We start from the raw sequence: 113,994 nt of genomic DNA on the forward strand, positions 1-113,994 counted from the left end.
GCGAACTCTGTCCCAGTCAGTAGGTTGAGGGTTGAGATGTTTCCTCCGATGGCAATACCAGAGGCCTGGCCCGGGTTGTAGACTTTCCATTCAGTTGGGTAAAAGGTGCGAGGGGCGTCTGGTAAGTACCAAGCATCGCTAGACCATTCCGAACTAGGTGTCAATTCATAGGAATCTTGAGTTACAGCCTTGAGCCAGGCTTCTGTTTGGTAGTCTTGGCCTAGCACCATTTTGAAACTAGAATAAGCTGGCCCCATGTAGGTTTGTATGCCTGTCTTGGCGTAGATGGCATTGAGCAGGGCGGTCGTATCCGAATAACCACAGAAAATTTTCGGATTTTGTGCAATCAAATCAAAATCCAGATAAGGCAGCAGTTCATTGCAGTTGAAACCACCGATTGTCGTCAGAATGGCATCGACCGATTCATCCGCAAATCCTGCTTCTAAGTCCGCAACACGACTGGCAATCGGAGCGGAATCAAAGATGTCGTTTTCAAAATAGTGTTCTGAAAAGGAAATCTTGAAGCCAAGTTTCTCCAAAGTTTCCTTAGCAGCTAGATTGGCCTCGAAGCCACCGATTCTCTCAATAGAAGATGATGGGCTGACCACGCGAATGTGGTCCCCTTTTTTTAATTTTTTCATAGGAAACCTCCAAATTTTTTTCTTATTCTATCATAAAAAAGGAAAAAATCAAGCTGGTTTGCGAATAGATAGGGTGAGGAGGTTTTATGATTCAAGAAAAAGCTAGAAAAATGATTGAGCAAGCGGTAAAAGATAGGGTCAGCGATATTTATCTGGTTCCTAGAGGCGATAGTTATCAGCTTTACCATCGCATTATGGATGAACGGGAGTTTATTCAGGAATTGGCAGAAGAGGAAGTGGTTGCCATCATCAGTCATTTCAAGTTTTTGTCTGGTTTGAATGTTGGTGAAAAACGCCGTAGCCAGCAAGGTTCCTGTGATTATGACTATGGAAGTGGCGAAATTTCCCTTCGTCTATCAACTGTTGGTGACTATCGTGGTAGGGAAAGCTTGGTCATTCGCCTACTTTATGATAATGATAAAGAACTAAAATTTTGGTTTGAAGCTGCCGAGCGACTTGCAGAAGAAATCAAGGGACGGGGGCTCTACCTTTTTTCGGGTCCAGTCGGCTCTGGCAAGACCACACTTATGTACCATCTTGCCAGGCTGAAATTCCCAGATAAGCAGATATTGACCATCGAAGACCCGGTTGAGATCAAACAGGAGGATATGCTTCAGCTCCAACTTAATGAATCTATTGGAGCCACTTATGACAATCTGATAAAACTGTCCCTACGTCACAGGCCAGACCTGCTCATTATCGGAGAAATTCGGGATGCTGAAACGGCTCGGGCGGTTATTCGAGCAAGTTTAACTGGAGCGACCGTCTTTTCAACGGTACATGCCAGAAGTATTTCGGGTGTCTATGCCCGTATGTTAGAATTGGGAATCAGTCCAGAAGAGTTAAATAGTGCTCTTCAAGGCATTGCCTATCAACGTTTGATTGGGGGAGGAGGTGTTGTTGATTTTGCAAGTGGAAACTACCAAGACCATTCCCCAGAAAAGTGGAATGAACAAATTGATCGCCTTTTTGCAGCAGGACGTATCAGTCTTCGGCAGGCAGAGACAGAGAAAATTGCCCTTGGATCGCCAGCGTAAGGTGATTGAGCTGTTTAATAACCTCTTTGTTAGTGGCTTTCATTTGGGAGAGGTTGTGGATTTCCTCAAGCGTAGTCAGCTCTTGGCTGACAAATACACACAAGTCTTGTCAGATGGGCTTCTAGCGGGAAAAACCTTTTCAAGTTTGCTGGCAGATTTGCGTTTTTCAGATGCGGTGGTCACGCAGGTGGCTCTGGCAGAAGTTCATGGCAATACCAGCCTGAGTCTGAGTCATATCCAGTCCTATCTGGAAAATGTCAGCAAGGTTCGTAAGAAATTGATTGAAGTGGCGACCTATCCTGTCATCCTACTAGGATTTCTTCTCTTGATTATGCTGGGTTTGAAAAATTATCTCCTACCCCAGTTGGAGGAGGGCAATATAGCAACGGTGGTCATTAACCATCTGCCGACTATCTTTTTATCCCTATGTGGTCTTGGTTTGGCCTCTGTCTTGGCAGGACTAGTCTGGTATCGCAAAACCAACAAAATCAAGGTCTTTTCCCGCTTGGCAGCTCTGCCATTTTTCGGGAAACTCATCCAAACCTATCTGACGGGCTATTACGCTAGGGAGTGGGGAAGTTTGATAGGTCAGGGCTTGGAACTGCCGCAGATTGTAAGCTTGATGCAGGAGCAACAATCGCAGCTTTTTCGGGAGATTGGTGCAGATTTGGAGAAGTCGCTGTCCAATGGTCAGAGCTTTCATACTCATATCCAAACCTATCGCTTTTTTAAGCGAGAGTTGAGCTTAATCGTTGAATATGGGCAGGTTAAGTCCAAACTGGGTAGTGAGTTGGCTGTTTATGCGGCGGAGTGTTGGGAGGACTTTTTCTCTCGGGTCAATAGAGCCATGCAGTTAATTCAACCGTTGGTTTTTCTCTTTGTGGCCTTGATGGTCGTTCTTATCTACGTAGCCATGTTGCTACCGATTTATCAAAATATGGAGATGTAATAATGGAAAAGTTAATAAAATTGAAAGCACGCGCTTTCACTCTGGTAGAAATGTTAGTCGTTTTGGGTATTATTAGTATCCTTTTGTTACTCTTTGTTCCGAATCTTAGTAAACAAAAGGATGCCGTTGCAGATGCAGGAGGTGCGGCTGTTGTGAAGGTTGTGGAAAGCCAGGCTGAACTCTATGAGTTAAACCACAGTGGTCAGGCAACTCTCTCCCAGTTGGTTGACAGTGGAGCTATTACAGCAGAACAATCCCAATCTTACAATGAATACTATGCGAAACATACAGACAAGACTCGTCAAGTCAACCCTTGAAGCCTTTACTCTTATGGAGAGCCTTCTAACCTTGTTTGTAGTTAGTCTGTTGAGTTTTAGTCTAGCAGGATCGGTTCAGTCGGCTTTTCAGTCTGTTCAGGAAACAATTTTTTTCTGGGAGTTTGAATATATGTATAAAGAGAGCCAGCAGTTGGCTGCGAGCAACCAAGAAATATTAACCCTTGAGTTGACAGACCAAGAAATCAATAATGGTTACCAGAAACTTAAACTTCCTGCGAATATTGAGCTGGCTAAGGAGCAGGCTATTATATTTGACAAGAGTGGAGGGAATTCGTCTTTAGCAAAAGTTCAGTTTGTCACTGACAATAAGAAAATCACATATCAACTATATATAGGGAGTGGCCGTTATAAAAAAACAGAAGAATAAAGCCTACATTTTATTAGAGAGCCTGGTTGCTCTGGGCACCTTGGTGACCATTTGCAGTTTGATACTGACGGCAGTAGATCACGGGCGTCAGCAAGAAGCGGCGCTATCGCACCAGACGGACATTCTCCAAGTTGCTCAGATGGCTGTCCAAACTCAGCGGGACCAACTAACTCTGAATGGTATCACTGTCAGAGTAGAACGGACGGAAGATGGGTTGCTTGTTTATCACGAGGGACAGGAGGTGCTGGCAGTTGAAAAAAACTAAATTGGCAGCATTTACCTTGTTGGAATGTCTGGTTGCACTCATGGTTATTTCAGGGAGCCTGTTGGTATTTGATGGGCTGACCAAGGTCTTAACCCAGGAAAGTCAGTGGCAGGTTACGACTGTTGACAAGGATTGGCAGCTTTTTTCTCAGCAGTTACGGGCGGAATGGCAGAGCTGTCACTTGGTAAGAGTGGAGAACAACAGGCTCTACTTAGACAAACAAGGGCAGGCTTTGGCCTTCGGCAAGTCCAAGTCAGACGATTTCCGCAAGACCAATGACAAGGGGCAGGGCTACCAACCCATGCTCTATCGAGTGGCAGAAGCTAGTTTTTCGCAAGAAGGAAAAGTGGTACGGCTGAAGATTCGATTTACCAATGGAGAGGAGAGAAGCTTACTGTATGCTTTTGAGGAAAAAAGTTAAGGGAGGAGTCTTGCTCTACGCCCTGCTCATGCTAGCCATTTTTAGCCTACTTCTGCAATTCTATCTCAACCGACAAGCTGCCCACCAGACCAATCTTCTGGCTCAAAGAGAAGCCAGTCAGGCCTACATCATGGCTCAACTGGTGAAGGAAGGAGTTCTTGAAGAACAGCCTGCGACTCGTCAAACCGAAGAGGAAGGAACTTCGACCAACACTGACGAAGCCACTGGACCAAGGGAGTCAAGTCCGCAGTCGCCGCCGGTTCAGTTGACAGGTTCTGTCCAATTTGTACAGGGACAGGCCACCTATTCTCAAACAACTGGCTATTTGCAGGTCCAAGTTCATCTAACAACCGGTAGGGAATTTTCTTACACCTTTCCAATCCCTAGTCAAAACTAGGGATTTTTGATATGATAGGGATATGAATTTTGAAAAAATCGAACAGGCTTATGACCTGCTATTAGAAAATGTCCAGACCATACAGAACCTCTTGGGGACGAATATTTACGATGCCTTGATTGAGCAAAATGCAGCTTATCTTGCAGGAGAACATGATAACTCTGTGGTCGCAAAGAATAACCAGTCCTTGAACAATTTGCAGCTTACCAAGGAAGAGTGGCGCCGTGCCTATCAATTCCTCTTTATTAAGGCTAATCAGACAGAGCCCATGCAGTATAATCATCAGTTTACACCGGATTCGATTGGTTTTATCATGACCTTTTTACTGGATCAGTTGGTGACTGGGGATAAGATTACAGTTTTGGAAATTGGGTCAGGGACAGGGAATTTAGCCCAAACCTTGCTTAATCACAGTCAAAAAGAACTAGATTATTTAGGTATAGAGATTGATGACCTTCTGATTGACTTATCAGCTAGTATTGCAGATGTTATGCAGGCGGAGATTAGTTTTGCTCAGGGGGATGCGGTACGACCGCAGATTTTGAAAAAAAGCCAGGTGATTATCGCGGATTTACCAATTGGTTACTATCCAGATGATGCTGTTGCTAGTCGGTATCAGATGGCTAGTCAGTTAGAACATACCTACGCCCACCATTTACTTATAGAACAATCTCTCAAATATCTAGAACAGGATGGCTATGCTATTTTGCTAGCTCCCAATGATCTCTTGACCAGCCCTCAAAGTAACTTGCTGAAGGCATGGTTGCAGGACCAGGCCAGCATTGTTGGTATGATTGCCCTGCCTCCAACCCTCTTTGGTCAGCAGGCTATGGCCAAGTCCATTTTTGTCCTCCAGAAGAGAACGGAAAATCCTGTCCCAGCCTTTGTCTATCCCTTGCAGAGCGTGCAGGAAGCCAAGGTTGTTCATGACTTCATGGAGAATTTCAAAAAATGGAAGCAAGAGAATGCAATTTAAGTAAAATTCTGCTATACTAGTTAGGAAAACGCTTTAAAGGGGAATACTATGTCAAAAACAATTGCGATTAACGCAGGTAGCTCAAGTTTGAAATGGCAACTTTACCAAATGCCAGAAGAAACCGTTCTTGCAAAGGGTATTGTAGAGCGGATTGGGCTCAAGGATTCCATTGTAACGGTTAAGTTTGGAGATGAAAAAGCAGAGCAGGTCTTGGACATTACAGACCATGTGCAAGCTGTGAAAATTCTCCTAGAAGACTTGCTCAAGCACAATATCATTGCTGATTTCTCAGAAATTACAGGTGTGGGTCACCGCGTGGTTGCAGGTGGCGAAATCTTCAAGGATTCGGTTGTCATTACCGATGAGGTCTTGAAACAGATCGAAGACCTTTCTAGCCTGGCACCATTACACAACCCAGCCAATGCAGCAGGTATCCGTGCCTTCAAGGACATCTTGCCAGACATTACCAGTGTAGCAGTCTTTGATACGGCTTTCCATACGACCATGCCAGAGGTGGCATATCGTTACCCAATCGCGAACAAGTACTATGAAGACCACCAAGTCCGCAAATACGGAGCTCACGGAACTTCTCACTATTACGTGTCACGCGAAGCGGCTAAAGTATTGGGTAAACCATTGGAAGAAGTCAAAGTCATCACAGCTCATATTGGAAATGGTATTTCTATCACAGCCGTTGACGGTGGCAAGTCAGTTGATACTTCAATGGGCTTCACTCCGCTTGCAGGACCAATGATGGGGACTCGTTCAGGAGATATTGACCCAGCTATCATTCCTTACTTGATTGAAAATGTGGATGAGTTGAAAGACGCAGCAGATGTAGTCAATGCTCTTAACAAGCAGTCAGGGATTCTGGGAATTGCAGAAGTGTCCAGCGATATGCGTGACGTTGAAGCAGGATTTGCAGCAGGTGAGCCGAAGTGTACTCTGGCCTTCAATATGCTGGTCAACCGCCTACAAAAATTCATCGGTCAATACTTCGCTGTCTTGAATGGGGCAGATGCTCTGGTCTTCACAGCCGGTATCGGTGAGAATTCAACCCTAGTTCGTGAAGCAGTTGTTGGTGGCATGACCTGGTTTGGTATGGAATTAGACCCTGCCAAGAACGTGCGGGGAGCCGAAGGAGATATCTCAACTGCGGATTCACGTGTCAAAGTCCTCGTTGTTCCAACCGATGAAGAACTAGTGATCGCACGTGACGTTGAACGATTGAAATAAGATGAAAAAGCTGGATTTCCAGCTTTTTTCTATGCTGTGACACCTAGTCAGAAATGGGGAGATATGGTAGAATAGGAAGGCAGGGGTAGTTTCCTATCCTTCTTGCACAGAGTAGGTGGTTTGCGTCAAGTGTGTGTGAATGGGATGTTGTCACACAACGAAGCTAACAGCGCGGTAAACCATTGCATCCGCTGTCGGAAAAAACGACAGCTCCATTAGAAAAGGAGCCTATTGTGAAACATAAAATGCCGTCTTTGACAACGCAACGCCTGGTCACCCTGGCCATGCTGATTGCACTTGCCTTTGTCATCAGTCAGTTTGATATCCGAATTACACCACAACTGCAAGTGACCTTTACCTTCCTTGTGAATGTGGTTATCGGAGCCGTTGCAGGACCAATCTGGGGCTTTGTTAGCCTTGCGATTTTGGACCTTTCAACGATTTTCCTATCGCCAGATGCGGCTAATTTCCTGCCTGCCTGGACTCTTATGGAAGCGACGACTGGTCTTTTATATGGTTATTTCTTCTACGGAAAAGCTTTGAGCTGGACCTCAAAGAAGGATTGGCTGTATGTAACAGGAGCGACTTTGGTCATCATGCTCTTTAGCACCTTTATCATGACCCCTCTCTTGATTCAGATTTATTTCAAAACGCCATTCCTAGCCCAGTACGCAGCCGGCCGAATCTTCAAGGTATTTGAAATTCCGATTCGTATTTTGGCAACCATGGTTTTACTCCCACAGCTTCAACGCATCCCAGAATTGCGTAAGCTTATGGGTCTGAAAAAATAGATATTTCCAAGCAACAGGTCATCCCCTTGTTGCTTCTTTTGTAGAAAGAGGTCTTATGACACTAGAAGAACTCATGAACTGGCTAGACCAGCGGCCCAAGCTGGCCTTTGATAAGGGAGTGGCCCGTGTTCAGTGGCTCTTAGATCAGCTGGGCAATCCAGAAAAACGCCTGGCCGCGATTCATGTGGTCGGAACCAACGGGAAGGGTTCGACCGTGGCCTACTTGGAAGCCATGTTTCAGGAGTCAGGCTATCGGGTTGGTCGCTTTACTTCGCCCTCTATCATTGACTTCCGCGAGCAGATTGTCTATCAGGGCCAGATGATTTCCGAGGCGGATTTACTGGCTCTTGTGACCAAACTCCAGCCCCTCATCGCTCGTCTGCCGAAAGAAACAGACTTGCAAGAGGCTTCTGACTTTGAAATTCTGGTCGTGGCTATGCTGGTTTATTTTGCCGACTACGTTCATCCAGACCTGGTCCTCATTGAAGCGGGTATGGGTGGTCTGCTGGATGCGACCAATGTTCTACATCCCTTGGCGGTGATTATCACCTCCATCGGACTGGATCACCAGGCCTTTTTGGGCCAGACCTACGTAGCCATTGCTGGTCACAAGGTTGGCGTCCTCAAGCCCAGCGTCCCCCTCATCTACGCGACGGAGCAGTCAGGAGTTGCTACGGTCTTTGAGCAGGTTGCTGACAGCTTAAACAGTCCCACCTACCGTTTGGGGCGGGATATGGTTTTGGAAGATAGCAGAGCAGGCTGGCAGATTCAGACCCCACAAGGTAGTCTAACGGATGTGCAGTTGCTTATGACAGGTCAGCACCAGGCTCAAAATGCAACTCTAGCAGTCACAACAGCCTTTCTACTGGCAGAAGAGTTTCCCAAACTCACCCCAGAAACCATGCGAGCAGGCTTGGCAAAGGCCTTTTGGCCAGGCAGGCAAGAATTGATTGGACCAAATCTGTTGATAGACGGAGCCCATAATGACGAAAGCATTGCAGCTCTCTGCCAGACCTTGCGGACGGAGTATGCAGATAAGGAAATTGCCATTCTTTTTGCGGCTATTGCGACCAAACCAGTTGAAACCATGCTCAGCCAATTAGCTACAGTCGGTCAGGTGACTGTCACGAGTTTTGATGACCCGCGAGCTCTAGCTTTGGAGAATTATCCAACCAACTATCCCTCGATTGCTTCCTTTGAAGACTGGTTGGCTGAGATTGACCCAACTCGAACGGACACCTTGTATGTCGTGACAGGTTCCCTCTACTTTATTGACCCAGTACGCAAATATATTTTGAGCCAGAAATAATAAAGAGGCCGGACGAAATGTCCAGGCCTTTTAGTAATTCTTGATTAAATCGACAGTTGAACGGTCCAGTTTTTTGACGATAGCTTGCAAGAATGCTTGAGCTTGTAGGAAATCGTCCATACTGTAGAGGGTTTGGTGAGAATGGATATAACGGGCACAGACTCCGATTGTTGTCGAAGGGATTCCGTGATTTTTCAGGTGGGCAGCTCCTGCGTCCGTACCGCCTTTGGCACAATAGTATTGGAATTTAACACCCGCCTCTTCAGCAGTTGTCAATAGGAAGTCTTTCATGTTTTTCAGCATGATGTGTCCTGGGTCGTAGAAACGCAAGAGGGTACCGTCGCCGATTTTGCCCTGTTCTCCGAAGATATCCCCAGCAGGTGAGCAGTCAACCGCTAGGAAAATTTCTGGGTCAAACTTGGTCGTGGAAGCATGGGCACCCCGCAGACCAACTTCTTCCTGGACATTGGCCCCAGCAATGAGTTGGTTTGGCAAGCTCTGTCCAGAAAGGCTTTCTATGAGTTCGGTCACCATGAGGACACCAAAGCGGTTGTCCCAGGCTTTTGAGATGACATTTTTTCCGTTAGCTGTCAAAATGGTTTCATTTTTAGGGATGAGAAGGTCGCCAGGACGGACACCGAAAGCCAGAGCCTCGTCTTTTGAAGCAAAGCCAGCGTCAAAAATAACCTCTGCAACACTTGGTAGGCTCGGACCATTGCCACCACGGGAAAGGTGAGGAGGCATAGAGCCTGAGATTGCTGGAATGATGCGCCCGTCTTGTAGGTGAAGATTGAAGGATTGGCTAGACACCACCAAAGGATTCCACCCTCCTAGTTCGACGACACGGAAGGTTCCGTCTTCTTTTATTTGGCTAATCATAAAACCGACTTCATCCATGTGGGCAGCTACCATGACACGTGGGGCTTTCTCCGCAACAGAATCCTTGATGCCAAAGATGCCACCTAGACGGTCTGTCTCTACACGGTCGACATGAGGTGTGATGCGACTACGGATATGGTCACGAACTGGTCCTTCAAAACCAGCCACACCTTGTAGTTCTGTCACTTCTTTTATCTTATTGAATAGGGTCATTGAAATTCTCCTCCATGAAGTTGTTGCTACTATTTTACCATGAAATGTGATAAAATGGATAACATGAATAAGAAAAAGACAGCCTTGCTAGCAGGCTTAGTCGGAGCAGGAGTGCTCGCCGCTAGCGCTCAGTTTTACCGAAAAACGCAAGAAGAACGGAAAAAAGCTCAGGCCCTTCAGTCTGTTCGTGACTTTTTTGCGGATAAAGGTACCATTGCAACGGTCTATGTCAATGAAACAGAGTCTAATAAGAACTATCTGACTGGTGGTGTTGTCATGGAAGATGGTCGAGTTTTTCTTTTTGACAATACCAGAGGTGATATTACCTATCAGGAGGAAGTTAGATGATTTTCCCTGAGCAGTATGAGCAAGTTGCTAGCCTAATCGCTGACGGACAGCCAACTGTTTTTCTCTTTATGACCAGTTGGTGTGGGGATTGTCACTATATCAAACCGCATTTAGAAGCGATTGAAGCTCGTTTTCCAAACTTGCGCTTTGTTCAGTTGGATCGTGATGACTTCATGCCGTTAGCACAGGAATGGAATATCTTTGGAATTCCAAGCCTGGTTGTCGTGAAAGATACTCAAGAAATCGGCAGATTTGTCGATAAAAACCGCAAGACAAAAGAAGAGATTATAGAATTTTTAGAAGGAATAGAACGATGATTTTTACATATAATAAGGAACATGTCGGTGATGTTCTCATGGTGATTGTGGCTGAAGATAAGGGTCAAGCTGTTGCCTTTGAACGTAAGGGACAGGTGGCGCGTGTTTTCTTAGAAGAAACTGGAAAAACAGTAGCTTGGAATATCTTTGAAGTATCCAGCTTGGTTAGCATAGAAGGAAATGGTCAAGTGTTCTTGACAGACGAGCAAGTGGCGACCTTGAATGCTGAGTTAGCAAAAGAAGGTTTCGAGGAAGTCTTGGTCAATGACAATGCTCCTAAATTTGTTGTCGGTCAGATTGTGGACTTGGTGTCGCATCCAGACAGCGACCACCTCAATATTTGCCAGGTCAATGTTGGTGATAAAACAGTGCAAATCGTAGCCGGTGCACCTAATGCAGTCCAAGGATTGAAAACCATTGTGGCTCTTCCGGGAGCAATGATGCCGAGCGGAAGCCTGATTTTCCTAGGGAAATTGCGCGGGGAAGATAGCTTTGGTATGATGTGTAGCCCACGTGAATTGGCTCTACCAAACGCACCACAAGTCCGTGGTATTATCGAACTAGACGACACCGCAGTGGTCGGAGAAGCACTTGATCCAGCTAAACACTGGAAGGGATAAAAAATAAGAATTGGTCTCATGGCCAATTCTTTTATGCTACTTCAATTTTTCTTTCAATAGCTTGTTGGAAAAGCAGTTCGCGGTCGTCAGCATCTAAAAATGTAAAGCAAACAGAAACTTGGTCATTATCAATAGATAGAATGAGGCATTAGAACAAGCAAGTAAAACTTCGAGTTAGTGTGGGTCTTGCTAGAGAAAACGGCTGGGTTTCTTGGGATAGTTGAAGTGCTAACCTTGCCTGTCCCCTTGTAACCAAGCCTTATAGGAAGATGTGGTAAAAATTGGTGTAAACTAATTCATCACGTATAGCAGGATCTGGATGACCGATGTTTTCCAGCAACCAAGTTAGCTTCCGATCAGTATAAGGTTGGGTGGATTGTAGCTTTGAAGTAAGAATATTCTTCATAAATGTTCTCCTTTTTTATCATTTTATCATTTCCTCTACGAATAGATAAGTAGGAGGATATAAAATGTATAATAAAGTAATTTTAATCGGTCGCTTGACAGCCCAGCCAGAACTCACTCAGACACCAACTGGGAAAAATCTGACCCGGGTTACTATCGCGGTAAACCGTCGTTTCAAGACAGAAAATGGCGAACGGGAAGCAGATTTTCTCAATGTCATCTTCTGGGGTAAATTGGCAGAAACACTTGTCTCTTATGGTAGCAAGGGCAGTTTGATTTCTGTGGATGGCGAATTGCGGACACGCAAATATGAAAAAGATGGTAGCAACCATTATGTGACGGAAATTCTAGGACAATCTTTCCAATTACTTGAAAGCCGTGCCCAACGTGCCATGCGTGAAAATAATACAGGTGATGACTTAGCCGATTTGGTACTGGAAGAGGAAGAATTGCCGTTTTAAAGCGAAATCGGTCCCAAGACCGATGGAGAATGTTGAAAAGTAGGGTATACTCTATTCAATCCTAAATATTTTTCATAATCTCCTTAAAGCTCCGATGAAGGTCGGCGCTTTTTTGCGGTTTATACTCAATGAAAATGAAAATCAGACTAGTTCCAAAGGTTCGGGGAACATTTGGAGGTTGGAGATAGAGCGAACGAAGTTTGTTTCTCCAAGAGCAGATAGAACTCTACTACTTTCGCATTTTTAAGTAGTAGGATGAAAACCTCCATTGGAGCTTATCAGTCATCAAATCAAGTCAACAACGTCTGAGTTTAATTTTCGAAGAGTATTAAGTGTTGGAAGTATTTCATGGCTAGGTCCTCCTTTTTTGAAAATAGTATAACATATATTTACAATTATGAAAATGCACTTGAATTTTCTCGGACCTGAGACCTATTTTAAGTAAATTAAAATAAAATTTTCTTGACTATTTTTGACCAAGTGATACAATAGGAAATGTGAATTAGCACTCGTTATAAAAGAGTGCTAAAAAACCAGGAGGTAATACAATGTTGAAACCATTGGGCGATCGTATCGTCGTAAAAATTGAAGAAAAAGAACAAACAGTAGGCGGCTTTGTCCTAGCAGGAGCAAGCCAAGAAAAGACCAAGCAAGCCAGCGTCCTTGCGATTGGACAAGGCATTCGTACTTTGAATGGTGATTTGGTTGCACCAGCGGTAGCAGTTGGTGACACTGTCTTGATTGATGCGCATGCTGGTTTGGAAGTCAAAGATGGTGACCAGACCGTTCACATTATCCGTGAAGCAGACGTTTTGGCAATTGTTGAGTAAGAGTTCAAAGGAAAGGAATAGTATATAACATGGCAAAAGAAATTAAATTTGCAGCAGATGCACGTGAAAGCATGGTCCGTGGTGTGGATATTTTGGCTGACACAGTCAAAGTTACCTTGGGTCCAAAAGGTCGCAATGTTGTTTTGGAAAAAGCTTACGGCTCACCATTGATTACAAATGACGGTGTAACCATTGCAAAAGAAATTGAATTGGAAGACCACTTTGAAAACATGGGTGCTAAATTGGTATCAGAAGTGGCATCAAAAACCAACGACATCGCTGGTGATGGAACAACAACCGCAACCGTGTTGACACAAGCGATTGTCCGTGAAGGATTGAAAAACGTAACGGCAGGTGCTAATCCAATCGGTATCCGTCGTGGAATTGAGGCAGCAGTTGCTACTGCAGTAGAAGCCTTGAAAACACAGGCTATACCAGTTTCAGGCAAGGAAGCTATTGCTCAAGTCGCTGCTGTGTCTTCTCGTTCTGAAAAAGTCGGTCAATACATCTCAGAAGCCATGGAAAAAGTTGGGAATGATGGTGTTATTACCATCGAAGAATCACGCGGGATGGAAACTGAGCTGGATGTGGTTGAAGGAATGCAGTTTGACCGTGGTTATCTATCTCAATACATGGTTACTGACAATGAAAAAATGGTAGCAGAACTTGAAAATCCATTTATCTTAATTACAGATAAGAAAATCTCAAACATTCAAGATATTTTACCACTGTTAGAAAATATTCTACAAACCAATCGTCCATTGTTGATTATTGCTGACGATGTAGACGGTGAAGCCTTGCCAACACTTGTGCTCAACAAGATTCGTGGTACCTTCAACGTTGTGGCTGTTAAGGCGCCAGGATTTGGTGATCGTCGTAAGGCTATGTTGGAAGACATTGCTATCCTGACAGGCGGAACAGTGATTACAGAAGATTTGGGCTTGGATCTCAAAGATGCGACCATTGAAGCACTTGGTCAAGCAGCTAAGGTTGTAGTTAACAAGGACAACACAACTATTGTAGAAGGTGCAGGTAATCCAGATGCCATTGCTAACCGTGTCGCAGTGATCAAATCACAAATTGAAGTAACAACGTCAGAATTTGACCGTGAAAAATTGCAAGAGCGTTTGGCTAAGTTGGCTGGAGGGGTTGCTGTCATCAAAGTCGGTGCTGCTACTGAAACTGAGTTGAAAGAAATGAAACTCCGTATTGAAGATGCTCTTAACGCAACTCGTGCAGCGGTTGAAGAAGGAATTGTTGCCGGTGGTGGTACAGCCCTTGTTAATGTTATTGATAGTGTGGCTAAACTTGAATTAACTGGTGATGATGAAACAGGACGTAACATTGTCCTTCGTGCATTAGAAGAACCTGTTCGTCAGATTGCTTATAATGCAGGTTATGAAGGCTCTGTTATCATTGATAAATTGAAAAACTCTGAACTTGGCACAGGCTTTAATGCTGCAACAGGAGAATGGGTTAACATGATGGATGCGGGGATTATCGACCCTGTTAAAGTAACACGCTCAGCTCTTCAAAATGCGGCTTCTGTAGCCAGCTTGATTTTGACAACTGAAGCAGTCGTTGCCAACAAACCAGAACCAGCTGCCCCAGCTATGCCACAAGGTATGGATGGAATGGGCATGGGTTACTAATACATAAATCAATTGATAAGTGAGACCTCAATGGTTGAGTATAGCCATTGGGGTATTTTTGTGTTTAAAATGATAGAAGCAATAACTTCTGTTTTGCTGTGAACGGAATAAGAGAGTTGCTCTTTAGATGTTGTTATATTTTAAAGTGTAAGAATAATTTGATTTCTATCTCCGTATTTTACTTCCTTTTGAGATTGTTGAAAAACTTGAAATAACAGCTAGAATTCGTTGACAAGGCAAGATTGAATGTGGTATTATAATAAACGGTATTGTTTACCCCATTTGAAAGGCCCCGGAACCTTCCAAATACCCGCGGACCGGAACATCCGCCTAGTAAACAAAAACGATTCGTATAGGAGAAATCATGAACAAAACAACATTTATGGCTAAACCAGGCCAAGTTGAACGTAAATGGTATGTAGTAGACGCTACTGATGTACCTCTTGGACGCCTTTCAGCAGTAGTTGCTAGCGTTCTTCGCGGTAAAAACAAACCAACTTTCACACCTCACACTGATACTGGTGACTTCGTTATCGTTATCAACGCTGAGAAAGTGAAATTGACTGGTAAAAAAGCAACTGACAAAGTGTACTACACTCACTCATTGCACCCAGGTGGTTTGAAATCAATCACAGCTGGTGAATTGCGTTCTAAAAACGCTGTTCGTTTGATTGAAAAATCAGTTAAAGGTATGCTTCCACACAACACTCTTGGTCGTGCACAAGGCATGAAATTGAAAGTGTTTGTAGGTGCTGAGCACACTCACGCTGCACAACAACCAGAAGTACTTGATATTTCAGGTCTTATCTAAGGGAAAGGACGTAATCTAAATGGCACAAGCACAATACACAGGTACTGGTCGTCGTAAAAACGCGGTTGCACGCGTACGTTTGGTCCCAGGTACTGGTAAAATTACAGTAAACAAAAAAGATGTAGAAGAGTACATCCCACACGCTGACCTTCGTTTGGTTATCAACCAACCATTCGCAGTAACTTCAACACAAGGTTCATACGACGTTTTCGTTAACGTGAACGGTGGTGGTTACGGTGGTCAATCAGGTGCAATCCGTCACGGTATCGCGCGTGCATTGCTTCAAGTAGACCCAGACTTCCGCGATTCATTGAAACGCGCAGGCCTTCTTACACGTGACGCTCGTATGGTTGAACGTAAGAAACCAGGGCTCAAAAAAGCCCGCAAGGCATCACAATTCTCAAAACGTTAATATTCAGTTATATCAACGTTTCAGAGCACTTTGCGAAGATTTCGCAAGGTGCTTTTTTGATATTTTTGATGTTTTGATAACCTTTTTGATAACCTATTAGAAACTTTATTCTAGAAAAAATCTCAATCAAGAGATATTATTTTGCTTGATTGAGATAGTCCGCAAATTTTTTGATGGAATTTTGCTCTCCAGTTTTTGTAGTATGAGTGTAAATATCAAGTGTCATTTGACTACTTGCATGTCCTAAACGTTTAGAGGTATTAGTTGGGTCAATTCCGATTTCTGTCATAAGGGTAGCATGAGTATGTCGAAATCCGTGTGGACTGATAGGTTTTAACTTGTATTTTCTGATAATCCGTTTGAGGATATTATTGAGATAGTCCGCATGTAAAGGTTCAATCTGGTCAGAGTTTGTCAAGTAGGTAAACATGTACTCATTAGAAAGGTCTATTTTTGAAATCGCTAACTGATTTTGTTCCTGCCTATAAAGTTCTTGCCAATGCTTTAGGATATCAATTGTTTCGCTATCTAAATAAATCGAGCGAACCGAAAAGCTATTTTTAGTACCTTTTTCAATAGCATGACCATCAATTCTACCGATACTCTTATTGATGGTCAGTAGATTATTATCAAAATCTAAGTCTCCCCATCTGAGAGCGTAAAGTTCTCCCTTTCGTAAACCGCTATAAGCCAGTAAGCGAAATAAAGCAAAATGCTTATAGGGTTCAATCTCTTTTACGATTTTTAAAAAGCGATGCAATTCTTCAAGAGACCAGAAATTTTCTGATTTCTCTTTTTTTATTTTCGGCATGATAACATTTGACATTGGATTTTTGTCAATATAGTTCATGTTGATAGCAAAATCAAATATTTTAGATGTGTAAGACTTGATATGCTTCATATTTTTGAAGGTTTTTGATTTTTCTGTAATAAAATTTTGACACTCCAATGGACTGATACTACTAATTGACTTATGACCAAATATTGGAAGGATATGAATACGGTATATATCCTTAGTTTTTGCAGCGGTGGTGGCTTCGACAGTGTTTTGATAAGCTTGAAACCATTCTTGATATAAATCCTGATAGCTGATATTGGTGTTTTGCTTGGATGCTTTTAGTACTTCTGAAAGTTGACCAGTTTCTAGCCTAGCTTCATATAGCCTTGCTTCTTTCTTAGTTTTAAAGCCTCGTTTTAGATGTCGTCTCTTTTTGCCGTATTCATCTAAACCGATATAAAAGCTGACATAGTAAAAAAATCCTTTTTTTGTTTCGTATTTATGAATAGACATAATCATTCTCCGTTTCTAAGTTTTCGGAGCTTATGTAATTGAGAAATATTAGTCTATTTTCTGTCGCGATCTGCTCGTCTAATTTGAAACTCTTCGGTTTGTATCCATGTTTTCCAAATATCCGATTTTTGGCCTTGGTTATTCATAAACTTAATTAAGTCATTGATAAACGTTTCTTCATAATCCACCAAGTAGTTAGAAAGAATACGTCTAAAGTCATCTGAGAAAACCTCGTTTAAGGGCATAGACAAATGAATTTCTCCAAGCTCGATACTTTTCTTAAGTTTTTCCATATCACTCTTAAAAGGCGTTACAGAAGTAATTTCGGATATTTTAAAACTATCAGCGACTATCTTCAGTTTTGATGGAGCGTGTTTCTCATCATCAATCCCAAGGATGTATGCTACTGAGACACCAAAATAGTCAGCCAGTTTTTGAGCATTTTCTTTTTTTGGCTTTCGTATTCCTTGGTTATAGCTAGATAATGTTGGATAGGATATATCTAGTGTTTCACTGATACTTTTTATTTTTTTGCCACTTTCTTCGATAAGTTTAGCTATATTATTAGTCATAGTTACCTCCTACTTGATATTTTAACACATTTAATACAAAAAGTATAATGTCACTTGACAAGAATACAAAAAGTATTTATAATTTAAAATGTATAATAAAATATACAAATTTCGGAGTTTATTTAATTGAGAAATAGAAACGAGGTAATAATATGTCTGAAGAAGCGACTTTAGTTGTTCAACTTCCCAAAGTTTTGGAAAAACAGTTAAGGGCACATTATGATGAAATGGTCTCTACAGCTATTGAAAGAGCGCTAGAGGATAAAGAATTATATAAACCTATGGTTCGGATGGCAGCCCTTTCTAGATGGCTTGATGTGTCAACGACAACCCTTCAAAAGTGGACACGAGAAGGAATGCCTACAATGGTTATTGATGGTGTGACTCTGTACGATAAACGTGCGGTTACACGTTGGTTGAAGCAATATGAAAGATGAGGTAAAGGATGGCTAATAGACGAATGTTGAGTAAGACGGTGGTGCAGACACAACGATTTTTACGCCTACCACTTGAAGCGCAGGCGCTTTACTGTCACTTGGTAGTCAATGCAGATGATGATGGTATTGTTGAAGCTTTTCCTGTTATGCGGATGATTAATGCTAATGAGGACAGTTTGAATTTATTAACTCTTAAGCAGTATTTACTTTTGTTAAACAATGAAATGGTTTACTTTATCAAGGATTTCTTTGAGCAGAATACCATCAAAGCAGATCGTTACACACCGAGTAGTCACCGTCAACTTCTTATAGATTATCTGAAGGATCATCAGTTGTTGGACTGTCTAAATCTAGGACCACGTTTGATTAATTATCTTCAAAATACTCGGCTCCAAGTTGGAGCCAGTCTGGATCCAGATGAGAACCACAATATAATTAAAGATAAGATAAGTAAAGATAGGATAGGTAAAGATAAGTTAAGTCAAGATAAGATAGGATTAGATAATAATCCAATCTTATCACGACTGACTGATGACATCTGGTTAATGGAAACACTATGGCATCGAGAATTAACCCAACAGGAGAAAGTATTATTAGAAGGATTCGCGGTTAATCATTCCTTGTTGCAGTTAGCTATTCAGAAAACAGCTGAGCTTGAGCCAAAGAAACAAAACATGAGTTATGTTAAAGGGATACTAATGAATTGGGAAGCTAGAGGGTTTATAACTGCTGACCAAGTGATAGCATCTGAAAAAGACTACTGTCCATTAGAAATTTCAAATGTGGAAGTATCTGAAGATTTCATAGCAGCTATGGATATATGGAAAGATTAGGAGGATAACAAGTGATGACAGTATATTATCAATTAGAAAATATGTTAGTGACTGGATTTAAGTCACAAGAGGAGTACGACCGCTATCAGGCTCTCAAGAGAGACTATGAAAGTGAGACGGAGGACTACAGCTTTTCTATCAGAGAAATCACAAATCAACTTGAAATCATTTGTCAGACCTCAGATAACGATTTTCCGAACTTATCAGAAGCATTAATGATTGATTATTTAGAACTGGTAGGAGAGTTGAGACGATATGATACTAAGCAGGCAGACCGATATTTAAGGATGGTCCGTTATGTCTGAACGTATCAGAACTATTTTAAAGAAGTTTTATGTGACGGAATTGCAGAATGAAGTACTTAATCAACTAGTAAATGATACAGGCTTACAAACATTCTCTAATTACGCTCGTCGGATGCTTTTTAAGGAAACGTCACTCTTTATTCAATTTGATGACTCTCAGTTTGATGAATTGATTTATTCTCTAAGACGTATTCAAAATAATTTAAGGCAATTATCTAAAATTGCAGATCAGTCTCAAGATAGTCAAGCCTACAGAGCTATGGACTATAGCAGAAGGTTAGTTTCACATTATGAAAAGGAGTTAACTCGTTACCACAAGAAAAAGAAACGGAAATTATTATCTAAGGGAGCTTAATGGATAAAAGGAGAATTAGGAACGTAATTAAACAAGTCTTTTTGTCTGAAGAAGAAAATCAAAAACTGTTAGAGAAAATGAAGCAAGATGGGTTTTCAAACTTTTCTCGTTTTGCTAGAAAGCAATTATTAAAACCTGATTTTGAAACTTGGCTAGTTAGTTTTCCAGAATATCAGCTGCTGACTGACAGGTTACTATCTGTTGGTAGAGCAATTAATAGCATCGCTAAAAGCGCAACACAGTTTGGGAAAATTTCCCAACATGATTTGATGGAATTAGGTCAGTTGATGGAGGAACTTGTAGAACTGGTAGAGAAACAAGTGAAGGAAGACAAGCAACGAATAGCTAAGAAGTGATAGTCTTCCAGTCATTTTGATAGAATAGTTTTAAATAAAACAACAAAAACGCTGATGGTGGTCAGCGTTTTTATCATGTAGTCGTTAAAAATCCTTGTACGGACAATGTGAGGCACCGGATAAAGTACGGGAAATCACTGAAAATGGAGTTAGGTCTTTGCGAGCTCAGATAGTGTATACACACTATCGCAAAAAACAAACATCAGTAAAGGTCAGACTGACACTTTTGAGCTTATATTTGTTTTTTATTTTGGGGAGAATCCCCAAACCCCTGATGAATTATACGAGCAAAAAAATTTGGGAGTAAGTTTTAGAAAGAACTATTCTACAGTATTTAAAATCTGACTTTAAGTAAATTTTTTATTATGTGACTATTAGTCTGTCTCACTCCGCTATGTGCGAGACAAAAAAACACCCGCTATGCGGGTGTGTACTGACCCCAAAAAGTTAGACAGAAAAATCTAACTTTTGAGGTCAGTACAAAAGCGTTTTTATTGTATAAAGAATATCAAATAGTTTGAGGGTTTTACTTGTCGCTGTATTTCTTCACTATCCTTTTTGTAATACTCCTGCTTTGTTCCTGAAATATCTACAGTGAATACGTCATCCTTGAAGGTATAATTCTCTTTTCGGTTTATGATATTAGAGCCAGTCAGTTCGATTGTTGCACTGTCTTTATCAATTGTAAAGTTGTCGGCCTCTCCTTTGTTGCTATTTCCTTTGTTACCTGAAATGGTAAAGGCAACTTCATTTCTACTCTCGTTTATTCAACGGCATTCGCCATCTAAAGAATTGCTTGATTGGTTAGAACATGCAACTAATAAAATTGTAGATAGAGACACTAAAAGTAATGTGATAAATCTTTATCTTTGTCAAACTTTTGTAAGTATTCATTGATTTTCATCAGCATCATTTTATTACCAAATAGTTTACAAACTTCTTTGGTCTCTAAAAAGTATTCCCTTCGTTCTTAGGCGGATAAGAACCTTTCGCCAGTATCTCCGATAGTGATAAGAAAGGTGGTAGGTAGTTTGCCATTTTTTACAAATGTCAATTGTCTCCAAGACTTCTTGGAGTATTTCGGAGTTGAGATTTTTTGAGATTAAATAATGTGCATGGTTATATCGAATAGGAGAAGAGGTGTGATCGTTTCATAAAAAATATCTTAATTCTAAGTGAGGGTTAGTAAACTTATAAGGACTTTCGATAGTTTCTAAGATTAGTATTTCTTGAATATCTTGATCGGTATTTAGCTCATTAATCCTTTGAATGATATTTTCCTTTGTGATGTGCTCTCCGTGTACATGAGCCCCCTTTAGGCAGAGTGTATTTTCTAGTTTATGATTAGAAAAATGCTTTATTTTGCAAGCTAAATACTGTATCCAAGAATCTTTACTCCTTTTAAAATAGCATCCAACTCTTTGATTGAAAGCTGCTGACGACAACGATAACGCAGTAAGTATATCATTTATCTTAACATAATAATCATCAGATAGCATCTCCCCTTCGAAAGGAATTAATAGATAATCCTCATCATTAGTTTCCATATGATAGTGAGATGTTTGATCTAACTGCTTTGATAGTTTAATTTGCAATTTAAAATCTTCTATATGGGCTTTATCTTTTTTTAGAGTCTGTTCTTTTTCTTCTATAATTTTTTGTGCTAACTGCAGTATTTCATCCATTAGTATTTCATTTTTTTCGTTGATAAAATGACGAAATGTCTTTAGTGGAATCCCGTAGTCAGCGCATATTTTAATAGTTTTTACATATAGGACGGTAGCATGAGAATAGTACCTATATGAGTTATTTGGATCGATGTATGTTGGTTCTAAAATATTAATGGATTCATAGTAACGTAGAGCCTTAATGTGTATATTCGATAGTTTACTAAGTTGACCGATTGTTAAAAAAGATTTCATGAAATTCCTCTTGACATTACCGTAAAGGTATAGTTTATATTACAAGTATACCAAAATGTTTATCTAATTTCTAGCTCATTTTTGAAGGGAGTTGTACTTAATGAAAACTGAAAGAAATATTTTGATAGCTTTACTATTAAATTTATCATTTACAATTTTTGAAATACTTGGCGGACTATTGACAGGGAGTATAGCAATTATATCAGATGCCATACACGATTTAGGTGATGCCATCAGTATTGCGATCTCTTATTTATTAGAAAAGAAAAGTAAGCAAAAACCAGATATTGCTTATACATTTGGATATAGTAGATATTCTGTATTAGGAAGTTTGGTGACAACAACAGTATTGGTCGTAGGTTCAATAATCACCTTATATAACGGTGTCATGCGAATCGCGACACCTGTGGATGTACATTATGACGGTATGATTATTTTTGCCATCGTTGGTGTAGCAGTGAATGCAGGCGCTACTTATTTTACAAGGTCAGGCGAGTCACTTAATCAAAAAGCAGTAAATTTACATATGCTTGAAGATGTATTGGGATGGCTAGTCGTTCTATTAGGGGCAATTATAATGAAATTTACCAATATGACTATTATTGATCCCTTAATGTCAGTTGCTGTATCGGCGTTTGTATTGTCTAATGCTTTAAAAAATGGTAAGCAGATTATTGATGTTTTGTTGGAAAAAACGCCAACTAATATGCCTGTTGATGCGATTATCTCAAATGTGTTAGCGATTGATGGGGTTGAAAGTATCCACCATTTACATGTATGGACACTTGATGGTGTTAATGCTCTTGCAATGATGCATATCGTGCTAAATAAAGATAAAAGTGATATAAAAAAAGTCATTCGAGAAAATTTAAAATTACAAGGTATCAAACATGTGAACATCGAACTGGAGCGTGTAGGTGAAGCATGCATAGATAGTCATTGTCATATCGAAGATAGAACACAGCCACATCAACATTATCATAGTCAATAATAATATATGTGATTATTAACTATAAAGATGATGGTTAGGAAACTTTACCTAAACTTTGGAATAAGCGAGAAGTTATGATTTTCATGAATAATGTTTTGAGTAGATTATCCAAAGTCTATCAACTTTCTAAAAAGAACAATGGTATTATTCGTGTATATGATTTTGACCTAGATAGCTGTTCGTATACTATGGAGAGAGCTGATAGTACATTAGAGAATTTTGTAAAAGCGAGTTCTTTAAGTGATGAGTCTAAAATAAACATTATTCGACAAATTGTGCATACAATCTCCCTCGTTCACCAAAGAGGTGTCCTACACCGAGATTTAAGCCCGACAAATATTTTCTTTGTGGATAATATCATAAAACTAGCTGATTTTGGATTAGGAAAGAACCTAAATACTCTAACTTCCCACCAAACTATGGGTACTGCGTCCTTTGGGGAACTTTTCTATTGTGCTCCCGAGCAACTAACTTTATTGAAAGATGCTGATAAACGAAGTGATGTTTTTCCATTAGGATGTATTATTAACTTTGTAATGACGAGAAATCCAGAAGACTTTTCGTACTTCTTGCGTCCAGTAAGTGAAAAAGCTCCAAATCTTAATCCGGACTATAGATATGACGATGCAATTGATATGTTAAATTACCTAAATAGGTGGTTCCATATTAGAACAGCTGAAAACTTTGAGACAATGATTTGGGATAAGATCGAAAGCAGGGATTTTGATTCTGATGTTGAGAGCTATATCTATGAAATGACAGGTGCGAACTTGTGTAAAAAATGTATCTTTAAAGGTAGTGTTCTTGTAAGAGCGTTGTTGCGCTTTATGCAAATTGATGAGGAACAGGGTAAAAAGTTGATTCAATCGGTCCATTCAAGCTATAGGAGTTTTTCTAAAAGATTTTGAAGATGCGGATGTATTTGCAAATCTCTCTTATCAGATATTGAAGGGGAACTATCCTTACCCAATAAATGAGATTGCAGCAGATATGCTAAGGCCTGTGACCTATGAAGTTAATTGATTTCATACATAGGATAAAATTCAGGAATTATTAGCTAGAGGGGGAGAATCGCTTATTGAAGAGATTTTAGAAAGATAGTCAATACTAGGACTACTGTTTCGTTCCACAGTATAATTCTAAAATCACTTTTACTCACTTTCGTCTATTAGTATAGAAGAAAGCTCTCAGCACACATCGAGTGTGTCGCACTGCTTGTAAAAGCTTAGAAACCTTTGAACGAAAGGGATAATGAAAGCCTTGATTGCAAGGCTTTTTGCTTTATGGTGGGTAAGTATCAGAGTGAGAAAATTTTTGGAATGAGTAGAAGTGATAGCTAGAAATTATCAGTTTCTATTTCCATTTACCCTGTGGGTACGTGTTTGTTTCCATTGACAAGGAGTTTGTGGGAATAGAAATGTACCCACCTTGTTTGAATCAAGTGAAGTGTAGTTGAAGGAAATCTGTTGAAAGCAATACTTCATTTTACCGAATAAGTAATAATTTAGGCAACTTCAAATCGATTAAAAAAAACTATTTTAAAGGTTAAGAGTAGACAAAAATTGTCCACTCTTTTTTGTAAACTCAATTTATCAATAAATGAAATGAGGGAATGTAAAATGAAATATTTTGAGGTTGAGTTAGAAAATCCTGATGAATTTTTAAAACTACAAACAGAAGATTTTGTGAAAGCTAATCGCTTGCTACTAAGGAAGATAATCCAGAGCGTTACAGTCTATGAAGAACACTTCGTCATAGCCTTTAAATCTGGCATCGAAATGGAAATATGAAAAAGTTGTGATAATATGAAGATAAACTCACGATAAATTCAAGTCAAAAGTCAGAATTGATATAGAGTTGTAATCTTTAGAAAAAAACAGAAAAATCACAAAAGCAGAAAAATTATATTGGATTTTTGAAGATAATATGATATAATAAAAAGACTTGGAGGTGGAAGAATGTATAACTTTTCTTGCTAATTATATGATGCATAATAAGATATTTAAAGAAACGGATATAGAACCGTTTGTTTTGTTGTGCAAATTGCAAGAAAGTTAAGTATTCGACACTCAATAATACATTACAGTAACCTTATATATTACAAAAGGTAATAATAGTATTTGTTTTTGAGCCGTAAGAATTTACTTTCTTGCGGCTTTTAATATTTGTAAAAGAAAGGAAGATAAATGTGATAGACAATAACACTATGCCATCCATGACAAAATCCATGCAGAGTTGGATAACATTGTAGAGTAATTAATGCCGAAAACCAACTTTGCTTATAAAATTTTTATAATGTAAAGGAGGAAGAAATACATGTCCTTAATAAATGTTTCAAATCTAACTTTTTCATATGAAGGAAGTTATGACAATATTTTTGAAAATGTAAGTTTTCAGATAGATACAGATTGGAAACTCGGTTTTATTGGAAGAAACGGACGCGGTAAAACTACTTTCTTAAATTTACTGCTTGGCAAATATGCGTATTCCGGCAATATAAGTTCTACAGTTAAGTTTGAGTATTTTCCTTATGATGTGGAAGATAAGAGTCTATATACAATTGAAGTAATGAAGAGTATTTGTACGGAATGTATGGATTGGGAGATTTTTCGTGAAATATCATTGCTTGATGTTCAAGAAGATGCTTTATATCGTCCGTTTAATACATTGTCAAATGGTGAGCAAACGAAGGTCCTTCTTGCAGCTTTATTCCTTACAGCGAGTTGTTTCCTGCTTATTGATGAACCTACAAACCATCTTGACATCGATGCACGTAATGTAGTGCAAAACTATTTGAAACGCAAGAAGGGGTTTATTTTGGTATCTCATGATAGAAGCTTACTTGATCAATGTGTTGACCATATACTATCTATCAATAAAACGAATATCGAAATCCAAAAGGGAAATTTTACTTCTTGGTGGGAGAACAAAACGTTACAAGATAATTTTGAACTGGCAGAAAACAAGAAACTCCTTAAAGAAATAGGAAGGTTGTCTTATGCAGCAAAACGTAGTTCAAACTGGTCAAATAAAGTAGAAAAAAGTAAATATGGAACAACAAATTCTGGTTCAAAACTGGATAAGGGTTATGTTGGACATAAGGCTGCAAAAGCGATGAAACGTGCCAAAAATATTGAGTCAAGACATCAGGAAGCCGTTTTACAAAAATCAGAACTGCTCCACAACATTGAACAATATGATGACTTAAAAATTTCACCACTTGAATTTCACAAAGAGTGCTTAATAGAAGCGAATGATTTATCATTGTCTTATGGAGATAAAGAAGTATGCAGTAATCTTAATTTCAGAGTCAATATTGGTGATAGAGTTGCCATTATCGGAAAAAATGGGAGTGGTAAGTCTAGTATCCTAAAATTGATTAATGGAGATGATATTAAATTTACCGGAAATTTTATTTTAGCAAGTGGACTAAAAATTTCTTATATTTCGCAAGATACTTCATATTTAAAAGGTAATCTATCTGAGTTTGCCTATAATAATAAGATTGACGAAACTTTATTTAAAACGATTCTTCGTAAACTGGATTTTAATAGAGAACAGTTTGATAAGAACGTGGAGGATTTTAGTGCTGGTCAGAAAAAGAAAGTACTAATTGCTAAAAGCCTGTGTGAAAGTGCACATTTGTATATATGGGATGAGCCATTGAACTATATTGATATTTTTTCACGTATCCAAATTGAAAAAATGATTTTAGAATATTGTCCTACACTATTGTTTGTGGAGCATGATGATGCTTTTTGCAATAATATTTGTACGAAAAATATCAATTTATGTCTATAGAGATTTTGAGTTGCCACAATAACTAAAAGATATTTAGATGAAAGGGTGAAGAAATGTTAAAACAAAAAGAATTAATTGCAAATGTTAAGAATCTTACTGAGTCAGATGAACGAATTACAGCTTGTATGATGTATGGATCGTTTACCAAAGGAGAAGGTGACCAATACTCGGATATAGAGTTCTATATATTTTTGAAAGATAGCATAACCTCGAACTTTGATTCATCCAACTGGTTGTTTGACGTAGCTCAGTACTTGATGCTTTATAAAAATGAGTATGGAACAGAGGTAGTTATTTTTGATAATCTTATACGTGGGGAATTTCATTTCCTTTCTGAAAAAGATATGAACATAATCCCCTCGTTTAAAGATTCAGGTTATATTCCTGATATGAAGGATATGCTTATTTACGATGAAACAGGGCAATTAGAAAATTATTTATTAGAGATAAGTGGTGCAAGACCAAATAGACTTACTGAAGAAAATGCTAATTTCTTGTTGTGTGATTTCTCTAATCTATGGTTGATGGGAATCAATGTTCTAAAAAGAGGAGAATATGCTCGTTCTTTAGAACTCTTATCACAGCTTCAAAAAAATATACTACAACTTATACGTATGGTAGAAAAAAATGCGGATAATTGGCTAAATATGAGTAAGAACCTTGAAAAAGAAATTAGCCTTGAAAATTATAAAAAGTTTGCAAAGACCACTGCTCGATTAGATAAGGTAGAATTATTTGAAGCCTATAAAAATTCCTTACTGTTAGTTATAGATTTGCGAAGTCACCTTCTTGAACAATACAACTTAAAAGTTACACATGATATTTTAGAAAGATTGTTGAATTACATTAGTGAATAGAAGAGTAACGTTATTTAGAGCATTGGTTACTAAGAATTAACAGTATACCTCGGTTTTCAAAAAACAGCGAAGTCTATGGATATGTTCCCACATACGCAAGCCCTCAGTGGATATCTTCCCTCAAAGACAATAATGTTCAAGTGACTAATTTTTGACAGCTATCCCCTCATCTCAAAACACGTGGAGGTAGTTGGTTTGCTGGTGAAAGCCTAGAAACCTTTGAACGAAAGGGATAATGAAAAGCCTTGATTGCAAGGCTTTTTGTCGTATGGGGGGAAGTATTAGAGTGAGAAATTTTTTGGAGTGAGTAGAAGTGATAGCAAGAAATTATCAAAATCTATTTCCATTTACCCTGTGGGTACGTGTTTATTTCCATTGACAAGGAGTTTGTGGGAATAGAAACGTACCCACCTTGTTTGAATCAAGTGAAGTGTAGTTGAAGGAAATCTGTTGAAAGCAATACTTCATTTTACCGAATAAGTAATAATTTAGGCAACTTCAAATCGATTAAAAAAAACTATTTTAAAGGTTAAGAGTAGACAAAAATTGTCCACTCTTTTTTGTAAACTCAATTTATCAATAAATGAAATGAGGGAATGTAAAATGAAATATTTTGAGGTTGAGTTAGAAAATCCTGATGAATTTTTAAAACTACAAACAGAAGATTTTGTGAAAGCTAATCGCTTGCTACTAAGGAAGATAATCCAGAGCGTTACAGTCTATGAAGAACACTTCGTCATATCCTTTAAATCTGGCATCGAATTGGAAGTATGAGACTCATTCCATAGAATCATTCCCGTAGTTATTTATTCCCGTCCTATCACCAGATTAGCACGCTATAAAAAGAAAAATCGCCACGTTAAGTAGCGATTTTTCCCTTTTGTGAGCCTCAATGCAACGTCAAAGCGTTATAATAGTTTTAAGTCAAAAATCTCTATTAGCGAGGTCTCACTATGAAAATTATAACACAGCTTAACCTTTTTGAGGATCAGGAACTAGGTGATTTAGAAAAAATTTTGATGGTATTAGATGGTCTTCCAGAAACGGGTCTATTTGATGAGTTAGAAGCCAAACGCAAACACGGGCGTAAGGATTATTCTGTTCAATCTTACTTCATTGCCTATATTGCTAAAATAGTTCTTCAATTGGAAACCGATCAACAGTTGATTCGTCAGCTTAATATGAATAGCCAGCTCCGTCAAATCTGTGGCTTTGAAACTCACGGTGTTAAGCTCAAAAATGGTACTATTAAACTTGTTCATGCTCCCTCTAAGTCTGCTTATTCTCGTTTTATTCAGGATTTGGAAGAGGTCTGTCCAGACATTGACGAGTGGGTTTTATCTGGCATATCTGAACTATACAACCTTCTTCCGGAATTTGGTGTTGACTTAGCCCTAGATGGCAAGTTCATTGATAGTTATGCAACACCATATGGTAAGAAACAAAGAAAGGATAGACGCTCTGACTGTGATGCCGATATGGCTATAAAAAAACGTCATCATAAAAATGGAACGGTCTCTATGGAGAAACACTATGGCTATCGTTGTCATCTTGTGGTTGATGCGACCTATGAACTGCCTGTTGCTTGGGAAGTGACGACGGCCTCAGAAGGGGAACCTACTGTTGCCAAAAGGCTGATTCGAAACATGCGTCAAACGACCATGCAGAGAGCGGAATATTTGATGGCAGACCGTGGTTATAGTGGAATTCCTCTTCAGAATCTCATAGAAGAAGCCACGATTATTCCTATCATTGATCATCCTCATAAGTGGAAAGAAGATGAAACCAGGCAATACCTTGATACGGATGTGATTTACAATCAATCTGGAGAAGTCTTTTGGGTGGATGACAAGGGCAAAGCGATTCAGCTTATCTATAAGGGGTACGATAAGTCTTGTGACAGTTTGCGGTATGGTTTTCATCCCCGTTATCAGGACAATCGCATCTTCCGTTTAAAACGGTCGGTAGAACCTATTATCTTTAATCAAGTAGCTAGAGATAGTCAGAAGTTTAAACGACTCTACAAGAAGCGGACAGCTGTGGAGAGGGTGAATGGGCGTATAGACCGCGACTTTCGATTCGAGAAGCACACTATCCGAGGGCTTAAGAAGATGAGTCTAGCTATTGCCATGAGTTTTTTAGTGATGGTTGGATTTGCCTTAGCCAAACTCAAACAAGGCCAGAATACTCATTTAGCCAGCTGGGTAGTCTAAAAATAAAAAATAGTTCAAAAACCAAGGGGGTAGTACGCCCTTTTTTTCAGTTTTCGAGCCATCTCAATCCATCAGTGGAGGAAAATTCTTGAGTTTAAGAGAGTTAAACCAAATATTTTTGTCAGAAAAGCGAACGGGTTTTGAAAAATACAACAAAGGGAATGATTCCCATAACTTTTATATTGAACATATCATCTTGTTGTGTTATACTATAAATTTGGGTATCTTTAAATACTGTAGAAAAGAGGAAGGAAATAATAAATGGCTAAAATGAGAATATCACCGGAATTGAAAAAACTGATCGAAAAATACCGCTGCGTAAAAGATACGGAAGGAATGTCTCCTGCTAAGGTATATAAGCTGGTGGGAGAAAATGAAAACCTATATTTAAAAATGACGGACAGCCGGTATAAAGGGACCACCTATGATGTGGAACGGGAAAAGGACATGATGCTATGGCTGGAAGGAAAGCTGCCTGTTCCAAAGGTCCTGCACTTTGAACGGCATGATGGCTGGAGCAATCTGCTCATGAGTGAGGCCGATGGCGTCCTTTGCTCGGAAGAGTATGAAGATGAACAAAGCCCTGAAAAGATTATCGAGCTGTATGCGGAGTGCATCAGGCTCTTTCACTCCATCGACATATCGGATTGTCCCTATACGAATAGCTTAGACAGCCGCTTAGCCGAATTGGATTACTTACTGAATAACGATCTGGCCGATGTGGATTGCGAAAACTGGGAAGAAGACACTCCATTTAAAGATCCGCGCGAGCTGTATGATTTTTTAAAGACGGAAAAGCCCGAAGAGGAACTTGTCTTTTCCCACGGCGACCTGGGAGACAGCAACATCTTTGTGAAAGATGGCAAAGTAAGTGGCTTTATTGATCTTGGGAGAAGCGGCAGGGCGGACAAGTGGTATGACATTGCCTTCTGCGTCCGGTCGATCAGGGAGGATATCGGGGAAGAACAGTATGTCGAGCTATTTTTTGACTTACTGGGGATCAAGCCTGATTGGGAGAAAATAAAATATTATATTTTACTGGATGAATTGTTTTAGTACCTAGATTTAGATGTCTAAAAAGCTTTAACTACAAGCTTTTTAGACATCTGATATAATTGGGCAAACTCGAAATCCAATGCTGGAGTTGACGAAAAACGGCAGACTGATCCCGTTTGGACTTGGCTTCCGTGAACGCCATGAAAAATGCTATCAGATGTTGCAAAGCCGTTTTGAGATCCAGGTCTCGAACTTCGTCGGAAAACAGGAAGAACAGACCGCCCAACGACCGCGCGTCGTTTTCGTGACGACGTTCCCATTCCATCACGAGATAACGCGTAAACACGATCGTGGTGTGGCTGATGAGCATATCAAACGAACGACCTTGAAACTCCGTTCCCAGCTTCAGATACGATTTGGCAAATTTGAAGAAGGTCTCGATGCTCCAACGCATGCCGTAAATGCGAACGATCTCGGCATCTTCCAACGCCAAATCAGTGCTGAGCAGAACCAGCCAATCCCGCCGCCGATGGCGGTTTTGCACAAAGACCAGTTTGATCGGTAAACCGCAGGCGGTTTGAACGATGACTGAGCCAAGAATTTCTTTGTTTTTCTGCTTTGGCAACAGGGCATACAGTTCATGGAGCGTTAGGCTTTTTCCGTCGAGCCGGTATCGTTGTTTCATCGCCTTGACCATCCCAATGACATGCAGACCTTTAGCCATCAGTTCACGCAACAGAGGCGCTTGGGTAAACCAACTGTCCATCAGGACAAAGTCAGCGCTGAATCCAGCCTGAATCGCTCGATCAAGCAGAGCCACAACCGCATCCGGCTTACGCGAAAGTGCCTCGATGCGGCGTTTGTAGCCTTGCGTACGCTTGGACAAACGCTCCTTCATCTCGCAAAAGCGATTCGCCAGCTTGGCCGAGCTGAGCATGACAAAATCAATGGGCGCGAAGCTGAAGCCATCCGACCATCCGAGCGTGAGCATGTTGTAGCCGCGGGTATATCTCCCCGTCGTATGATCGAAGACGCGGGCCAGCAACTCGGCTTTCTTGCTGCGATCCCTGCGAAGAACCGAATCATCAATGATGAACGTTCGAACGCGGGACGAAGAGGTTAAGGAATCAAAATGCTGAACGATCTTCAGACTCAAGGCATGCAAAAATCGTCGCCATGCGAAACGCGGGTGGTTTAAAAACCGATAGACCACATCTTTGCCAGGCAAAGACTCGCGGCGATCGCTGTGGAGAAGACGAAACCAGTTACGCCCTTCAAACACGAGCGTAAAGATCAGCCGAAAGATGGCCAGACTGGACAATCCGAACGACTTGGAAATGCCTGCTTTCCGCAACAGTTGCCCGATTTGTAAAGTAGAGAATACAGCCGAAATACGTTCTTGGCCCTTTTCAGACAGAGAGTTGTGTTGTACCATAGGGATACGCACCTTTCTGTTTGGAATGGTAAGCTTCTCCAACTTCCATTTTACCAAACGAGAAAGGTGTTTTTCTGTCAAGAACGAGATTTTTCAAGAGAAAATCCTAGCCCTATCAAGGCTTAGTACAGATTTTCAAGGTGCGAAAGTTGAGTAAGAAAGTTGTTTGGAACGTATTAACTAATCCTGATTATATTAGAGATTGGCTAGGTGTACATATTAAAACAGATCTGTATTTCGCAACTCCATGATCGGACGGTGGAGATCCGGATCGAAGATAACGGGGTCGGATTCAGTGAGACACTTGTTCAAAGCTTTGCAGAAAAAACATCCAGCGAACGTTCGGGCTTGGGACTCATCATTGCCAAGAAATTCATTGAAGCAAATGGCGGAAATTTTAGTGTCAGCAGTAGACCGAACGAAGGGACGACACTTTCGATCAGACTGCAAGTAGCACAATGTTAGAGTGAAATTGAGGCTAAACGATTTTTTGTTGGAGGGCGCTATTGACCATGAATCTTTTTAAAGAAGAAATCGGAAACTGGCAAGATTGGAGCAATGTCTCTCAATCATTATTTGCTTTTTCTGCTCTTACTAATTTCATATTCCAAAAAGAAAACCTGCCACTCGCGAAACTCGAAAACCTGCCACCGGCAACGAATGCTGTTTTCAAATCTGGTGATTTTGTTATAAAAATATATGTTCCGCGTGAGGGAGGAATGGATCCGGCAACGGAAATACAGACAGAATTGTTTTCCATGCAGCGAGCAAATCAGCTCGGAATTCATTCCCCTAAACTGATAGCACATGGTTTTGTGGAGGATAAATATCGTTTTGTTTACATGATAATGGAATATGTTCATGGGACCGCATTCGGCGAAGCCGTAAAAAGCATGGCACACATTGAAAAATCTGAAGCAGCAAAGCAACTTTGCAAACTCACGAATATAATGAACACCTCTTGCCCACGGTTCAATGACATTGATATCTTTGCCGATGAAGATCGTTCTGAAAGGTGGAGTATATATCCCGATTCCTTTAGGTCGGAAAGACTTATTTACATCACTTCTCACGATTACGGCGAGAAAGTATATGTCCACGGCGATCTAAACAGCAACAACGTCATCATTACCGATGACGGTAAACTTTGTATTATTGACTTTGCAGATGCCGTTCTTGCGCCGAAGGTTTACGAGGATGCGTATATTGCAGCCGAACTGTTCAAATTTGATTCTGTACTGCTACGTGGTTATTTCAGTGATTATTCTGAAGAAGAGCTTGTTGGAATCATCACGGATGGTCTGCTAATCCACGATTTCGGTGGAGATGTTGTCAGAAAATACCTCGGTAAACCAGAGGAGTTCCACTGTATTAATGATCTACGAAAACGGATATATGAAAAGCTGACAAACGAACCGTCAGGCCAGTAAAAATCCGTGCGGCAATCATTGATGTGCGTCGGTTTGTATGACATTGTATCAGTTCCATTACTCAGGTGAGTAGGACAGCATCGCCACAAACCGGCACGCCTCCCAATATTATAAGGTTGTAATTCCGCATGGTCAAAACCCAATAACACGGTATGCACAAAAACTGTATTGATACTGTGCTCAATAGACTTAAAGCACTTTAGAAGGAACGGAATTTGAGGCAAACATTTTGGAAATCTTAACGTGAGCGCAGAACATCTTTCGGACAACACATGACAACATTGTCATGTGACAACCTTGTCATATAATTTGTTTTATGTTATATATTTTTAACTCAACTTTCGCACCTAGAAAATCAATGTAAAACCAGTTGTAGAACGGTCTTACGGTCTGTTGAATAGCCAGCTTGCCAAAATAGAAAAACACCACTTCGTTTGGTAAAGTGAGAGTGTCAAGCCATCACTACCAGACAGAAGAGGTGTCTTCCATCATGATAGACCATCAGCCCGATCTGAATCAACTGCCAAACGAATTAAAGCCTGCTTTTCAAGAACTGAAAGTGATGAAACATCTTCAACAAGCCGGATTCCGTAAGCGATTTGGCTTTAGCTGTGCTCGGCTATTCCAACTCGTCTTTGTCCTTCTGTTTCACCAGAAGAATTGGTTTCGACTGCTCGAGAGCAGCAAGGGCGACTCCTTTCCCGGCAAGGATGCCGTCTATCGTTTCCTCAACCATGCAGGCTTTGCCTGGCGTCGTTTTCTGACGTCGCTCAGCGTCGCGACGGTGCAGAAGGTCAGCGTGCTTACGTCGGCAGATCGGGGCACCGTCTTCATCGTCGACGATTCCATGTTCGAACGCAACCGCAGCAAAGCCGTTGAGTTGCTGGCCAGGTTCAAAGGTCATGCCACCGGCGCTTATTACAAGGGATTTCGTATGCTCGCCATGGGATGGTCCGACCGGCCATACCTTCCTGCCGCTGGACTTCGCGCTGATCAGTTCCGGCAAATCTGCCATTAACGGCATGAACGAGAAGATCGACAAACGGACGAACGGGTATAAGCGACGTCAAGAAGCACTCCTGTCGGCTCCGCAGGTGATTGTATCGATGTTGGATCGCGCGCTTGCCGCCGGAGCCACGGCCTCCTATGTCTTGATGGACAGTTGGTTCACGCACGCGCCCCTCATTGGCGAGATCGCCTCCCGCGGGCTCGACGTGATCGGCATGGTCAAGAACGACAATAAGCGTTTCCTTGTTCAAGGCCGGAAGCTGTCGCTCAAAGAACTATACACCGCAGCGTCTCCGGTGCAAAGCAAGAAACGAGGCATCCTTCGTTCGATTCGAACCGAGCTTGCCTCCGGCATACCGGTTCACGTGGTATTCGTCCGTCATCGCACGAAGAAGAACGAATGGCTCGCGGTGCTGACGACGGATCTTTCCCTCTCCGTGGAGGACGTGATCCGTATTTACGGGATCCGCTGGGACATCGAGGTCTTCTTCAAGTGCACCAAGTCGCTGCTTCGTTTGCAGAAGGAGTTTCAAGGCCGCTCCTATGATTTACTGATCAGCCATACGACGATGGTATTCTCCCGCTATATTTTGCTGGCCTGGCAGCATCGGCAAAGTACGGATGCTCGCTCGTTCGGCGGTCTGTTTTATGTGTTGTGCGACGAAGTTGGCACATTGGACTGGGCCATCGCCTTGCAGCAACTGCTCGATCTGATCAACGAAATCGCTACGAAAGCAGGAAAAAAGCTTTCGGCTCTGATTCAACGTCAACTCCAGCAATGGATTGCAACTTTACCCAGCTACATCAAGGCCTGTTTGCCCATTTCATGCTGCGAAAGTTGAGTTAGTAAAAAAGATATATAGAATACTGAAGTCTGGTGGTAAGCTAGTTTTTACGGTTGAACATCCTGTTTTTACTGCCTATGGAACACAAGACTGGCATTATAACGAAAAAGGAGAAATACTGCATTTTCCGGTGGATAATTATTATTATGAGGGCAAACGGACAGCTGTGTTTTTGGGAGAAAAGGTTACAAAATATCATAGAACACTGACCACATATCTAAATACACTGCTTTCAAATGGTTTTATAATAAATCATATTGTGGAGCCGCAGCCTCCGGAAAACATGATGGATATTCCGGGGATGCAGGATGAAATGCGCCGTCCCATGATGCTGATTGTATCGGCCAACAAAAAAGAGAAAAGATAAAATTGAAACACCCGCAACATAAACAGCAAAGGAGTGCGATATGATGCTATCTGAAAATAACTCCACACCAAGGAGTGATGAAGAGCTGCAAAAAAACATGGTTGCTGAACTTAAGCCGCACAATGCACCGATTACTCTTGTCGAATACGATCCAAGTTGGTCTGATTTGTTTGAACAGGAAGCGAACCGGATTCGTTCAGTACTCGGCAACAAAGCCTTGCAGATTGAACATGTAGGCTCGACCTCGGTACCGGGGCTTTGTGCCAAACCAATAATTGATATGCTGCTGGTTGTGAAGGACTCTGCCGACGAGCTATCCTATGTTCCGGCATTGGAATCAGCTGGCTATATATTGCGGATTCGGGAACCCGAGTGGTTCGAACACCGCCTGTTCAAAGGACCCGATACCGACATCAATCTGCATGTGTTCAGTTCGGGCACATCAGAGATTGATAGAATGTTCCGTTTTCGAGATTGGTTGCGGACTAATGATGCTGATCGAGACAAATATGCACAAGTTAAGCGAAACTTGGCAAAGAATAAATGGAGGCATGTTCAACACTATGCGGACGCCAAAACGTCCATAATACAGAAAATCATGGAACGAGCTAGTTTGAATTTAGAAAATGGGATTCCTGAGAAAAATCTTTTTATGATGTGCAAAGCATTAAATTTCAATGCCATTTCTGAGTTGTCAGATGAGTATCATGTTAGAACATGTAGAAGAGATGAACTGGATATATGGAAAGAGATGCCGTTTGACGATGTGAAATCTGCCAAAGAATATAATGGGTTTATGACGGAATACTTTAATGATGTATACGGAAGTAAAGAAGATTTATTTTTTCAGAAGTGTTTATTTGTTTGTGATAAAAATGATACTCCTATAGGGACGTGCTTTGCGTGGAAGGCATATGAAAAAATTTCTACAATACATTGGTTTAAAGTCCGGAAAAACTATGAAGGATTAGGCATTGGTAGAGCTTTACTTTCCATTGTTATGAGAAGTATTAAAGAGAATGACTATCCGGTATTTCTTCATACACAACCATCCAGCTTTCGAGCAATAAAATTGTATTCTGATTTTGGATTTGCTTTTTTAACAGACCCAATAATCGGATATAGAAAAAATGATTTGGAGGAATGTTTAACCATTCTAAAAGAACATATGCCGCAAAAAGATTTTGAAAAGCTGCAATTTGCAGAAGCACCTGAGGATTTTTTGAAAGCAGTAAAATCTTCTAAAATAAACCAGTTTTAATTTAAATGTACGGGAATTTAAATGTACGGGATAAGCCCAAGGAATCATCCCCAATTACATCCATAAAGGTCTCGAGATATGTGTCGGGATGCCCAGAAAGTTTGCGCGAAAGGAGCTCGCATTCGAGAATATGAATAACAAAGAAATACCGAAAGAAGCAATTCAAGCATCGAAAATTATAGAGGAGCTACTCGATAGTATATTAGTGGGTATATATTTGTACGGTTCTGCTGTTATGGGAGGATTACGCATTAATAGCGATGTAGATATTTTGGTTGTAATAAATCGTAGTTTATCTGAAAGAACTCGAAGAGATCTTACAGACAGACTAATGCTTATATCTGGGAAAATAGGAAACACAAAAGATATGAGACCTCTTGAAGTTACAGTCATTAATCAAAAAGATATTATTCCTTGGCATTTTCCTCCCAAATATGAATTTATGTACGGCGAGTGGCTTAGAGAGCAGTTTGAAAAGGGAGAAATTCCTGAGCCGACTTATGATCCGGATTTAGCAATACTTTTAGCACAACTAAGAAAAAATAGTATTAACCTTTTGGGACCAAAGGCAACAGAAGTAATTGAGCCTGTGCCAATGACAGATATTCGAAAAGCAATTAAAGAATCTTTGCCTGGGTTGATAGCTAGCATTAAAGGTGATGAACGCAATGTGATTTTAACTTTAGCCAGAATGTGGCTGACAGCATCTACTGGTGAAATCAGATCAAAAGATCTGGCAGCTGAATGGGCAATACCTCAATTACCCTTTGAGTATGCCATTTTACTTGACAAAGCAAGCAAGGCTTATCTGGGAGAGTATATTGATAAGTGGAAAGGAATGGAGTCTGAGGTGACTGAACTCGTTAATTATATGAAGAAGTCTATAGAATCTTCCCTTAATCTCTAAAAGGCTGGTGTTGAGAATTCCATTGATAGGTTCTCTCATACCGAAATTTCTTAAAATGGTCAAAAACCGCTGGATATGTTCCCGTCTACCGATAGTTCCAAAAATGCTGCTGATATGTTTCCACAGACGGGCAAAGTAATATGACATCAATGCCATCAACTCGAGCCACGTCGAGTGTGTTGCTCTGCTCGTAAAAGCCTAGAAACATTGGAACGAAAGGGATACTGAAAAGCCTTGAAACCAAGGATTTTTGTCGTATGGGGGAAGTATCAGAGTGAGGAATTTTTTGGAGTGGGTAGAAGTGATAGCTAGAAATTATCAGTTTTTATTCCCATTTACCCTGTGGGTACGTGTTTGTTTCCATTGACAAGGAGTTTTTGGGAATAGAAACGTACCCACCTTTATATCATTTAAATGATTGCCCCTGAAAGTGGAGATAAAGGGAAATGAGTAGATATAAAATGTGATATAATAAAAGAAAAATTATTGTATAGAATGAGAAGAGAGTATGAAATATAATGACTTCATAAACGAAACTATAATGGATTTCGGTTCTATAGAGTTTAAGAATATCAAAACTTTACTTATTGGTGAGTATATTCAATTTTCCTTTTTGGAGGATAATCGGATTGATCAGTATATTTTTTCTGAAAAATTATGTGATTATTTAGAAAAATTGGAATTGAAGACCAAGATACCTTTTCAAAAACACTTGGTTTATTACAGTATTTTCTTAGATAAATTGGTTACAAATAAAATTGCCAAAGCACCAAAAGGCAATTTGAAGGCCATGGCCCCCCATCTTATACCTAGAGCTAGACGGTATTATGATAAAGCTAAGCTAGCTGGAAAAAAACAATTCCATTCTGTCCATCAATTGATTGATTATTGCAGGGTTATGTTCTGTCTTTACAATACTGCTCTCCAATCTGATGCAAAGCAATTTGAAAATTTTGATCTATCTATTGATGCTCTATCTATTGAAAAAATTATTTTCAATATGAAGCAGGAACAAGCTAAAAAATTGAACTATCAAGTGGCAGAATTTTTCTCAAAGAATGGAATATATTCAAGTGAAGTATTCTATCTGATCATGACAATTATCGTATATTGTGAGCTAATGGGGAGTAAAACTCAAGGAGATTAACAATGTCTAAAGTAATAAATATTCATAGTCTGCATGAACTGTATAGTTTCCTTAATGAAAAAGGTGTCCTTGAGATAGTATTGAGAGGGAATAATAAACAAATACGAGCGATTCAGAAAGTTGCGATTAATCAAGTTCAAAATAAAGAGGCTGCTCAATTGGTAAACCAGGCCTTTCAAGCAATACATAAAAATTTACAATTAACCAATAATGCGCTTCAATTGCTTCAGAATGTTACTGTTTTACAAAATCTGACCCTTGCGTTGAATTGTTTGAATCTGGTTGCAACCTGTGCAGGCTTTGCAATTTTATATGCTAAACTCGAACAAATGAGTGAGGAAATTGCTCAACAAATTCAACATCTCCATCAAACTGTAAAACAAGGACATGATATTCAGACTGGCTATGAATTTAATAAAGTTCTTTCTTCATATACAGATATGTTGGATGCTAGAAGACGTCAAAATCCTTATTCTGAAGAAAAAATGCGTGAACTAGTTGATCAACTATACAATGTCTTACAGTTATTAATTGCTGTTTTTAAGAAGGAAATTGCAACAGATAAAAGTTCAATCATCTTGTCAATTTTCTCGCTTTTATCCATGTTAACCATGTCATTACGGTTTTATGATGAGCTCTACTATTTTAATAACAAGGTAAAATTAAATAGTGGAAGTGTATGGCATTCTTCTCATGATAGATGGATGAGTGTATATGATATTTTACAATCAGGTTGGTTTCTGGAAAGATTACAAGACTATGCTTTTTTGGAGTCTAATATGACAACAGTTGAAATGGATATCTACTGTGCAGAATTAATGGAAGAAGTTTCCTCGCAGAAAGAAGTGGTTGAAGATAATAAAGCACTCATTCTTGCTTTGGATGATCAACAAACTTTCCAAACATTAAATCAAGTTAATACAGCTGAATTCAAAGAAACTATTGTATCCAGTTTGGACGAATCTTTAGATCAAGATTCGGCTGCCTCGCGTCAAGTCTATCAGGCCATCATGGATCAAGTCGCTCTGATTTAAATTTGAGGTTTGAAAATGGATTTAGAAATCAAAAATGCTATGGATAGGTTGTTGATTGCATGTGAAAAAGTTGAAAGCAAACAGTTAGCAATATCTTTGCCAGTTTCATTGAAGCAATTGGTTCTTCAAGAAATCCTTACTTTTATTCACAGAATATCATTGACTGATGGTACAGAGCGAATCAATCTTTTTGTTAACACTTATCTTTTGGGGATTCAAGTTGAAGTTCCTGAATTTAATAAACTAGAAAAAATTCCTTCAACTTTCAAACTTCTATGTCAAATAGATCAAACAAATGAGGATATTGAAGGAATTACACTTTCTGAACTCTATCTAACAACCATCACTTCAATTGGACGCTACTATACATTAAGTAAAAATCGGAAAAAATCGACGGATATTCAAGGTTTTGTTGATCATGTAAAATACCTACAACAATATATGACGAATGGTCTGATTTCGGATTTAACAGAGGCAGCAGTTGCTGAGAAATTGTTGGTCGTCAACAAAAGAGAACAAGAGGTTGGATCAAAAGAAACTTCTTCTTCTGTAACTGTTGAAACTATCGAAGAAGCTTTAGACCAAATAGACCAGTTGATTGGACTAGATGCCGTAAAAAAAGAGGTTCATAATTTAACAAACTTACTACGTCTCAATAAAATGAGACAAGAACGGGGATTCAAAACCCTAAAAACCTCCAATCATTTGGTGTTCCTAGGAAATCCAGGAACTGGAAAAACGACCGTTGCTAGATTTATTGCTAAGATTTACAAGTCTTTGGGGATTTTATCAGAAGGGCAGTTGATTGAAGTAGATCGGGCTGACTTAGTAGCTGGTTATGTTGGGCAAACGGCAATCAAGACGCGAGAGGTAATTGACAAGGCACTGGGTGGAATCTTATTTATTGATGAGGCTTACACATTGGCTAAAGGTGGGACAGATTTTGGACAAGAAGCGATTGATACAATTTTAAAAGCCATGGAAGATAAGCGCGATGATTTTGTAGTTATCGCTGCAGGATATTCAGATCCAATGAATGATTTCCTGGAATCAAATCCTGGTTTAAGGTCGCGTTTCAATAAGTTGATATATTTTCCCGATTACACTGCAGAAGAATTATTGGAAATCTTTAACTCATATTGCCAGACAAATGAGATGCGAATTTCATCCGATGCAAGCCTTATTTTAAAACATTATTTACAAGAGATTTGTGACAAGAAGCCGCTAAATTTTGCAAATGGCCGAGCGGTTCGAAATATTTTTGAAACTTCATTGTCCCTTCAAGCTAATCGTCTTGCACAGAAAGAGCAGATTAATGATGATGAATTGATGCTAATTACAGCAGAAGACTTGTCTTTCACTCAGCAAGAGATGTGACTTGCAAAGAAAAATGGAAGGAGTTTCTCGAATTTGGAAACAAGATATAGTTGAATGTAGATAAATGGAACAGGCTTTCTCGTTGTTAAACATCGAAATTGATTGAAATGGTCTCTGACTTATACTCAATATTAATTACATCTGAGATTGATTATTGAAGTAAATGTGTTTACACTTTAAATGTCAATCTAAATTTTCTCACCTTTATTATTAGATTGTATTTAGAAAAATTTTTGCTATGTTAAGACAAAACGAATATGTTTAGAAGGGCTAGCAGTCCAAATACTGCTAGTCTTTTTTCTTAGGATATTATATATAAAAATGGAGTCATCACTTGATGAACTCCTATTTTTGTGTTAAGTAGGTTGTAGTTTTCTTATACGAATATCGGTAGATTAGCGGATTTTCATCTACGGTACTTACCTCAAATATGAAGAAGTGATCGCGGTTATCTTTGGACTTCTCCTTATTCAGGACAAAGTAATTCTTACGTGAAGTCGCCATTGTTTTGAGGATATCATCGGTCAGAAAGGTCAATGGAATATTCATATTGGAGTAGCGGTAGAAGTCACGTTCAAAATCTTGGTAGCTCACGCTGTAATAGTCCATTTGCAGGTGATTACGTTGAAACTCAAGCTGATTCATAGAGCACCTCCTCTACAAGTTCAATACTAACAATATCTTTCAATTTCAAATTGATGTGACCTGTTGTGGTTTTTATTAAAATGAAATCTTTGGTTAGACTTGGTATTGTTCCAGTATAGGAAACTCGATTGTTTTTTTCAACGACATGAATGCGGGTGTTCAGTTGCCCAGCATACACCTGACTGAGTAGTAACAGTTTCTTCTCTAGTGACAAATCTGACATATACGTTACTTTGTTTGCATCGTCAGTGAGTGCTGATGTATGCTCAGATAGGAAAAAGCCCATCCATTTTTGCATCTTAGTATCCTGGTACTCTCGTGCTGATTGAAATGGTAAGTATGAACGATCAATCATTTTAATCCCTCCAATCCACCAGCGGAATGACCGCCGATAAGTTTACTACGTTCAATATTTCTGGAACCTTCAGTTAGGACGGTTCCTTTTTGTATGGCCAAAAAACCAAACTGTTCTCTGACAACATCAATTGCTGTCTGAAGTCTATTTTCTTTTTCAATTTGTTCTACATCATCAAAGAGTGATAGTAGAGTATAGCTTTCATCTACGAAACCACTATAAGATACACCAATTTGTCTCACTGCTCCAGAGGAGTATTTTTTTCGGAATAATTCAAGTACATGACTTACCATTGTTTTTGGAAGATTGTTGGGATCAATTTTTTTCTGAGCATTAATTGATTTTTTCATCTCAGTCCTAGAATAGCCAATATGAATGGAGACGACAGTAGCTTTTTTATGTACCGAGCGAAGACGGTTAGCAACCTGGTCAGCCATTTCAGCCAATACGATTTCAATTTCTCTTTGGGTTCTATAATCTCTAGGAAGTACTTGTGAGTTACCCAATCCTCGTGATTTTGGTTTATAGGGTTCATGGACATTGCTCTCATCAACTCCATTGGCGTGAAACCAAAGTTGAACACCGATTTTACCGAATTCTTTTTTGAGAATATCAGGATTGAAATTAGCCAGTTCTTTGATTGAATGAATACCAAGTTTTTGTAAATGAATCTCGGTTTTACCACCAATCCCCCAAAAGTCTGTTAATCTTGGTATGGACCATACCTTAGTTTCTACATCTTCGTATGACCAGTTAGCCCTCATTGTAGCAGTTTTCTTTGCTTCATTATCTAGAGCTAGTTTTGCTAGAAGAGGGTTGGAGTTGCTCATTCCCACAGTTGAGATAATACCTGTTTTACGGTAAATATCTCTCTGAATCATAGCCGAAACATTATCTAACTTATCTTTCCTTGACATTGATTTATCAGAAATAAAGTAAGAAAGTGAGCTAGTAAGGTCCATAAAACCTTCATCGATTGAATAGGGGAGAATATCATCTGGAGCAGCATAGTCATGAAAGATATGTTGAATCTCTAGATTCTTCTCAATATATCTGTCCATGCGTGGAGGAACAATGAGTGTACGCTTTGCCCAGTGCTCGATGAAAGATTTATACTTTGGTGTTACGTCTATCCCCTGTTTCCACGCATTCTGGTAGCTGAATTTACGAGTGTTTACGTCAAAAGGCAAGTCGTAGGAACGCCCTACGTTTGCTTTTCCGAATACTTTCTTAAACATGGGTGAGGAAGCGAGTATCAATCCTGCTGAGTTATCCGCTCGGCTCATGACGCATAGAGATGTGTAGAGTGGATGCAAACCTCTATCCACACACTCAACAGAAGCATAAAAGGACTTCATATCGAGGAAGGCTATGTCACTTTGAGGTTCTATAGAGTAGTCGATATAGCCCATAGGATTATCTCCTTTTGAGTTTTTCTAGCTCTTCGATAAGTTCACCGATGTAATCGGTGATGTCGTATTCGAACTTATCAGGAGTGAAGATAATGCGTTCATCCTTTATGTAAATCATTTCTTTAACATTCATTGGTATTGTCATCCTCCTCGGTCATAGTAATTAAAATAGAATCTTCTATCAAAAAAGCGTAAGGATAGATTTTAGCATCCTCATTTTGAGGAATAAGAATTTCATCGAATCTTCATTTTCTAGTCGTTCTTCAAAGTTGTCCATATTGAAAATTTCAACTTTACAATCAGGGTTGAAACCATACGTTCCAAGTTCTAAAATATCCTTTAGCTTCATGATTATACCCCCTCTACAGGCATGAAGTGTCCCACAACTAGACCAACAATTCTTGGCTCATCCTCATAAGGGATGAACTTCTCTGGATAGTCCTTATTCAAGGATACCATTCTAAATCCATCCTCATCACGGTAGAGTTTTTTGATATAAACAGAGTCTTTCCATGATAATGCATAGACCGCACCATCATAGTCGAAACCATTCGAGCGAATAAGCGCAACTTCACCGCTCTTATAAACGGGCTCCATAGAGTCTCCCTCAATCCAAGCTGCAATGTCGTAGCCGTATTGTTCTTCATCAGAGTAGACAGTTTCAGTTTCAAACTCGTCAAAGAATCCTTCTCCGAGACCAGCTGAGAGTTGGATATCTGATAGCACTTGGACTGAGAAGAGGGGACTGACGTTAGAGGTTTGTTGTGAAAGAAGAAGCTCCTCAACATATTCCTCTGCCTTTACTTGGTTGTCAGGAGATAACTGAAGATAGTTATTGACAATATTGTATTCAGATTCAAAATAAGTTACTGGTACATCTAGGAGTTTTGCTATAGCCGAGAGATTTTTCTGATTTGGGATTGATTTACCCGATTCCCACTTACTGTAAGAAGCTCTATTGATACCTAATTTATAGGCAATTTCAGACTGATTAAATTTTCTCTCAATTCTTTTTTCTTTAAGACGAATTCCAGAAAACATGACGCACCACCTTTGTTGCTTTATTATGCAACAAATATATCAAAATTAATATTTTTTTTCAAGTTTTAAAGTCATGGAGTTGAAGATTGCAGGGGTAGAGAATTAGCATTTTGTTGTGAAACATTGTGGATACTGTGACAAAAGTAAAGTTTAAGTGGTTATGAGTTCTAAAATTAAAGTCCTATACTAGAGTGAAAAAAGTTCGCAATAAAGGACTAATGCAAAGCTTAAAGTACCAAAATGTGGTATAATACTTCTTGTTAATCAAATGGAGGTAGTTGAATGATTAGGTTTACTTATAAGAAATTATTCAAAAAAATGATTGATTTAGAAATTAATAACTCGCAATTAATGGAAATGGCAGGTATTAGTAAGACAACTTTCTATAAGTTGAAAAATGGTGAGAATATTACAACAGATGTTTTAGTTAAGATATGTAATGTTTTGAATTGTGATATTTCTGAAATTGTCGAGTGTGTGGAGGAATAAATAATGTTAAAATTAGGAACCGTATTTAGTGGAATCGGTGCTATTGAACATGCTTTAGAGCGTATGGGAATTGACTACCAAATAGAGTTTGCTTGTGATAATGGTGATGTAGATATTTTCTCGAAAAAAGTTGGTGATAATTTCAATGAAATTACTGATGAAATTACTTATTTGAAAAAAACTTCTAATCCCGTTGAAGGGCTAGATTTAATCAGAGAGTCCTTGAATAAAATAAATGATGAAGTTAAGGTGACTGAAGTAAATGAGGAAGAATTACTATCGATTTTAGATAATTATTCAAAATCCGGGAAAATGAATAAAAATCAAAAATCTGCCTATGAGTCAATTGAAAAGAAAATTCATGATTCTATTGATGTAATATCTAAGAAAGTAGAATTTATGAAATTAAGTATAAAGTTAGAATCTGATATTAATAGGAGTGAATTATCACAATCCGAGAAAAAAGAACTATTAAAAATAGGGGAACTATATATCTGTTTACACCAGACACAATATGTAGTATTTCGACAACATCAAAAAAGGCGACTTCCTTTTAGGAAATCGTCTTTTTACTTCTTATTTCAAAAATTCATATTCGAATAAGAAAGGTACAATTTCAGAATTATAATACTCTTTTGTCATTGTTTTCAATGTATTTAAGTGTCCATTTAATTCAGGATAATGGTAAATAATTTTTTCGTCTTCATCTTTTTCAGATGTATTGAGTTCATCTATAATTTGATAAACAGAATATGTTAATTCGGAATTATAGTTCTCTGTTTTTTTAGCTTCCGACAAGACTTTTGTCCACTGTTCAAACAACGCAGTTTCTTTAGTACCTTGCTTCAATTTTTCTAATTTGATAGTTGCTATGGTGTCTCCGTTAGAAGTATCTAATGACAGTTCATTTCGGTAGAACCGCCCGTCAGTACCGTATAGACTTCTCATGTGATTCTGTGTTTCGAGTGTTGTGAATAGCAAAATTTTCAATAGGTCTTGTTCGATTTTATTGCCAGATACAGCATTGTTAAAACGTTCAGAACCATCAGCAGATTTCATGATATTAGCACGCTGTGTCCAGTGTCGATTATAAGTAATGTAGCGACTAGCGGCAAACATTGGAAGTTTCTCTAGGAAATTATCTTTCCTTAATGGAAAATATCCTGCTCCGTTGTACAGACTAGCAACTAAGAGAGAGGAAGCTAAATCAGGATTGTCAAAATTTACTCCAGAAGCTCGTAAATATCCGATTAAATTATCATTTATAATCGTCTGTGAAGTAATTTTATTTGAACCTTCTAGTTTTTTTCCATTTAACCCCAGTACAAAGTCAGAAAATTCATCGTCATTGAATTTTCGTTTGTCATAGTACACGTTACTATATTTAGTATAAATACGATTGATAGTTAAATCTTCTTCTTGTAAGGTTTCGTTATTGACTATATTGAATGCTTCAAGGGTAATATTATCTAATTCTTCATCTACATTTGACCAAAGAATACAAGATACTAACGCATCAATTTTAGTATGAAAATGTTTCCTGTTGAAAGCAAATCCTCGTTCAAATTTTTTATCAATTAGGTGGATTTCCTTCCAATATTTAATAGGGCTATAAATAATATAGCTATCAGTAGGTTGACGAAGATAGTATTTGAAGCCGCTCCAAATAAAGATGTTTCCCATCTCATTTATGCCCATCCCCTTAACTTCTTGCTTCATCTGTTGCATTAAATAACTTTGCTTCCATTCGGATGACGAAGAAGTCTTTTTTGCTTTTTGGTGTTCTATACTGCGTGTATCTGCATAAGGAGGATTTTCATACAGAATAATGGTGGTATTTGGATTATCTATATACTGCTTAATAACCTCATTATTAACATATTCCTCGCTAAGAGCATCTGCTCCACGAACTAGCCCCATATTAAAAGTATCGGCTTTCTCTGTAGGAGGGATAATATGACGAACTTTATCCCCAAGCAATTCAAGTAAAACTTTGTACTCATAATATTCAACTGTTGAAAGAACACAGTGGCTCAACTCTTCATCGCTCATCAATTTTTCAAGGTTTCCAGTTCCAGCACACCTGTCTAAAATGATATAATCATTACCTTCAGGGACACGTTGTATAGCTTGGCGAACTAACTCTAATGACTTTTGAACATAAGGTTCAGGAGTATAAAATGCTCCTAGATTTTTCTTTTGTAATGTATCATTAAGTTTATCCATCAAGTATTGGAACTGAACATTAGTTTCTCCAACATAGGGATTGATGAAATTTTTAAGTTTTTCTGGTTGCCGAATTTCGCCAATAATTTGAACATTACCAGTGTAGTCTCCGATGAAATCGGATTTGTTAGCTCCTTTATTTTCACGATAAAAGCGTTCTGCCCAGCCAACAATACAGTTTTCATCTATGTTTATTTTTGTAAATTCTTTTGAACGTAATATAGTAATTAAACGGCTTTCATCAAGTTGACTTCTTCCATATTCTAGAATTTCAATCGGATTGCTCGCAGAAAATCCAGAGTTTTTAAGACTTGCACCACCAAAATATACTCTTTCAATATAAGCTAAATAGTCTTCGCTAGAAAAGACATAGATTTTTTGATTTGTTAGTGACACCAATAAGATATTTTTTGGAATTTCTCGTCCTTTGATTCTCCGAGAAGATAGGTATTTGATGGCTTGGAATAAAACAGTGTTAATATCATTGATGATAACCTTAAATTCTAGTAAATTTCCGTTGACAACGCCATCTGTATAGTCAGAAAGAATATCATCTGTTGTCAGGTTTTTATCAACAAGAGGTAGATAATCTTGATAAAATTTGAGTTGTCCATCGACTTCATTTGAGAAATGACTAGGCATATTGCACCTCACCATTACTCTCTAAAGACAATTCTAAAGGCAACTCAAAAAATTCAACATAAAAAACTTTCTCACAAAAATGTGAAAAAGCCTGTTTTAGAGCTTGACAAAAAACACGTCTGACTACATAATCAGCGTGAGCTGTGAGCTGTGAGCTGTGATTGCGTTCATACCAATCGTTTCCTTTACTTTTTGATAGTTCTATTATATCAAAATTTTGGAATTTTGTATAGTAGAACTTTACATTTTTATTGACGAATATTGTTTGTTTCGATATAATATAAATAAGAAGTGAGGAGTGCCAGTTATGAAGTTTGAATTTAAGTCACTATTTGATTTACAATCTGCTTTTCCTGACGAACAGTCATGTATAGACCATTTAGAAGATATGATTTGGGGCGATGTGATTATCAGCCCTTTTGATGCTACTTCAAAAGTCTATAAATGCAAAGGGAACAAATACCGTTGCAAAAATACAGGGAAATACTTCAATGTCAAAACTGGTACTCTTTTTGATAATACTAAGATTGAACTGCGTAAATGGTTCATGGCGATTTGGCTTGTAACTTCTCACAAAAAAGGGATTTCTTCTGTGCAACTATCAAAAGATATTGGTGTTACTCAAAAAACAGCATGGTTTATGTTGGAGCGTATTCGCAAATGCTTTGGTACTGAAAACGGCAATAGTCTTGATGATGTCGTAGAAGTCGATGAAACCTATATTGGCGGTAAAAACAAGAACCGTCATAACTCTAAGAAAATCAAAAATGCTCAAGGGCGTTCATTGAAAGATAAATCTGCTGTAGTAGGTATGGTGCAACGTCAAGGTAAAGTCAATGCTCATCATGTGCCAGATACTAAAACAAAAACATTAACCGAGCAAATCGTTAAATATGTAAAAGAGACTGCTCAACTTTACACAGACGAATGGCTAGGTTATAATAAAGTGGCTAAGATGTATCAACATGATTTTGTAAATCACGGTGCTCGTGAATATGTTCAAGGTGATGTTTATACCAACACGATTGAAGGATTTTGGGCTGGTTTGAAACGTGGAGTATTAGGAATTTATCACTCATGGTCTAAGAAATATCTTCAAGACTATATAGATGAATTTGTTTTCCGTTATAACACTCGTGATTATTCGGATAGTCAGCGTTTTAATCTCTTACTTTCAAATGCCTGTGTCCGTACTAAATATAGGGAGCTGATTTATGGCTACTAATACACTAAATGATTTACATTTTGAATTGGAAAGGTCTATTTCTCGAAGAGTTGATAGTAAACTAATTGGGTATCAGGTTAGTCTTTCTGATAAATTTTATGACAAGTATACAAAATTCTGGAATAAGAAGTACAGTTTTGATTTTGTTACTAACCATCGTTCTTTTTACGCTCAACTAACAAAGACTTGTGTCTACGATGCGTTGAAAGAAAGCCTCAAAAAAGTAGATAGAAAAGCAATCGCTAAACACATGGCAGAGCTGGAAGCCTTGATTGATGTCGCAGAGAATAAAGAGGAGTTCCAAAACTTTTTTGAGAAAAAGTATCGTCTCAAATTCCCTGATTTGAATGACTGCGTTTATCCAAAGGAAAAAGAACTATCTGATTTTGATAAGAAACTTTGGATAGCCATGCACTATAACCCTAGAGAAAATAAGGGGGAACAGTAATGACAACTTGGTATGATTACATGGTAAGAGCCAGCGAACACGCTGGAAGTGATGGTGATTTATGGTTTCGCTATCTCTATAAGGTTATTCAAGATGATGGTACAAAGTTAACCACCGATGATGTTAAACAGTTGTTAAAAAATCCTACCCTGACACCTTTTCAAAAGACCACCCTTCAAGATGCCTTAACAGATGGTACACATACAAGGGAACACGTCTTACAAGCCAATCGTAAGAGCCAACCAAAAGATATTCTGAAGCTGTTTAGAGAGGGGAATTATGGATAAGAAAGTTTTATTTGAAGCTCTCAACACAGAATTATCCAAGGAAAATATAGACCTTGAAATCATTTGTGTTGGTGGTTTTGTCCTTGAGTATTATAATCTTCGAGGAACACAGGATGTCGATGCTTTTTATCAAGAAGATGCTAAAATCAGAAGTATTATTGCAAAAGTTGGTGATGATTTTGGTGTGAATGAACCTGATGAATTATGGCTGAACAACAATGTTGCAAATTTGAATAAAATACCGCCACGGTCTATTTGTGAGAAGGCATTTAACTATTCAAATCTAACGATTCTTGTACCACCACTATCTTACATTCTCGGAATGAAGCTAGAAAGTGGACGAGATAGGGATAGACAAGATGCTGGGGAAATTATTAAACTAGTGAAAATTCGTTCTATAAAAGAGGTTATCAATAAACTCAAAGAATACGGATTTCAACCTGATATTTCAATGGTTTTAGAAGTGTTTGAAATAGCCTATGGTATGGAATGGTTGGCAGAGTATATGACCGAACATCCAGAAGAATTTAGACATTATTAAAAGACGATTTCTGCTTGGAAGTCGCCTTTTTTAATATTATCGGAAATACTATATCTTGTGATTGGTGTAAACTGGTATATAGTTCCCATAATTTATTCATGGAAGAATCCTATAAAATTGGGGATAAGGCTGTTCTTATTACACCGGCACGTTTTTTAGCAAATACAGGAGCCACTCCTAAAAAATGGAATAAAAAAATGCTTGAAGATGAGCATTTGAAAATTTGCTACTATGAGTTAAAAAGTGGCAATGTATTTCCTGGAACCGATATTAAAGGTGGTGTTGTGATTACTTACCATGATAATGACAGCTTTTTTGAACCGATTGATACCTTTATTTCATCTCCGCTTTTAGATTTAGCCTATCGAATTGTGAAAAAATCTGGTTATTTGAATCAAACCTTGGATCAAATTATGTATGGCTCAGACAGTTATAAATTAACAGATGTCATGTTCGAAGAGAATCCAGAGTTACTCTCAAGAACAGATGAATCACATAGGAAATCAGTTTCAACAAATATTTTTTCACGTTATCCAGAAGTTTTTTTTGATATAGAACCACAAGATGGAACTACTTATTTACAAATTGTGGGTAGAGATGGAAATGAACGAGCAAAAAAATACATTAAATCGTCATATGTGAGAGAACATCCCAATTTAAAATACTGGAAAATATTGGTTCCTAAAGCAAATGGTAGCGGAGCTTTAGGAGAAGTGTTAAGTACACCCCTAATCGGGGAACCCCTAATCGGGTATTCCCAAACGTTTGTATCTATTGGTCAGTTTCAAACTAAAGAAGAGGCTGAGGCTTGTATGAAGTATATAAAAACAAAATTTGCTAGAGGGTTTTTAGGTATTTTAAAATTGACTCAAGACAACCCTCCTTCCTCTTGGAAAAAAGTCCCGTTGTTTGATTTTGCGTCAAGCTCAGTCATCGACTGGTCCCAGTCGGTGGCGGAGATTGACGCACAGCTATATACCTTGTTTAACTTCCCTCAAGAGGTTATTGATTTCTTTGAAACCAACATCAGACCAATGGACTAAGTTTTTGAATGTTGAAATTTTCGAAGAGAAGTGAGTAAGATATATAAAAGAGAAGTAGGTGATCTATGTCCGTTTTGATTAAAACTTCAGAAGAGATTTCTCCAAAAATCTACGCCTATACCACGCCCCATGTGACGACCAATGAGGGCTGGATCAAGATTGGCTATACCGAGCGTCAGGTGGAGCAGAGGATTAAGGAGCAGACCCACACGGCGGGGATTGAGCCGTCTATTTTGTGGCAGCAAGAGGCCAAGTATATTGAAGAACCAGACAAGGGCAAACCTTTTAAAGACCATGATTTTCACCAGTTTCTGAACTTCCATGCCATTGAACGCCGTCCCAAGACTGAGTGGTTCTATTTCAATGGTCATCCTGAAAAGGCAAGCCATTTGTTTGATCGGTTTGTCCGTCATGATGTTTCAGGTTACCAGCCTGGGGAGCAGGTGGACTACCAGCTCAGACAGGAGCAGGAAGAAGCAGTCCAGCAAACCTTGACCTATATCCAGACCAATCAGGACGCGCGTAAGAAAGAGTTTCTCTGGAATGCCAAGCCACGCTTTGGCAAGACCCTGGCCACCTATGACTTGGTCAAACGACTCAACTGTGACCGAGTCTTGATTGTGACCAACCGTCCAGCCATCGCCAATTCTTGGTTTGATGATTTTCATCAGTTTATCGCTGGCACGACCTCCTATAAGTTTGTTTCGGAGTCGGATTCCCTCAAGGGCAGACCAGCCCTATCACGAGAAGACTTCCATAAACTCCTTTTTACCGAGGAAGACGCTAAGGAAATCGCCTTTTTAAGCCTTCAAGATCTGAAAGGGTCCAAATACTTCGGCGGCGCGTATGATAAATTGCAGTGGGTAGCCAAGACCCAGTGGGATCTCTTGGTCATTGATGAGGCCCATGAAGGAGTGGATACGGAAAAAACAGATGTTGCCTTTCACCAAATCCAGCGCAACTTTACCCTCCACTTGTCAGGGACTCCCTTCAAGGCTCTAGCCAAGAGCAAGTTTTCGGAAAACCAGATATACAACTGGTCCTATGCAGATGAGCAAGCTGCCAAGCAAGATTGGCTCTCAAGCTCCGAGCAAGAAAATCCCTATGAAAACCTTCCCCAGCTCAACATGTTCACCTACCAGATGTCCAAGATGATCACGGACAGGGTTCGAGATGGTGCGGATTTTGGCAGTGAAACGGTTGATTTTGCCTTTGACTTGAATGAATTTTTTGCGACCAATGAATCAGGTAGCTTTATCCATGAGAGAGAAGTCAAAGAATGGCTGAACACCCTGACCTCTAATGAAAAATACCCATTTTCAACTAGGGAGCTCCGCCGGGAAATTAAGCACAGCCTTTGGCTATTAGACCGAGTGGCCTCTGCCAAGGCCTTGAAAGGCTTGTTGGAAGACCATCCAACCTTTGACCGGTATAAGATTGTGCTGGCTGCAGGTTCTGCCAGTCAGCGAGAAGCTGAGGATACAGAAGCAAATGGCAAGTCACTCGATATGGTCAGGAAGGCCATTGCTGAACATGACTATACCATCACCCTGTCTGTCGGTCAGTTGACGACTGGTGTGACCATTCCAGAGTGGACGGCAGTCTTGATGCTGAGCAATCTTCAATCTCCAGCCCTCTATATGCAGGCTGCCTTTCGTGCCCAAAACCCTTACAGTTGGGTGGAAGGAGACAAGGTTTACCGCAAAGAGCGGGCCTATGTCTTTGATTTTGCTCCTGAGCGAACCCTGTCACTCTTTAGTGACTTTGCCAACAATCTCAGTCTAGCCACAGCGGGTGGTGCAGGAACCAGTCAAACCAGAGAAGAAAATATCCGTAACCTGCTCAACTTCTTCCCTGTTATCGCAGAAGATAGGGAAGGCAAGATGGTGGAAATTGACGCCCAGGCAGTCATGACCATTCCAAGCCAGATACGAGCAGCAGAAGTCATCAAGCGTGGCTTTATGTCCAACTTCCTATTTGACAATATCGCAGGTATTTTCCGTGCTAGTCAGCTGGTCTTGGACATCTTGGATGAACTCCCTGTTGAGCAACAAGGGAAAATCAGTCATGCGCCGGATACACTTGAATTTCCAGATATCGAGGTGGATGAAGAAGGACAGGTTCAGGTGGCAGAAGACTTGGTCATCAACCGTCAAGAAGTCCTTTTGGGGACAAAAGTTTATGATTTGTTAGACACTGTGGAAGAGTTGGTTGACCAGGTAGAAACAGTTGACAAGACTTTTGTAAAAACTGTTCAGAAAGAAATATCCTCTACCTTGGTGGCAGACCTAACTGCTGGCTATGACTTGACCAATCGTGAAAGTAAACAAATTGAGAAGCAGATTCATACGGAGATTGAAACCCTCATCCAGCGTAGCGAAAAAGAATTTGATATTCAACAGGCTCATCTCGAAAATGAATACCAAGAAGCTTTGAAGGAAACGGTGGATAGTCAGCAACAAGAGGAACTAGAGCAGGCCTATCAAGCCAAGAAGATAGTAGCGCACCAAGCCCATCAAGCAGAGTTGCGACAACGGCTGGCAGAAAAAGTACAGGATTTGCCGCATGATCTGGTCAAACAGCAGGAAGTCAAGCAGCGAGAACGAACCAAGGCTCAGGCTGAGGACGAGATTCGCGGTCACTTACGTGGCTTTGCACGGACCATTCCAAGCTTCATCATGGCTTATGGGGATGAGAACCTAACTTTGGCAAACTTCGATAGCTACGTACCAGATGAGGTCTTCATCGAGGTAACGGGCATCAACCTCAACCAATTCCGTTATTTGCGTGATGGTGGACCTGAGTTTGCTGGCCATCTCTTTGACCAGCCGACCTTTGATCAGGCCATCCAAGAATTTTTACGGAAAAAAGCAGAGCTGGCAAACTATTTTGAAGATAGGACAGAAGACATCTTTGACTATATTCCACCTCAAAAGACCAACCAAATCTTCACTCCGAAGAAGGTGGTTCAGAAAATGGTGGATGAGTTGGAAAAGGAAAATCCTGGTATCTTCGATGACCCGTCCAAAACCTTTATTGACCTCTATATGAAGTCAGGGCTCTATATCACAGAGTTGGTCAAACGCCTCTATAATAGCCAAGGCTTACAAGCAGCCTTTCCAGAAGGGCATGAGCGGCTCAAGCATATCTTGGAAGAGCAAGTTTACGGCTTTGCGCCAACGGCTATTATTCATAAGATCGCTTTGGAGTTCATCTTTGGCACCCTACCTGACACCATCAGTCGGAAGAACTTCTTACAAGTGGATACTGTTCCTTATGCCAAGGAAGGCAGGATGCAGGAGTTGATCGATAAATCTTTTGGATAAACTGAATGAAAACTTGTCATTTTTGGCAAGTTTTTTTAGATAAGGTGCTATACTAAAACTAGGAATGAGGGGTGGATATGTTATGGCAAATTATGTTTATCAGCAGGTCATTTGTTCCAAAGATTTTTTTGAAACCTACTTTTTAGATTGCTACTCGATAGACGAAAAAAGGATTGATCCACCGTATATTAGTTTTAACAAATTGGTGGGTGTTAAAAACATTGGTGAGTATGGAGAACTTTTTGGTGAGTTTATCTATTATGGTTATGGATTCACGTATAAGATACGGTCAGATGGCTTGATGGTCCTAAAGTTTGCGACAAAACGTGATGTTCCTATCGCTGCGATTAGAGCGGCTATTCAACTGGACCATAGTCTGGAGTGGTATGCGGTTGAAGAAAATTGTATCTATGTTTCTCGTTTTTATTGGAATCATGGTGTCCAAGAAGAGATTTATTTACTAGATGATGATGACTTTGGAAGATGGGTAGAGGCTAGATATGAGTTTGAAGAAGCACTGGCCGACTCAGATCATATTGTCTGGTATTATTTATTGGAGAATAAGAATAATTGGCTCGACAGGGCTACCTTACTTGACCTACCGAGATATTATGAGGAGTGATTTGTGAGAGGAGAATATCATGTGGACAAAAAGAGTAGGCTACATTACCGAACCTGGGAAATTGGTTGATTATTTCTTATCTGTTGGACAGTTTCATGATTATTTGATTGGTTCTTTTTCCTATGATAGTCAGTCAGCTAGTCTACGTTTAACCATTGAGGAGGATTGTTTAGCAGAAAGTCCTTCTAATGCGCCAGCCTTGGTTTGGGATTTGGAATGCCAGGGAGTGACCGATTTTAGAATGCAAGACATGGAGGGACTTTCAAGGTGGTGGATTTATGAAGTTTTATATGATGGCACTACTTGTCAATTTCAGCTTGTAAATGGCTATTTTTCCTTCTCAGCAGAAAGTTTTAAGTTGGGAATTCCCCATAAACCGACTACAGAAGGGTGTCCAGCCATTACTCGTTTGCAGTATGATTATTTCTTGCAAGAATTTGAGGCAGGCATGATGCCCGGAGAGATCAATTTTTCTTTCGAAACAGATGAAGAGAAAGAGCTCTGTTCTTTTGGTTATTCCAAAGAAGCGGAGCAGCCATATTGGATAAGGGAAAACAAGCAAACGGATGAAAAAAGGTTTATAAGTTCTGCTTTATTATTTTCTTCTCCTCTGTTTGACGGGAAGTCCTTGAGAGAAAGATGGGATGAAGTGGTAATTTACAGTATAGCAGGTCAATCCCTAAATGATTGGTTGAGCTATGCCGACCATTCTGTTGAAACATTTGTTTCCGAACCAGAGGATGACTATAGTCTCTACATCAATGGTGTCGAGTTAGATGGTTTTATCAATGAGGAGGGGAAGCCTTGTCCAACTTGCGGTAGAAATACATGCTACTTAGAAGACTATGATGACTATTGTTGTCCATATTGCAATCTCTGGTTGACGGATGGATGGTGGTATGATGACGAGCTGGATTACTTTGAAAAACGACCTCTGGAGCCAGAACTCTTGTGGAAACCGAGTAAAATGTTGCGGTTTTGCCAGGTTCAATTTTTGAACGGTGGAAAGATTTATTCCTATTATTGTCCTGATCAAACGATAGAAAGGGGAGACTGGGTGGAAGTTTTTGTTGGCAAGCAAGCTATAAAAAAAGCTGTTCCAGTAGTGGCTATCATTACCGCTCCAGCAGACCGTCCTCCCTATCCTTTGGATAAAATAAAAACAGTACTAGGAAAATCAAGAGAGTGGTCGGAAATGATTGCGGAAAAATTGGAGAATTTACTAACTCACGGCCATATATGTGATTTATCGGAAGAAAAAATCCCAGCCGATTCATCGGTAGCTTACGACCTCTTGAAAACTCCAGTCGGCAATTTCTGGTTGGAATTAAATGGTCAGCCCATAAAAATGTCAGTTATAGCCCATTATCCAAATCTTGAGGATACGTACTTTGTGGAAGGAAGTTATCATCTGAAACCTTTTGAGCCGGTTTTTACTGATTTTAAGAGATTATCGATTTGTACAGATATTGACTTTAGAACTGCAAGATTGATTGATAACTTAGGCGGTGAACATCAATACGGGAACAATTGGCAAGTTGGCGATTATGATATTGGAATTGTCGCGCACCCATACTCATACGATGAAGAAGAAGTAGATGAAAACGATTTAGGAATTCCCTATTTTCGTGAATGGATAGAAGACTATCAGCATCTAACTTGCTTTTCGGTTGCTTGGAAATACTATACTTCCGATGAGGATTTATCCATCTGGTTCAATGTCTAACTGAATGGAGCACCCTCTGCAAGGGCTAGGCTTAGGTTGTAAATCTCTCTTCATTTCAATAATAAAAGTATTTTTCCATATCAATAAAGAAACCGCCAAATAGTTGGCGGTTTTCGGCTATTTAAAATACAAGAGTCTCAACCCATTCAAAATCACCAAAATGGTAGATCCTTCGTGTCCGACTACGCCGAGTGGCAGATTGATAGACTGGAAGAGATTGGAAATGATAAGAAGAGCAATGACAGATAGAGCAAAGATGATATTCTGCTTGATGATTCCCCGCATTTTCTTCGACAGGCGAATGGAGTAAGGAATCCGTGTCAGGTCTTCCATGAGCACGATGTCAGCTGACTCCATAGCGATGTCCGTTCCGCTTCCCATTGCATAGCTGACATTGGCTTGGGCAAGGGCAGGAGCATCGTTGATACCGTCACCCACCATACCGACAGACGCAAACTCGGTTTGCAGTTCTTGGATAACAGCAGCCTTGTCCGTAGGCAGGCAGTTGGCAATCACACGGTCAATACCGACCTGACTCGCCACATAACGAGCAGTCTTTTCTTGGTCGCCCGTCAGGAGAATTGGCGTCACTCCCATCTCTTTCAACTGTGCAATCAGCTGCTTACTCTCTGGCTTCAAACTGTCCTCCACCATGAAGATCGCCGCCAGCAGATCATTTTGGCTGACATAGACCAGGGTTTTTCCAGTGCTTTCCGCCTCATCGATCTGTGCCAGCAGGTCATCAGACAGCGGACGAACTAAGCTATCTACCACAAAGCCCGCCTTACCGATTTTCCAGCTATCGCCTTGATAGCCAGCCACCAAACCTTTACCAGTCACGTCTTCTAGGCTTTGGAGGGCAATAGCAGAGCTGTCAGCCGTATAGGTCATGAGAGCCTGGGCGATCGGATGGCTTGATTGTTTTTCAACTGCCTGAACAACCTGCTTGATAAGTTCTTCATCGCCAAGATAGGTCGCTCCAACAACTTCAGGCTTACCGATGGTGAGGGTGCCAGTCTTGTCAAAGACGATTGCTTCTAAACTGGCGATGTTATCCGCAATATCACCACCCTTAATAATCATTCCCTTACGTGCCGCACGGCTGATGGCAGAAAGTGTTGCCGGTGAAGAAGAAGCTACAAGAGCGCAAGGAGATGCTATGGTCAAGAGAATCATGCCACGGTAAAAAGCGTTCAACCATTCCCAACCCAAGAAAAAGTGAGCAAAGAGAATGAAGAGTGGCACCACCACCAAAACAATCTTGACATAGCTATCTTCCATATTTTCAATGAAGGTTGCTGTTTTTGATTTGGATTCTTGGGCATTTTCAACCATTTGAACGATTTTATCAAAGAGGGCGTCGCCTTTTTCAGCTGTAACTTGAACGGTAACAGTTGGACCTTGGTTGATAGTACCGCCGATAACAGCAGCACCAGCCACTTTTTCCGCAGGAAGCGGCTCGCCTGTAATCATGGATTCGTCAAAGATAGATTGCTCACTGATTAATCTTGCATCCAGCGGGACCGTATCACCCTTGCGAACTTGCAGGAGGTCACCGATGCGAATGTCGGCCGTATCCAAAACAGTGATGTCACCATTTTCCTCTATTTTACGAGCAGTAGGAGGGGTCATGTTCATCAAAGCTGCGATAGCATTCTTGCTTTTTTCCATAGCCAATTCTTCCAGAGTAGAAGAAAGGGAGAAGATGAAGATGAGCAGGGCTCCTTCCATCCAGTAGCCGATGATACCAGAGCCGATAGCCGCCAAAATCATAAGGAGGTCAACAGATAAGTGCTTGTCGAAAATTAGCTCAGTCAGGCCTTCCTTGGCTGATTGATAGCCTCCGATGACAAAGGCTAGGATGAAGAGTGCAGGAGCCAGCCCTTGATTGCCTACTTGGAGTAAGATGATACCGGATAGGATAAAGAGCAAGCAAAGGCTAGTTGTTAAGATGTGGATATTGTGTTTTAGATGGTTTACAAGAGTCATAGTAGCATCCTTATTTATAATTATTATCATTTAAGATAAATTAATTATAACAATTCTAAATAAAATGTCAAGTCTTTTTAGAACAATTCTAAATAATAGTTTTCAGATAATTCAAAGGAAAGAAAAAAGAGCGAATCAATTTCGCTCTGCTACTAGTTTTTTATTGTTTGGCATTCAGGACAGATGCCGTAAATGGATAAGACTTCTTTGGTAATCTTGTAACCTGTTTGTTCATGGGCTTCTCGTTTGAGGCTAGGGATTTCTACGTCCATAAAATCAGTGATTTTTCCGCATTTTTCACAGATAACATTGAGATGCTCATGGCCCATAAAGTCATAATATGTCGTAGTATCGTTGGACCGCTTGAGTTCGGTCACAAAACCTTCTTCCAACAGAACCTTGAGATTGTTGTAAACAGTAGCTAGACTCATGTTGGGATAGTTGGGCAGGAGGTCCTTGTAAATCATTTCGGCACTTGGGTGGTCATCGCTTTCGATGATGTAGGCTATGACAGCCTTGCGGGTCTCTGTGATGCGGATGCCTTTTTCCTTCAAATGTTGGATAACATGTTCAAAGGTTGTTTGGTTTTTTGCGTTGAGATGGGAATGTAGTTCCATGAATACCTCCTTTTCTTTTTGATAATAATTCTAATTTACTTATCCTCATTATAGACTTTTTATAAAGAACTGTCAATTTTGAGGAGGCTTCGCCTGTACTAGCACAGATGGAGTTTTCTTATCTTGTTGTCCTAGTATTCCTATGTTACAATCGTAGCATGACACGATATAAGGCAATAATTTCCTACGACGGATATGAGTTTTCTGGTTTTCAGCGTCAGCCTCATGCTCGGACGGTTCAGGAAGAAATCGAAAAAACGTTAGTAAGATTGAATAGTGGTCAGCCAGTAACCGTTCATGGTGCAGGGCGTACAGATGCTGGGGTTCATGCCTACGGTCAGGTCATTCATTTTGATTTGGCTGGCAGTCGAGATGTGGAGAAGCTCCGCTTTGCCCTCGATACCCAAACCCCAGAGGACATCGATGTGATCCAGGTGGAGCAGGTGACTGATGATTTTCACTGCCGCTGTGCCAAGCACAGCAAGACCTATGAATTTCTAGTGGATATTGGACGACCTAAAAATCCTATGATGCGTCACTATGCAACCTTTTATCCCTATGATTTGGATTTGGGGTTGATAGAAGAAGCGATTCAGGATTTGGTGGGTACGCATGATTTCACGGGCTTTACAGCTTCAGGGACTTCTGTGGAAAATAAGGTACGGACGATAACGTCAGCAACCATGGAATACGACCAGCGACGGCAGTTCTTGATTTTTACTTTTTCTGGCAATGGCTTTTTGTATAAGCAAGTTCGTAATATGGTTGGGACCCTCTTGAAAATTGGTAATGGTCGGATGCCGGTTGGGCAAATCAAGCGGATTTTGGCAGAAAAAAATCGAGATTTGGCGGGACCAACTGCGGCGGGAAATGGACTTTATTTAAAGGAGATTATTTATGAAGACTAAGTATATTCTAGCACTTTCAGGCAATGATATTTTCAGCGGGGGTGGGCTTCATGCAGATTTGACGACCTACACTGTCCATAAAATACATGGCTTTGTAGCTGTGACCTGCTTGACTGCGATGACGGAAAAAGGTTTTGAGGTCATTCCGACAGATACAGCGGTGTTTGCCCAGCAGCTGGCTAGTTTGAAGGATGTGCCCTTTTCAGCTATTAAGATCGGCTTGCTTCCGACGGTGGAAATAGCAGAGCAGGCTTTGGAGTTTATCAAGGCCCATCAGGATATTCCAGTGGTCTTGGATCCGGTCTTGGTCTGCAAGGAAACGCATGATACAGAGGTCAGCCAGCTGAGGGATGAACTCTTGAAATTCCTTCCCTATGTCAGCATCCTCACGCCAAATCTGGCAGAAGCTCAGCTATTGCTCCAAAAAGACATCCAAACGGAGGAAGAGATGGAGCAGGCGGCGGTGGCGCTTTATGACTTGGGTGCCAAGTCGGTGGTCATCAAGGGGGGCAATCGCTTGGGAGGTTCACAGGCTGTCGATGTGTACTATGACGGGAAGGAAGTGGTGGTGCTTAAGTCGCCCCTGCTTTCAGAAAACAATGTGGGGGCAGGCTGTACCTTTGCGTCCAGCATTGCCAGTCAGCTTTTGCTAGGTCAGGACTCTTTGGAGGCGGTCAAATTGTCCAAGGACTTTGTCCATGCAGCCATCTTAAAATCAGATCAATATGGGGTAATTCAGTATGAGAAATAAAAAGACGCAAGAACTAGTATTACTGGCCATTCTAACGGCTTTGACCTTGGTTCTAGCATTTATCCATGTACCAACTCCAAATGGCTTTACATCTTTACTGGATGTTGGAGTTTTCTTTACAGCCTTTTACTTGGGCAAGAAAGAAGGAGCCATTGTCGGCGGACTGTCAGGGCTTCTGATTGACTTCTTGCTGGGCTATCCCCAGTGGGCTTTCTTTAGTTTGCTTTTCCATGGAGCTCAGGGCTATTTTGCAGGATGGACGGGTAAGAAACGTTTGATTGGAGTTGTTCTTGCCAGTCTTTCCATGATTGGTGGCTATTTTGTGGCATCTAGTTTCATGTATAATGTAGCTGACGCTGTTACTAGTCTGATGAGTAATACTCTGCAAAACACAGTTGGTTTGGTACTAGGTTATATCTTGGCTCAGGCAATAGAAAGAATTGGTGCAGTAAATCATGTCATTAAAGGAAATTAAGGAAGAGACCAAGCAAGTTGTCGAAGAGGTTTTAGAACTCAGCAATCTGCAAAAGGGTCAGATTTTTGTCCTAGGTCTGTCTTCTAGTGAAGTCATTGGTGGGCATATCGGCAAAAATTCCAGTCTGGAAGTTGGTGAAGCCGTTGTCGAAACTATTCTGGATATTTTGACTCCCAAGGGCATTTACCTAGCTGTCCAAGGCTGTGAGCACCTCAATCGTGCCTTGGCAGTGGAGCGGGAATTGGCTATCCAGAAAGATTTGGAAATGGTCAATGTCCTACCCACCCTTCATGCAGGTGGCTCTGGGCAGTTGGCAGCCTTCAAGTATATGAAGGATCCAGTCGAAGTGGAATTTATCACCGCTCAGGCTGGTGTGGACATCGGCGATACGGCTATCGGTATGCACATCAAGCATGTTCAAGTGCCAATTAGACCGAGCTTGCGTGAAATCGGCCAGGCCCATGTTACAGCTCTTGCCAGCCGTCCCAAACTGATCGGCGGAGCCCGTGCGGCTTATCTGGAGGATCAGATACGGAAGCAATAATGTGATGGAGAACGAGAAGAAGCTTTCTCGTTTTTTCTATGCAAATCAGAAGGAGTTTGCTATAATTAAGATATGAAAGATTAAGTGTAGCTCCGTATGTCAAATGGAGCAAGAACAATTTTGTTGGTATAGTCGTTCAGTTTATTTTTTATTACTTTGACGCAAGAGGAAACTCCGTTTCCTTATTTCCAACTTCAAACACTCCACTGGATTGTTTGAACTCGCTTTGCCGTACTCTGTAGGGGTGACTTGTTTCTCAAGTGCTATTTCCAACCTTATACAGTCATTAGACTGTATAAGCTACCTGCAGCTTTTGATGCGAACTTTGTTCGCTCTATTTCCCACCTCCAAAGGTTCCCCAAACCTTTAGGGCTAGTACTAAAAGCAAACTAAACGACTATAAATTCAAGAGGTATGATACCTCCTTTTTGACATGGAAAGAAGAAAAATGAAACAAAAGAGTTTTGCACTTAAAATGACAAGAAAGACTGAATTGGCACGTGTACTTTCAGAAACACGCACCTCCTATATTGTGGGTCAGGCAGATGGAAAGACTTTCTCCGTGGATAAGGGAAAAATCAACTCCTATGTAGGAGATATTGTCGAACTGGAGCAGATTGGTAGTCAGATGAAGATTAAATCCATACAGGAAAGGAAAAATCTGGTATCCAAGGCTCGCAATAAGACCGGTAAGAGTTATCGATATTCAAAAGATAGTCAAGTTCTAGCGACGAATGTAGACCAGATTTTCATTTTGTTAGCGGTCAATCAAAATCTGACTTTATCGAAATTAGAACGCTATGCCTTGGTCTTTGGGCAAAAGAATATCCAGCTACTATTTGTTCTAACAAAGATAGATTTGGTAGACGATTGGGCCCCCTTTATCCAAGAAATAAAGGAACTTTATCCCCAGTTAACCCTAATACCTGTTAGTATTTATCGTCCTGATAGTTTGAAAGGGTTGGCTCGGCATTTTTCTCCTGAGGGCATTGGGCTCTTACTGGGAAGCTCAGGTGCAGGTAAGTCCAGTCTTATCAATCATTTTCGAGGAGAAGAATTACAAGCTGTCAGTCAGGTTCGCTCGGACGGCAAAGGGAAGCATACCACAACTGCGAGTTATTTCCTGTATTCACCTGAATTGGATTATTATTTTATTGATACCCCAGGTTTCAAGGGGATTGATCGTCACGATTCCTTTTATCTGCCTATCTTATTTGATGATATTCTTGAACTAGCCGATTGGTGCCGTTTTTCTGACTGTCACCATCAAACAGAAAAGGCTTGTGCTGTGAAACAAGCGCTTGAAGATGGTCGGTTGAGTAGTAAGAAATTGGAGCGGTATAGGAAAATAGTCATTTAGTTTATCTTTGATTACTTCGACGAGCGAGGAAACGTCGTTACCTTATTTCCAAATTTAAACAATTCACTGGATTGTTTGAACTCACTTTGCCATACTCCAGTTATGTCTACGGCTGTTGACACGAACTTTGTTCGCTTTATTTCCAACCTCCAACTATCTCCCAGACAGTTGGAGCGAGTACTAAAAGAAAACTAAACGACTATACAATCAATAGTCGTCCTAATCACAACCAAGTGGTTGTGATTTTTTTGAATAAAATCCTTGCCAAGTAGATTTCTTTATGCTAAACTTGTTCTTGTAATTGATACAAGTTCAAAAAGGAGGGTTTCCATGGATACCAAATTTTCAGTAGCTCTGCATATCTTGACCATGATTAGCGAGAGCAGTGATATCATGACGTCGCAGGCCTTGGCAACCAGTGTCGGTACCAATGCCAGTTATATCCGCAAGGTCATCGCTCTCTTGAAGAATGCAGGTATCATCCAGTCCCAGCAGGGCAAGGCTGGCTATGAGTTGAGCAAGGATCCGGCGGACATCAGCCTCCTGGACATCTACTATGCCACCCAGGAAGTCACGCATATCCAGCTCTTTCAGCAGCACCAACACGCCAATCAATCCTGCCCAGTTGGTCGGCACATTGCAGGAGCTGTTCAGCCAATCTTTGCGACCATTGAGCAGGATTTGCAGGACAGATTATCCCAAGAAAGCTTGGCCCAGGTCATTGCCAACTTGTATCAAGAGGCAAAAAAATCCAACTGACTTTCACAAGTCAGTTTCTATTTCGCACAACTTAGACTTGTATCAGATACAAGTCTGTAAATAAAAGGAGTAAACCATGAAAGCAGCACAACACACATCTTATAACAAAGACAATATCGCACTCAACCTAACTGACATTGCTAAACCGAACATCAAACCCAATCAAGTCCTTGTCAAAGTGACAGCGGCAGGTGTCAATCCTCTAGATAACATGATTTCTCGTGGAGATGTCAAGATGATTGTCCCTTACAAATTGCCACAAACAGCGGGCAATGAGGTCGTTGGCTTGGTCGAAGAAGTCGGCTCAAGCGTGACTAATTTTGCAGTTGGTGACCGTGTCTTTGGTCGTCTTCCCCTCGACAATATCGGTGCCTTTGCCGAGTATGTAGCAGTTGAGGCTATAGCCCTTGCCAAAGTTCCTGCCTATCTGACAGATGTGGAAGCGGCAGCTGTTCCTCTGACTGCCCTGACCATTATGCAGGCACTGGACCTCATGGGTGCAGAAGCTGGCAAGACCATCTTCATCTCAGGTGGTACTGGTGGTGTCGGTGGTATGGCCATTCCCATTGCTAAAGCCAAGGGTTTGACGGTTATTACCAACGGTGATGGGGCAAATGCAGAGCGGGTATTGGCACTGGGAGCTGACCAGTTTATCGACTACAAGACAGAAGATTATACTAAAACTCTCTCCCAAATCGACTATGTGCTGGATACGCTTGGCGGTGCAGAAACCGAAAAACAAATGTCAATCATGAAAAAAGGAGGTCATCTGGTTTCCCTCCGTGCCATGCCAAACGGTGCCTTTGCCAAACGCATGAACTTGCCAAAATGGAAACAAGTCCTGCTTGGTTTGGTTGGTCGCAAGTTTGATAAAATGGCGGAAAGCTACGGTGTACACTACCATTTCATCTTCGTAGAAAGCAATGGGCAACAGCTGCAAGAAGTGGCAGATATTTTCAGCAAACTAGAAATCAAACCGTCTATCGACACCGTTTATCCATTTGAAGAAGTCAACGCAGCCTTGGACAAGGTCGCCAACGGTCGCTCACGTGGAAAAACTGTCCTCAGTTTTAAATAGTAGGAGTACTTATGTCTTATATCACAACTAAAAATCAATACATAACTGTCGCTGGCAATCAGATTGCCTACCGTGAACTAGGTAAGGGCAAGTCCAAACTGCCCTTGGTCATGTTGGTCCATTTGGCCGCAACCTTGGATAACTGGGATCCAAAATTGCTAGACTTACTGGCTGAAAAAGAGCACATTATCGTTCTAGACCTGCCTGGCGTCGGAGCCAGTCAAGGCAAGGTAGCTTCTACTATTCCAGGAATGGCAGAACAGGCTCATGCTATTATCAAGGCTTTGGGGCATACGAAAATTAACCTGCTCGGCCTTTCTATGGGTGGTTTTATTGCCCAAGAAATCGTCCGTCTCGATAGCCAAATGGTCAACCGCTTGATTCTTGCAGGAACAGGTCCTCGTGGTGGTGTTGAAGTCGATAAGGTGACAGGAAAAACCTTCCGCTATATGCTGAAGGCAGGTTTCGAGCGTGTGGATCCAAAACGCTACATCTTCTACAACCACGATGAAGCAGGCCGCTTGGAAGCTGAAAAAGTTTTGGGGCGTATGGGAGAAAGAAAAGCTGAGTATGCAGACAAGGACATGAATGTCCCAGGATTTTTAACCCAGCTGAAGGCTATCAAACGTTGGGGGAGAGATCCTCAAGACGATATGACCTTTATCAGGCAACCGACCCTGATCGTCAACGGTGACAAGGATATGCAAGTTCCGACTGAGAACTCTTACATCATGCATGAGAAAATCAAAAACAGCCAACTGATCATCTATCCCAATGCAGGTCACGGATCTATCTTCCAAAATGCAGAGGCATTTTCAACAGCCTTGATAGACTTTTTGGAGGAATAGTCCCTATTACTCTTGATGATACAAGGCCTGCAAAGTCCCCAAAATCACCTTAGCCTGCTCTTGAAAGAGTTGATTGAGTTACTTGTCTTCTTTATCTTTTGGCTGTATAATAATCTAAAACGAAAGGAAATCAAATGAATATCAAGGATTTTTACTGGGTGCGAGAGCCAGAAAACTACCAGATTTCGGATAAGGAAATCAGAATCACAACCCAAGCTCACACGGACTTGTGGCAGAAGACCTATTACCATTTTGTCAATGACAATGCTCCCCTGCTCTTGATGGATACGGAGGAAGAGTATTTTTCCTTCACTGTTAAGACAGATTTTTCCAATAGTCATACCCGCTTTGACCAGTGTGGTGTCGTGGTCTATCAGGATTCGGAAAACTGGATTAAGGGCTCGATTGAGTATGAAAATGAAGACTTTCAGCACTTGGGCAGTGTCGTGACCAATCACGGTTTTTCAGACTGGGCAACTCAGGAGATACCCGCTTCTGTTAAGTCTATCTATTACCGTTTGAGCCGACGGAGTAGTGATTTCTGCATTGAAAACTCTAAAGATGGTGTCCATTTTGAGCAGATGCGGATTTGCCACTTACATGAAGGCGGTGGAAAAATCCATTTTGGAATCTATGCCTGCTCGCCAGAAGATTCTTCTTTTGAAGCCGTCTTTTCCGAAATGAGCTTGACAGACTGCAAGTGGCTGGCTCACGATGGACAGCAGCCAGATGAATATAGTCATTTGAATTAGCTTTGATACATCGTCACTTTCGGCTTGCCGTACTCTACGAAAGTGACTTGCTTCGCAAGTCGTATTTCCAACCTAGAACAGCCTAGAGGCTATTCTAGCAACCTTCACCTCAGTTCCTTGTTTGAAAGCTAATTCATTCGACTATAGTAACTCCCAAAGACTGAACAAGTGTTCGGTCTTTTTGTTTGCCAGCCCCATTTGCCTACCAATCAAGGCTTGTGGTACAATAACAAAAAATGTTTTTCGGAGGAGATATGAAAACGGAAAAGAAGGTTTCAACCTCTTGGGCCTTTCGTGGTCGGATTGTTTGGCTCTTTACCAAATACCAATTGCTTAGCAAGGGGCTTTTAGCCTTGGTCCTCTATCCCTTGTATTCCTTTGCTATTGATACCTTTTTAGGTCTATCAGGGCGGACAGGGATTTCCAGTGGGGATTATCTATCCTTTCTCTTGAGTTTCCAAGGACTAGGTTTTCTTTTAGTGACCTTGCTTATGATGGTAATCTTGATTGGTCTGGATATCAACACCTTTATTTTGACCAGTGCCTTGATAAAAGAAGGAAAAATTGAGATGACAGCTAGGCACATGCTCTGGCTAGGTTTGACCTCGCTCAAGTCCCTCTTTAGTCCAGTGGGACTCTTGCTCATGGTATATGTATCCTTGATTTTTCCACTTCTAGGACTTGGGGTGACAATCGGTCCTATGAGGCAATTTCAGATTCCTAATTTCATTACCTCGGTTATCTATGCCAACCCTCTCTACCTATCTCTTTATTTAGCGGTTTTGTTGACTTTAACCTATCTTAGTTATCGTTTTATCTTTACCTTCCACTATGTTCTCGTTGAGGAAAAAGGCATTAGACAGGCACTCAAATCGTCCTTGGCTTTGACCAAGAAACAGGGCCGAGCTCTTATCAAGCGTCTTGTTGGGATTTTTTTGAAAAATGGCCTGCTTTACTTTGTTCCCTTGTTCCTTGCCTTGATAGCCCTTCTTGCCTTTGTCTTGGTCAGTCAGGCAGAGCATACCAATCAAAGTCGTTTGTATCTCTTGTTTATCCTCCTTGCAGTCTTGGAGATAATCAGTTTTTTGACCTTCCTCTTCCCACCGATGATGATTTATTGGGTGACGGATGCCTTTTATGACTATGAGCAGGCTGAAGGTCGAGAACTGGCTGTAACCTTGCCGACTAAGGCAAGTAAGTGGCGGGAGGATAGGTTACCAACCATTCGCCTCCGTACCAAGTTCTTGGTGACAAGCCTTGTCTTGCTCATCTTGGCTGGAAATTTTGGTCTTTCTTACATACTGGTTCAGGATTTTGATGCAATCTTTCGAGTAAACAAGAGAATTGAATTGGTGGCCCACCGAGGCGGAGGGGACTTGGGTGCGGAAAACACTATCGCAGGTATTTTAGCAGCTGCCGAGGAAGGTGTGGCCTGGTCGGAGATTGATATTCAACGGACCAAGGACGGTCACTATGTCCTCAATCACGATGGTGATTTCCAACGTGTCGCAGGTGATAGCCGCAGCTCTAGCGAGATGACTTTGGATGAAATCCAAGAATTGCAGGTTGCGGATGCTTTTGATCCTAGCCGTCCAGCCCAGCCTGTTCCCACTATTGAGGAAGTCATCGAAGCCAGCAAGGGCAAAATCGGCCTCTTTATTGAATTAAAAGGAAAAACAGCCGACAAGCAAATGGTGGACGACATTGTTGCTATGGTTAAGACTTATGGTGTTGAAAAAGAAGTGGCTCTTTTGTCTTTGGATTACAGTCTGATTACCTATATCGAGGAAAGCTATCCAGAGATGGTGTCTGGCTATCTCTATTATTTCTCCATCGGTCAGACCGGGGATTTGCAAGGCGACTATCTGATTATGGAAGAGGCTGAGGCCAGTCCAGACAAAGTAGCAGACTTAAAAGCTCAGGGCAAAAAAGTTATCGTTTGGACAGTTAATACGGAAGAATCTATCCAACGTTTTGTCAATTCGGATGTGGATGGTATCATTACAGACTATGTCCTCAATGTCAAGGCTGGTATGAAGGCGCGTGATGAGCGAACAGATTTCGAAGTTATTGTAGATGCACTATTTTAGGTGATTAGACCTTTATCTTCTAATTTGATTAGCTAGAAGATTTTTTCTCGCTTGTTTTTCTATTGAAAAACGTTGGACTGCTCTGCCGTTTCCCAAAAGTCCGTTATAAAATCGTTGAAATCCTTGTCATTTGTGGTATAATGAAGAGTATGCAATAAAATTTTAAGGAGAATGACAGAATGTCTGTATCATTTGAAGCAAAAGAAACAAACCGCGGTGTTTTGACTTTCACAATCGGTCAAGATGCGATTAAACCAGAATTGGACCGCGTTTTCAACAAAGTTAAGAAAGATATCAATCTTCCAGGTTTCCGTAAAGGTCACTTGCCACGTGCCGTATTTAACCAAAAATTCGGTGAAGAAGCTCTTTACCAAGACGTAGTAAATGCCCTTTTACCAGCAGCTTATGAAGCAGCAGTTGCTGAAGCTGGTCTTGAAGTGGTTGCACAACCAAAAATCGACGTTGTATCTATGGAAAAAGGTCAAGACTGGACAATCACTGCTGAGGTTGTAACAAAACCTGAAGTAAAATTGGGTGACTACAAAAACTTGGCAGTTTCAGTAGAAGCAACTAAAGAAGTAACTGACGAAGAAGTTGATGCGAAAATCGAACGCGAGCGTAACAACTTGGCTGAATTGGTTATCAAAGAAGGCCCAGCAGCAGAAGGCGACACAGTTGTGATTGACTTTGTTGGTTCAGTTGATGGTGTTGAATTTGATGGTGGTAAAGGTGAGAACTTCTCACTTGGACTTGGTTCAGGTCAATTTATCCCAGGTTTTGAAGATCAATTGGTAGGTCATGCAGCTGGTGAAGAAGTGAACGTTGAAGTAACTTTCCCAGAAGATTACCAAGCAGCTGACCTTGCTGGTAAACCAGCTCTCTTCGTGACAAAAATCCACGAAGTAAAAGCAAAAGAAGTGCCAGCTTTGGACGATGAATTGGCAAAAGATATCGACGAAGAAGTAGAAACACTTGATGAGTTGAAAGCTAAATACCGTAAAGAATTGGAAGCTGCAAAAGAAGTTGCCTTTGATGACGCTGTAGAAGCAGCTGCTCTTGAATTGGCAGTAGCAAATGCTGAAATCGTCGAATTGCCAGAAGAAATGATTCACGAAGAAGTTCACCGTGCAATCAATGAATTCTTGGGTGGTATGCAACAACAAGGTATCTCACCAGACATGTACTTCCAAATCACTGGTACAACTCGTGAAGACCTTCATAAACAATATGAAGCAGATGCTGAAAAACGTACAAAGACAAACTTGGTTGTTGAAGCAGTAGCGAAAGCTGAAGGTTTCGAAGCAACTGAAGAAGAAATCAACAAAGAAATCGAAGACTTGGCAGCAACTTACAAGATGGAAGTGGCACAAGTTCGTAACTTGCTTTCGCCAGAAATGTTGAAACATGATATCGCAGTGAAGAAAGCTGTAGAAGCAATTACAAGCACTGCCACTGTAAAATAATAAAAAATAGGGAACTGGTTTAGACTAGTTCTCGATTTTTTCGTTATGTAAAACGATCATCACGTGAAGTAGATTGTTCTAGATTAGATAGAATGAGTAAGTGATTAGTTGCTGGAAAAACTATCTAGATAAGCAGTTTGAACCGAAAAATGGTAAAGATTATCTTTGACTATTTATAGAATTTAGCGTAGAATAGTAAGGAAAGACAAAAAAGGAGAAAAGCCTTGGAACTTAACGTATTTGCAGGACAAGAAAAAAGTGAACTTTCCATGATTGAAGTGGCACGTGCTATTTTGGAAGAACGTGGCCGTGACAATGAAATGTATTTCAATGATTTGGTCAATGAAATTCAAAACTACCTCGAAAAATCAAACAGCGACATTCGTGCGGCTTTACCAACCTTTTATTCCGACTTGAATGTTGATGGAAGCTTCATTCCGCTTGGTGAGAACAAGTGGGGACTTCGTTCATGGTATGCCATTGACGAAATTGATGAAGAAGTCATTACGCTTGAAGAGGATGATGAGGACGCACCAAAACGCACGAAAAAACGTGTTAATGCCTTCATGGATGGAGATGAGGATGCTATTGATTATGGCAACGATGATCCAGAGGACGAGGATGGCTATTCTGTACGTTCTTCATCAGATTATGAAGACGAGAATCCAGACGACGAAAAAGATGAAGTTGAATCGTACGATTCAGAAATCAATGAAATCATCCCAGATGATGAGTTGGTAGAAGAAGATGTTGAATTGAACGAAGAAGATGAAGATGATTTTTCGGACGAAGAAGATGAAATCATTGAAGAAGACTAATTTTTGTACCTTTGTCAATGATGTGAGACCCAAAATGTTATTTTGAAGATAACTATTTGTTAAGCTTTACTAGGAGCTAGCTCCTAGTAAAGCTTTTCTGATATCGATAGGAGATTTCCATCCTAAAGTTTGCATAGGGAGTCGATTAGAACGATAAAGATAGGTTTTCATCTGCTTGATCAGATCGTCATAGGAGTAGAAGGTCAAGTGCTGGTAGAAACGTCGATTGTCATTTCGATGACTGCGTTCAACCTTGCCATTATGTCTGGGTGTTCGAGGACGAATCAGCTTGTGCTCAATGCCAAGTTCCTGACACAATAAGTCTAGTGGGTGAACTTGTTTGGTTTCTTTGAAATGAGTGAACTCGAAGCCATTATCCGTTTGAATGATTTTTGGTTTGTATCCAAAGTGTTTGATAGCCATTTTGAGAAATTGAACCGTTGAGTAGGACGACTGTTCTTTGAAAGGGAATATAAAACGTTCTCGACTGGCCTCATCAATGACGGTATACTGGTAGAACTTGTCAGGTAGTTTTCCTGTGTAGCAGTGAGTCGGGACATATTTGACATCCATCTGCCACTTGATACCGAGTTTAGTCGGAGTGTCATATGGTTTTGGTACATAAGGTTTTTTCTTTGTTTTAGGGGATTTGAAGAAGTTCAGCTTTCTCAAGATTCGAAAGAGTGAGCAAGGATGTCTATGATATCCCTTATTCGTTTTGAGTTTGTAAAAAATTTCTATGAGGGTTGCGTTTGGATTTCTTTTGATGCAGTTTTTAATCCAGGTCAGCTCTTGCTCGGTATGCGCCTTTGGATGCGGTGTTAGAGGGCGATGAGAACGGTCTTTCAGCGACTCTTTTGTGCCATCAAAACGCTTGTTCCAGCGCATGAGAGAAGCTTTTGAAACTTTGTAACGTCGACAGATGAAGGCGACAGAGGCTCCATTTCGGTAAGTTTTAACAGCGTGGTAGCGTGTTTCCAAGGTGTGTGGCAAATAACGAAGATTTTGTGGTATACTAGTCATGAGAAGATTCCTTTTTTGGTGAGTGGTGGTACTCTTATCATATCAAGGAATCTTCTTTTTGACTTCTAGAAGTCTCACATCAATTGTAACGCTACAGAAATCATTGAAGAAGACTAATTTTCTATTTGACAAGGTTATTAAATTGAGATAAGATAATATCGGGCACCTCTTTTGAGGTCGGAGCTCCCTATTCGTAGGGAGCTGTTTTTGTTTTTTTCTTCAAGCTGATGGGAAATCATTCCTGTCTGCCCTAATTAGCTTGAATCACAGAAAAGGAGTTTGCATGACAAAATATATTTTTGTAACAGGTGGCGTTGTTTCATCTATTGGTAAGGGAATTGTTGCGGCGAGTCTGGGACGTCTTTTGAAAAATCGTGGTCTCAAGGTTACCATTCAAAAATTTGATCCTTATATAAATATAGATCCCGGAACCATGAGTCCATATCAACATGGGGAAGTCTTTGTGACGGATGATGGTGCGGAAACAGACTTGGACTTGGGACATTATGAACGTTTCATAGACATTAATCTTAATAAGTATTCCAATGTTACGACTGGTAAAATTTATAGCGAAGTCCTTCGTAAAGAACGCAAAGGTGAATATTTAGGAGCGACTGTTCAAGTTATTCCCCATATTACAGATGCGTTGAAAGATAAAATTAAACGAGCAGCGCGTACAACGGATGCTGATGTGATTATCACAGAAGTTGGTGGAACGGTCGGAGATATTGAAAGTCTTCCTTTCTTAGAAGCGTTGCGCCAGATGAAGGCTGATGTAGGTGCGGATAATGTAATGTATATTCATACTACCTTATTACCGTACCTCAAGGCTGCAGGTGAGATGAAAACCAAGCCGACACAACATTCGGTCAAAGAACTACGTGGACTAGGGATTCAGCCCAACATGTTGGTCATTCGGACAGAACAGCCAGCTGGTCAAGGTATTAAAAATAAGTTGGCTCAATTTTGTGATGTTGCCCCAGAGGCAGTGATTGAATCGCTGGATGTAGAACATCTATACCAAATTCCACTCAATATGCAAGCGCAAAATATGGACCAGATTGTCTGTGATCATTTGAAACTAGACGTCCCACCGGCGGATATGACGGAATGGTCTACTATGGTGGACAAGGTTCTCAATCTTAAGAAAAAAGTTAAAATTGCCCTTGTTGGAAAATATGTGGAACTACAGGACGCCTATATTTCTGTTGTTGAAGCCTTGAAACACTCAGGATATGCCAACGACGCAGCTATTGATCTGGACTGGGTTAACGCCAATGATTTGACGGCTGAAAATGTGGCAGAGCGTCTCGGACAAGCGCAAGGAATTATTGTTCCTGGAGGCTTTGGTCAACGTGGCACTGAAGGGAAAATACAAGCTATTCGTTATGCCCGTGAAAATGACGTCCCAATGTTAGGAGTTTGCCTTGGAATGCAGCTAACTTGTGTGGAATTTGCTCGCCATGTTTTGGGCTTGGAAGGTGCCAATAGTTTTGAATTGGATCCAGAAACCAAGTATCCGATTATTGATATTATGCGTGATCAAATTGGTGTAGAGAACCTTGGGGGTACACTCCGTCTTGGTCTTTATCCAAGTAAACTCAAACGGGGTTCCAAAGCAGCATTAGCTTATGACAATCAAGAAGTTGTACAGCGTCGCCACCGTCACCGTTATGAATTTAACAACGATTTTCGTCAACAGTTTGAGGAGGCAGGTTTTGTCTTCTCAGGTGTATCACCAGATAACCGATTGGTTGAAATCGTTGAAATCCCGGAAAATAAATTCTTCGTGGCTTGTCAGTATCACCCAGAGCTTCAATCTCGTCCAAACCGTCCAGAAGGTCTTTATACAGCCTTTGTGACTGCTGCGGTTGATAATGCGGACTGATGATGGAAGTAGTTAAAAAGAGCGATTGCTCTTTTTTGTTTCCGGTTATACTAGCTAAAGACTAATAGTAAAAATGTTTTTTGAAAAAAAGTATTGACAAGGGTTCGTTCTCCGTGATATACTATTCTGGTATCGCGGGGGTGGCGGAATTGGCAGACGCGCAGGATTAAGGATCCTGTGACCGCTTTAGGTCGTAAGGGTTCAAGTCCCTTTCTCCGCATAAGAAATTGAAAAAGAACAGTTGCTTTAACAGCTGTTCTTTTTCTGTACCTGTAGAAGAGAGAATTAGAAAATGTTTCAGAAATTCTTGTTCAAATATAAAATGACTTGGCTCATGTTTTTCCAACTTGTCTTGGTTCTCTGTACATCTTATTTGGCAAATCGAGGTATAGTTAGTCATAGTTTCCATAGTTGGTTAAAATATTTGATTTTTCTGTCGTGGGTTGTTTGTTTCTGCTATCAACTCCTATTGCGCATATATAGGGGATTTAGGAAAAAAGCATTTTATCAAGAGCTTTTTGGGGGAGTATTTGGTTTTATACTTATGGTTATATTATCCGTTAGCGGGATAGTATTGGCTATCTACCTACATAGCCAGTATCAGAATTTTTTTGCTCACTGGCTACAGTTTTCCTCTGATTCAGAATTTATTAGACACCTCTCTGGTAGTACGTTTGCAATCTTTATCTTATTCATAGTGACGTTTATCTCTGTTGGTGGGAGATTGCGAGAGCGTTTTTATATGAGTAGTCTAATAATTTTGATTGTGACCTCAGCTATTTTAGTGATGTATCTGACTACTGGCATAACAACAAGAAGGGGAAAGCTACTTTTTTCTTCCTATTGGGAATCAACAGATCCTTATAAAAATTATCTGGTCATGATTTATATCGCTATCATCCTGCTAAGTGGATTTACCTGCTTTATCGCGAGATATTTCTCAAAGAAAGTAGAATAATAAGGTTTAAATTGCAGAAAAATATGAAAATTGACAAGAGATTCAGATTTGGCTAGCTTTTTTGCTATTTTCTTTTGAAAGTATATGTGAAAATTTTCTCAATCTATAGGCAGTTTCAACTAGCATTTTCAAAGAAAACATGGTAGAATAGAGAAGTATGGGGAATACCCCAAAAAATAATAGGAGGCTTTTCTAATGCCATTAGTTTCAGCAGAAAAATTTGTCCAAGCAGCGCGTGACAACGGTTATGCAGTTGGTGGATTTAACACAAACAACCTTGAGTGGACTCAAGCTATCTTGCGTGCAGCAGAAGCAAAACAAGCTCCAGTACTTATCCAAACTTCTATGGGTGCAGCTAAGTATATGGGTGGTTACAAAGTAGCTCGCAACTTGATTGCTAACTTGATTGAATCAATGAACATCACAGTTCCAGTTGCTATTCACCTTGACCATGGTCATTATGAAGATGCACTTGAGTGTATCGAAGTTGGTTACACTTCTATCATGTTTGACGGTTCGCACCTTCCAGTAGAAGAAAACCTTGCAAAAGCTAAAGAAGTTGTAGAATTGGCACATGCTAAAGGTATTTCAGTAGAAGCTGAAGTTGGTACTATCGGTGGTGAAGAAGACGGTATCGTTGGTAGCGGTGAATTGGCTCCAATCGAAGATGCAGTAGCAATGGTTGCGACTGGCATTGACTTCTTGGCGGCTGGTATTGGTAACATCCACGGTCCATACCCAGCAAACTGGGAAGGTCTTGACCTTGACCACTTGCGTAAATTGACTGAAGCTGTACCAGGTTTCCCAATTGTATTGCACGGTGGTTCTGGTATTCCAGATGAGCAAATCCAAGAAGCAATTAAATTGGGTGTTGCTAAAGTTAACGTTAACACTGAGTGCCAAATCGCATTCGCAAACGCAACTCGTAAATTTGCAGCAGCTTATGAAGCAAATGAAGCAGAATACGACAAGAAAAAACTCTTTGACCCACGTAAATTCTTGGCTGACGGCGTAAAAGCTATCCAAGCATCTGTTGAAGAGCGTATCGACGTATTCGGTTCAGCGAACAAAGCGTAATATAAAAATACCGAATTAAAAGCCTGACTTAGTCAGGTTTTTACTGTTTTTTTATAGTCTGCTATTGAGTTAGAGTAAATGGATCTAGCTCTGTTATCTATCAGTGTTGTTTTGTTCTGTTGGAATGCTAATCATAAAGATGAGGGGATTAAGTGAAAGAAAAGAAGGAGTACAGTTTATTAACCACTATTGCTATGATTGTTGGGGTGGTTATTGGTTCGGGAATTTATTTTAAGGTAGATGATATCTTAAGCTATGCTGGTGGAGATGTTGTTTTAGGAATGATAATCATCTTGTTAGGATCGTTTGCAATCGTTTTTGGTAGTCTTTGTTTATCGGAATTGGCGATTCGTCATTCAGAAGCTGGAGGGATTTTTCATTATTACGGTTACTATGTTCATCCTGGTTTGGGTGCGGCATTGGGACTGTTTACGGCATATATGTATCTACCATCAGTTATAGCTGTAGTAGCTTGGGTTGCGGCAGTTTTTACTCTTGGAAGTCAATCGAGATTAGAGGAACAGGTGATGCTGGCCGCGGTATTCTTGGTAATCTTAACGATTTTGAATATTTTTTCTAAGTGGCTTGCGGGCCATTTTCAATCACTTGCAACTGTAGTTAAGGTAATTCCATTGATGATGATTGCTTTGGTCGGTCTTTGGAGGCAAGGAGAAGGATTAGAACTCCCTAATCCAGGAAATTCTCAAATTGGTTGGAGTTGGCTATCGGGCTTGGTGCCACTATACTTTGCTTATGATGGCTGGACCGTAGTTGCTAGTATTGCACCTGAAATCAGAAATCCTAAAAAGAATTTAGCGCGTGCCTTTACCATAGGGCCTATGGTTATCCTAGGACTCTATCTTCTCTTTTTCTATGGACTCAATCAGATTTTGGGGCCTGATTATATCTTATCTGTTAGAAATGATGCAGTTGTCCATGCAACAGAGCTACTTTATGGTAAGGTTGTCGGTAAATTATTATTAGTAGTTGTTATCATTTCGGTCTTAGGTGTATCAAATGGGATGCTTTTAGGAACGATGCGTTTACCACATGCATTTGCTGTTCTAGGGTGGATAGATGTTCCAAAATTTACCAAGATAAACTTAAAACTACAGCTTTCGGTTCCGGCGAGTCTTTCTGTTTCAGTAGCGACCTTATTTTGGTTGGGTGTACATTATTTGGTGACAAAATTTAATTTGCTATCTGGGGGAGATATTAGTGAAATTACAATTGTTTTCAATAACGTATCCTATGTGATTCTCTATCTGATTGTGTTTAATCTTTATCGTAAAGGAATTATTAAAAATAGATTGACAGGGCTGGTATCTCCTGTGATGGCAACAATTTCAGCATTTGTTTTGCTTTTGGGGAGTTTGATGACGGATTTTAAAATGGTTTCTCTTTTTCTTTTAATCTGTCTGTTTTTCTGTTTATTAGCCTTTGTTTTTTACAAAAGGAGTCAAGAAAAAATACGAGATAGAAGGATATCTGAAAACCATTAGTTGAAAAAAATTAAAAATTACTGGCATTTCTATTGCAAAAGAAATAGCTTTTTGGTAGAATGTTTAAGTATGTGGTGCTAGCACATCCGATATATTTGATCAAATGAGGAGGAATACACAGTGGCTAAAGTATGTTATTTTACTGGTCGTAAGACTGTATCAGGCAACAACCGTTCACACGCTATGAACCAAACAAAACGCGCAGTTAAACCAAATCTTCAAAAAGTTACCGTTTTGATTGATGGTAAACCTAAAAAAGTTTGGGCTTCAGCACGTGCTCTTAAATCTGGTAAAGTTGAACGCGTTTAATCCAAAAAATGGCCTTAGGGTCATTTTTTTCTTGTCTATTCTGCTGTCACAAGCTAGTTTTTTACAGAATGGATAAAATATGATAGAATGGAGTGATAAAACTATTTGAGGTAACGAAATATGACTGTTAAAATCAATACAAAAGACGGCCAAATTGAGTTGACTGACGACGTGATTGCAACTGTTGTCGGCGGTGCGACGACCGAAATTTTTGGTGTTGTTGGTATGGCTAGTAAGTCAGCGATTAAGGATAATTTCCAAGCTTTACTCGGCAAGGAAAACTATTCTAAAGGTGTAGTCATCAAAACAACGGAAAGCGGTCAGATTGTAGTTGACGTTTATACCGTTATGAGCTACGGTGTAAAAATCAGTGAAGTTTCACGGAATATTCAAGAGCGTGTGAAATTTAACTTGGAAAATCAATTGGGGATCGCAGCTAATACGGTCAATGTTTATATCCAAAATATCAAAGTCGTAGGAGAATAATTGTGTCTAAAATTACTACCAGTTTATTTCAAGAAATGGTGCAAGCGGCATCGACTCGATTGAATAAACAAGCTGAATATGTAAACTCATTAAATGTATTTCCTGTACCAGACGGGGATACAGGAACGAATATGGGCATGACCATTACTAATGGTGCCAAAGAAGTAGCAGATAAACACGCTAATACAGTTGGAGAAGTAGCTCAAATCTTGTCTAAAGGCTTGCTTATGGGGGCTCGCGGAAACTCAGGTGTTATTACTTCACAATTATTCCGTGGTTTTGGTCAGTCTGTCAAAGGCAAGGTTGAATTGGATGGTAAGGACTTGGCGCAAGCCTTCCAACATGGTGTCGAAGTGGCTTATAAGGCTGTAATGAAACCAGTTGAAGGTACCATTTTGACGGTTTCTCGTGGCGCAGCTACAGCAGCTCTTAAAAAAGCAGAAGAAACTGATGATGCGGTTGAGGTCATGCGTGCGACTCTAGAAGGTGCCAACCGTGCCCTCAAGAAAACACCTGAGATGCTTCCAGTCTTGAAAGAGGTTGGGGTTGTCGATTCAGGTGGTCAAGGTCTTGTTTATATTTACGAAGGCTTCCTGTCAGCTCTGACAGGCGAGTACATTGCATCAGAGGATTTTGAAGCGACACCAGCTGTCATGTCTGAGATGATCAATGCAGAACACCACAAGTCAGTTGCTGGTCATGTAGCGACTGAGGATATTACCTTTGGTTACTGTACAGAAATCATGGTAGCTCTTCGCCAAGGCCCTACTTATGTGAAGGACTTTGATTATGAAGAATTCCGCAACTATCTTAATGACCTTGGGGATTCTCTCCTAGTTGTCAATGACGATGAAATCGTTAAGGTACACGTTCATACAGAAGATCCAGGTTTGGTCATGCAAGCAGGGCTTCAGTATGGTAGTTTGGTCAAAGTTAAAGTTGACAATATGCGTGAACAACATGAAGCGCAAGTTGAAAAAGAAGAAGCCTACCAAAAACCAGCAGAGCAAAAAGAATACGGGATTATCGCCGTTGCAGCTGGGGAAGGATTAACAGAAATCTTCAAATCACAAGGTGTGGACTATGTGATTTCTGGTGGTCAGACCATGAATCCATCGACAGAAGATTTTGTCAATGCGATTGAATTGGTCAATGCCCGCAATGTCATCTTGTTGCCAAACAACAAGAACATCTTGATGGCAGCACAATCTGCGGCAGAGGTAGCAGAAGTAGCAGTCAAAGTAGTAGAAACTAAGACATTACCACAAGGATTTACAAGCTTGCTTGCTTTTGATCCAAGTCGTGATTTGGAAAGCAACTTTGAAGCTATGACGGCATCTCTTGCAGATGTGAAGAGCGGTAGTGTGACAACAGCAGTACGCGACACAACTATTGATGGTCTTGAAATTCATGAGAATGATAACTTGGGAATGGTCGATGGTAAGATTGTTGTATCTAATCCAAACATGGTAGAAACCTTGGTAGCGACATTTGAGAAAATGTTGGATGAAGATAGCGAGATTGTAACCATCTATATCGGTGAAGATGGAGATGAAGCATTGGCGCAAAACCTTGCTCAAGACTTAGAAGAGCAGTATGAAGATATCGAAGTTGAAATCCACCAAGGAAATCAACCAGTTTATCCATATCTCTTTAGTGTAGAATAAGATGATGAAAAGAGTAGCCCAAACTGCTCTTTTCTTTGTCATTTTAAGTGGTTTGGACTTGCTATCTGCTCAAAATATGATATAATAGTTTCTTGTGAGAAACCCTCACTTCCTACTAACAAAGATTGGTAGGCATTAGACCAAAAGGAGGAACATATCAATGGCTAAATACGAAATTCTTTACATTATTCGTCCAAACATTGAAGAAGAAGCTAAAAACGCTTTGGTAGCACGCTTTGACTCTATCTTGACTGACAACGGTGCAACAATCGTTGAATCAAAAGCATGGGAAAAACGTCGTCTTGCTTACGAAATCAAAGATTTCCGCGAAGGACTTTACCACATCGTTAACGTTGAAGCAACTAACGACGAAGCTCTTAAAGAGTTTGACCGTTTGTCAAAAATCAACGGCGACATTCTTCGTCACATGATTGTGAAACTTGACGCGTAAGAAGGTAGATTATGATAAATAATGTAGTATTGGTTGGTCGAATGACCCGCGATGCAGAACTTCGTTATACTCCGTCTAACCAAGCTGTTGCGACTTTTACTCTGGCGGTTAACCGCAATTTTAAAAATCAAAATGGTGAGCGTGAAGCGGACTTTATCAACGTAGTCATTTGGCGTCAACAAGCTGAGAATTTAGCGAATTGGGCTAAGAAAGGTGCTCTGATTGGTGTTACAGGTCGTATCCAGACTCGTAGCTACGATAACCAACAGGGACAACGTGTCTACGTTACTGAGGTAGTTGCAGAAAGTTTCCAACTCTTGGAAAGCCGTACTGCCCGTGAAGGTCAAGGTGGAGGCTATTCAGCAAGCAACTCGTTTGCTGGAGGAAATGATTACAACTCGCCTTATCAAGCCCCTGCACAATCTACACCTAACTTCGCACGCGAAGAAAGTAGTCCTTTCGGAGCAACCAATCCGATGGATATTTCTGATGACGACCTACCATTCTAGGTCAAACGAATAATTATAAAGGAGAAAATACATGGCTCAACAACGTCGTGGCGGTTTCAAACGCCGTAAAAAAGTTGACTATATCGCAGCTAACAAAATTGAATATGTTGATTACAAAGATACTGAGCTTCTTAGCCGTTTCATCTCAGAACGTGGGAAAATCCTTCCACGTCGTGTAACTGGAACTTCAGCTAAAAACCAACGTAAAGTAACAACAGCAATCAAACGTGCTCGTGTTATGGCGCTTTTGCCATTCGTAAACGAAGATTAAAAAAATCGCCCGTTGTGGCGATTTTTTCTTGCACTCTAGAAATAAGAAAAGTGTAACGGTCCAGTGGACTGTTTTTTCATGAGCTTAAAAATAGGAAAGCGAATCAAGTCCTTGAATGGACTGTTTTTTCATGAGCTTGAAAATACGATAGCGAGTTAAGACCCTAACGGGTCTTTTTAGCTGGGCTTTTTGAAGTTTGGATGCGAGGCTACAGCGTTTTTTTAGTTGTCGGAATTCGCTACTTTTGTATTGGGATTGAGAATGACTGTTTAGAACGAGTGTGAAAATCATAAACCCCATCAAAATTTTGATACTTCTGATGGGGTTGCTTGCTCTTCTTGTTTCTCTCTTATCAACAATGAGAGGGTGTTGTAATTTAAATGAAGTATTAATCAATGAATTGAATTGATACTTTTGATAAGGTGTTCGTACCAGTTAGATAGACTTGGCAGTTGCTGTTGTTGTTTTGTGGTGGGATGAATACTTCTCCCAGACCTGATTTGAGACCGTTAATAACGGAAACAGATTTTGGTAGACGAATAATAGTAGTAGATAGAGTCTGTTTGATTGTGATATAGGTTAATTCTTTTTCAAACTGAGCCCCAGTTAAATCTATGATAATAGTGCCCAAGAACGCCTTGCTATTGACAGCTTTTAAAGAATTTGAATTTGAATATTCATTTCGATTTGTAAAATTAGCCTCTAGGTTCAGGAATTCTGCATCGTTAGAAATGATGGTTGCTGTACTAACGGATGCTTCTATCATTCTATGATAATTACGCTTTTTATTGATGCTATGAACGGCGAGTCCTAATACAAGGATTCCTAAGAACAGTGGAGCGATATTGAAAGTCCGGTAACCATAAGGCACCAATTCATTGATGTAGAGTGCTGTAAAGGCAAGGCCGATAGAGAAAAGAATAGCATTTTTATGTTCGGTACCTAACCAAAGAAAAGCTAGAGCGATAACGAGTGTCAGTCTAAAATAATCAAAAATAATAGAAAGATTTGGGAAAAAGGCCAGGAGAATGAGATAGAATGCTAAAATGATTAAGATAATTTGCCAAGAGTATGATTTTTTCATAAGTACCTCCAAGTAGATTATTCAAATGATAGTAAAAATAGCTTAATAATTTGCTGAGGAATTATTAGCGAATCGGTTGCATTGCATTACGAATATTGTACTTTTTCCGTAAAATATAGCGTAGTCCAAAGGAGGTTGCGGCTAAAAGGATAGCTAATACTGGAGGGACAACTGGATTAATGGAGCTTGGAATAAGTGCAGCAAGGAAGAAGACGATAGACCAAGCTAGGGTCGCAAGGATTAGAACTCCAATTGCCTTCAAGAGATTTGGTCGTTGACCGGTTTTTGCTTGTTCTCTGTAGACAAAATGGTACATCATATACATACCAGCTCCGACTCCAAGTCCAATAACTAGTAGGGTAACGATACCATATTGACTACCACTGTTGAAAAAGTTCATGATTCCGTTCAATCCAGAAATAAGCGCCAGGATAAGCAGGCTGGAGTCCAACCACATGAGCCAAGGGTTGTCGTTTTCTTCTTGGTTGAGTGAATCGTCGGTTGCTTGATTTGTTTGTGCGGCAGCCCACTCGCTAGGAGCACCGTAAAGAGAGCGAGCTGTTATACCTGTTTTTTGATTATCAATGATAGTAGGTAAAATTTCTGCTAAAAGAGCTTTGATTTCTTCATCGGATTTGCCATCCTTGATGAGTTGGTTGGTAGCAATGTGAATAAATTCTTGATTTTTTTTGGTTAATTCTTTGATTTCTGTAAATGTCATGACAATCTCCTAAAGTGTTAGAACCATCTTTTCTTGATGAAATAAAAAGTGAGGGATAAGCTGATTGCAAAGGCGAACAGGATGATCCACCAAAAGGCATGAGGGATATCATTAAAAGGAATGACGTTATCTTTAAAGTTCATACCGTAGGCCGAAAAAATCATGGTCGGAATTGACATAACAATGGTCATTAAGGCCAAGGTTTTCATGATGGTGTTCTGGTTGTTGGAAATAACCGAAGCAAAGGCGTGGGTCATGGAATTTAGGATTGATCCATAGATATCTGCCATTTCAATTGCCTGCTGTGTTTCGACGAGAGTGTCTTCAAGTAGGTCTTCATCTTCTTCGTATTTACGAAGGAGACGTGAGGAGCTAGCTAATTTTTTTACAAGCCGTTCGTTAGTCTTAAGAGAGGCTTTGAAGTAGACAATCGTCTTTTCCAATTCCATGAGGACAATAAGCTCTTCGTTTCGAGTTGCTTCGTGGAGTTGTTTTTCAATTTCTTCGCTTTTTCTATCGATAGTTCGTAGAGCTGATAGATAGAGTTGTGCATTCCGATAGAGAATCTGGAAGACAAAGCGTGATTTCATAAAAGTGAAGAAGTTTCGGAGACGATGGTGAATAAATGGTTCAAAGAGTGGGAGTTTTTCTAAGCAGGTTGTAATGATGGCATCTTCTGTTAAGATAATTCCCAAAGGGATGGTAATATAGTAAGTCTTATTGTTTCGCTCTTCAAGGATAGGGACGTCCACCAAGATGAGTTTGTAGTCATCTTCGACGGAAATACGAGAAGATTCCTCTGCATCGAGAGGTGCTCGTAAGTCGGTAATATCGATGTTATAGTGTTCGGCCACTTCCATGGACTCACTCTGGGAGGGATTGACCAAGTTAATCCAAGCTCCCGGTTCAAAGGTTTGGATTTCTTCTAAATCTGTCATGGTCGATAGAAAAATCTGTTTCATATGATGCCCTCCTTTTAATATTTTCTGCATAAGCGCACCTTCTATTATACCAAAAAATGTGCCGTTACGGAAAGGTTTTATGTAGAAATGTGTTATAATATAAAGATGTTTAGATAAGAGATTTGTACGGACTTTTTAATTTATGGCAGTGCATTTTAGTGGATGAATCAGGCTAAAACTTGAGTACAGATAATCTGTAACTATTTTCAGCCTTGACTGATAACAGCTAAGGAGACTGTTACGTGCAAATCTTCTTGTGTGTCTTGGCAACTCGTTGGTTTCTGATCTTGTGAATGCACTTATATCAGAAAGGAATTGAACACGCCCTAAACGCTGTGTGAAAAAGCTTGAATGATCTTGTGTCTATGCACCGATAAATTATTTCTGCGTCGTAGACATCTGTACTTTCTTCGGTTTTTAACCTGTGAAAGCACTAGTTGTCTTGACGGGGGTGCGTCTACGAAATCACAGATTTCGGACTTACCGCCTATTTTCACTTTGCGTTTAACGAGCTTTGTATCTTAGAAAGGATTTGAATGCGTGCTAAAAGCGTCGAGTTTTATACGGTTTCTTGACGTGAGATTTTCAAAACGATATTTTTTGAAAATCGAGCTAATACAAGATATAGAAATTGCCCATAGGCAGTTTCGTCTGGTGACGCGGAGTTAATCGACCGTCACCAGTTATCTTGTGAACGCACTTATATTTAGAAAGGAATTGAACACGGGCTAAATGCAGTGTCAAAAAGTGCTAGTTTCTTCATGTTTCAGCATGGAAACTGGCTTCTGCGTCGTAGACATCTGTGCTTTCTTCGGTTTTCAACCTGTGAAAGCGCTAGTTGTCTTGACGGGGGTGCGTCTTCGAAATCACAGATTTCGGACTTACCGCCTATTTTGACTGTGCGTTTGACGCCCTCTGTATCTTAAACTATGCAAGAAAATATTGTGATTCATGGGGCGCGTGCCCATAATTTGAAAAATATTGATGTGACCATTCCGCGTGAGAAGCTGGTGGTGGTGACTGGTTTGTCTGGTTCTGGTAAGTCTAGTTTAGCTTTCGACACTTTGTACGCCGAAGGCCAACGTCGTTATGTAGAATCTTTGTCGGCCTATGCTCGTCAGTTCTTGGGCAACATGGATAAGCCTGATGTAGATTCCATAGAAGGTCTTAGCCCGGCTATTTCCATAGACCAAAAAACAACCTCCCGTAACCCACGTTCGACGGTCGGGACAGCGACAGAAATCAATGACTATCTGCGTTTGCTCTATGCACGGGTCGGGGTGCCTTACTGCATCAATGGACACGGAGCGATTGCAGCGTCTTCCGTTGAGCAAATTGTGGATGAAGTCTTGGAGTTGCCAGAGCGCCAGCGTTTGCAGATTTTAGCTCCGATTGTACGCAAGAAAAAAGGACAACACAAGACGATTTTTGAAAAAATTCAAAAGGATGGGTACGTTCGGGTCCGTGTCAACGGTGATGTCTATGATGTGTCGGAAGTGCCTGAATTATCCAAGAGTAAGGCTCATAATATTGAAGTGGTGGTCGATCGGATTGTCATCAAAGAAGGCATTCGCTCGCGGCTTTTCGATTCTATCGAAGCAGCTTTGCGGATTGCGGACGGCTATGTCATCATCGACACCATGGATGAGAAGGAAATGCTCTTCTCTGAATATTATGCCTGTCCGGTTTGTGGTTTCACGGTGCCGGAGTTGGAACCTCGTCTCTTTTCATTCAATGCTCCTTTTGGCTCATGTAGCGATTGTGACGGTTTGGGAATGAAGTTGGAAGTGGATACGGATTTGATTGTTCCTGACGCGAGTAAAACCTTGCGTGAAGGTGCCTTGGCTCCTTGGAATCCAATCTCTTCAAACTACTATCCGCAGATGTTGGAGCAGGCCATGAACCACTTCGGTGTGGATATGGACAAGCCTTTTGAAGAATTAACAGACGAAGAGAAAAACTTGATCTTCAACGGTTCGGATGGAAAAGAATTCCACTTCCACTATGAAAATGAATTCGGTGGGGTGCGGGATATTGATATTCCATTCGAAGGTTTGATTACCAATATCAATCGTCGCTACCGTGAGACCAATAGTGACTATACACGGACGGTTATGAAGACCTATATGAATGAGTTGACCTGTGGTACTTGCCACGGCTATCGTCTCAATGACCAAGCCTTGTCTGTTAAGGTTGGCGGCGAAAATGGACTTCATATTGGGCAGTTGTCTGATTTGTCTGTAGCGGACCATTTGGAAGTTATTGAAAATTTGACCTTGTCTGAAAATGAAGCGACCATTGCGACGCCGATTGTCAAGGAAATCAAGGATCGTTTGACCTTCCTCAACAACGTTGGGCTCAACTACTTAACCCTTTCTCGAGCAGCTGGTACGCTTTCTGGTGGTGAAAGCCAGCGGATTCGATTGGCGACCCAGATTGGCTCTAACTTATCTGGTGTTCTCTACATTTTGGATGAGCCCTCTATCGGACTACACCAGCGGGACAATGACCGCCTGATTGCCAGTCTCAAGAAGATGCGGGATTTGGGCAATACCTTGATTGTGGTGGAACACGATGAGGACACCATGCGAGAGGCGGACTGGTTGATTGATATTGGTCCAGGTGCAGGTGTCTTTGGTGGGGAAATAGTTGCCTCAGGCACGCCTGCCCAAGTAGCTAAAAACAAGAAATCCATTACAGGTCAATACCTGTCTGGCAAACGAGAAATTCCAGTGCCTTTAGAACGCCGTGTTGGAAATGGTCGCTTCCTAGAGGTGACAGGTGCCAAGGAAAACAATCTACAAGATGTGACCGTTCGTTTCCCACTCGGAAAATTTGTGGCGGTAACAGGCGTATCTGGCTCTGGGAAATCAACTCTGGTCAACGCAATTTTGAAAAAAGCTATTGCCCAGAAACTCAATCGCAATTCAGACAAGCCAGGAAAGTTTAAATCTATTTCAGGAATCGAACACTTGGATCGCTTGATTGATATTGACCAAAGCCCGATTGGTCGGACGCCTCGTTCCAATCCTGCGACCTATACAGGAGTTTTTGACGATATTCGTGATCTTTTTGCTCAGACCAATGAGGCAAAAATCCGTGGCTACAAAAAAGGACGTTTCTCCTTCAACGTCAAGGGTGGGCGATGTGAAGCCTGTTCGGGTGACGGCATTATCAAGATTGAAATGCATTTTTTGCCAGATGTCTTTGTTCCTTGTGAGGTTTGTCATGGACACCGCTACAACTCTGAAACCTTAGAAGTACACTACAAGGAGAAAAACATTGCGCAAGTCCTTGATATGACGGTCAATGATGCGGTGGAATTTTTCAAACACATTCCAAAAATTGAGCGGAAGCTCCGCACCATTCAAGATGTGGGCTTGGGTTATGTGACTCTTGGACAGCCAGCAACGACCCTGTCTGGCGGTGAGGCTCAGCGGATGAAATTGGCTTCAGAACTTCACAAGCGTTCGACAGGGAAATCGCTCTACATTTTGGATGAGCCTACGACTGGCCTACATACTGAGGATATTGCCCAGTTGCTCAAGGTCTTGGCCCGCTTTGTCGATGACGGCAACACTGTCCTTGTCATTGAGCACAATCTGGATGTGATCAAGACGGCTGACCACATTATTGATATGGGGCCAGAAGGCGGTGTCGGTGGTGGTACCGTTGTCGCGACAGGAACGCCAGAAGAAGTAGCGGAGAACCCAGCCAGCTTTACAGGCCAGTATTTGAAGAGTAAGTTGAGATAATACATAGAAAAAAGAGCTGATTGGCTCTTTTTTACTCTTCTTTATCCATGTTTTGCAGGGCATAGTTACAGGCCTGAATGACAAAACTGGAAAAACTAACTTCTTTTTTGACAATAGCCTCCTCAATTTTATCAACTAACTCGGATGGAAATCGAATTGTTTTGATTTCAGTCTCTTTTTTATCAGATTTTAATTTAAAAGCCATATCACCCTCCATACTATTAGTGTATAGAGAAAACGAAGGATAATAAATGTTACAAATTGTATTACAAAATGTATTGTAAAGTTGGTATTTATATAGTAAAATATGGATAAGAAAAACAAAGGAGTTTATTATGTTGAAGAAAATGCTATTTTTGTTGACAACACTTTTAGCAAGTTTTATGTTGACTGCCTGTGGAGAAAGCAGTGAAAATGTTGATACCAATAAGATTGCTATTCCTGTGAGTGCGAATCCAGAAGATACGGATTTCCAGTCTGTGAAAAAGCAGTTAGAGGATGCTGGTTTTGAAAATGTAACCACTCAGAAAATTGATGATCTAACATTTGGTATTTTTACAAAAGATGGTGAGATTGAAAAAATTACTGTCAAGGGTGAGGAGGTTTTTTCAAAGGGAGATTTATTCGAGAAAGATGTTCCTATTACCATCCACTATCATACATTTAAAGAATATGATAACGAAACTGAGGAAAGTAGCAGTGAACCTGTAGAGACCGGTGAAAGTTCATCCAATGCTAGTACAACCCCAAGTTCCTCTGTGGAAGAAGTAACTGAGCCTGTTAAGGAAGAAGTTATTACGGTTGATAATCCAGATTTTGCTTATGTCACCTCGAATTACGACGAGAATAAGGCTAAAGAATTTGTAGAAAAGTATAAGGGACAAATTGTCGAATTTGATGGTCATGTTGCCTATACCGCACCCTATGGAAATTATGATACACGCTTTGATTTCTTGTTGGAGACTGGCGATTGGACAGACGAAAATACATCAAATTATACGGGGATTCCGATGAAGTTTGAGAATGTGAACTTCTATGATTTGAATTTTACAGATGATACGGACAGTGTTCCTTTAGGTACAAATTTACATATCAAAGCTAGAATTGTTGGTGCTGCAAAGTTAGGTCAATTGATTTTCTTAGAACCAGTTGAATTACGTTCGCGTTAAGTGATGGCTACTGTCTTTTTGACGGTAGTTTTTCTTATCTGCATTTTTCTGCTATAATAATCCTATATAATTTTCGGAGGTGGATCATGCAAGCGCGTGTTGAAAAATTTGAAGCAAAATTAGCTCAATCAGCTGTTGAGGGAATCTTGGTGACTGGTCAAAACAATATTTACTACTTGACAGGTTTTTGGGGGACAGAGGCGACTGTCTTCATCAGTGGCAAGCGTCGCTTGTTTGTGACTGATTCGCGTTATACCTTGATAGCTAAGGCATCAGTTAAAGGTTTTGATATTATCGAGAGCCGTTTTGCCCTTGAAGAGATTGCAAAGGTGATTAAGGAAGATGGGCTTGAAACCATTGGTTTTGACAGCCAGGTGACCTATGGTTTCTATCAAAGTCTGACCAGCATTTTTGAGGGTTATCAACTGGCTGCTATGTCAAACTTTATCGAAGACTTGCGCATGATTAAGGATGAGAAAGAAATTGCGACCATTCGCCGTGCATGTCAAATTTCGGATCAGGCTTTTATTGATGTTCTTGACTTTATCAAACCAGGTCAGACGACTGAGATGGACATCAATCATTTTCTTGACCACCGCATGCGTCAACTAGGTGCCGAAGGGGCATCATTTGAGTTTATCGTGGCATCTGGCTACCGCTCTGCTATGCCCCATGGAGTAGCATCAGATAAGCTTATCCAGTCTGGTGAAACACTCACTTTAGACTTCGGTTGTTATTACCAACATTATGTCAGCGATATGACACGGACCATCCATATTGGTCACGTAACAGATCAGGAGCGTGAAATTTATGACGTGGTTTTGCGTGCCAATAAGGCCTTGATTGAACAGGCTAAAGAGGGTGTGACCTATCGAGAGTTTGACGCTATTCCTCGTGAGATTATCAATGCGGCTGGCTATGGTGCTAACTTCACGCACGGTATTGGTCACGGTATCGGCTTGGACATTCACGAGTATCCTTATTTTGGAAAATCTGATGAAACCATCAAGGCAGGTATGGTCTTGACAGATGAGCCAGGTATTTATTTGGACGACAAATACGGCGTTCGTATCGAAGATGATTTGTTGATTACGGAAACAGGCTGTGAGGTACTAACACTAGCTCCTAAGGAATTGATTGTCATTTGAGAAATTTGACAGTTTGTGGTAAAATAAAACGAATAAATAAAATTTGAAGAGGTATTCAATACAATGATTGAAGCAAGTAAACTTAGAGCAGGTATGACCTTTGAAGCAGAAGGTAAATTGATTAAAGTTTTGGATGCAAGCCACCACAAACCAGGTAAAGGGAACACGATTATGCGTATGAAATTGCGTGATGTTCGTACAGGTTCAACGTTTGATACAACTTACCGTCCAGATGAAAAATTTGAACAAGCGATTATCGAGACTGTTCCAGCACAATATCTTTACCAAATGGATGATACTGCTTATTTCATGAATACTGAAACTTATGACCAGTATGAAATTCCAGTAGTGACTATCAAGGAAGAGTTGCTTTACATCTTAGAAAACTCAGAAGTGAAAATCCAGTTCTACGGAACAGAAGTGATCGGTGTTACTGTACCAACGACTGTTGAATTGGTGGTTGCGGAAACTCAACCTTCTATCAAAGGTGCTACTGTAACTGGTTCAGGGAAACCAGCTACAATGGAAACTGGTTTGGTTGTAAACGTGCCAGACTTTATCGAAGCAGGTCAAAAACTAGTAATCAACACAGCAGAGGGAACATACGTTTCACGTGCGTAATTAATCTCTAGAAAGGATGAGGCCATGGTAAAAGAACAATTAGGTGAAATTATTATTGCACCGCGCGTTTTGGAAGTTATCACAGGAATCGCAGCAGCCAAGGTTGAGGGAGTTCATTCTCTCCATAATAAGAGAGTAGCGGATGGTTTGTCAAAAACAGCTCTTAATCGAGGTGTCTATTTACAGATGGATGACGAAGATACAGTGACTGCGGATATCTATGTTTATTTGGAGTATGGGGTGAACGTTCCAGCAGTATCGATGGATATTCAACGTGCGGTTAAGACAGCTGTGTTAAACTATGCGGAAGTAACAGTTGCGGCAGTTAACATCCATGTTGATGGTATTGTTCCTGACAAGACACCGAAACCAGATTTGAAGGACTTATTTGGTGAGGATTTCCTCGATGAAGAATAAACAATCTAGACACTACTTAAGACAGTGTGCTCTGCAGGCGATTGTATCTCTAGAATTTGGTCAAGATCCTGTTCAGGCGGCTCAATTTTCTTATCTTTATGATAGAGAGGAAGAACAAGAAGGAGTTGAAATTCCGCTTTTCCTCCTTAATCTAGTCAATGGCGTAGCAGACTATCGTGATGAATTGGATAAGGAATTGTCTGGCCGACTAAAAGCGGGATGGACCTTAGAGCGTTTGACCTTGATTGATAAGAACATCATGCGTTTAGGTTTATTCGAAATCCTATATTTTGAAGAAACACCAGACCGTGTGGCGGTCAATGAAGCGATTGAGTTAGCTAAAGAATTTTCAGATGAATCTTCTGCCAAGTTTATCAATGGTATGCTCAGTCAATTTATTACAGAAGATAAGAAATAGAAAAAAGCTCCTAGTAAGAGCTTTCAGAACGTAGACAAAAACTCCTAAAAGCATAAAAATTGAATAAGCTTTGATAGAGTTGCAAGATATAAAACTCTTAGAAATGCTGATGCTTCAATGTTTCTAGGAGTTTTTAATTTTTGTTATAAAGAAAAATGATTGAAGAAAATCGTCCAAAATGGACTTTTTCTTCAATCTGAGCCACCAATATAGCTGGTGGTTTTCTTATTTTTCTTTGCGAGAAAAATTGGCTATAAATTATAAAAAAAGAAGACCAAGAGGTCTTCTAAATCGAAAAGAGTCAGTTAAACACTTTTTCCAGCTAACATAGAAACGGGGAGGGAGTAATGCAGGTGTTCTAATTCCGTACCCTCAATTTTTTTTATCAAGAGGTCAACCATTAATTCAGCAATTTCTGTGAGAGGCTGTTTGACAGTTGTTAACTGTGGATAATAATTTTCTATGAAGTAGGTGCCGTCGTATCCAATTAATTTGATATCGTTTGGAACAGAAAGCCCCAAGGCGTGAACGGTATTCCATACGAGAATAGCTGTTGCATCATCAGAGACAAATATGCCATCAGGTTGGTATTTTTCAAGAATAGATCGGATTTCCATTTCTTTCCGTACAGGTGAAAAATCGCTAGAAACGTGATAAACTACACTGTCTGGTAAAACAGATAAGAAACCAACTTGCCGCAGACCGGTTGGAGAGTTGGAATCGTCATTTCCGGAAATCATGATTGGAGTTTGACATCCGGCTTTTTTTAATGTTTGGGCAGCAAGTACCCCACCTGCTTGATTGTCAGATGATACCACTGGAATCGTAGGAGAAAGATTGCGGTCGAATGCAATAATAGGAGCGGATACGCGATCATAATCCTTGATACCTAAGTTATGACTACCAGAGATGATGCCATCTACTTGGTTGGCAGCTAACATTTCTAAGTATTCACGTTCTTTTGCAGATTCATGCTGACTATTACATATGATGGTTTTATAACCACGGTTGAAGAGCTGACTTTCTAAATGACCGATGAGCTCTGCGTAGAAAATGTTGCTGAGATTAGGGAAAATCAACCCAACTAACTTGGCTGATTTGCCCTGAAGACTTCTAGCTAAATTATTGGGTTTGTACCCAAGTTCCCTCATGGCTTCTTGTACTTTTTGAACGGTTTTTTTTGATAAATAACCTTTATTGTTAATAACGCGAGAGACAGTCGTTGGACTGACACCTGCTAGTCGAGCGACATCAGTTAGTTTTGCGACCATAATCTAAATGGTAGTAGGTTCCAGTCGGATTACCAGCGGTGATGGCAATGCCGTTTTGATTGGCATCTGGGAAGACACGACCAGAAAATACTCTCTCTCCTTTATTGATGAAAATTTCAAAGACAGACTTGTCAATGAAGATATTGGCAGTTAGTGTACCTGCCTCAATAGCACATGAGCGACTGGTACCGAAATCAAGAGCAAATGGCTGGCCACAGTGTTCGCGGTCTAACGTAATACGACCGTTTTCAGTATCGACAGTTAAAATCAATCCCTTATTGTCTTCATTTGCGAATAGAACGATTTCGTGTTTCGCTCCAGCAGAGAAGCTGAGCTCTAATTCGTAAACATTATTGGTTTCTTTTTGGGCTGAAAATGGCTGAGCTTCCTTACGAAGACTGGTAATAGCATCAACTGGATATTGGTAGAGTTTGCCGTCTTTGATGGTTAATTCTTTGACCAATGATAGACAACCTTGGTAATCGTAGGCATCAGTTGGGTATTCCATATCTGGAAGAGCTAACCAGCTAACAGATAAAGTCCGCCCGTCTGGAGCATTAAAGGCTTGGGTTGCATAGCACTCAAAACCATAGTCTAAATTCATTAATTCGCTCGGATTTACAATAGTTGCTGTTTCAGGATCGAAAGCTTGTCCAATTTTATACATGTTTGGATAGATGTTGCCATAGTCCAAAATATCTTTATCCAAACCTTGTGGGCAGTAGAGAAGGATAGGTTGCTCACCGACAAAGGCGATGTTTGGGCATTCCATCATGTAGGCAGTCATGTCATTTGCAAAATCCAAATCACCCATATAGGACCAGTTTAGATAATCATTGTTTTCAGCCTTATAGAGTTTGACAATCCCTTTTTTATCTAGATTTTGTCCGCCAACGATAGCATAGTATTGCCCTTTATAGTTGAAAATTTGTGGATCACGGAAATGGTCCGTGGTATCTTCTGGTTGCTCAATCAAGACTTTATCAATCTTTTCAATCTTACCATCTTTGTCCATCAAGGCACCGATTTGGTATGGATGACGAACCCAGTTTTCATCGCGAACATTTCCAGTATAGAAAAGAAAGAGCTTGTCGCCAAATTCCATAGCTGAACCAGAGTAGGCGCCATGGCTATCTAGTGGCGTATCAGGATACATAATAGTACCTGTTTCTTCAAAGTGTACTAAGTCCGTAGATTCGGTATGAACCCAAGATTTCAAGCCGTGGGCGGCACCGAATGGGAAGTACTGGTAAAAAAGAGTCCATTTTCCATTAAAATATGAAAATCCATTCGGGTCATTCAAAAGACCGTATGGTGTTTCAATGTGGAAGTTGGTTCTCCAAGGGGAACTCTCTGTGTTCTTTTTGATTTTTTCAATGTATTCTGGCGACCAGTCAGCATAAGCTCGGTAGCGCTCTTCAGTTGTAAAGGCCATACTATCTCCAATTTTTTATCTAATATTTCAATTAATATAGTAAACGTTTTCTATTGAAAAATCAAGTTTTTACTGTGATTCTTGGAATTTTTTAAAAAATTCTGCAAAACGTTTGACATATTTGTAAAAACCATATATAATAAAAACATCGAAAGAGTGAAAACACTTTCAAAAAGAAAAAATATAAGGAGATTTTTGCAAGATGAATAATACAGAAATTGCAAAAAAAGTCATTGACGCCCTAGGCGGACGTGAGAACGTACGCAGTGTTGCCCACTGTGCGACTCGTCTTCGTGTCATGGTCGTTGATGAAGGGAAAATCGACAAAGATACAGTCGAAAATATCGAAAAAGTACAAGGTGCTTTCTTCAACTCTGGTCAATACCAAATCATCTTTGGTACTGGTACAGTAAACAAAATTTACGATGAAGTCGTTGCCCTTGGGTTACCAACAGCGACTACTGGTGAGCAGAAAGCAGAAGCTGCTAAGCAAGGCAATGCTTTCCAACGTGCTATCCGTACCTTCGGTGACGTATTCGTTCCAATCATTCCTGCGATCGTAGCAACTGGTCTTTTCATGGGTCTTCGTGGTCTTCTTGGAGCGCTTGGTTACACACTTCCTGAAGATTTGAACGTTTACTCACAAATCTTGACAGATACAGCCTTCATCGTATTGCCAGCCTTGGTAGTATGGTCAACCTTCCGTGTATTCGGTGGTAACCAAACTATCGGTATCGTACTTGGTATGATGCTGATTGCTGGTCAATTGCCAAATGCTTGGGTTGTAGCATCAGGTGGCGATGTGAAACCAACTATCTTCTTCGGTTTCATCCCAGTTGTAGGTTTGCAAGGTTCAGTATTGCCAGCCTTCATCATCGGTTTGATTGGTGCTAAATTTGAAAAAGCTGTCCGCAAGGTTGTTCCAGAAGTTCTTGACCTCTTGGTAACACCATTCGTAACTCTCTTTGTTATGTCTATCCTTGGCTTGTTTGTCATTGGTCCAGTCTTCCACGTGGTTGAAAACTACATCTTGGCTGGCACACAAGCAATCTTGAACTTGCCATTTGGTCTTGGTGGTCTCCTTATCGGTGGTGTTCACCAAGTTATCGTGGTATCAGGTGTTCACCATATCTTCAACTTCTTGGAAGCTCAATTGGTCGCAAACACTGGTGCTAACCCATTCAACGCCATCATCACTGCAGCGATGACAGCACAAGGTGCTGCAACAGTAGCGGTTGGTGTGAAAACTAAAAATCCTAAATTGAAAGCTCTTGCTTTCCCAGCAGCTCTTTCTGCCTTCCTCGGTATTACTGAGCCAGCTATCTTCGGTGTTAACTTGCGTTTCCGTAAGCCATTCCTTCTTTCATTGATTGCGGGTGCGATTGGTGGTGCTGTAGCATCTCTTCTTGGTCTTGCCGGTACAGGTATGGGTGTTACTATCATCCCAGGTTTGACACTTTACGCTGGTAATGGTCAAATTCTTCCATACATCCTTATGGTTGCTGTATCATTTGCTCTTGGTTTTGCTCTTACTTACTTCTTCGGTTATGAAGATGAGGAAAAAGATGTAAAAAAGTCTAGTGCTTCAGCACAAGAAACAGCAAAAACGCTTGAAGAAGCAGAGACAGGACTTGTAGCTGAAGAAACTCTTGTTTCTCCACTTTCAGGTGACGTAGTTGCTCTTGAAAATGTCAATGACCCAGTATTCTCTTCAGGAGCTATGGGGAAAGGTTTGGCTGTTAAACCGTCTGAGGGTGTTGTTTATGCACCTGCAGATGCAGAAGTAACCATCGCTTTTGAAACAGGTCATGCTTATGGTTTGAAAACAGCTTCAGGAGCTGAAATCTTGATCCACATCGGTATTGATACGGTATCAATGAACGGTAACGGCTTTGAAAAATTAGTAGCAGCAGGCGACAAAGTTAAAGCTGGTACTCCAATTGCTAAATTCGATGCAGCGAAAATTGCAGAAGCAGGTCTTGATGATACAACAATGGTGATCGTGACAAATACTGCTGACTTTGCAGAAGTTTCTCCACTTGCAGAAGGAACTATCGCTCACGGTGTAGACTTCTTGAAAGTTGCAAAATAATTCTAGCCCTCCTCTTTGCTTTCATTACTTCGTTAACTCGCTTTGCCTAACTTAAGTTATGCCTGCAGCTCGTTGCCTAGTACTGAAAGTAAGATGAGAGCCTAGAAATAATATATCTAAGAAAAGGCTTTATGCCTTTTTCTTCTGTTTATAACTATGGTATAATGGAAAAAACAAAAAAGGGAGAAAATCATGACAAAACTTTACGGAAGCTTGGAAGCTGGTGGTACAAAGTTTGTTTGTGCTGTCGGTGATGAGAATTTTCAAGTAATTGAAAAAACACAATTTCCAACGACAACACCTTATGAAACAATTGAACGTACAGTGGAATTTTTCAAACGCTACGAAGATCGTTTGGCAGGTATTGCCATTGGTTCATTTGGTCCGATTGATATTGACCAAAATTCACAGACCTATGGTTATATCACTTCAACTCCAAAACCACATTGGTCAAACATTGATTTGCTTGGTCTAATTGCCAAGGAATTTAATATTCCATTTTACTTTACGACAGACGTTAACTCGTCTGCTTATGGTGAAACCTTGGTTCGTAAGGGTGTGAAGAGCCTGGTTTACTACACTATCGGTACTGGTATCGGTGCTGGCGCTATTCAAAATGGTGAATTCATCGGTGGTCTTGGACATACAGAGGCGGGACATACCTATGTTGCCTTACATCCATACGATATCAAACATGAATTTAATGGAACCTGTCCTTTCCATAATGGCTGTTTAGAAGGTTTGGCAGCTGGTCCATCTCTTGAAGGTCGTACGGGTATTCGTGGAGAGTTAATTGAACTTAATTCCGATGTATGGGATGTTCAGGCTTATTATATTGCTCAAGCAGCAGTACAGGCAACACTTCTTTATCGTCCGCAAGTCATTGTATTTGGTGGCGGCGTTATGGCACAAGAACACATGCTCAACCGTGTGCGTGAAAAGTTTGTTGGTTTGATGAACGATTACCTACCAACACCTGATGTAAAAGAGTATATCGTGACACCAGCAGTTGCTGAAAATGGTTCAGCTACACTAGGTAACTTTGCTCTAGCAAAACAAGTATCTGAAAAATAAATAGAAAGTCCAGTTGATAGCTGGACTTTTATAGTTGGAAGTGCTGTTGTCATCTAATGTGTGTATCCTATCAGTTGCAAGATTAAAACATCGTTTTGTTCGCTATATACCTTGAAAATCCGTTGTTTTTATGGTAGAATTATTCATTGAATTGAAAGAAAATAGGATGATAAATATGGTAACAAATGTACTTCGTTCTCTAGTGGAAAATGACAAGGGAGAATTGAAACGATTAGAAAAAATGGCAGATAAGGTTATTGCCTATGCCGATGCAATGGAAGCCTTGTCTGATGAGGAATTACAAGCGAAAACGAAAGAATTCAAGGAACGTTATCAAGGCGGAGAAAGTCTAGATGAGTTGCTTTTTGAAGCTTACGCGGTGGTAAGAGAGGCTTCTCGTCGTGTATTGGGACTTTATCCATATCCTGTACAGATTATGGGTGCCATTGTTTTGCATAATGGTGATGTGCCAGAGATGCGGACGGGTGAAGGAAAAACTTTAACTGCAACGATGCCTGTTTACCTTAACGCTTTGGCTGGCGAAGGCGTACATGTTGTTACAGTTAACGAATACCTTGCTACTCGTGACGCAACTGAAATGGGGGAGCTTTATTCTTGGTTAGGTCTATCTGTGGGTATCAACTTAGCCGCTAAGTCTTCTTTTGAAAAGCGCGAAGCGTACAATTGTGATATTACTTATTCAACTAACTCAGAGATTGGTTTTGATTATCTTCGTGATAACATGGTAGTACGAGCGGAAGATATGGTACAGCGTCCGCTCAATTACGCTTTGGTTGATGAGGTGGATTCGGTCTTGATTGATGAAGCACGGACCCCTTTAATTGTATCTGGACCACAAAGTTCAGAGACGAATCAGCTTTATTTCTTAGCTGATAATTTAGTCAAGTCTTTGGATAACGATGATTACATTATCGATGTACCGTCTAAGACCATCGGTCTTTCTGACTCAGGGATTGATAAGGCTGAGAAGTTTTTCAAACTTGATAACCTTTATGATGTGGAAAATGTAGCAATTACCCACTTTATTGACAATGCACTTCGTGCTAATTACATCATGATTTACGATATTGATTACTTAGTTAATGAAAATCAAGAAGTCATGATTATTGATCCGTTTACCGGTCGGACAATGGAAGGACGTCGGTATTCTGATGGACTGCATCAAGCGATAGAAGCTAAAGAAGGTGTACCAGTTCAAAATGAATCTAAGACTAGTGCTTCTATTACCTACCAAAATATGTTCCGCATGTATAAAAAATTGGCTGGGATGACTGGTACAGGTAAAACAGAAGAAGACGAATTCCGTGAAATTTATAATATTCGTGTTGTACCAATTCCAACGAATAAGGAAGTGATTCGAATTGACCATGAGGACTTGTTGTATCCTAGTTTGGAGTACAAGTTCAATGCAGTGGTTAAAGACGTGAAAGAGCGGTATGAAAAAGGCCAACCTGTTTTGGTCGGAACTGTAGCTGTTGAAACTTCGGATTACCTATCAAAACGGTTGGTTGCAGCAGGTGTTCCTCATGAGGTGCTTAATGCGAAAAATCATTATCGTGAAGCACAAATTATCATGAATGCTGGTCAACGTGGTGCGGTCACCATCGCCACCAACATGGCTGGTCGTGGTACAGATATTAAGTTGGGCCCAGGTGTGCGTGAGTTGGGTGGACTCTGTGTAATCGGTACCGAGCGTCATGAAAGCCGACGAATTGATAACCAACTTCGTGGTCGTTCAGGGCGTCAAGGTGATCCGGGTGAATCTCAATTTTATCTCTCTTTAGAAGATGATTTGATGCGTCGTTTTGGTTCTGAACGGATTAAGGCCTTTATGGAGCGCATGAATTTGACAGAAGAAGAATCTGTTATCAAGTCAGGAATGTTAACTCGTCAGGTTGAGAGTGCTCAAAAACGTGTCGAAGGGAACAACTACGATTCACGTAAGCAGGTCTTGCAATATGATGATGTTATGCGTGAACAACGAGAAATCATATACAGTCAGCGTCATGATGTGATTACTGCTGATCGTGATTTGGCTCCGGAAATCAAGAGCATGATTAAACGGACGATACAGCGTCAGGTTGCAGATCATAAGTCAAGCAAACGTGAAGATGCTCTTCAAGCTATTTTGAATTTTGCTCATTTTAGTCTCGTTTCTGAAGATAGTATCACCCTTTCTGATCTAGAAGGAAAAACGGACGAGGAAATTGTGGCAGATTTGTTCGCGCGTGCGGAATCAGTCTATGAGAGTCAAGTTGCTAAATTACAAGATGCAGACCGTGTTAAAGAGTTTCAAAAAGTATTGATTTTACGAGTTGTGGATAGCAAATGGACAGACCATATTGATGCACTAGATCAACTCCGTAATGCTGTTAGTTTACGTGGATATGCTCAAAACAATCCTGTTGTGGAGTATCAATCAGAGGCTTTCACTATGTTCAACGATATGATTGGAGCGATTGAATTTGATGTGACACGTTTAATGATGAAAGCACAAATTCATGATAATATTGAGCGGGAACGAACTGTTAGAGAAGCTCATACAACGGCAACTAAAAATATTATTCCTGGACAAGAGCAATCAAAAGAAATTTCTTCTTTTGAAGGCGTTGATCGTAATGATCCATGTCCATGTGGCTCAGGAAAGAAGTTCAAAAATTGCCATGGTCGTAAATAAAGAATAGTGCTTTAAACATATAGGGGGCTAGGTAGACTCAGTTATCGAGTTTTTCCTGCTCCCTTTTTGGAAAAAAATAGAAAATGATTATAGGACACGGAATAGACTTACAGGAATTATCGGCCATTCAATCAGCTTTGAACAAAGGACGAGGTTTTGAAAAGCGTATCTTGACAGATACAGAGTTGGCTCGGTTTGAAGGTTTATCAGATAAGAGAAAAGTGGAATATTTAGCTGGACGTTGGGTAGCTAAAGAGGCTTTAGTCAAAGCCTTGGGGACCGGGATTGGTAAATATAGTTTTCAAGATATGGAAGTATTGAACGATTCTAAGGGAGCTCCGTATTTTAATCAGGCACCGACGAAAGCAAAAATTTGGTTGAGTATTAGTCATTCTGCTAATTTTGCCCAAGCTAGTGTGATTTTGGAGGAATGGAATGAAAGAAAGTAAATCGCGACCCACAGTGGCTCGAATTCAACTTAGTCATATTGCTCATAATGTGCAAACAATCCGAGAGCAATTGCCTAAATCGACAACTGTTTATGCAGTTGTTAAGGCAGATGCATATGGTCATGGAGCAGTTGCTGTTTCAAGAAAGCTGGTTGGACAAGTTGATGGATTTTGTGTATCGAACTTGGATGAAGCATTGGAGCTGCGTCAAGCAGGGATTGAAGACCCAATATTAATTTTAGGAGTGGTCCCTGTTCAGGTCATCCCAACAGCGATTGAGTTGGGGATTAGTCTAACTGTGACTAGTCTAGAATGGCTGGGTTTAGCTGAAGAGGCTAATCAGGAGTTGGACAAGCTTTCAGTACATCTTAAGGTGGATACGGGCATGGGGCGTCTTGGTTTTTGTGATGCTCACAGTCTGAACCAGGCACTTACTTGGTTAAAAGAGAGGGGAGCTCGCTTTGATGGTATCTTTACTCATTTTGCGAAAGCAGATGAAACTGATACCTTACAACTAGAGAGGCAGTTTGAACTGTTTCAGTCTATCTTAAATAGTTTAGATCAACGTCCACCTCATATTCATGTCAGCAATTCTGCAGCGAGTATCTGGCATACAGATAAGATTTTTAATATGGTCCGTCTTGGAAATGCAATTTACGGTCTAAACCCAAGTGGGCATTCCCTGGACTTGCCTTTTGATTTAAAACCGACTTTAAGTTTGACTTCAGAACTTATCCAAATCAAACAGGTGCCTGAAGGAGCGAGTATTGGCTACGGAGAGACTTATCACAGTTCGCAACAGGAATGGATAGGAACAGTACCGATTGGTTATGCAGATGGACTAACAAGATCTATGCAGGGATTTTCGGTTTTGGTAGACGGTCAACCTTGTGAGATTGTCGGGCGAGTTTCTATGGATCAGATTACGATTCGTTTGCCTCAACGATATACAATCGGAACCCAGGTTACCTTGATTGGACAGGATGGTGATAAGGTCATCACAGTACAGGATTGGGCTGATTATCGACAGACCATTAACTATGAAGTTACCTGTCTTTTATCTGGTCGAATACCAAGAGTCTATATCGACTAGTTCTTGCTAAGCCTTGTTATATTTTGGTAACGAAAAAGAAAATAGCCTTTAATAACCAGTTCCTAGTAGTACGAAAGGAGCTGGTTTATTTGATACTTTCTGAATGGTACTTGTACATTGTAGCTACATGTGAGAGTGCTGGCTTTCCTCTAGTTTTGTTATTAATATCGGTGTAGCAATTCGAAAAGGAATTGACAATTAACAGAAATAATCTTATAATGGTTATAACCAGATGTTTTATTTATATATTAATAGAAGGAGGTAAATGTGGTTCAATTCATTCATGCTAAGTCTATCATTTTATCCAATCAGATTATAAAAAATGCCTACCTAGAAATTCGTGAGGATGGGACCTTTGGAGCTATTTCCTCAGAAAAACCAGAGGGTGATATTGTAGATTACTCAGACTACCATATTGGTCCAGGTCTGGTTGATACACATATCCACGGATATGCCTCACACGATGTTATGGACAATGATTTTGAAGGTATTAAGGCAATCTCGGAAGGCTTGCTTTCTTGCGGTGTGACTTCATGGTTACCAACTACCTTGACAGATTCTACGGAAAATTTAAATGCAGTTTGTCAGACAATCGGTCAGCATGCCGGTGAAGAAACAGGTGCCAAGATTCAAGGGATTTTTCTTGAAGGGCCTTTCTTTACCGAAAAATACAAAGGTGCACAGAATCCTAAGTACATGAGCGACCCTTCTATTGAAAAATTAGACAAGTGGCATAGTCTCTCTAAGGGCTTGGTGAACAAAATTGCTCTGGCACCGGAACGAGAAGGAGTTCGAGAATTCATCGAGTTTGCAAATAGCAAAGAGATTCGAACTGCTCTAGCCCACAGTGATGCAAACTATGCCCAGGCTCAAGCAGCAGTGGAAGCCGGGGCAAGCATATTTGTTCATGTTTACAATGGAATGAGCGGACTTCATCACCGAGAACCAGGTATGGTTGGAGCTGCCTTGAATTTAAAAAATGTTTACGCAGAAATGATTTGCGATGGGTATCATGTTCACCCAGCGGCAGCAGAAGTAGTTATCAAAGCACGCGGAGTTGCGGAAACAGTCCTGATTACCGATTGCATGCGGGCAGGAGGAATGGGTGAAGGTAATTCTCGGCTTGGAGAATTTGAAGTTGTGGTGAAAGATGGAACTGCTCGCCTCAAGCATAACGGTAGTTTGGCTGGGTCGATTTTAGAGTTAATTCAGGCTGTCCAACATGTGGTTGAGTGGGGGTTGGTTGACTTGCCAGATGCCATTCGCATGGCTTCCCTGGTACCTGCAAAATCCGTTGGGATTGATCATATTTGTGGGCAGATTATAGAGGGACGAGCAGCGGATTTTATCCTTGTAGATGACAAGGGGAACTTACAAGCGACTTATCTTAATGGGCAGAAACGTTTTGGATAAATTTAGATAAACATTCCTAGGAGGAAACTAATGACAAAACTACACATATCACAGGAAAAGTTTGACCATTTGATCCATCTCTCAAATGGTAATCAAATTATTGCGGCTTTAGCCATTGATCAGCGAGGAGCTCTAAAAAGGCTTTTAGCAGCTGCAGCTGGTGTTAGTGAGTTTGGTGATGAGATTTTAGTTGATTTTAAAAAGCTTATCGCTAGTGATTTGACACCCTATGCTAGTTCCATTCTTTTGGATGCGGAATATGGAGTTCCTGCCTCAGAATTGCGTCATGCAGACTGTGGTTTTATTGCAGCCTATGAAAAAACTGGTTACGATACTTCAACGCCAGGTCGTTTGCCAGATTTATTGCCAAATTGGTCAGCCAAACGCATCAAGGAATTGGGGGCAGATGCTGTTAAAATCTTACTGTACTATGATGTGGATGACAAGTTAGAAATCAACGATATCAAGCATGCATGGGTTGAGAGGATCGGTAGTGAGTGTATGGCAGAAAATATTCCTTACTTCGTGGAAATTTTGACCTATGATGCTAGCGATATAGATGTGACTTCTCGTGAATACGCAGCACTGAAACCTCATAAAGTAAATGGTGCTATGCGTGAGTTCAGTAAACCACGGTACAATGCAGATGTTCTTAAGGTTGAAGTGCCCGTCAATATGAACTTTGTTGAAGGTTATACGGAAGAAGAACCTGTCTATACATTGGCAGAAGCTAAGGCCTACTTTAAGGAACAGGCTGACAGCACCCATCTACCGTTTATCTTCTTGAGTGCGGGTGTCTCAGCCAAGCTTTTTCAAGAAACTCTCGTCCTTGCTAAGGAAGCTGGCTCCAATTTCAATGGTGTTCTCTGTGGTCGTGCGACTTGGAAGGATGCAGTTGCGATTTTTGCAAGTCAAGGTGAGGAGGTTGCAAAGGCCTGGTTAGCAGATCAAGGCCGTCAGAACATGGAAGAACTCAATAAAGTGTTGGCAATAACTGCTCGTTCTTGGACTGAAAAAGTTGAGGTAGTTCATTAAATTTTAAAAACTATTGAATAGATTAACTCCTGCTCTTCTTATTATGGAAATATACTTGAAAAAGATAAAAAAGTATGAGAAAATAGGACAAATCAGAAAGTAGGAGAAAATATGAGAGAAGATATTATCCTAAATGATCGCGCCGCTGCTTTGTCAAAAGAACTGGTTGCAGTATTGGAGACTATTTATGATCCTGAAATTGAGTTGGACATCTATAATTTAGGTCTGGTGTACGAAATTCATTTGGACGAAGTGGGTTTTTGTAAGGTAATTATGACCTTTACGGATGCAGGGTGCTCTTGTGCGGATACTATGCCTGGAGACTTGGTCGCAGCCTTGAAAACCATTGATGGAATTGAAGATGCCCAAGTTGAAATTGTGTGGTCTCCTGCATGGAAAATGACACGCATCAGCCGTCTAGGGCGCATTACACTGGGAATTAGTCCCAAATAAAAATGAGTTGCGACAAGCAGCTCATTTTTTATATGTTTCATCGTACTTTTTGTCTAAATCTTCCATGGTTTCATAGATAGGTTTGGAAATCATGACGACCTGAGGGTCAAGGTCAACCATGCTGTAGCTGGCATCAATGCATTCTGCCCAGTATTCTAAATGTTTTTTGTCGATATAGGATTCTGAATCTTCGACTTCAATCCCTCCTTCGGCTTGGACAGAGTACCAATAGAGGTATTCGCGTCCGTCCAATACCTCACGGAAGATGGTTTCGACATACATTTTTTCTCCTTCAAGAGTGAGAAGGGTGTCTTCCAAGTGCTCATTGAGAAAGGCCATCCACTCATCTACTTTGGAAGACTTTCCGTTTTTTACACGGAAGCGAGAGAGTTCAACATTTAATTTCATTACACTTTCTCCTGTTCTTATTCGCTCAGTAGTCTTACTGCAGTGGCTAAGTCTTCGGGCTGATGACAGGAGAAAACTTGACTGTGCGAATAGTTCTCAAAATTTGGTGCTGCGATATTGTCGAAAGAGAGGACCGGTTTCTCATTTTCCATAACCAAGTCCAAGAAATAAGGGTCCTTTGAACCATGATTAATATCTAGATAGGCATCACAGTCGAGAATCATATCCTCTAAAATGTAACCGATAACTTTAGGGTGTAAAAAAACATTGTCAAAGCTAGCTAATTTTTTTAAATTGTCTGCCATATCAGTAAAAGCAACAATATGAAAGGCGTAGTCTGGTAACTCTTTGATTAAACTTTCGATTTGTTCAATCAAGTGAGTATTTGTCAAGATTAATAGTTTACCTTTATAGACTGATGCGGGTACTTCCCGTTTTTCATTGAGCCATTTATGGTGAATTTCTGCCCAGTCCATCATTTGATAATGCCACCAGATCTCACGTAAGCGACCTGATGAGTAGGTATTCCAAGGCTTGTCTCCAGAAATATAGTGAAGGATTTTAGGTAAAGGATCTAAATTTATATTAAACAAGTGTCTATGACGATAGGCAAAGGCACCTTGGTCAAAACCAATCTGGAAGTTATAGGTATCATCTAACCAAATAGCCTCATGTCCTAATACCATATTCAAAATGGTTTGGTCACCTTCTTGAATGGAGTCTTTTTCTTGTTCTGTTTTTTCAACTAATTTAGCAGTAATGTTTTCAGCTTTCCAACGTTTGTTATTAATCAGCATCATACCAGAGTTAAAACCGACTCCATGTCCAAAAACGGCTCGTACTACGGCTAGATAATGATTACTAATGTCGGTGGAAAATAGTTTATCGAGTTGATCTGTTATGATAATATCGCTGTCAAGATATAGTGCTTTGTCTTCAGATACAAATCGGGGAATAAAGTATCTCGCAAAGGCCATATATGTAATATGTGAAAAGCCAGCATACCAATCCGTATTTAGAGGAACATCTAATAATTTAATATCAATTAAATCACTGCCGATTTGATTTAACAAATGTTTATAATGAGTGAACCATTCTTTTGGAATATCCTGATTAAAAATATAAATCTTAAGGTAGCTATTATGAAAAATTAATGATTTCAGTGTAGTCTCAATTTGGCGGATATACCCGTAGTCGCCAGCTAGGACAATAGCTTGTAAGTCCCGTTTTTTCCCGTTGGTTTGTTGATCGGGAGTTAGAAGCTTAGTCATTTTTCTTTCTCCTTTATGAAACCCCTGTCAGAGAGACAGGGGATATGAAATTTATTATTTTTTCCCAGTCTGTTCAGGTCTCCAGAAGTCTGTAACAGCTCCTTTTGAGGCAGAAGACACTGTGTGTGCATATTTACCGAGAACGCCACGAGAGTAGAGAGGTGGGATAACAGTTGTTTTCTTGCGCTCTTCAATTTCTTGATCGGAAACATGCATGGTGATTTCTTTAGTATCCTGGTCAACAGTTACCAGATCTCCAGTACGGAGGTAAGCGATTGGACCACCATCTTGCGCTTCAGGTGCGATATGTCCGACAACTAATCCATAAGTACCACCAGAGAAACGTCCATCTGTCAAAAGGGCTACCTTGTCCCCTTGCCCTTTACCGACAATCATAGAAGAAAGGGATAGCATTTCAGGCATACCAGGACCACCTTTTGGACCAACATAGCGAACAACAACAACATCGCCATCGACGATTTCATCTGTCAATACTGCCTCGATTGCCTCTTCTTCTGAATCAAAGACCTTAGCTGGACCAGTGTGATTACGGACCTTAACCCCAGAAACTTTGGCAACTGCACCGTCTGGAGCGAGGTTACCTTTGAGGATGATAAGCGGACCATCCGCACGTTTTGGATTCTCAAGTGGCATGATGACATCTTGACCTGGAGTCAAATCTGCAAAATTCTCTAGGTTTTCAGCGACAGTCTTACCTGTACATGTGATACGATCCCCGTGTAGGAAACCATTCTTCAACAAGTATTTCATAACTGCAGGGACACCACCGACATTGTATAGGTCTTGGAAGACATATTTACCGGACGGTTTTAAATCAGCTAGGTGGGGTACTCGTTCTTGGAAATCGTTGAAATCTTCAAGTGTTAGTTCAACGTTAGCGGCATGAGCGATGGCTAGAAGGTGGAGGGTAGCGTTAGTTGATCCACCAAGAGCCATTGTAACTGTAATGGCGTCTTCAAAGGCCTCACGAGTCATAATATCAGATGGTTTGATACCGAGCTCCAACATACGGACAACAGCTCGACCAGCTTCTTCAATATCAGCCTTCTTCTCAGGAGATTCAGCTGGGTGAGAAGACGAACCAGGAATTGACATCCCCATTACTTCAATGGCGGTGGCCATTGTGTTAGCAGTGTACATACCACCACAGCCACCAGGTCCCGGGCAGGCATTACACTCAATCTGACGGACCTCTTCAGCGGTCAAATCGCCATTATTCCATTTACCGATTCCTTCAAAAACTGAAACGAGGTCAATATCTTTGCCGTTTAGATTTCCGGGAGCAATGGTACCACCGTAGGCAAAGATAGCTGGAATGTCCATGTTTGCAATGGCAATCATAGATCCAGGCATATTTTTATCACAGCCACCGATTGCGACAAAGGCATCCACGTTGTGACCCCCCATAGCTGCTTCGATAGAATCTGCAATAATATCACGTGATGTCAGTGAAAAGCGCATACCGGGAGTTCCCATAGCGATTCCATCTGCAACGGTAATGGTACCGTATTGGACAGGCCAAGCACCAGCATCTTTTACCCCTTCTTTGGCTAGTTTCCCGAAATCATGAAGATGCATGTTACATGGTGTATTTTCCGCCCATGTGGAGATAACTCCTACGATTGGTGCTTCAAAATTTTTATCTTGCATACCAGTTGCACGAAGCATGGCACGGTTGGGTGATTTGACCATCGAATCGTAGACAGAACTACGGTGACGAAGTTTTTTTAATGTTTCCTTATCTAGCATATACCGATCCCCTATCTCATAGTTTTCTTTCTTCTTCATTATACCACAAAAAATAGGAAAAACCAGCCTATATACAGCTGGTTTCAAGGGGAGATGGGATTTAAAAGATTTGCGTTCATCACTCTAAATAATAGATAGTGCGTTGTTAGAAATCAACTATTCGATAAAGCTAGGATTTGTCTACCTTGAAATTGCTAGGTATGATTTTATCTAATAATGCAAACTTCCTGCTACCCAGCCAGTTGCTAGACAATAGGTGATGTTAAAGCCACCTGTGTGGGCATTGATGTCCAAGACTTCTCCTGCAAAGTGAAGACCAGGGACTTTCTTGCTTTCCAGAGTTTTGGGATTGATTTCCTTGAGGTCAATGCCACCTTTGGTTACAAAGGATTTGGCAAGTGACATCTTGCCTGTAATCTTGATTTGGAGGGCTTTGAGGTAGGTTACAAGTTCAGTTAGGTCTTTTTGTGATACCTGTTTGACCTTGCAGTCATAGTTTTCTGCGAAAAAGTCAGCTAGGCGGTCGGGCATGAGTTCTCGAAGGGCATTCTTGACGGATTTTTCCCTGTTGGTTTCTAAATGTTCAAACAGGTCTTGGTCAGAATAAGTCGGCAATACATCGAGAAATGCAGTTTCACCGCCTTTGACAAAACTCGACAAGCGAAGGGCAGCAGGACCAGATAGACCGAAGTGGGTAAAGAGCAGATCATGAGTGATGATGTGCTTGCCGTAGGTTAAGGTGACATCATCTAGGGAGATGCCTTGAAGTTTTTTATGGGGAAAATCGGTCAGGACAGGACTTTCTGCGGCCTCAATCTCCGTGACAGCTAGCTTGAAGTGGCGGGCAATATCGTGACCAAAGCCAGTTGAGCCAGTGGAAGGATAGGTTTTACCACCCGTGGTGACAATTAGCTGAGGAGCAGTAAAGGTTTCCTCGCTAGTTTTGACATGAAAGAGGTCGTCAATCTTGCGGACGGACACGACTTCAGCCCCTGTGCGAATATCCACTCCGTTTTCCAGCATCTTCATCTCAAGGCACTTGATAATAGTCTGGGAGCGGTCGGTGGTGGGAAAGACACGACCGTGGTCCTCCACCTTGAGTTTAACACCATTTTCCTGAAAGAAATTCATGATGTCATGGTTGTCAAACTGAGAAAAGACGCTGTAAAGAAAGCGACCATTTCCTGGAATGCCGGCCAGCAGGTCTTCCAATGTGCCGTTGTTGGTCACGTTGCACCGTCCACCGCCAGTACCAGACAGTTTTTTGCCCAATCGTTTGTTTTTTTCGAGGAGTAGGGTCTTCTTGCCGTAGAAGCTCGAAGAAATGGCGGCCATCATGCCAGCAGGACCCGCTCCGATAATAATGGTATCTACTGTATTCATGTCCTTATTTTATCACAATTTCAGGAAAGTTTTCCAAAATGAGAGCTTAGCCTTGACTTTGTTTACCTTTCCTGTTAGAGTAAGCAAGTAGATTAGTTTTTGAGTTTTGTTTGTGTTTCACCTGCTTTACCTTTTCTAGTTTTACAAATTTAGAGAAAGGAAGTAGTGATATGACACAAGGAACAGTAAAATGGTTTAATGCTGAGAAGGGCTTTGGCTTCATTGCTCAGGAAAATGGACCAGATGTATTTGCACATTTTTCAGAAATCCAGACAGACGGATTTAAGACCTTAGACGAAGGTCAAAAAGTGACTTTTGATGTAACAGAAGGTCAACGTGGCCCTCAAGCGAGCAACATTATCAAACAAGCGTAATGAGAACTTCATGAAAAAGGCATCCTAGCGGATGCTTTTTTATAATAAGTACCCGAAAAGCTAGTGATACCAAGACTTAAGTCCCCCTTGATTTGACAGTTTTCTGGTCTTATGGTACTATTTTACTGATAGAATCAACTATGAAAATGAAATAATTGAGGATTATATGGGAATCGAAAAGACAGTCAGTGAATTAGCCGAGATTTTAGGTGTCAGTCGCCAAGCTATGAATAATCGCGTTAAGTCACTTCCAGAAGAATTTGTGGAAAAAAATGACAAGGGCGTTACTGTTGTAAACCGTGCTGGTTTGGTAAAATTAGAAGAAATTTATAAGACAACTATTTTTGAAGATGAGCCTGTCAGTGAAGAAGTTAAGCAACGGGAACTCATGGAAATATTGGTTGATGAAAAGAATGCAGAAATCATTCGTCTCTATGACCAATTGAAAGCAAAAGATACTCAGTTAGCTGAAAAAGATGAGCAGTTACGCGTCAAGGATATTCAGATTTCTGAAAAGGACAAACAACTGGATCAACAGCAACAGTTAACCTTGAAAGCAATGGCAGATAAGGACGTGCTAAAATTAGAATTGGAAGAAGCAAAAGCTCACGTAGAAGAAGTAAAGTCAAAAGGCTTCTTCGCAAGATTGTTTGGTAAATAAAAAGGTCCGGGTGACCTTTTTATCATGAGCTTGCCAACAAAAGGGCGAATTAAGGTCCGGGTGACCTTTTTATCATGAGCTTGCCAACAAAAGAGCGAATTAAGGTCCGGGTGACCTTTTTATCATGAGCTTGCCAACAAAAGAGCGAATTTAGGTCCGGGGGAGTGAAACAGTCTGGTGATAGACTATTTCAGCCTGAGTTTGGAAATGCGAAAAAAATCAAGTCCCTAATCAGGAACTTGATTTTTTCTGATGTTCAAACCATTCATCTCGTAGGATGCCATATTTGACGGAGTCGTAATAGCGTCCTTTCCAGAAGCGGACCTTTCGAATCTGGGCTTCCTTGGTCATTCCTAACTTCTCGGCGGTACGCATCATGCCAGGATTACCAGACCAGGTTGTGAGCCCGGTATGTTCCAAGTCGGAAAACTGGTTAAAAATCCTATCGATCCAGATTTGGAGGGCAGTTGTCCCATAGCCATTTCCCCAAATACTGTCGTCATGGATTTCGATTCCGACTTCTAACCAGCGTGTTGGCTGGCATTCTCAATAATACGACACAAAGCCAATAGGTTGGTCGTTTAGAAGAATTGCTTGTACAAAATTTTTTTGCATCCATTGGTAGAGTGGGGCTGCTTGAAAGTCCTCAAAGTGCGCAAAGGCTTGGTAGTCATCGAAATAGGGAGCGGCAAATTCCTTCCAACGAGGTGCTGCTTGACGATAGCCAATTTCCCATAAGCGATGGAGTCGATCTATTGTAAAAGGTTGTAGAGTGACGATTGGCATTCTGTACTCTCTCCACAATTAAAGATTGGACTAGTAATATTCTCCCTGGCGGTAATCCCAGGAATTGAAGTGATCAGACAGGTGCATCATGATTTTATCAATGTCAAGACCTTTACGGATAACAACTGGGCATGGGCTGATAGAGCGACTGTTTGCCCCCTGTTCAGGAATGAGTTTACCATCCTTATCTACCATAGACACCATAACCCCTTGCTCATAGCGAGTTTCAATTGTCTTGTCAGGTTGGATGGATGCAACATAATCATCGGCTTCGATGACAAGGTCAACAGCATTTTCAATGCGTTCACCGATTCCTTCTACCTTACCGCGGTTTCCCTTGCCTGAAGGGTTAGCGGATGATGCGTAAACCATCTTTCCTTCTTTTTCCCACATTTCTTTGGCGATTTGCTCACCTGCTACACCAAATTTGATAACAAAGCAAGAAGTCCCACGCACGTCTGTCATCAATTCTTCGCGACCATCACCGAAGGCTTTCAATTTTTCATATGCCTCTGGTTTCCAAGGGAGGATACAGCCGAGTAAGATGTCTTCGTCCCAATGTTTTTGATAGAAAGCATCAATTTCAGGAGTTAATTGGGCCAATTCACGCAACTCGTCCATGCTACCACAGAGAACGACCCCTGGTTTGTTACGGTTACGTGATTTCGCCTCAAATTTGCGCTCCAGTCCTGCTCTATCACTTGTCATGATAATGTAGCCCACCTTAGTTGGAGTCACGATACAACCACCATCAGCTTTCAAAATTTCAAGACCTTCTTGATTGAGGTTTCCATCCCATTGAACATGTTTCGTCATATGATTCATTCTCCATTTTTTAAATTTTCTGATAATTCATTATACCAGAAATTAAGAAGAAAGCAAGTCAGGTCAAATACAATTCACCAGAAGGAGAGAAAATAGCGTTTTATTGCTATTTCAAGTTAAATGTGGCAAACTAAATAGTAAAAAAAGAAAAATCCTCTAGCGTCAGGTCTTGCATATGACGTTACGTCAAATGCTACTATATGGGTGAACAAAGAAGGTCGGGTGCACACGGAAAGACTTGTATCTCATCAAAAGAAAGCGAGGGAAGAAATGTCGGTATTCTATACAACTGGGGAGCTTGCTAAATTGGCAGATGTTTCAGTACGGACAGTGCAGTACTATGATCAACGGGGAATTCTTAGTCCTACGGAGCTGACCGAAGGAGGTCGCAGGCTTTACACGGAGGCAGATTTGGACCAGTTGCAGACCATTTGCTTCTTACGGGATTTAGATTTTTCCATTGATCAAATTAAGTGCGTACTGGCAGAAGAAAATGCTAGCCAGGTGCTGGAGTTGCTCTTAGAAGATCATATCATCCAAGTTAAGACAGATCTGGATGCTCAAAAAGCTAAGCTTGACAGGTCTGTCAAGCTACTTGACACACTTAAAAGGCGAGATTCTCAGTCGTTGGAATTTATCAAAGATATTTCTATAACTATGAAAAATCAAAAAGCTTGGAAGAAATTACACAAAATCATGTGGAGTAGTATCATTGGTGGAATAACCATCTATGTAATTTTATTGCTTTGGATTACCAGCCAGCCTAATACTGTATTTTGGAGAATGTCAGGTATTGTACTTGGAATTTGCTATGTTTTAGGAATGCTTCTATTGGCTAATCAATTTAGGAAAAAAGTAACATTCCTTTGTTCTAACTGTCATACGACCTTTGATCCGTCTTTCAAGGAATTTAACCTAGCAGCACATACACCAAAGACACGTAAACTGACCTGTCCACATTGTCATACCAAATCTTATTGCTTGGAATTGGCAAAAGAGACCAAATAGAAAAACCGTTCCGTCAATCGGAACGGTCTTGTCATCTAAAATGGAAGTTTACCAGCAAAAGCCCCCATGGCTTTTTTTGTTGCTTCATCAATTTGATTAAGCGCGTCATTAAAGGCTTGGATTGTCATATCTTGTAAAGTTTCGACATCTTCTGGATCAACAAC

The 113,994-nt window shown here is 40.5% G+C and carries 117 protein-coding genes, 1 tRNA gene, 4 pseudogenes and 1 riboswitch (2 of these 123 cut by a window edge); of the genes and pseudogenes, 90 read left to right on the top strand and 32 right to left on the bottom strand.

The annotated features are described in order from the left end of the window. Positions 1-641: the 5' portion of a S66 family peptidase gene (locus tag AC4CS8_RS00740; protein ID WP_493893115.1), read on the bottom strand. The gene continues 328 nt to the left of window position 1, outside the view; 641 of the gene's 969 nt are visible here — the first part of the coding sequence; the start codon lies at positions 639-641; the stop codon falls past the left edge of the window. Between the two features lie 86 nt (positions 642-727). Here AC4CS8_RS00740 and comGA point away from each other — a divergent pair, with 86 nt between their 5' ends. The 11 genes from comGA to AC4CS8_RS00795 all read left to right on the top strand — a co-directional run bounded on the left by comGA (position 728) and on the right by AC4CS8_RS00795 (position 8,727). Next, positions 728-1,678, top strand: a complete 951-nt coding sequence (comGA, locus tag AC4CS8_RS00745) for a competence type IV pilus ATPase ComGA (RefSeq protein ID WP_493893116.1) — start codon at positions 728-730, stop codon at positions 1,676-1,678. Further along, the gene (gene comGB, locus AC4CS8_RS00750) at positions 1,590-2,627 is read left to right on the top strand and encodes a competence type IV pilus assembly protein ComGB (protein ID WP_493893117.1); all 1,038 of its coding nucleotides are present in this window, start codon (positions 1,590-1,592) and stop codon (positions 2,625-2,627) included. The genes comGA and comGB overlap by 89 nt, the downstream gene beginning before the upstream one ends. A 2-nt stretch (positions 2,628-2,629) precedes the next feature. Then, positions 2,630-2,944 carry a competence type IV pilus major pilin ComGC gene (gene comGC / locus AC4CS8_RS00755; protein ID WP_493893118.1) on the top strand — a complete coding sequence of 105 codons (315 nt, stop codon included), beginning with the start codon at positions 2,630-2,632 and terminating at the stop codon, positions 2,942-2,944. Further along, on the top strand, positions 2,904-3,332 hold the full coding sequence (gene comGD, locus AC4CS8_RS00760) for a competence type IV pilus minor pilin ComGD (protein ID WP_493893119.1): 429 nt from the start codon (positions 2,904-2,906) through the stop codon (positions 3,330-3,332). The genes comGC and comGD overlap by 41 nt, the downstream gene beginning before the upstream one ends. After that, positions 3,304-3,597 (top strand): competence type IV pilus minor pilin ComGE, encoded by a 294-nt coding sequence (gene comGE, locus AC4CS8_RS00765; RefSeq protein WP_493893120.1) that lies wholly within the window; start codon positions 3,304-3,306, stop codon positions 3,595-3,597. The genes comGD and comGE overlap by 29 nt, the downstream gene beginning before the upstream one ends. Continuing rightward, positions 3,584-4,018, top strand: a complete 435-nt coding sequence (comGF, locus tag AC4CS8_RS00770; protein WP_493893121.1) for a competence type IV pilus minor pilin ComGF — start codon at positions 3,584-3,586, stop codon at positions 4,016-4,018. Before comGE ends, comGF begins: the two co-directional genes overlap by 14 nt. Then, a complete protein-coding gene (comGG, locus tag AC4CS8_RS00775; protein WP_493893122.1) occupies positions 3,996-4,415 on the top strand; it encodes a competence type IV pilus minor pilin ComGG in 420 nt (139 codons plus the stop codon). Before comGF ends, comGG begins: the two co-directional genes overlap by 23 nt. Positions 4,416-4,437: 22 nt before the next feature. Beyond that, entirely contained in the window at positions 4,438-5,391 is a 954-nt protein-coding gene (locus AC4CS8_RS00780; RefSeq protein WP_493893123.1) for a class I SAM-dependent methyltransferase, read from the top strand. A 48-nt stretch (positions 5,392-5,439) separates the two neighbouring features. Beyond that, entirely contained in the window at positions 5,440-6,627 is a 1,188-nt protein-coding gene (locus tag AC4CS8_RS00785) for an acetate kinase (protein WP_493893124.1), read from the top strand. Positions 6,628-6,732: 105 nt separating this feature from the next. Further along, positions 6,733-6,823, top strand: a riboswitch (THF riboswitch). Positions 6,824-6,872: 49 nt separating this feature from the next. Beyond that, on the top strand, positions 6,873-7,418 hold the full coding sequence (locus AC4CS8_RS00790) for a folate family ECF transporter S component (RefSeq protein WP_493893853.1): 546 nt from the start codon (positions 6,873-6,875) through the stop codon (positions 7,416-7,418). A 55-nt stretch (positions 7,419-7,473) separates the two neighbouring features. Further along, positions 7,474-8,727 carry a bifunctional folylpolyglutamate synthase/dihydrofolate synthase gene (locus AC4CS8_RS00795; protein WP_493893125.1) on the top strand — a complete coding sequence of 418 codons (1,254 nt, stop codon included), beginning with the start codon at positions 7,474-7,476 and terminating at the stop codon, positions 8,725-8,727. Positions 8,728-8,757: 30 nt separating this feature from the next. Here AC4CS8_RS00795 and pepA read toward each other — a convergent pair whose 3' ends face one another. Then, entirely contained in the window at positions 8,758-9,819 is a 1,062-nt protein-coding gene (gene pepA, locus AC4CS8_RS00800) for a glutamyl aminopeptidase (RefSeq protein ID WP_493893126.1), read from the bottom strand. Positions 9,820-9,882: 63 nt separating this feature from the next. On the opposite strand from pepA, the gene AC4CS8_RS00805 reads away from it, so the two are divergent. The 3 genes from AC4CS8_RS00805 to ytpR are packed head-to-tail and all read left to right on the top strand — an operon-like array spanning position 9,883 to position 11,104. Beyond that, positions 9,883-10,167: a DUF4651 domain-containing protein gene (locus tag AC4CS8_RS00805; protein ID WP_493893854.1), complete on the top strand. Its 285-nt coding sequence runs from the start codon at positions 9,883-9,885 to the stop codon at positions 10,165-10,167. Further along, positions 10,164-10,484: a thioredoxin family protein gene (locus AC4CS8_RS00810; protein WP_493893127.1), complete on the top strand. Its 321-nt coding sequence runs from the start codon at positions 10,164-10,166 to the stop codon at positions 10,482-10,484. Before AC4CS8_RS00805 ends, AC4CS8_RS00810 begins: the two co-directional genes overlap by 4 nt. Further along, positions 10,481-11,104 carry a YtpR family tRNA-binding protein gene (ytpR, locus tag AC4CS8_RS00815; protein ID WP_493893128.1) on the top strand — a complete coding sequence of 208 codons (624 nt, stop codon included), beginning with the start codon at positions 10,481-10,483 and terminating at the stop codon, positions 11,102-11,104. Before AC4CS8_RS00810 ends, ytpR begins: the two co-directional genes overlap by 4 nt. 259 nt (positions 11,105-11,363) lie before the next feature. Here the strand turns inward: ytpR and AC4CS8_RS00820 are convergent, their stop codons facing one another. Next, entirely contained in the window at positions 11,364-11,510 is a 147-nt protein-coding gene (locus AC4CS8_RS00820; protein ID WP_493893129.1) for a hypothetical protein, read from the bottom strand. A 64-nt stretch (positions 11,511-11,574) separates the two neighbouring features. On the opposite strand from AC4CS8_RS00820, the gene AC4CS8_RS00825 reads away from it, so the two are divergent. The 5 genes from AC4CS8_RS00825 (at position 11,575) to rpsI (ending at position 15,675) form a co-directional block, all read left to right on the top strand. Further along, positions 11,575-11,970: a single-stranded DNA-binding protein gene (locus AC4CS8_RS00825; RefSeq protein WP_493893130.1), complete on the top strand. Its 396-nt coding sequence runs from the start codon at positions 11,575-11,577 to the stop codon at positions 11,968-11,970. A gap of 548 nt (positions 11,971-12,518) precedes the next feature. Beyond that, entirely contained in the window at positions 12,519-12,800 is a 282-nt protein-coding gene (gene groES / locus AC4CS8_RS00830) for a co-chaperone GroES (RefSeq protein ID WP_493893131.1), read from the top strand. Positions 12,801-12,829: 29 nt separating this feature from the next. Then, positions 12,830-14,452, top strand: coding sequence for a chaperonin GroEL (gene groL / locus AC4CS8_RS00835; protein WP_493893132.1), 1,623 nt, complete (start codon positions 12,830-12,832; stop codon positions 14,450-14,452). A gap of 364 nt (positions 14,453-14,816) precedes the next feature. Next, positions 14,817-15,263, top strand: a complete 447-nt coding sequence (gene rplM / locus AC4CS8_RS00840) for a 50S ribosomal protein L13 (RefSeq protein ID WP_027972471.1) — start codon at positions 14,817-14,819, stop codon at positions 15,261-15,263. A gap of 19 nt (positions 15,264-15,282) precedes the next feature. Further along, entirely contained in the window at positions 15,283-15,675 is a 393-nt protein-coding gene (rpsI, locus tag AC4CS8_RS00845) for a 30S ribosomal protein S9 (RefSeq protein ID WP_002942223.1), read from the top strand. Between the two features lie 136 nt (positions 15,676-15,811). Here the strand turns inward: rpsI and AC4CS8_RS00850 are convergent, their stop codons facing one another. Together AC4CS8_RS00850 and AC4CS8_RS00855 are read right to left on the bottom strand one after the other, a co-directional pair. Continuing rightward, positions 15,812-16,966 carry a site-specific integrase gene (locus AC4CS8_RS00850; RefSeq protein ID WP_044667900.1) on the bottom strand — a complete coding sequence of 385 codons (1,155 nt, stop codon included), beginning with the start codon at positions 16,964-16,966 and terminating at the stop codon, positions 15,812-15,814. Positions 16,967-17,019: 53 nt separating this feature from the next. Further along, on the bottom strand, positions 17,020-17,538 hold the full coding sequence (locus AC4CS8_RS00855) for a helix-turn-helix domain-containing protein (protein ID WP_027973157.1): 519 nt from the start codon (positions 17,536-17,538) through the stop codon (positions 17,020-17,022). 152 nt (positions 17,539-17,690) lie between these two features. On the opposite strand from AC4CS8_RS00855, the gene AC4CS8_RS00860 reads away from it, so the two are divergent. Genes AC4CS8_RS00860 through AC4CS8_RS00880 form a run of 5 tightly spaced genes read left to right on the top strand, consistent with a single transcriptional unit; the run spans position 17,691 to position 19,824 of the window. After that, a complete protein-coding gene (locus AC4CS8_RS00860) occupies positions 17,691-17,975 on the top strand; it encodes a hypothetical protein (protein ID WP_001287945.1) in 285 nt (94 codons plus the stop codon). Positions 17,976-17,983: 8 nt separating this feature from the next. Further along, a complete protein-coding gene (locus AC4CS8_RS00865) occupies positions 17,984-18,808 on the top strand; it encodes a DnaD domain protein (protein ID WP_029693357.1) in 825 nt (274 codons plus the stop codon). 14 nt (positions 18,809-18,822) lie between these two features. After that, a complete protein-coding gene (locus tag AC4CS8_RS00870) occupies positions 18,823-19,113 on the top strand; it encodes a DUF5962 family protein (RefSeq protein WP_027972469.1) in 291 nt (96 codons plus the stop codon). Continuing rightward, the gene (locus AC4CS8_RS00875; RefSeq protein WP_027972468.1) at positions 19,106-19,468 is read left to right on the top strand and encodes a plasmid mobilization protein; all 363 of its coding nucleotides are present in this window, start codon (positions 19,106-19,108) and stop codon (positions 19,466-19,468) included. Before AC4CS8_RS00870 ends, AC4CS8_RS00875 begins: the two co-directional genes overlap by 8 nt. Beyond that, on the top strand, positions 19,468-19,824 hold the full coding sequence (locus AC4CS8_RS00880; RefSeq protein ID WP_027972467.1) for a hypothetical protein: 357 nt from the start codon (positions 19,468-19,470) through the stop codon (positions 19,822-19,824). Before AC4CS8_RS00875 ends, AC4CS8_RS00880 begins: the two co-directional genes overlap by 1 nt. A 491-nt stretch (positions 19,825-20,315) precedes the next feature. Here AC4CS8_RS00880 and AC4CS8_RS00885 read toward each other — a convergent pair. Together AC4CS8_RS00885 and AC4CS8_RS00890 are read right to left on the bottom strand one after the other, a co-directional pair. After that, positions 20,316-20,681: pseudogene (locus AC4CS8_RS00885) on the bottom strand (hypothetical protein). Positions 20,682-20,975: 294 nt separating this feature from the next. Next, on the bottom strand, positions 20,976-21,746 hold the full coding sequence (locus tag AC4CS8_RS00890) for a MerR family transcriptional regulator (RefSeq protein ID WP_018368558.1): 771 nt from the start codon (positions 21,744-21,746) through the stop codon (positions 20,976-20,978). Between the two features lie 100 nt (positions 21,747-21,846). Between AC4CS8_RS00890 and AC4CS8_RS00895 the strand changes: the two genes are divergently transcribed. The 8 genes from AC4CS8_RS00895 to aph(3')-IIIa all read left to right on the top strand — a co-directional run bounded on the left by AC4CS8_RS00895 (position 21,847) and on the right by aph(3')-IIIa (position 30,664). Then, a complete protein-coding gene (locus tag AC4CS8_RS00895; protein WP_024383347.1) occupies positions 21,847-22,737 on the top strand; it encodes a cation diffusion facilitator family transporter in 891 nt (296 codons plus the stop codon). 83 nt (positions 22,738-22,820) lie between these two features. After that, positions 22,821-23,645: a protein kinase domain-containing protein gene (locus tag AC4CS8_RS00900; RefSeq protein WP_228380286.1), complete on the top strand. Its 825-nt coding sequence runs from the start codon at positions 22,821-22,823 to the stop codon at positions 23,643-23,645. Between the two features lie 711 nt (positions 23,646-24,356). Beyond that, on the top strand, positions 24,357-24,527 hold the full coding sequence (locus AC4CS8_RS00905; RefSeq protein ID WP_053863315.1) for a hypothetical protein: 171 nt from the start codon (positions 24,357-24,359) through the stop codon (positions 24,525-24,527). Positions 24,528-25,053: 526 nt separating this feature from the next. Next, complete coding sequence (gene lsa(E) / locus AC4CS8_RS00910) at positions 25,054-26,538, top strand: ABC-F type ribosomal protection protein Lsa(E) (RefSeq protein ID WP_493893133.1); 1,485 nt, start codon at positions 25,054-25,056, stop codon at positions 26,536-26,538. A 53-nt stretch (positions 26,539-26,591) separates the two neighbouring features. Continuing rightward, complete coding sequence (lnu(B), locus tag AC4CS8_RS00915; RefSeq protein WP_172025363.1) at positions 26,592-27,395, top strand: lincosamide nucleotidyltransferase Lnu(B); 804 nt, start codon at positions 26,592-26,594, stop codon at positions 27,393-27,395. 603 nt (positions 27,396-27,998) lie between these two features. After that, positions 27,999-28,169 (top strand): hypothetical protein, encoded by a 171-nt coding sequence (locus AC4CS8_RS00920; RefSeq protein WP_002941306.1) that lies wholly within the window; start codon positions 27,999-28,001, stop codon positions 28,167-28,169. A gap of 179 nt (positions 28,170-28,348) precedes the next feature. Then, complete coding sequence (locus tag AC4CS8_RS00925) at positions 28,349-29,608, top strand: transposase (RefSeq protein ID WP_493892440.1); 1,260 nt, start codon at positions 28,349-28,351, stop codon at positions 29,606-29,608. A 261-nt stretch (positions 29,609-29,869) separates the two neighbouring features. Beyond that, positions 29,870-30,664: an aminoglycoside O-phosphotransferase APH(3')-IIIa gene (aph(3')-IIIa, locus tag AC4CS8_RS00930; protein ID WP_001096887.1), complete on the top strand. Its 795-nt coding sequence runs from the start codon at positions 29,870-29,872 to the stop codon at positions 30,662-30,664. 31 nt (positions 30,665-30,695) lie between these two features. On the opposite strand, the gene AC4CS8_RS00935 is transcribed toward aph(3')-IIIa, so the two are convergent. Then, complete coding sequence (locus tag AC4CS8_RS00935; protein ID WP_172007242.1) at positions 30,696-32,039, bottom strand: IS4 family transposase; 1,344 nt, start codon at positions 32,037-32,039, stop codon at positions 30,696-30,698. A 258-nt stretch (positions 32,040-32,297) separates the two neighbouring features. On the opposite strand from AC4CS8_RS00935, the gene AC4CS8_RS00940 reads away from it, so the two are divergent. The 9 genes and pseudogenes from AC4CS8_RS00940 (at position 32,298) to AC4CS8_RS00980 (ending at position 41,415) form a co-directional block, all read left to right on the top strand. Then, entirely contained in the window at positions 32,298-32,504 is a 207-nt protein-coding gene (locus AC4CS8_RS00940) for an ATP-binding protein (RefSeq protein ID WP_201346204.1), read from the top strand. 47 nt (positions 32,505-32,551) lie between these two features. Continuing rightward, on the top strand, positions 32,552-33,469 hold the full coding sequence (locus AC4CS8_RS00945) for an aminoglycoside phosphotransferase family protein (RefSeq protein ID WP_024399348.1): 918 nt from the start codon (positions 32,552-32,554) through the stop codon (positions 33,467-33,469). A 490-nt stretch (positions 33,470-33,959) separates the two neighbouring features. Further along, positions 33,960-35,319 (top strand): annotated as a pseudogene (locus AC4CS8_RS00950) (IS4 family transposase). Position 35,320: 1 nt separating this feature from the next. Next, positions 35,321-35,689, top strand: a pseudogene (locus AC4CS8_RS00955) (class I SAM-dependent methyltransferase); the annotation flags it as partial. A gap of 40 nt (positions 35,690-35,729) precedes the next feature. Next, positions 35,730-36,950, top strand: coding sequence for a GNAT family N-acetyltransferase (locus AC4CS8_RS00960; protein WP_024399350.1), 1,221 nt, complete (start codon positions 35,730-35,732; stop codon positions 36,948-36,950). A gap of 130 nt (positions 36,951-37,080) precedes the next feature. Next, on the top strand, positions 37,081-37,857 hold the full coding sequence (ant(9), locus tag AC4CS8_RS00965) for an aminoglycoside nucleotidyltransferase ANT(9) (RefSeq protein WP_029750077.1): 777 nt from the start codon (positions 37,081-37,083) through the stop codon (positions 37,855-37,857). Positions 37,858-38,365: 508 nt separating this feature from the next. After that, positions 38,366-39,004, top strand: a complete 639-nt coding sequence (locus tag AC4CS8_RS00970; protein ID WP_493893134.1) for a hypothetical protein — start codon at positions 38,366-38,368, stop codon at positions 39,002-39,004. Positions 39,005-39,006: 2 nt separating this feature from the next. Then, positions 39,007-40,038, top strand: coding sequence for a hypothetical protein (locus AC4CS8_RS00975; protein WP_493893135.1), 1,032 nt, complete (start codon positions 39,007-39,009; stop codon positions 40,036-40,038). Positions 40,039-40,053: 15 nt separating this feature from the next. After that, positions 40,054-41,415, top strand: a complete 1,362-nt coding sequence (locus AC4CS8_RS00980; protein WP_493893136.1) for an AAA family ATPase — start codon at positions 40,054-40,056, stop codon at positions 41,413-41,415. A gap of 345 nt (positions 41,416-41,760) precedes the next feature. Here the strand turns inward: AC4CS8_RS00980 and AC4CS8_RS00985 are convergent, their stop codons facing one another. From AC4CS8_RS00985 to AC4CS8_RS01005, 5 genes are all read right to left on the bottom strand, one after another. Then, entirely contained in the window at positions 41,761-42,060 is a 300-nt protein-coding gene (locus tag AC4CS8_RS00985) for a DUF5960 family protein (protein ID WP_493893137.1), read from the bottom strand. Further along, entirely contained in the window at positions 42,047-42,415 is a 369-nt protein-coding gene (locus AC4CS8_RS00990; protein ID WP_014636307.1) for a hypothetical protein, read from the bottom strand. The genes AC4CS8_RS00985 and AC4CS8_RS00990 overlap by 14 nt, the downstream gene beginning before the upstream one ends. Next, a complete protein-coding gene (locus AC4CS8_RS00995) occupies positions 42,412-43,827 on the bottom strand; it encodes a Y-family DNA polymerase (RefSeq protein ID WP_493893138.1) in 1,416 nt (471 codons plus the stop codon). Before AC4CS8_RS00995 ends, AC4CS8_RS00990 begins: the two co-directional genes overlap by 4 nt. A 4-nt stretch (positions 43,828-43,831) precedes the next feature. After that, positions 43,832-43,972: a hypothetical protein gene (locus tag AC4CS8_RS01000; RefSeq protein ID WP_153309563.1), complete on the bottom strand. Its 141-nt coding sequence runs from the start codon at positions 43,970-43,972 to the stop codon at positions 43,832-43,834. Between the two features lie 206 nt (positions 43,973-44,178). Continuing rightward, positions 44,179-44,868 carry a helix-turn-helix domain-containing protein gene (locus AC4CS8_RS01005; RefSeq protein WP_493893139.1) on the bottom strand — a complete coding sequence of 230 codons (690 nt, stop codon included), beginning with the start codon at positions 44,866-44,868 and terminating at the stop codon, positions 44,179-44,181. Between the two features lie 282 nt (positions 44,869-45,150). On the opposite strand from AC4CS8_RS01005, the gene AC4CS8_RS01010 reads away from it, so the two are divergent. Together AC4CS8_RS01010 and AC4CS8_RS01015 are read left to right on the top strand one after the other, a co-directional pair. After that, on the top strand, positions 45,151-45,357 hold the full coding sequence (locus AC4CS8_RS01010) for a helix-turn-helix domain-containing protein (protein WP_125071142.1): 207 nt from the start codon (positions 45,151-45,153) through the stop codon (positions 45,355-45,357). A 3-nt stretch (positions 45,358-45,360) separates the two neighbouring features. Continuing rightward, positions 45,361-45,960 (top strand): hypothetical protein, encoded by a 600-nt coding sequence (locus tag AC4CS8_RS01015; protein ID WP_493893140.1) that lies wholly within the window; start codon positions 45,361-45,363, stop codon positions 45,958-45,960. Here AC4CS8_RS01015 and AC4CS8_RS01020 read toward each other — a convergent pair. Beyond that, positions 45,934-48,225, bottom strand: a complete 2,292-nt coding sequence (locus AC4CS8_RS01020) for a hypothetical protein (protein ID WP_172066364.1) — start codon at positions 48,223-48,225, stop codon at positions 45,934-45,936. The two genes, AC4CS8_RS01015 and AC4CS8_RS01020, sit on opposite strands and share 27 nt — an antisense overlap. A gap of 307 nt (positions 48,226-48,532) precedes the next feature. On the opposite strand from AC4CS8_RS01020, the gene AC4CS8_RS01025 reads away from it, so the two are divergent. The 8 genes from AC4CS8_RS01025 (at position 48,533) to AC4CS8_RS01060 (ending at position 57,443) form a co-directional block, all read left to right on the top strand. Beyond that, positions 48,533-49,450, top strand: coding sequence for an IS1595 family transposase (locus tag AC4CS8_RS01025; protein WP_172066363.1), 918 nt, complete (start codon positions 48,533-48,535; stop codon positions 49,448-49,450). Next, positions 49,440-49,898, top strand: coding sequence for a hypothetical protein (locus AC4CS8_RS01030; RefSeq protein ID WP_172066362.1), 459 nt, complete (start codon positions 49,440-49,442; stop codon positions 49,896-49,898). The genes AC4CS8_RS01025 and AC4CS8_RS01030 overlap by 11 nt, the downstream gene beginning before the upstream one ends. Beyond that, positions 49,898-50,185, top strand: a complete 288-nt coding sequence (locus tag AC4CS8_RS01035) for a hypothetical protein (protein WP_024385310.1) — start codon at positions 49,898-49,900, stop codon at positions 50,183-50,185. Before AC4CS8_RS01030 ends, AC4CS8_RS01035 begins: the two co-directional genes overlap by 1 nt. Further along, positions 50,178-50,726, top strand: a complete 549-nt coding sequence (locus AC4CS8_RS01040) for a DUF6036 family nucleotidyltransferase (protein WP_172066361.1) — start codon at positions 50,178-50,180, stop codon at positions 50,724-50,726. Before AC4CS8_RS01035 ends, AC4CS8_RS01040 begins: the two co-directional genes overlap by 8 nt. Before the next feature lie 98 nt (positions 50,727-50,824). Continuing rightward, a complete protein-coding gene (locus AC4CS8_RS01045; protein WP_493893141.1) occupies positions 50,825-51,769 on the top strand; it encodes a class I SAM-dependent methyltransferase in 945 nt (314 codons plus the stop codon). A 65-nt stretch (positions 51,770-51,834) separates the two neighbouring features. Next, positions 51,835-55,095: a DEAD/DEAH box helicase family protein gene (locus AC4CS8_RS01050; protein ID WP_493893142.1), complete on the top strand. Its 3,261-nt coding sequence runs from the start codon at positions 51,835-51,837 to the stop codon at positions 55,093-55,095. 82 nt (positions 55,096-55,177) lie between these two features. Continuing rightward, on the top strand, positions 55,178-55,717 hold the full coding sequence (locus AC4CS8_RS01055) for a hypothetical protein (RefSeq protein WP_493893143.1): 540 nt from the start codon (positions 55,178-55,180) through the stop codon (positions 55,715-55,717). Between the two features lie 19 nt (positions 55,718-55,736). Next, entirely contained in the window at positions 55,737-57,443 is a 1,707-nt protein-coding gene (locus AC4CS8_RS01060; protein WP_493893144.1) for a hypothetical protein, read from the top strand. Positions 57,444-57,560: 117 nt separating this feature from the next. On the opposite strand, the gene AC4CS8_RS01065 is transcribed toward AC4CS8_RS01060, so the two are convergent. Together AC4CS8_RS01065 and perR are read right to left on the bottom strand one after the other, a co-directional pair. Next, positions 57,561-59,432: a heavy metal translocating P-type ATPase gene (locus AC4CS8_RS01065; protein WP_493893145.1), complete on the bottom strand. Its 1,872-nt coding sequence runs from the start codon at positions 59,430-59,432 to the stop codon at positions 57,561-57,563. A gap of 152 nt (positions 59,433-59,584) precedes the next feature. Further along, positions 59,585-60,049: a peroxide-responsive transcriptional repressor PerR gene (gene perR / locus AC4CS8_RS01070; RefSeq protein WP_493893146.1), complete on the bottom strand. Its 465-nt coding sequence runs from the start codon at positions 60,047-60,049 to the stop codon at positions 59,585-59,587. 158 nt (positions 60,050-60,207) lie between these two features. Here perR and truA point away from each other — a divergent pair, with 158 nt between their 5' ends. From truA to rpoE, 12 genes are all read left to right on the top strand, one after another. Then, positions 60,208-60,957 (top strand): tRNA pseudouridine(38-40) synthase TruA, encoded by a 750-nt coding sequence (gene truA / locus AC4CS8_RS01075; protein WP_493893147.1) that lies wholly within the window; start codon positions 60,208-60,210, stop codon positions 60,955-60,957. Next, positions 60,947-61,708, top strand: coding sequence for a bifunctional hydroxymethylpyrimidine kinase/phosphomethylpyrimidine kinase (locus AC4CS8_RS01080; RefSeq protein WP_493893148.1), 762 nt, complete (start codon positions 60,947-60,949; stop codon positions 61,706-61,708). The genes truA and AC4CS8_RS01080 overlap by 11 nt, the downstream gene beginning before the upstream one ends. After that, positions 61,698-62,183 carry an ECF transporter S component gene (locus AC4CS8_RS01085; RefSeq protein WP_205028688.1) on the top strand — a complete coding sequence of 162 codons (486 nt, stop codon included), beginning with the start codon at positions 61,698-61,700 and terminating at the stop codon, positions 62,181-62,183. The genes AC4CS8_RS01080 and AC4CS8_RS01085 overlap by 11 nt, the downstream gene beginning before the upstream one ends. Continuing rightward, complete coding sequence (locus tag AC4CS8_RS01090) at positions 62,164-62,727, top strand: TIGR01440 family protein (protein WP_493893149.1); 564 nt, start codon at positions 62,164-62,166, stop codon at positions 62,725-62,727. Before AC4CS8_RS01085 ends, AC4CS8_RS01090 begins: the two co-directional genes overlap by 20 nt. Positions 62,728-63,175: 448 nt before the next feature. Then, positions 63,176-64,087, top strand: coding sequence for a ribosome small subunit-dependent GTPase A (gene rsgA / locus AC4CS8_RS01095; protein WP_493893150.1), 912 nt, complete (start codon positions 63,176-63,178; stop codon positions 64,085-64,087). Between the two features lie 330 nt (positions 64,088-64,417). After that, positions 64,418-64,846 (top strand): Rrf2 family transcriptional regulator, encoded by a 429-nt coding sequence (locus AC4CS8_RS01100; protein ID WP_105111372.1) that lies wholly within the window; start codon positions 64,418-64,420, stop codon positions 64,844-64,846. Between the two features lie 76 nt (positions 64,847-64,922). Then, positions 64,923-65,924 (top strand): NADP-dependent oxidoreductase, encoded by a 1,002-nt coding sequence (locus AC4CS8_RS01105; protein ID WP_493893151.1) that lies wholly within the window; start codon positions 64,923-64,925, stop codon positions 65,922-65,924. A gap of 11 nt (positions 65,925-65,935) precedes the next feature. After that, positions 65,936-66,772, top strand: coding sequence for an alpha/beta fold hydrolase (locus AC4CS8_RS01110; RefSeq protein ID WP_493893152.1), 837 nt, complete (start codon positions 65,936-65,938; stop codon positions 66,770-66,772). A gap of 134 nt (positions 66,773-66,906) precedes the next feature. Further along, positions 66,907-67,524: a DUF1349 domain-containing protein gene (locus tag AC4CS8_RS01115; RefSeq protein ID WP_493893153.1), complete on the top strand. Its 618-nt coding sequence runs from the start codon at positions 66,907-66,909 to the stop codon at positions 67,522-67,524. A 254-nt stretch (positions 67,525-67,778) separates the two neighbouring features. Next, on the top strand, positions 67,779-69,614 hold the full coding sequence (locus AC4CS8_RS01120; protein ID WP_493893154.1) for a glycerophosphodiester phosphodiesterase family protein: 1,836 nt from the start codon (positions 67,779-67,781) through the stop codon (positions 69,612-69,614). Positions 69,615-69,793: 179 nt separating this feature from the next. Further along, on the top strand, positions 69,794-71,077 hold the full coding sequence (tig, locus tag AC4CS8_RS01125; RefSeq protein ID WP_493893155.1) for a trigger factor: 1,284 nt from the start codon (positions 69,794-69,796) through the stop codon (positions 71,075-71,077). Positions 71,078-71,301: 224 nt separating this feature from the next. Beyond that, positions 71,302-71,895 carry a DNA-directed RNA polymerase subunit delta gene (gene rpoE / locus AC4CS8_RS01130; protein WP_493893156.1) on the top strand — a complete coding sequence of 198 codons (594 nt, stop codon included), beginning with the start codon at positions 71,302-71,304 and terminating at the stop codon, positions 71,893-71,895. 69 nt (positions 71,896-71,964) lie between these two features. On the opposite strand, the gene AC4CS8_RS01135 is transcribed toward rpoE, so the two are convergent. Next, positions 71,965-72,918, bottom strand: a complete 954-nt coding sequence (locus AC4CS8_RS01135; protein WP_493892340.1) for a DDE-type integrase/transposase/recombinase — start codon at positions 72,916-72,918, stop codon at positions 71,965-71,967. Positions 72,919-73,201: 283 nt separating this feature from the next. Between AC4CS8_RS01135 and pyrG the strand changes: the two genes are divergently transcribed. The 10 genes from pyrG to rpsR all read left to right on the top strand — a co-directional run bounded on the left by pyrG (position 73,202) and on the right by rpsR (position 82,036). Beyond that, complete coding sequence (gene pyrG / locus AC4CS8_RS01140) at positions 73,202-74,806, top strand: CTP synthase (protein WP_493893157.1); 1,605 nt, start codon at positions 73,202-73,204, stop codon at positions 74,804-74,806. A 134-nt stretch (positions 74,807-74,940) separates the two neighbouring features. After that, positions 74,941-75,026, top strand: a tRNA-Leu gene (locus AC4CS8_RS01145). Between the two features lie 933 nt (positions 75,027-75,959). Then, positions 75,960-76,841, top strand: coding sequence for a class II fructose-bisphosphate aldolase (locus AC4CS8_RS01150; RefSeq protein WP_024531616.1), 882 nt, complete (start codon positions 75,960-75,962; stop codon positions 76,839-76,841). 194 nt (positions 76,842-77,035) lie between these two features. Continuing rightward, positions 77,036-78,343, top strand: coding sequence for an APC family permease (locus AC4CS8_RS01155; RefSeq protein WP_493893855.1), 1,308 nt, complete (start codon positions 77,036-77,038; stop codon positions 78,341-78,343). 120 nt (positions 78,344-78,463) lie between these two features. Continuing rightward, on the top strand, positions 78,464-78,652 hold the full coding sequence (rpmB, locus tag AC4CS8_RS01160) for a 50S ribosomal protein L28 (protein ID WP_001140948.1): 189 nt from the start codon (positions 78,464-78,466) through the stop codon (positions 78,650-78,652). 120 nt (positions 78,653-78,772) lie between these two features. Further along, positions 78,773-79,138 carry an Asp23/Gls24 family envelope stress response protein gene (locus AC4CS8_RS01165; protein WP_493893158.1) on the top strand — a complete coding sequence of 122 codons (366 nt, stop codon included), beginning with the start codon at positions 78,773-78,775 and terminating at the stop codon, positions 79,136-79,138. 2 nt (positions 79,139-79,140) lie between these two features. Next, the gene (locus tag AC4CS8_RS01170; protein ID WP_493893159.1) at positions 79,141-80,805 is read left to right on the top strand and encodes a DAK2 domain-containing protein; all 1,665 of its coding nucleotides are present in this window, start codon (positions 79,141-79,143) and stop codon (positions 80,803-80,805) included. Between the two features lie 160 nt (positions 80,806-80,965). Next, complete coding sequence (gene rpsF / locus AC4CS8_RS01175; protein WP_493893160.1) at positions 80,966-81,256, top strand: 30S ribosomal protein S6; 291 nt, start codon at positions 80,966-80,968, stop codon at positions 81,254-81,256. Positions 81,257-81,267: 11 nt separating this feature from the next. Further along, positions 81,268-81,765: a single-stranded DNA-binding protein gene (locus AC4CS8_RS01180; RefSeq protein WP_493893161.1), complete on the top strand. Its 498-nt coding sequence runs from the start codon at positions 81,268-81,270 to the stop codon at positions 81,763-81,765. Positions 81,766-81,796: 31 nt separating this feature from the next. Further along, on the top strand, positions 81,797-82,036 hold the full coding sequence (gene rpsR, locus AC4CS8_RS01185) for a 30S ribosomal protein S18 (protein WP_002939250.1): 240 nt from the start codon (positions 81,797-81,799) through the stop codon (positions 82,034-82,036). 388 nt (positions 82,037-82,424) lie between these two features. Here rpsR and AC4CS8_RS01190 read toward each other — a convergent pair whose 3' ends face one another. The 3 genes from AC4CS8_RS01190 to AC4CS8_RS01200 all read right to left on the bottom strand — a co-directional run bounded on the left by AC4CS8_RS01190 (position 82,425) and on the right by AC4CS8_RS01200 (position 84,803). After that, positions 82,425-83,120 (bottom strand): hypothetical protein, encoded by a 696-nt coding sequence (locus tag AC4CS8_RS01190; RefSeq protein ID WP_493893162.1) that lies wholly within the window; start codon positions 83,118-83,120, stop codon positions 82,425-82,427. 64 nt (positions 83,121-83,184) lie between these two features. Then, entirely contained in the window at positions 83,185-83,841 is a 657-nt protein-coding gene (locus AC4CS8_RS01195; protein ID WP_493893163.1) for a DUF1129 domain-containing protein, read from the bottom strand. Positions 83,842-83,858: 17 nt separating this feature from the next. After that, positions 83,859-84,803 carry a magnesium transporter CorA family protein gene (locus AC4CS8_RS01200; RefSeq protein WP_493893164.1) on the bottom strand — a complete coding sequence of 315 codons (945 nt, stop codon included), beginning with the start codon at positions 84,801-84,803 and terminating at the stop codon, positions 83,859-83,861. Between the two features lie 929 nt (positions 84,804-85,732). Here AC4CS8_RS01200 and uvrA point away from each other — a divergent pair. Continuing rightward, on the top strand, positions 85,733-88,558 hold the full coding sequence (uvrA, locus tag AC4CS8_RS01205) for an excinuclease ABC subunit UvrA (RefSeq protein ID WP_493893165.1): 2,826 nt from the start codon (positions 85,733-85,735) through the stop codon (positions 88,556-88,558). A gap of 31 nt (positions 88,559-88,589) precedes the next feature. Here the strand turns inward: uvrA and AC4CS8_RS01210 are convergent, their stop codons facing one another. Further along, entirely contained in the window at positions 88,590-88,763 is a 174-nt protein-coding gene (locus tag AC4CS8_RS01210; protein ID WP_162840661.1) for a YlcI/YnfO family protein, read from the bottom strand. A 130-nt stretch (positions 88,764-88,893) separates the two neighbouring features. Here AC4CS8_RS01210 and AC4CS8_RS01215 point away from each other — a divergent pair, with 130 nt between their 5' ends. From AC4CS8_RS01215 to nusB, 5 genes are all read left to right on the top strand, one after another. Continuing rightward, positions 88,894-89,727, top strand: a complete 834-nt coding sequence (locus tag AC4CS8_RS01215; RefSeq protein WP_493893166.1) for a DUF4839 domain-containing protein — start codon at positions 88,894-88,896, stop codon at positions 89,725-89,727. Between the two features lie 86 nt (positions 89,728-89,813). Then, entirely contained in the window at positions 89,814-90,875 is a 1,062-nt protein-coding gene (locus tag AC4CS8_RS01220) for a M24 family metallopeptidase (protein WP_493893167.1), read from the top strand. A gap of 63 nt (positions 90,876-90,938) precedes the next feature. Continuing rightward, complete coding sequence (gene efp / locus AC4CS8_RS01225) at positions 90,939-91,496, top strand: elongation factor P (protein ID WP_493893168.1); 558 nt, start codon at positions 90,939-90,941, stop codon at positions 91,494-91,496. Positions 91,497-91,520: 24 nt separating this feature from the next. Next, complete coding sequence (locus AC4CS8_RS01230; RefSeq protein WP_493893169.1) at positions 91,521-91,913, top strand: Asp23/Gls24 family envelope stress response protein; 393 nt, start codon at positions 91,521-91,523, stop codon at positions 91,911-91,913. Continuing rightward, entirely contained in the window at positions 91,903-92,331 is a 429-nt protein-coding gene (gene nusB / locus AC4CS8_RS01235; protein ID WP_493893170.1) for a transcription antitermination factor NusB, read from the top strand. The genes AC4CS8_RS01230 and nusB overlap by 11 nt, the downstream gene beginning before the upstream one ends. Positions 92,332-92,636: 305 nt before the next feature. Here nusB and AC4CS8_RS01240 read toward each other — a convergent pair whose 3' ends face one another. Beyond that, complete coding sequence (locus tag AC4CS8_RS01240; RefSeq protein WP_493893171.1) at positions 92,637-93,602, bottom strand: LacI family DNA-binding transcriptional regulator; 966 nt, start codon at positions 93,600-93,602, stop codon at positions 92,637-92,639. Continuing rightward, a complete protein-coding gene (locus tag AC4CS8_RS01245; RefSeq protein WP_493893172.1) occupies positions 93,583-95,037 on the bottom strand; it encodes a sucrose-6-phosphate hydrolase in 1,455 nt (484 codons plus the stop codon). The genes AC4CS8_RS01240 and AC4CS8_RS01245 overlap by 20 nt, the downstream gene beginning before the upstream one ends. 202 nt (positions 95,038-95,239) lie before the next feature. Here AC4CS8_RS01245 and AC4CS8_RS01250 point away from each other — a divergent pair, with 202 nt between their 5' ends. The 8 genes from AC4CS8_RS01250 (at position 95,240) to AC4CS8_RS01285 (ending at position 105,344) form a co-directional block, all read left to right on the top strand. After that, positions 95,240-97,129, top strand: a complete 1,890-nt coding sequence (locus AC4CS8_RS01250; protein WP_493893173.1) for a sucrose-specific PTS transporter subunit IIBC — start codon at positions 95,240-95,242, stop codon at positions 97,127-97,129. 192 nt (positions 97,130-97,321) lie between these two features. Beyond that, positions 97,322-98,203 (top strand): fructokinase ScrK, encoded by an 882-nt coding sequence (scrK, locus tag AC4CS8_RS01255; RefSeq protein ID WP_493893174.1) that lies wholly within the window; start codon positions 97,322-97,324, stop codon positions 98,201-98,203. 175 nt (positions 98,204-98,378) lie between these two features. Further along, positions 98,379-100,901 (top strand): preprotein translocase subunit SecA, encoded by a 2,523-nt coding sequence (gene secA, locus AC4CS8_RS01260; RefSeq protein ID WP_493893175.1) that lies wholly within the window; start codon positions 98,379-98,381, stop codon positions 100,899-100,901. Between the two features lie 83 nt (positions 100,902-100,984). After that, complete coding sequence (acpS, locus tag AC4CS8_RS01265) at positions 100,985-101,350, top strand: holo-ACP synthase (protein WP_493893176.1); 366 nt, start codon at positions 100,985-100,987, stop codon at positions 101,348-101,350. Beyond that, complete coding sequence (gene alr, locus AC4CS8_RS01270; protein WP_493893177.1) at positions 101,337-102,443, top strand: alanine racemase; 1,107 nt, start codon at positions 101,337-101,339, stop codon at positions 102,441-102,443. The genes acpS and alr overlap by 14 nt, the downstream gene beginning before the upstream one ends. A 267-nt stretch (positions 102,444-102,710) precedes the next feature. Beyond that, positions 102,711-103,856 carry an N-acetylglucosamine-6-phosphate deacetylase gene (nagA, locus tag AC4CS8_RS01275; protein WP_493893178.1) on the top strand — a complete coding sequence of 382 codons (1,146 nt, stop codon included), beginning with the start codon at positions 102,711-102,713 and terminating at the stop codon, positions 103,854-103,856. Between the two features lie 30 nt (positions 103,857-103,886). Then, a complete protein-coding gene (lacD, locus tag AC4CS8_RS01280; protein ID WP_493893179.1) occupies positions 103,887-104,891 on the top strand; it encodes a tagatose-bisphosphate aldolase in 1,005 nt (334 codons plus the stop codon). A gap of 111 nt (positions 104,892-105,002) precedes the next feature. Next, positions 105,003-105,344 carry a metal-sulfur cluster assembly factor gene (locus tag AC4CS8_RS01285; protein ID WP_493893180.1) on the top strand — a complete coding sequence of 114 codons (342 nt, stop codon included), beginning with the start codon at positions 105,003-105,005 and terminating at the stop codon, positions 105,342-105,344. Positions 105,345-105,365: 21 nt separating this feature from the next. Here AC4CS8_RS01285 and AC4CS8_RS01290 read toward each other — a convergent pair whose 3' ends face one another. From AC4CS8_RS01290 to aao, 4 genes are all read right to left on the bottom strand, one after another. Further along, positions 105,366-105,752 (bottom strand): DUF6176 family protein, encoded by a 387-nt coding sequence (locus tag AC4CS8_RS01290; RefSeq protein WP_493893181.1) that lies wholly within the window; start codon positions 105,750-105,752, stop codon positions 105,366-105,368. A gap of 17 nt (positions 105,753-105,769) precedes the next feature. Beyond that, on the bottom strand, positions 105,770-107,023 hold the full coding sequence (locus AC4CS8_RS01295; RefSeq protein WP_493893182.1) for a glycosyltransferase family 8 protein: 1,254 nt from the start codon (positions 107,021-107,023) through the stop codon (positions 105,770-105,772). A 54-nt stretch (positions 107,024-107,077) separates the two neighbouring features. Beyond that, positions 107,078-108,793 carry a dihydroxy-acid dehydratase gene (gene ilvD / locus AC4CS8_RS01300; protein WP_493893856.1) on the bottom strand — a complete coding sequence of 572 codons (1,716 nt, stop codon included), beginning with the start codon at positions 108,791-108,793 and terminating at the stop codon, positions 107,078-107,080. 210 nt (positions 108,794-109,003) lie between these two features. Then, positions 109,004-110,176 carry an aminoacetone oxidase gene (gene aao / locus AC4CS8_RS01305; RefSeq protein WP_493893183.1) on the bottom strand — a complete coding sequence of 391 codons (1,173 nt, stop codon included), beginning with the start codon at positions 110,174-110,176 and terminating at the stop codon, positions 109,004-109,006. Between the two features lie 170 nt (positions 110,177-110,346). Here aao and AC4CS8_RS01310 point away from each other — a divergent pair, with 170 nt between their 5' ends. Together AC4CS8_RS01310 and AC4CS8_RS01315 are read left to right on the top strand one after the other, a co-directional pair. Next, on the top strand, positions 110,347-110,550 hold the full coding sequence (locus tag AC4CS8_RS01310; protein WP_493893184.1) for a cold-shock protein: 204 nt from the start codon (positions 110,347-110,349) through the stop codon (positions 110,548-110,550). Between the two features lie 166 nt (positions 110,551-110,716). Continuing rightward, positions 110,717-111,211, top strand: coding sequence for a DUF536 domain-containing protein (locus AC4CS8_RS01315; protein WP_493893185.1), 495 nt, complete (start codon positions 110,717-110,719; stop codon positions 111,209-111,211). 231 nt (positions 111,212-111,442) lie between these two features. Here the strand turns inward: AC4CS8_RS01315 and AC4CS8_RS01320 are convergent, their stop codons facing one another. From AC4CS8_RS01320 to AC4CS8_RS01335, 4 genes and pseudogenes are all read right to left on the bottom strand, one after another. Further along, positions 111,443-111,589 (bottom strand): GNAT family N-acetyltransferase, encoded by a 147-nt coding sequence (locus AC4CS8_RS01320; protein WP_493893186.1) that lies wholly within the window; start codon positions 111,587-111,589, stop codon positions 111,443-111,445. 27 nt (positions 111,590-111,616) lie between these two features. Further along, positions 111,617-111,724 (bottom strand): annotated as a pseudogene (locus AC4CS8_RS01325) (GNAT family N-acetyltransferase); the annotation flags it as partial. 33 nt (positions 111,725-111,757) lie between these two features. After that, entirely contained in the window at positions 111,758-111,997 is a 240-nt protein-coding gene (locus AC4CS8_RS01330; RefSeq protein WP_493893187.1) for a hypothetical protein, read from the bottom strand. 30 nt (positions 111,998-112,027) lie between these two features. Beyond that, the gene (locus tag AC4CS8_RS01335) at positions 112,028-112,813 is read right to left on the bottom strand and encodes an L-threonylcarbamoyladenylate synthase (RefSeq protein WP_493893188.1); all 786 of its coding nucleotides are present in this window, start codon (positions 112,811-112,813) and stop codon (positions 112,028-112,030) included. A 279-nt stretch (positions 112,814-113,092) separates the two neighbouring features. Here AC4CS8_RS01335 and AC4CS8_RS01340 point away from each other — a divergent pair, with 279 nt between their 5' ends. Further along, positions 113,093-113,830, top strand: a complete 738-nt coding sequence (locus AC4CS8_RS01340) for a MerR family transcriptional regulator (protein WP_493893857.1) — start codon at positions 113,093-113,095, stop codon at positions 113,828-113,830. Positions 113,831-113,865: 35 nt separating this feature from the next. Here AC4CS8_RS01340 and AC4CS8_RS01345 read toward each other — a convergent pair whose 3' ends face one another. After that, positions 113,866-113,994: the final stretch of a YbaB/EbfC family nucleoid-associated protein gene (locus tag AC4CS8_RS01345; RefSeq protein ID WP_493893189.1), read on the bottom strand. It continues 171 nt past the right edge of the window; the window shows 129 of its 300 coding nt (coding positions 172-300); the start codon falls outside the window, past its right edge — the gene reads right to left on this strand; its stop codon occupies positions 113,866-113,868.

Source organism: Streptococcus sp. NSSLK0004 (assembly GCF_059039125.1).

Bases quoted from the DNA above. Each gene is read 5' to 3' on its own strand.
- secA (WP_493893175.1), top strand. From the start codon at position 98,379: ATGGTAACAAATGTACTTCGTTCTCTAGTGGAAAATGACAAGGGAGAA.
- AC4CS8_RS00985 (WP_493893137.1), bottom strand. From the start codon at position 42,060: ATGAATCAGCTTGAGTTTCAACGTAATCACCTGCAAATGGACTATTAC.
- AC4CS8_RS00990 (WP_014636307.1), bottom strand. From the start codon at position 42,415: ATGATTGATCGTTCATACTTACCATTTCAATCAGCACGAGAGTACCAG.
- AC4CS8_RS01115 (WP_493893153.1), top strand. From the start codon at position 66,907: ATGAATATCAAGGATTTTTACTGGGTGCGAGAGCCAGAAAACTACCAG.
- comGB (WP_493893117.1), top strand. From the start codon at position 1,590: ATGAACAAATTGATCGCCTTTTTGCAGCAGGACGTATCAGTCTTCGGC.
- AC4CS8_RS01230 (WP_493893169.1), top strand. From the start codon at position 91,521: ATGGTAAAAGAACAATTAGGTGAAATTATTATTGCACCGCGCGTTTTG.
- AC4CS8_RS01250 (WP_493893173.1), top strand. From the start codon at position 95,240: ATGAATAATACAGAAATTGCAAAAAAAGTCATTGACGCCCTAGGCGGA.
- AC4CS8_RS00905 (WP_053863315.1), top strand. From the start codon at position 24,357: ATGAAATATTTTGAGGTTGAGTTAGAAAATCCTGATGAATTTTTAAAA.
- AC4CS8_RS01045 (WP_493893141.1), top strand. From the start codon at position 50,825: ATGGAAGAATCCTATAAAATTGGGGATAAGGCTGTTCTTATTACACCG.
- AC4CS8_RS01085 (WP_205028688.1), top strand. From the start codon at position 61,698: ATGAGAAATAAAAAGACGCAAGAACTAGTATTACTGGCCATTCTAACG.
- pyrG (WP_493893157.1), top strand. From the start codon at position 73,202: ATGACAAAATATATTTTTGTAACAGGTGGCGTTGTTTCATCTATTGGT.
- AC4CS8_RS00780 (WP_493893123.1), top strand. From the start codon at position 4,438: ATGAATTTTGAAAAAATCGAACAGGCTTATGACCTGCTATTAGAAAAT.
- AC4CS8_RS01015 (WP_493893140.1), top strand. From the start codon at position 45,361: ATGTTAAAATTAGGAACCGTATTTAGTGGAATCGGTGCTATTGAACAT.
- AC4CS8_RS01310 (WP_493893184.1), top strand. From the start codon at position 110,347: ATGACACAAGGAACAGTAAAATGGTTTAATGCTGAGAAGGGCTTTGGC.
- AC4CS8_RS00880 (WP_027972467.1), top strand. From the start codon at position 19,468: ATGGATAAAAGGAGAATTAGGAACGTAATTAAACAAGTCTTTTTGTCT.
- AC4CS8_RS01330 (WP_493893187.1), bottom strand. From the start codon at position 111,997: ATGCCAATCGTCACTCTACAACCTTTTACAATAGATCGACTCCATCGC.
- lacD (WP_493893179.1), top strand. From the start codon at position 103,887: ATGACAAAACTACACATATCACAGGAAAAGTTTGACCATTTGATCCAT.
- AC4CS8_RS01290 (WP_493893181.1), bottom strand. From the start codon at position 105,752: ATGAAATTAAATGTTGAACTCTCTCGCTTCCGTGTAAAAAACGGAAAG.
- AC4CS8_RS00945 (WP_024399348.1), top strand. From the start codon at position 32,552: ATGAATCTTTTTAAAGAAGAAATCGGAAACTGGCAAGATTGGAGCAAT.
- AC4CS8_RS01215 (WP_493893166.1), top strand. From the start codon at position 88,894: ATGTTGAAGAAAATGCTATTTTTGTTGACAACACTTTTAGCAAGTTTT.
- AC4CS8_RS01065 (WP_493893145.1), bottom strand. From the start codon at position 59,432: ATGACTCTTGTAAACCATCTAAAACACAATATCCACATCTTAACAACT.
- AC4CS8_RS00810 (WP_493893127.1), top strand. From the start codon at position 10,164: ATGATTTTCCCTGAGCAGTATGAGCAAGTTGCTAGCCTAATCGCTGAC.
- AC4CS8_RS01340 (WP_493893857.1), top strand. From the start codon at position 113,093: ATGTCGGTATTCTATACAACTGGGGAGCTTGCTAAATTGGCAGATGTT.
- AC4CS8_RS01020 (WP_172066364.1), bottom strand. From the start codon at position 48,225: ATGCCTAGTCATTTCTCAAATGAAGTCGATGGACAACTCAAATTTTAT.
- AC4CS8_RS00870 (WP_027972469.1), top strand. From the start codon at position 18,823: ATGACAGTATATTATCAATTAGAAAATATGTTAGTGACTGGATTTAAG.
- AC4CS8_RS00995 (WP_493893138.1), bottom strand. From the start codon at position 43,827: ATGGGCTATATCGACTACTCTATAGAACCTCAAAGTGACATAGCCTTC.
- AC4CS8_RS01150 (WP_024531616.1), top strand. From the start codon at position 75,960: ATGCCATTAGTTTCAGCAGAAAAATTTGTCCAAGCAGCGCGTGACAAC.
- AC4CS8_RS00790 (WP_493893853.1), top strand. From the start codon at position 6,873: ATGCCGTCTTTGACAACGCAACGCCTGGTCACCCTGGCCATGCTGATT.
- comGC (WP_493893118.1), top strand. From the start codon at position 2,630: ATGGAAAAGTTAATAAAATTGAAAGCACGCGCTTTCACTCTGGTAGAA.
- AC4CS8_RS01005 (WP_493893139.1), bottom strand. From the start codon at position 44,868: ATGTTTTCTGGAATTCGTCTTAAAGAAAAAAGAATTGAGAGAAAATTT.
- AC4CS8_RS01240 (WP_493893171.1), bottom strand. From the start codon at position 93,602: ATGGTCGCAAAACTAACTGATGTCGCTCGACTAGCAGGTGTCAGTCCA.
- AC4CS8_RS00920 (WP_002941306.1), top strand. From the start codon at position 27,999: ATGAAATATTTTGAGGTTGAGTTAGAAAATCCTGATGAATTTTTAAAA.
- AC4CS8_RS00895 (WP_024383347.1), top strand. From the start codon at position 21,847: ATGAAAACTGAAAGAAATATTTTGATAGCTTTACTATTAAATTTATCA.
- groES (WP_493893131.1), top strand. From the start codon at position 12,519: ATGTTGAAACCATTGGGCGATCGTATCGTCGTAAAAATTGAAGAAAAA.
- AC4CS8_RS01335 (WP_493893188.1), bottom strand. From the start codon at position 112,813: ATGACGAAACATGTTCAATGGGATGGAAACCTCAATCAAGAAGGTCTT.
- efp (WP_493893168.1), top strand. From the start codon at position 90,939: ATGATTGAAGCAAGTAAACTTAGAGCAGGTATGACCTTTGAAGCAGAA.
- comGD (WP_493893119.1), top strand. From the start codon at position 2,904: ATGCGAAACATACAGACAAGACTCGTCAAGTCAACCCTTGAAGCCTTT.
- AC4CS8_RS00890 (WP_018368558.1), bottom strand. From the start codon at position 21,746: ATGAAATCTTTTTTAACAATCGGTCAACTTAGTAAACTATCGAATATA.
- comGG (WP_493893122.1), top strand. From the start codon at position 3,996: ATGCTTTTGAGGAAAAAAGTTAAGGGAGGAGTCTTGCTCTACGCCCTG.
- AC4CS8_RS00980 (WP_493893136.1), top strand. From the start codon at position 40,054: ATGGATTTAGAAATCAAAAATGCTATGGATAGGTTGTTGATTGCATGT.
- aao (WP_493893183.1), bottom strand. From the start codon at position 110,176: ATGAATACAGTAGATACCATTATTATCGGAGCGGGTCCTGCTGGCATG.
- AC4CS8_RS01190 (WP_493893162.1), bottom strand. From the start codon at position 83,120: ATGAAAAAATCATACTCTTGGCAAATTATCTTAATCATTTTAGCATTC.
- AC4CS8_RS01080 (WP_493893148.1), top strand. From the start codon at position 60,947: ATGAAGACTAAGTATATTCTAGCACTTTCAGGCAATGATATTTTCAGC.
- groL (WP_493893132.1), top strand. From the start codon at position 12,830: ATGGCAAAAGAAATTAAATTTGCAGCAGATGCACGTGAAAGCATGGTC.
- rsgA (WP_493893150.1), top strand. From the start codon at position 63,176: ATGAAACAAAAGAGTTTTGCACTTAAAATGACAAGAAAGACTGAATTG.
- AC4CS8_RS00820 (WP_493893129.1), bottom strand. From the start codon at position 11,510: ATGAAGAATATTCTTACTTCAAAGCTACAATCCACCCAACCTTATACT.
- AC4CS8_RS00855 (WP_027973157.1), bottom strand. From the start codon at position 17,538: ATGACTAATAATATAGCTAAACTTATCGAAGAAAGTGGCAAAAAAATA.
- AC4CS8_RS01030 (WP_172066362.1), top strand. From the start codon at position 49,440: ATGGCTACTAATACACTAAATGATTTACATTTTGAATTGGAAAGGTCT.
- AC4CS8_RS01090 (WP_493893149.1), top strand. From the start codon at position 62,164: ATGTCATTAAAGGAAATTAAGGAAGAGACCAAGCAAGTTGTCGAAGAG.
- AC4CS8_RS00860 (WP_001287945.1), top strand. From the start codon at position 17,691: ATGTCTGAAGAAGCGACTTTAGTTGTTCAACTTCCCAAAGTTTTGGAA.
- AC4CS8_RS00875 (WP_027972468.1), top strand. From the start codon at position 19,106: ATGTCTGAACGTATCAGAACTATTTTAAAGAAGTTTTATGTGACGGAA.
- AC4CS8_RS00975 (WP_493893135.1), top strand. From the start codon at position 39,007: ATGTCTAAAGTAATAAATATTCATAGTCTGCATGAACTGTATAGTTTC.
- AC4CS8_RS00925 (WP_493892440.1), top strand. From the start codon at position 28,349: ATGAAAATTATAACACAGCTTAACCTTTTTGAGGATCAGGAACTAGGT.
- AC4CS8_RS01315 (WP_493893185.1), top strand. From the start codon at position 110,717: ATGGGAATCGAAAAGACAGTCAGTGAATTAGCCGAGATTTTAGGTGTC.
- AC4CS8_RS01165 (WP_493893158.1), top strand. From the start codon at position 78,773: ATGACTGTTAAAATCAATACAAAAGACGGCCAAATTGAGTTGACTGAC.
- AC4CS8_RS00970 (WP_493893134.1), top strand. From the start codon at position 38,366: ATGAAATATAATGACTTCATAAACGAAACTATAATGGATTTCGGTTCT.
- rpsI (WP_002942223.1), top strand. From the start codon at position 15,283: ATGGCACAAGCACAATACACAGGTACTGGTCGTCGTAAAAACGCGGTT.
- AC4CS8_RS01135 (WP_493892340.1), bottom strand. From the start codon at position 72,918: ATGACTAGTATACCACAAAATCTTCGTTATTTGCCACACACCTTGGAA.
- AC4CS8_RS00805 (WP_493893854.1), top strand. From the start codon at position 9,883: ATGAATAAGAAAAAGACAGCCTTGCTAGCAGGCTTAGTCGGAGCAGGA.
- comGA (WP_493893116.1), top strand. From the start codon at position 728: ATGATTCAAGAAAAAGCTAGAAAAATGATTGAGCAAGCGGTAAAAGAT.
- AC4CS8_RS01055 (WP_493893143.1), top strand. From the start codon at position 55,178: ATGGCAAATTATGTTTATCAGCAGGTCATTTGTTCCAAAGATTTTTTT.
- AC4CS8_RS01155 (WP_493893855.1), top strand. From the start codon at position 77,036: ATGATTGTTGGGGTGGTTATTGGTTCGGGAATTTATTTTAAGGTAGAT.
- rpsF (WP_493893160.1), top strand. From the start codon at position 80,966: ATGGCTAAATACGAAATTCTTTACATTATTCGTCCAAACATTGAAGAA.
- AC4CS8_RS01120 (WP_493893154.1), top strand. From the start codon at position 67,779: ATGAAAACGGAAAAGAAGGTTTCAACCTCTTGGGCCTTTCGTGGTCGG.
- AC4CS8_RS01035 (WP_024385310.1), top strand. From the start codon at position 49,898: ATGACAACTTGGTATGATTACATGGTAAGAGCCAGCGAACACGCTGGA.
- AC4CS8_RS01245 (WP_493893172.1), bottom strand. From the start codon at position 95,037: ATGGCCTTTACAACTGAAGAGCGCTACCGAGCTTATGCTGACTGGTCG.
- AC4CS8_RS00900 (WP_228380286.1), top strand. From the start codon at position 22,821: ATGAATAATGTTTTGAGTAGATTATCCAAAGTCTATCAACTTTCTAAA.
- alr (WP_493893177.1), top strand. From the start codon at position 101,337: ATGAAAGAAAGTAAATCGCGACCCACAGTGGCTCGAATTCAACTTAGT.
- AC4CS8_RS01060 (WP_493893144.1), top strand. From the start codon at position 55,737: ATGTGGACAAAAAGAGTAGGCTACATTACCGAACCTGGGAAATTGGTT.
- AC4CS8_RS01195 (WP_493893163.1), bottom strand. From the start codon at position 83,841: ATGACATTTACAGAAATCAAAGAATTAACCAAAAAAAATCAAGAATTT.
- scrK (WP_493893174.1), top strand. From the start codon at position 97,322: ATGACAAAACTTTACGGAAGCTTGGAAGCTGGTGGTACAAAGTTTGTT.
- AC4CS8_RS01220 (WP_493893167.1), top strand. From the start codon at position 89,814: ATGCAAGCGCGTGTTGAAAAATTTGAAGCAAAATTAGCTCAATCAGCT.
- AC4CS8_RS01105 (WP_493893151.1), top strand. From the start codon at position 64,923: ATGAAAGCAGCACAACACACATCTTATAACAAAGACAATATCGCACTC.
- AC4CS8_RS00960 (WP_024399350.1), top strand. From the start codon at position 35,730: ATGATGCTATCTGAAAATAACTCCACACCAAGGAGTGATGAAGAGCTG.
- uvrA (WP_493893165.1), top strand. From the start codon at position 85,733: ATGCAAGAAAATATTGTGATTCATGGGGCGCGTGCCCATAATTTGAAA.
- pepA (WP_493893126.1), bottom strand. From the start codon at position 9,819: ATGACCCTATTCAATAAGATAAAAGAAGTGACAGAACTACAAGGTGTG.
- ytpR (WP_493893128.1), top strand. From the start codon at position 10,481: ATGATTTTTACATATAATAAGGAACATGTCGGTGATGTTCTCATGGTG.
- AC4CS8_RS01320 (WP_493893186.1), bottom strand. From the start codon at position 111,589: ATGATGCGTACCGCCGAGAAGTTAGGAATGACCAAGGAAGCCCAGATT.
- nusB (WP_493893170.1), top strand. From the start codon at position 91,903: ATGAAGAATAAACAATCTAGACACTACTTAAGACAGTGTGCTCTGCAG.
- AC4CS8_RS01050 (WP_493893142.1), top strand. From the start codon at position 51,835: ATGTCCGTTTTGATTAAAACTTCAGAAGAGATTTCTCCAAAAATCTAC.
- AC4CS8_RS01180 (WP_493893161.1), top strand. From the start codon at position 81,268: ATGATAAATAATGTAGTATTGGTTGGTCGAATGACCCGCGATGCAGAA.
- AC4CS8_RS01000 (WP_153309563.1), bottom strand. From the start codon at position 43,972: ATGACAATACCAATGAATGTTAAAGAAATGATTTACATAAAGGATGAA.
- AC4CS8_RS00795 (WP_493893125.1), top strand. From the start codon at position 7,474: ATGACACTAGAAGAACTCATGAACTGGCTAGACCAGCGGCCCAAGCTG.
- AC4CS8_RS01285 (WP_493893180.1), top strand. From the start codon at position 105,003: ATGAGAGAAGATATTATCCTAAATGATCGCGCCGCTGCTTTGTCAAAA.
- AC4CS8_RS00785 (WP_493893124.1), top strand. From the start codon at position 5,440: ATGTCAAAAACAATTGCGATTAACGCAGGTAGCTCAAGTTTGAAATGG.
- ilvD (WP_493893856.1), bottom strand. From the start codon at position 108,793: ATGCTAGATAAGGAAACATTAAAAAAACTTCGTCACCGTAGTTCTGTC.
- AC4CS8_RS00935 (WP_172007242.1), bottom strand. From the start codon at position 32,039: ATGGTACAACACAACTCTCTGTCTGAAAAGGGCCAAGAACGTATTTCG.
- rpsR (WP_002939250.1), top strand. From the start codon at position 81,797: ATGGCTCAACAACGTCGTGGCGGTTTCAAACGCCGTAAAAAAGTTGAC.
- tig (WP_493893155.1), top strand. From the start codon at position 69,794: ATGTCTGTATCATTTGAAGCAAAAGAAACAAACCGCGGTGTTTTGACT.
- AC4CS8_RS01025 (WP_172066363.1), top strand. From the start codon at position 48,533: ATGAAGTTTGAATTTAAGTCACTATTTGATTTACAATCTGCTTTTCCT.
- truA (WP_493893147.1), top strand. From the start codon at position 60,208: ATGACACGATATAAGGCAATAATTTCCTACGACGGATATGAGTTTTCT.
- AC4CS8_RS01110 (WP_493893152.1), top strand. From the start codon at position 65,936: ATGTCTTATATCACAACTAAAAATCAATACATAACTGTCGCTGGCAAT.
- acpS (WP_493893176.1), top strand. From the start codon at position 100,985: ATGATTATAGGACACGGAATAGACTTACAGGAATTATCGGCCATTCAA.
- AC4CS8_RS01010 (WP_125071142.1), top strand. From the start codon at position 45,151: ATGATTAGGTTTACTTATAAGAAATTATTCAAAAAAATGATTGATTTA.
- AC4CS8_RS01295 (WP_493893182.1), bottom strand. From the start codon at position 107,023: ATGACTAAGCTTCTAACTCCCGATCAACAAACCAACGGGAAAAAACGG.
- AC4CS8_RS00865 (WP_029693357.1), top strand. From the start codon at position 17,984: ATGGCTAATAGACGAATGTTGAGTAAGACGGTGGTGCAGACACAACGA.
- AC4CS8_RS00825 (WP_493893130.1), top strand. From the start codon at position 11,575: ATGTATAATAAAGTAATTTTAATCGGTCGCTTGACAGCCCAGCCAGAA.
- AC4CS8_RS01200 (WP_493893164.1), bottom strand. From the start codon at position 84,803: ATGAAACAGATTTTTCTATCGACCATGACAGATTTAGAAGAAATCCAA.
- AC4CS8_RS01040 (WP_172066361.1), top strand. From the start codon at position 50,178: ATGGATAAGAAAGTTTTATTTGAAGCTCTCAACACAGAATTATCCAAG.
- AC4CS8_RS00850 (WP_044667900.1), bottom strand. From the start codon at position 16,966: ATGTCTATTCATAAATACGAAACAAAAAAAGGATTTTTTTACTATGTC.
- AC4CS8_RS01210 (WP_162840661.1), bottom strand. From the start codon at position 88,763: ATGGCTTTTAAATTAAAATCTGATAAAAAAGAGACTGAAATCAAAACA.
- AC4CS8_RS01100 (WP_105111372.1), top strand. From the start codon at position 64,418: ATGGATACCAAATTTTCAGTAGCTCTGCATATCTTGACCATGATTAGC.
- rplM (WP_027972471.1), top strand. From the start codon at position 14,817: ATGAACAAAACAACATTTATGGCTAAACCAGGCCAAGTTGAACGTAAA.
- perR (WP_493893146.1), bottom strand. From the start codon at position 60,049: ATGGAACTACATTCCCATCTCAACGCAAAAAACCAAACAACCTTTGAA.